The following is a 113,950-nucleotide window of genomic DNA, read 5'->3' on the forward strand; positions in this document are numbered from 1 at the left end:
TCCTGAACGTGAACGGGCTGAAAGCCCTGATGAACCACCGCGCCTCCTGAGCGAGGCTTCTACCAGCGCAGGCGGGCTAGTTCCGCTGCGCGCAGGACAATCCTCTGTAACAACGATTCGGCACGCTGCCGGCCTGCCGTCGAGCCGCCAGGCGAACGATACGCCAAGTGGATCTCGGTCGGCTTTCCTACCAATGAATACAGGGCAATGGACAGCGGGCATAGCGTCAATTGCCGAGGGTCTTCGCGGACCAACTCAGCGGCCAGCAGGCTGCTGCAGAACTGGATGATTTCCGCTTCGCCGTAAGGAATCGCGCTGCCGCCGACAGCGGTGCGGGCCAGCATGTCGCGAAACGGCAGGATGCTGCCGACCACTAGGCCTTCGCTCTCGATAGCTTCGATCAGCCCGTCGTGGGCGGTCCGGAAATCGGAATTGCTCACCGTGACGACGACGGCGTCGTCTGCGACCGTTGGCAGGGAAATCCCGAGCAGCAACAGGAAAACCAGAAAAAAATGGGACGCCCCGTGGGACGTCCCAAACAGATGTACAGAAAACATCTGACGCAAGAGTTCGTTGCCTGGACGCTTCAATGGAAAAGCGAACCGTCCGGGCAAATCAGCGATTTAGAACGAGTGCTTCATACCGATGGCCAGGCCGTTGATGCCGGCGCTGGTACCGGAGCTGTTGCCCATCGGGTTGATGGTGTAGGCCGCATTGGTGTCGTTCTTGATGTGCGCGTAGTCAGCGTACAGTTCGGTACGCTTGGACAGGGCGTAGCGTGCGCCGAGGCCGATCTTCCAGGCATCGCGGTCGGTCAGGGTCTTGTCCTTGACCTGGCCGAACATGCCGAGCACGGAGAACTTGCCGACCGGCACGGTGGCGCCGATGAACCAGTTGCGACGATCATACTTCTGGTTGGCCGCCAGACCGAAGGCAGCGGTAGCGAAGGTCGTGTTGCCGCCGATGAACGAGTTCACATCGCCCTTGATGACGTCATAGACGCCGCTGACCTTGACTACGCCGAAGTCGTAGGAAGCGCCGGCGGTGGCAACGTAGAGGCGGGAATTGTCGTAACCGACGGCCCGGGTGGTTTCATAGTCGAGATCGATGCTCAGCGGGCCGTTGGCGTAGATCAGGTTGGCCGACAGCAGACGGTCGTCACCGTTGTTGCCCGTGGTGGTCGCGGTCATCGGCGAGTGGACGGCATTCAGGCTGCCTTCGGCGCCCTGGGTGTTGGTGGCGGTGGCCAGGATCACGGTGAAGCCGCTGAAGGACGGCGAGATGTAGGCGATGGCGTTGGCTGCGCGGTCGTACTGGGTGGTCATCGAGGTCAGGCTGGCGACCGAGTAGTTGCCGAACGGGCTGTACTTGCCGTAGATGCCGTAACGGATGCCGTCGAGGTAACCGGCAACGGCAGTACCGAAACCGCCGGTCACGCCGACGTACTGGTGGCCGGCAGAAGCCAGGCCGGTACTGGTGTCCGGGCTGATGCGGTATTGCAGGTCGAACAGGGCCTTGAGGCCGTTGCCCAGATCCTCGACGCCCTTGAAGCCGATGTGGCTCTGCGAAGCAGCGCTTTGCAGGTCGTACTGCGACTGGCCGCTGGCGACTGCGCCGTTGCTGCCTTGACGGAACATGACACCCATATCGACGTTACCGTAGATGGTGACGTTGGATTGTGCGAAGGCTGCACCGGACGTAACAGCTGCAACAGCCAGCGCGATAAGTTTTTTCTGCATTGAATTGCTCCTCAATCATCTTTTGTGTGAATGAACCCCGAAGCGAGTACCGCTCCGTACGAATCTTCCCTCTCCCAACCCCGAGGGCAGTGTTCCGCGCTATGTAATTGCGAAGGCCGTGCCAGCCCGTCAAAAAACCCCGTGATTTTTCTGCAAAGTCCGCTAGCACTTGGATTTCAGGCCTTTTTCCCGGTTGACCGTGGCAATCATCCGAACATGCTGACGCGTTCAGTTTCTGGACAATTGCTGCGTCGCTGAGCCAAAACGAAACAGTGTTCAGCGTTTCAGCAGGCGTAAAAAAGCCCGACCGGGGCCGGGCTTGAGCGGGGGAATGGAGGTGCTCAAAAAGTATATCGCGCGCTCACGCCGGCCAGCCAGGTGCGCCCCGGCGCCGCTTCGTAGTAGCGGCTGTTGCCGTCGCCGACGATGACCGAGCCGACGTACTGGCGATCGAAAATGTTGTCAAAGCGCAGGAAGGTACGCAGGTTGAGGTCGCCGACCTTGCGGTCGACACCGAAGCGCAGGTTGGCGATGGCGTAGCCCGGCGCTGCCTGCCTGGTGTTGGTGTCCTCGACGTAAACCTTGCTCCGGGCGATGCCCTCGACGGCGGCATGGAAGCCGCTGGCCGGATGTTTCCAGGCCAGTTCGCCGAACAGGCTCTGGGCAGGAACGCCGGGCAGACGGTTGTCAGCATTGATCAGTCCGGACGAGGTGGTGAAGGCTTCGTCGTAACGGGCGTCGAGGAAGGTATAGGCGATGCGGGTCGACAGGTTGTTGGCCCAGCGGCTGTCGAGCCCGGCTTCGAGACCACGGCGCAGGGTCTGGCCTGCATTGCGGTAGGTTGTCCGGCCCCCGGAGGCCGAATCGACGACCAGTTCATCCTCGGTTTCGATCTGGAAGACCGCCACGTCAATCCGACTATCGTTGCCGATAAAGGCCTTGAGACCGGTTTCGTAGTGCGTACTGGTCGACGGCTTTAGGTTGTAGCTGAAGGTGCCGCCGGGTCCGGAATAGAACAACTCGTTGAAAGTCGGCGCCTCGAAGCCGCGCGCCGCGCTGGCGTAGATGTTCACCGTTGGCGTCAGGCGGAACATCGCGGCGATGGTCGGCGTCGTCTTCTCGTAGCTGACGCTGCCACCATCGTTGCCGTTGCTCAGATAGGCGTCCTTGACGTTGAATGAAACCTGGCTGTGGCGAACGCCACCACTGAAGGTCCAGCGCTCGCCCTGCCATTCGGCCTGGGCGTACTGGTCGAAGCTGGCGACGCGATCCTCTTCGGCGCGACGCTGGACGCCCTTGACGCCGAGCGTGGCGCCGATGAAATTCTCGTAACCGCGCCGGTTGTCGATCGACTGCTCGTAGTCGACCCCGACCGTCGTCGTCAGCTTGCCGCCGGCCAGCTGGAAGCGGCCGATCCAGCGCGTCGAGGCACCAGCGAAGTCACGGTCAAAATCGATGATGCCGCCGGAGTGCTTCGGATTGCCTTGCGGGCCGGGCGGAATCGACTGGTACTGAATGGTCGAGCGCTGCCCGGCGTAGGCCGAGGCCTGCACCGAATGATCGCCAAAACGGTGCTCGTAGGTCAGCCCGCCCTGCATGTGGTCGATGCTCTTGCGCGTGTTGTAGTCAAGCGCCGGCTGGGCAACGCTGCGCGGATCAGCCTGGTAGCCTGCCCAGGTCTGGCCTTGCGGGTCTTCGGCCGTCTGCTTGAAGCTGTTGGCGATGAAAGTCAGCTTGCCGTCCTGGCTCGGCCGGTAGGTCAGCTTGACCATGGTCTGGTCGCGTTCGGCCTTGCTGTGGGCGCGATAGCCGTCGGTGGTGAAATGTGAGGCGTCTATGACATAACCGAGGCCGCCGACTTCGCCCTGGGCGCTGACGTCCTGCTTCCAGGTATTGTTGCTGCCGGCGACGAGGCTGCCTTCGACACTCGGCGCGCCCTTGCCGTCCGGCGTAAACATCTGGATGACGCCACCAGCATGGTTGCCATAAACCACGGCCATCGGTCCGCGCAGCACTTCGATGCGTTCGGCGCGATCGAGGTTGAAGGTGGCCGCCTGCCCCTGGCCATCCGGCATCGAGGCCGGAATGCCGTCGGAAATCAGACGAATGCCGCGCACGCCAAAGGCCGACCGGGCTCCGAACCCGCGCGACGAAATCTGCAGATCCTGCGCATAGTTCTGACGGTTCTGCACAGTGATGCCGGGCACCGCCGCCAGCGCTTCCGAAGCATTGACCCGCGCCTGATCGGCGCCGATGCGGGCAGCGTCGACAACATCGACGGCAGCCGGCAGGTCGAAGGTATTGTGCTCGACCCGGCTGCCGCTGACGACGACCGAATCAAGCGTCAGCGCTGTTTCGGCGGCGAGGCCGAGGCAGGGAAAAGTAGCAGCGAGGATAACGGCAAGGCGCTTCGGGTTTTGTCTCATGATTTTTGTCTTATTCAGGTTGATGCGTGATTTCGTTTTAGACCAAATTTTCCGGTCGACCGTGGAAAGCGACCTCGTTCTGATTATCGACAATGCACAAACAACAGGCGACGAGACAATCGCCAGATGCATCTCATGAAAATCATGAGATGGCCGGATTTCATTTTTGGCCATTTTTTCGGGTTGACCGTAGAACAGCTGCTTTTATTTGCAGCAACCGTTCGATATCTCCACAGTTGCCGGAACAGAAACCACCGTCCGGCCCGCAATAAACCGCTAGCACACTCCTTGCTATCAGCATAAACCGGCAAAACAGCCCGATCCACAGCAAGCGGGCGACATGGAGACCAACAATGAAGCTTGAAGAACTACTGCACCACACACTGGCTATTCACGCACCATGGCACATCGCCCGCGTCCGCAACGACCTCGGCAAAAACCAGATCGACATCTGGGTCTCCCGCGAAGCCCAGCGCAGCGGCTGGTTCTTCACCGCCCGAAGCGCGCCTGAACAAGGCCGGGAAAGCGTCTGGCGTCACATCAACATCGGCAACGCCCGCTGCATCGTCCATGCCGTCATCCCCGGCGAAGCGGATAGCGCCGATCTGCAATGGCTGGGCGAAACCGACCAGCCCTTCACCCGCGCCTTCGCCCGGCAGATTGCCGGCATGTTCATGCAAGGCGTCAGCTTCGCCTCGGTCTGCGCCCTGCTCGACCTGCCCGTCGCCGACCTCTGGAAATTCAAGCATCGCCTCGACAACGGCAAATCGGGGCTGTCCGGCCCGGGCAGCGCGTCCGACTCGATCTCGGCCCGGATACCAGCACCGAATGACCCGATCTGGGAAGAATTGCTCAGCGGCAACCTCCAGCTCGACATCCGCATCCTCAGCCTCAAACTGCTGCTGACCAAGCTGCGCGAACAATTCGCCATCATCAGCGATGGCGAAGTACGGACCCTGAAGGCCCATGAATTGCAACGCTACTTCACCCGCCACGAAAAAATGCTCGGCCACGAATTGGCGCAACTTGCCCAAAACTGACCTGCACCACCGGTAAAAACCATGAAAACCCAACAAGAACTGATGTCAGTCAGCCGCGCTGCCGAACTGATCAACGCCGGTAAATACCTGAGCATCGCCGGCGATGAAGCCGCCCTCAGGCAACTCCCCCAAGGCCACTGGATCGGCGGCACCATTCCCTATTTCATGGCGGCCGAAGGTGGCACGGTCAGCCGCGAGCAGGTCTTCGTCAGCGAAGTCAGCGGTTTCGCCGTGCCGCCGCAACTGCGCTTCTACGATAGCGCCACCTTGCCGCAAATCTGTCGCAATGCGCCGGACAACGGCTACAGCATCCTGATCATTCCCGCCTTCAGCGCCACCCACGCCAGCTTTGCCCAAAACGCCCCGAATTTCGAAGAGATGTACATGAAGCCGCTGATCGGCTGGATCGCCGGCATTCACCTCGACGATCTGGGCAAGACCACACCGAAGGTCGTCCTCGGCAGCACCGGCGAGTTTTCCGAAAGCGACGCCGTGGTCATGGACGTGCCACTACCACCCGAAAAATTCGCCCAGATCGACATCGTCAATCTATTCCACCCTGGCACCGGTGCCGGCATCAGCTTCCAGAACAACGGTTTCAGCGCTGGCGACTGCCTGATCGGCGGCCAGGTCGGCAACCTGGCCGATTACCTGCTGGAAAAACAGATCGACACCCGCCTGCCGCTGGTCGCTGATTACAGCGGCGCCATGATCAACGTCAGCATCAAAAGCATCGACCGCGAGGCAAGGCGCGTCGAGTTCTACGCCCCGGTCTTTCCGGGCCTCGAATACCGCTTTGCGGCACCGGTCACCGACTATGTCACTGCCTTCCAGGCCGCCCTGCCCAGGAGTGGGCTGGACATTTCCTTCTCCTGCAACTGCATCCTCAATTTCCTCAATTCGCAGCTTGAAGGCAAGCGGACGGGTGAGGTCACCGGGCCGATGACCTTCGGCGAAATCGGTTACCAGTTGCTCAACCAGACCCTGGTTTACCTGACCGTCACCGAATGAGCCGGGGCGGACAATTTTTTCGCGGCCCCCTTTACTCGCCCGACGACTTCCCATTAACGTAGCCAACTTTCAACGCCCAACCTCAACCAAGGCAGATCCATGCACAAGCTCGCTACCGCAACCGCCCTCCTCCTCGCGCTCTCCTTCCAGGCCACGGCCGCCGAACCGAAGGAAGAAATGACCGCCTCCGGCATCGCCATCACCATGCTCACGGAAGGCAGCGGCGCCAGCCCGAAGGCCAGCGACACGGTCAAGGTGCACTACCGCGGCACGCTGACCAATGGCCAGGAATTCGACAGTTCGTACAAGCGCAACGAGCCGGCCGCCTTCCCGCTCAACCGCGTCATTCCCTGCTGGACCGAAGGCGTGCAGAAGATCAAGGTCGGCGGCAAGGCCAAGCTGGTCTGCCCGTCCAACCTGGCTTACGGCAGCCGCGGCGTGCCCGGAATTCCGCCCAATTCGACGCTGGTTTTCGAAGTCGAATTGCTCGACATCGCCAAGTAAGACAACAGCCGGCTCAAGCCGGCGGAATCAGGCGGCGCCTAGTCCGGCTCATGCGTCGCCTGTCATTCAATCGTCATGCCAATGGCGCAGACTCCAAGGATTGCCATTCTCCCGGAGGCGACCATGCGCCACCTTTCCCTGCTCCTGTCCGCCCTGCTGTTTTCGGCGTTCGCTCAAGCCGCCTCGAACGCCAACATCGCCACCATTGGTTGCTCCGGAAATTCATCATTCGATTTGAGCAACGGCGCCATGCTGTCCTGCGATGGTGATTTCTCGCTGATCGGTGGCAGTATCGATTCGGACATCGGCATCACGATCAGCGCAGTCGGTTCATTGTTTCTTGATGATCTGAGAATCAGCGCCCCTGTCGTCGAGCTGAAAACGCTCACTGGTGCCATTAGCGTTGCCAAAGGCGCATTGATCGATGCGAGCAACTGGACCACATTCGACATCGGCACATCGCCCCGAGTGACTTACACGCAGCCTAGGGATCTGACACTCCTGGAAAGAGGGACCGTAACAGTCAGCACCGGCGGCGATATTTCCCTAGGTCAGCCGGGGCAGATCACGCTGCGCAATGGAGCGGGGATTATCGTGCGCCAGGGAGGTAACATCACGATACCAGTGGCTAGCACAGCATCAGTGCAAAATCTTGATAGCTATCGCGGAACGCTCACGCTGGTCTCATCCGTGCCCGAACCCGGCATGGTCTGGTCGCTCCTCTGCGGCGGGCTGCTCCTCGCCATCCGCCGAAATCGCCGACAAGACCCAGCCTGAGCAGCGCTCAGGCCATTGACTTGCGGATCGCCGCCGCCAGCACGGCCGGATCCTCTGCTCCAACCACCACATGCCGGCCATCGACGATGAAGGTCGGCACCATCGAAATACCCATCGCCCGAAACTGGCGCTCCGTGGCGCGCACCTCATCGATATCCTCGCCGGAAGCCAGATAAGACTCAACCTCCGCGCCGGGATAACCGCATTCGACGGCCACCTTGACCAACAGGTCCAAATCGCCAATCCGCTCGCCGCGCTGGAACTGGGCGACGAACAGCCGCTCGACGAGGCGGGCTGCATCGCCGTGTTGCCGCACCCAGTGGATCAGGCGGTGCGCCTGCAGGGTGTTGGCGCGGAGCTCGATCTTCTCGAAGGCATACTCGATACCCCACGGTCGGCCGGCGGCGCGGACGCGCTCGAACAGCGCCTCGACCGGCGCCGGCCCGCCAAATTTCTTTTCGAGAAACGGCCGGTAAGGCTCGCCTTCCGGCGGCGTATCAGGGTTCAGGAAAAACGGGCGCCAGCGTTTCTCGCAGACAAAGTCCGGCAGCTCGCGGCGCACCTCGGCGATAGCCGCATCAAGCCGACGCAGGCCGATGTAGCACCACGGACAAACAAGGTCGGAAACAATTTCGATGCAGGTCATGGGGCGATCATACAACCGAAAATCGGGGCAAATCGCCTGCCGTGACCAACCAACTCAGTCAAAATCTTCAGCACACTCCACCATCCAGCCCAGCGCCTTGATGCAGGCGCGGGCCATGGCCGGCGACAGCGCATCGTGGCCGGCGCTCGCCACCGGCACCCAGGTCGCCTCGGGCCAGGCTCGATGCAGGGTTTCTGCCGCGATCGGCGGACAGACCGGGTCGGCCATTCCCTGAACGATGACGGCTGGCAGATGGTGGATGCGGGAGATGCCAGCCAGCAATTGGCCGGGAACAAGAAAGCAGTCGCGCGTCAGGTAATGCATCTGGATACGCGCCCGGGCCAGCTGGATCGCATCGAGCTCCCCGTCGAGCGGCGCCTTGCCAACCAGCTCGCGCTGATAGTTCAGCCACAGCCGCGCCGCCTGCGCCGCCGCATCCGGATCATCGCCGAGAATGCGCCGGGCAAACGAGGTGAGCGGATGGGCTTGCTCGGATGGCGGCAACAGCCCGCCCAGGCCGCGCGCATAGGCGACGATTTCATCGTGCGAACCGAGAAAGATGCCGTGCAAGACCAGGCCATGCACGCTTTCGGGATAAATCTGGGCATAGGCCAGCGCCAACAAGCTGCCCCACGAACCGCCAAAAACGATCCAGCCGGAAATGCCGAGCGCCTCGCGCACGTAGTCGAGATCGGCGACCAGATCGAGCGTCGTGTTCGCCCCCAGTTCACCGCTCGGCAGGCTGCGCCCGGCGCCGCGCTGGTCGATCAGGACGACGCGAAAAATGTTGGGGTCAAACAGCCGGCGATGTTCTGTCAGGCAACCGCCACCCGGCCCGCCGTGCAGGAAGAGGACAGGGATACCGTCGAACGGGCCGCATTCCTCGACATGCAGGATATGGCCGTCGCCAACCGCCATCTGCCGGACGCAGCGCGGCCGGCACTCGGGGAAGAGATGATCGACCGACATCAGGCCTCGATCAGGCCGTTGCGCACGGCGACCAGCGTCAGCTCGGCGGCATTCTGCACGTTGAGCTTCTGCTTGATGTGATAAAGATGGGTGCCGACCGTGCTCGGACTCAGGCAGAAATCGTCGGCCACATCATTGACCGAACGACCTTCGGCCAGCTTCATGAAGACGGCCAGTTCCTTTTCGGTCAGCGTATCGACCGGGTTGGCCGAGCCGGACAACTGGGCCAGCGCGACGGCTTGCGCCAATTCCGGGTCGAGATAGCGACGGTCGCTCGCCACCTGGCCGACGGCGCGCAGGAACTCCTCGGGCGCCGCCCGTTTGCACAGGTAGCCGCGGGCGCCGAGACGCAGGGCGCGGACCGGCACGATGTCGTCGTTGTGAGCCGAGAGCATCAGCACTTTGGCCTTGGCATCCCAGGCCAGCAACCGTTCGAGCGCCGCCAGGCCGCCGATGCCGGGCATCGAGACGTCCATCACGACGACATCCGGGTTGAGTTCGGCGTAGAGACGAACGGCACTTTCGCCGTTTTCCGCCTCGCCGACCACGATGGCGCCAGCCCCTTCGAGCAGGCAACGGAAGCCGAGACGAACCATCGCGTGGTCGTCGGCGAGCAGGATGCGCTGACCTTGCAGTGCGTTGTTCATGCGAATTCCTCCGGGGAGTGTTGCGCGCTGGCGTCGGGCAGGCGGGCGAAGATGCGGAAGCCGCCGCCGGCCGGTTGTTCGAATTGCAGATGGCCACCCAGTTCGGCAATGCGTTCGCCCATACCGGCCAGGCCGAGTCCGCAGCCGGCTTGTGCCGAGGGCTGGCCGGTACGGCCACGACCGTTGTCGGCCAGGGTCAGTTGCAGCCAGCCGGCGACGCGGCTGATCGCCAGCTCGACCTGCGTGGCGTCGGCGTGGCGCACGACATTGGTCAGGCCTTCCTGCACGATGCGGACAACGGCCATGGCCAGATCATCGGCCACCGTTTGCGAGCCGATGGCGAGATGGCTGTTTACGGTGATTTCCGGGTGCTGCACCTGCCAGCCGGCCAGCTGGCGTTCGAGCGTGGCGGCCAGACCGTTGCCGGCAGCCGGACGCAGGCGATGCAGGATATTGCGCACGCCATCCTGCATTTCGCCGGTGACGGCAACGATACCCCGGGCCGGAATATGCAGCGACGGCGCATCGCCGGTGCGCTGGACGATGGCGCCGGCCAAGGCGCGGACGGCGGTGATGCCCTGGGCCAGTTCGTCGTGCAGTTCGCGGGCGATGACGCGGCGCTCCTCTTCGAGGCGGTCATGCATCTGGCGGTCGACTTCACGGGCGCTTTCAAGGCGGACATTCTCGTCAACCGCTTCGCCCAGCCGGTCGGCCATGCCGTTGAAGGCGCGCGAGATGCGGCCGAGTTCCGGCGTCGCAAAAACCGGCAGGCGGGTGTCGAAACGGCCGCGCCCGGTACGGTCGAGGGCGCGCATGATCTGGGCGAGCGGGCGCAGGGCCCGGCCCAGCGCCGTGCGTGTCGCCACGAAGAGCAGAACAAGCAAGGCCAGCGCCCAGCCGGCCATGGCGGCCAGATCGTCCCAGGCGTCGAGAATGGCGCGCGAATCATCAGGATGCAGCGTCAAGGTATAGCCCTCCATGATCAGCGTACGAGCCGGATATTGACTGGCCAGCAAGCCGGAAAACCAGCCCGGCACCTGGCGCCCGGCCTTGTAACTGGGGGCCGGCGAGCGATAGATGGTCTCGCCAACAGCCGTGCGGATTTCCAGTTCATTGGCGCGCACCCGACCGATGGCGCGCGCAACGCCGAGCAGCCGTTCGCCGCGCGTCGCGGCCGGCACGTCGTTCATTTCGCCAAGCACGGCTTTGAGCCATTGCTCGGAAACGCGCGATGCAGCCTCGACCTCTTCGTGAATGGCGTTACGCGTGCCGTGCAACCACAAGCCGGCGAGGACGATGAGGAGGCTGGCCGCCAGCGCGGTAAGAACGAGGCCGACACGGGTGTGCAGGCTGAGCCGCAATTTGCTGCGGTCAACCGGAAAAATCGGCCAAAAATGAAAGGTCATTTGCCGCCAAACACGTAACGCACGCCGAGCCAGGCAGAACGCGGAGCGCCCGGCGCGACGAAGGTTTCGCGACGCCAGTCGTCAGGATTGGTCTGCAGGCTGCCGCCGACAAAGGGGTTTTCGGCCAGGGCGCCGGCTGTGGCGTAGTGCTTGTCGAAGACGTTGTTGACCTTGGCGAACATCTGCCAGCCGCCACCCAGCCTGGCCTCGGCGTTGAGGTTGAGGATGGCGTAGCCGGGAACCTTGCCCGGGCCGTCGAAGGTGCGCGTGCTGCCCAGGGCATCGGTGGCAGTGCCGCTCTGGTGCTGGTTGTTCTCGTTACCACGCACATACTGGCCAGAGAAAGCCTGGACGTCGCCGCCGATGCGCAGCCAGTCGGTGGCGCGCCAGGCGAGGCCGAGCTTGAGGCTGTGCTGCGGCAGGCCGGGAATGCGGTTGCCCTTCTTGACGAAAATCTCGTCGTCCTGGCCACCGCCGGTACATTCCGCCGCCGTGCCGCGCGTGCTGTTGTTTTCGGCCAGGATGCAGGCGTCAGAACGGAAAGTGGCCTGCAGCCAGGTGTAGTTGGCGTACCAGTCGACGCGATGCAGGTTGCCGTTGAGGCCGAGTTCGAGGCCCTGACGCAAGGTCTTGCCGTAGTTGGTGAAATAGCCGGCGCTGGTCGAGGTGCCGACGAACAGGATGTCGTCGCTGCTCATGGTGCGGAACAGGCCGGCGTTCCAGTTCGCATCTCCCAACAATTCGCCGGCCAGCTTGCCGCGCAGACCGGCTTCGAGGGTGCGGGCGACGACCTGCTTCAGATACGGGTCGGCGGCCATCGAATTGGGCAGCGTGCACGGGTTGGCCGGGTCGGCGCAGCCGAGTTCGATCGGCGTCGGCACGCGGTTGCCCTGGCTGAAGCCGGCGTAGGCGTTGAGCGTCGGGACGATCTGCCAGGAGAGGCCGATGGCCGGGTTGAGCTTGCGGTATTTGTGGTCGCCGTCGAGGTTGGGCGCCGTCCGGTTGAGTTCGTCGAAGGTCGTGACGTGGCTCATGTTGTAGCGCGCCGAGGCGGTCAGGTGCAGGTTCGGCTGCAGCGAGAAGGTGTCGGTGACGAACAGGCTGGCCGTGCTGGTCTTGCCGTTGATCTGGTTTTCGACGACAACCGGCGACAGATTGGTCACGCCACGCGTGGCGTCGAGATCGCCCAGTTCCTGCGTCTGCTGGAAGTTGATGCGGGCCTGGTCGTAGGAGGCGCCGACGGCGAGCTGGTGCTGCTTGCCGCTGAAGTTCCACTGGGCGGCGAGGCCCGTGCTGCGCTGGGTCGTCCGCGTCCGGTTGTTGGCGCCGGTTTCGTCGGGTGCCGGGCCGACATTGCCGCCGTCAACCCAGTCCTCGTAGTCGGTCTCGTAGTCGTCGTTCATGTCGCCGTTGAGCGTGCGCGTCTTGGTCCGCCGGTGATAGACGCTGCCGCTCAGGCTCTGCGTGTCGCTGAGCCAGAGCTTGCCGTTGAGGGCGAGCTGGGTCATGTCGTTGCGCGTCTCGTCGGGGTGCGTGAAGATCGCTTCGCGGCGCTCGGCGAGCATCGATTGCGGCAGCAGCCCGTTGCCGATCAGCCGGCTGCGCGCCTTGGTCAACGTCAGGTCGGCCTCGCCGGCGGCGTTGCGGAAGGACAGCTTGCCGAAGAACTGTTTGACGTCGGACGGCGAATGATCGCGCCAGCCGTCTTCGCGAAACCAGTCGCCGGCGCCGTACCAGCCGAAGGTGCCGTTGTTGCCGCCATACTCCAGTTCGGTGTTGGTACGGTTGAAACTGCCGCCGGAAAGCTCGATCTTGCCGCCCGGGTGCGAGAAGCCGCTCTTGGTCCGGATGGCCAGCGCGCCGCCCAGGGTGTTGAGGCCAAAAGCCGGGTTTGAACCGGGAATCAGGTCGATGCCGGCAATCGCCGAATTGGGGATCAGATCCCAGTTGACCGTGTCGCCGAAAGGCTCATTGACTCGCACGCCATCGACGTAGACCGAAAGCCCCTGGGCCGTGCCGAGCAGCGGCGAGGCGGTAAAGCCGCGGTAGTTGAGATCGGCCTGGTAGGGGTTGCCGGTGACTTCATTGACGGTGACGGCCGGCACCTGGCGAAGCAGTTGCTCGGCGATGTTCTGGCTTTCGATTTCGTCGAGCCGGCTGTCGTCGAGCGACTGGACGTTGGCCGGCAGGTGCAGGCGCGGCACGCCGATACCGGATAGCGGCGTCGTGCCGACGACTTCGACGGTGGCCGTGGTGACGACAGCCTCGGCGGCGAAGGCCGGGGCGAAGGCAGCGGAGATGGCGATGGCGAGCAGCGAACGTTGCGGGATTTGTCTCATGATGTTGTTTTCTTGAGTTTGTAGTTGATCGGTACGACGACTTGAATTTCGTTGGCTTCCAGCGCCTCGGGTAGCGGCGGCAGGCTGGCCAAGGCTTCGAGCATGGCCAGCGCGTGCTGGTCGAGGACCGCGAAGCCGCTCGAACGGTCTAGCACGACGCCGAGCAGATTGCCCTTGCGGGCGACTTTCAGGCGCAGGCGGACTTCGCCCTCCCAGCCGCGCATGGCGGCGACGCGCGGGTATTCCTGATGGCGGGCGAAGAGTTCGCCGAGGCGCTGGCGATAGCCGTCGAGGACTTCGCTCTGCGGGCGTTGCGGGGCGATGGCCGGGGCCGGCCGGGCGGCTTCGGCAACCGGAGCGGCAACTGCTGGCGCGGCGCTTTCGGCAGCCATCGCCGATGACGACGATGGCGCGGGGGCCGGCACGTTGGCCGGCCCGGCAGTCTGCGTCGTTCGCGGAGCCGGCCGCTCCGAACGACTTGCTTCCTGCCGGGCCTTCTGGGGGACGGCTGCCGGCGCCGGGGCGACTTCGGCAACAGGTCCGGATTCGGTAACCGCGATCAGGCGGATCGAGGCAAAAATGGGCGGCAGGCTGATCGGGCCATTCTCGCGTTGCCACGAGGTCAGGGCAAACAGCGAGGCGTGGAGCAGCATGGACAACGCCAGAATTGCCCAGAATTTCCGGTTGACCGTGGGAATCACCGGTACCTCGATGTTGGCCGCGGTGATCACGGTTTCGCCCCCAGCGCTTCCCGCTCGGCGGCCGGAAAGAGATGGCCGACCGAGCGGCGATATTCGCTGGCCGCCACCGGCAGATTGGCGAACTCGGCCGGTAGCGGGCGGGCCAGCACGTCGTTCATGTCCAGCCCGGCTTTCGCCGCGTCGCGCATGGCGGCGCTCAGCCAGGTCAGCCAGGCGCGGGTCTGGCGAATCGGGGCGGCATCGCCGGTCGGCGCGCCGTGGCCGGGCAGCAAGACCTTGAAGCCAGCTTCGCGGGTCAGCGCTTCGAGCTGATCGAGCGCCTTGAGCCAGTGCGCGACGTCGGCGTGCGGCGTGGTCGGCGCGCGGCCGTTGAAGGCGAGGTCGCCGGCAAAGACGACACCGCTCGTTGCATCGACAATGACTAGGTCGGCGCCGGTATGACCGTCGAGGGCAACAAGACGCAGGCTGCGCCCGGCGACGTCGACAACGCCGGCATTCAGCGTCTTGCCGGGCAGCTGGACTTCGGTGCCCTTCATCCAGTCGCCGCTCATGCGGAAGAGGTTTTCGGCGAAAGCATTGCCATCGGCGGCGATGCCGTTGCGCGTTTCGGCCAGCGCAGCAATCGGCACATCGGCGAATGCCTGATTGCCGAGAAAGTGGTCGGGATGATGGTGAGTGTTGATGACCAGCGCGATGGGCTTGGCGGTGATCGCGGCAATCGCCCGGCGCATCTGCTGGCCGTAGCGCAGCGACGGCCCCGTGTCGATGACGATGACGCCCTGCGGGGCGACGATGAAGGCGGTGTTGACGATGTTGCCGCCGTTGTCGGTGGTGAAATCCTCGGTTTTACCGATGAAGGCGTAGACATCCGTGGCAAGCTGCACGGCCGACAGCCGGTAGTCGAAGTCGACCGCCCCGAGCTGGCCGGCAAACAGCATCAGTAGCGCACAGAGCAGCCGTTTCACTGGGCTATCCTCGCCTTGAAAGCGTTGCCGTTGTTGTCGCGACCAGTTGCCTCGACCGGGCCGTCGGCGCTGGTTCGTTGCAAGGTGAATACCGGATTTTCGCTGACCGGCTCGTAGGTCTGGACGCGCATCAGGCGCTTGCCGGCGGCGTCGGCAAAGTTGATTTCTTCGAGGAAGAAAGCCGGCGTGCCGGCGACCAGGCCGGTGTCCATGGGATGCACGATGCGCATGCGCAGCCGGCCGGCGTTCGGGCCTTCGCTCCACTGGCGGCCGCTCACTTCATTGAGGCGCTGCTGCCATTCCTTCGAACCACCCGCTGCTGACGGCGCCGTGCAGCCGCCGCCAACGGTGTTTACCCAGGTGCCGCCGACATGCCAGACGCCATCGGCGGTGCGCACCGCGGCACGGACCGGCGTCGACTGCTGGAGCTTGACGCGAAAACCGAGGAAAGCCGGCGCATCTTCGGGGAAAAAACGCAGCACCTGGACGATGGGATTGAAGTCGGCGAAGACGACGACTTCGACCACACCAGCCAGTGCCGTGGCATCGACAGTGACCGGCACCTGCATCGGGTTTTCGGCCGTCGATGGGGCAACCACCTTGACACGCGGATCAAAGAGCACGGGGGCCCCGGCCAAGAAAGCTTTCTGCATTTCCGACCAGCGTGCCGAGGCGAGCGGATCGCCGTTCTCACGCAAGGCGGCAGCCTCGGCCGGAGGCATCAGCGCCGCCAGGGCAATCGCCGCAATGGTCAGTGGGTATTTCATCGTGTCTCGCTCCTTTTGCCCTGTGGGCTCTTTGTGCAGACTCGTGTGCAAAGCGCGTGCCAAGAACCGCTGGTTTTGGCGAATCCCTGATCTGGCCGGCAACGGCGCCGTAGTGCCGGACACTGTCACGGCCTCTGAACAACCCGGGTGTGCAACTTTGGAGCAGGTGGTGACAATTGGAACAGACAACTGAATCACCTCCCGGCGACACGAATAGCCGCGCCGAACGCGGCTTCAGCCCCGCCAACAGGAGCGCCGGGCATTTTGACGTGGCTTGGCACAGCCCTTGCAGATTGTGTCCCCTGCCAGCGAGCCGGTTCAGGGAATGGAGGTGGCTCGCCAGCATGTCATTCCACGCGGCCGGACCGTGTTCAGCACGGTTTTCCGCGTTGGAACCATCGGATAATCAAGGAGACAATCCATGCATAGTCATACCCCTTTCAAGCGGAGAGTCGTTACCCTCGCGCTTCTGACGGCCGCCGCTTTTGCCGGCAGTCCGGCCAGCGCCGGCGTCACTGACGCCGACATCCTCAACGATGCCAAGACCCCCGGCGACGTCGTCAGCTTCGGCCTCGGCACCCAGGGTCAACGTTTCAGCCCGTCTACCCAGATCAACGCCAAGACCGTCAAGAATCTGGTCCCGGCCTGGTCGATGTCCTTCGGTGGCGAGAAGCAGCGCGGCCAGGAATCGCAGCCGGTCATCAGCAATGGCAAGATGTTCGTCACCGCTTCCTACAGCCGCCTCTTCGCTGTCGATGCCAAATCCGGCAAGAAGCTGTGGAAGTACGAGCATCGTCTCCCGGACGGCATCATGCCGTGCTGTGACGTGATCAACCGCGGCGCTGCTCTCTACGACAACCTGGTCATCTTCGCGACGCTGGATGCCCAACTGGTTGCCCTCAACCAGGACACCGGCAAGGTCGTCTGGAAGGAAAAGCTCGGTGACTACGCTGCCGGCTACTCCGCTACCGCCGCCCCGATCATCGCCAAGGGCAAGCTGATCACCGGCGTTTCCGGTGGTGAATTCGGCGTTGTCGGCCGCATCGACGCCCGCGATCCGAAGACCGGCAAGCTGCTGTGGACCCGTCCGACCGTTGAAGGTCACATGGGTTACAGCTTCAATGCTGCTGGCGAGAAGATCGAAAACGGCATCTCCGGCACCCTCAACGCCACCTGGACCGGCGACCTCTGGCAAACCGGCGGCGCCGCCACCTGGAACGGCGCTACCTACGATCCGGAAACCAACCTGATCTTCGCCGGTACCGGCAACCCGGCACCGTGGAACAGCCACCTGCGTCCGGGCGACAACCTGTTCTCGTCGTCCACCGTCGCCATCGACGCCGACACCGGCAAGATCGCCTGGCATTACCAGAACACCCCGCACGACGGCTGGGACTTTGACGGTGTAAACGAATTCGTTTCCTTCGACTACAAGGACCCGAAGACGGGCAAGATGGTCAAGGCCGGCGGCAAGGCCGACCGTAACGGTTTCTTCTTCGTGAACGACCGCACCAACGGCAAGCTGCTCAACGCCTTCCCGTTCGTCAAGAAGATCACCTGGGCAACCGGCTACAACCTCGAAACCGGCCGTCCGAACTACATCGAAGAAGGCCGTCCGGGCGACCCGACGCAAGGTGCTGACGGCAAGAAGGGCAAGGTCGTCTTCTCGGCACCGTCCTTCCTTGGCGGCAAGAACCAGCAGCAGATGGCCTACAGCCCGCAGACCGGCCTGTTCTACGTGCCGGCCAACGAGTGGTCAATGGACATCTGGAACGAACCGGTTTCCTACAAGAAGGGTGCTGCTTACCTCGGCGCCGGCTTCACCATCAAGGCTCTGAACGACGACCATATCGGCGTGCTGCGCGCTGTCGATCCGGCCACCGGCAAGATCGTCTGGGAAAACAAGAACTACGCTCCGTTGTGGGGCGGCGTCCTGACCACCGCTGGCGGCCTCGTCTTCTACGGCACCCCGGAAGGCTTCCTGAAGGGTGTTGATGCCAAGACCGGCAAGGAACTGTGGTCCTTCCAGACCGGTACCGGCATCGTTGCACCGCCGGTCAGCTGGGAACAGGATGGCGAGCAGATGATCGCCGTCACGACCGGCTGGGGCGGCGCTGTTCCGCTCTGGGGCGGCGACGTGGCCAAGCGCGTGAACTTCCTCGAACAGGGCGGTTCGGTCTGGGTCTTCAAGCTGCACAAGTAATAAATTCTCTCCCCTTCGGGCGCTCCGGCGCCCGATTGAAACGGCGCGGCGGCTTCGGCCCTCGCGCCGTTTTTCATTTTTGGCCAAAATTTCCGGTTGACCGTGGAAGATCACTTGCTTGCTCCGGCCCGCGACTCGAAGAAGACCTGGATGGCCCAGGCCAGCTCCTGTTTGAGCACCCCCTGCCAGGGCGGCATGTGGGTGACGCCGACGATGATCTTGCCGTTGCGCACCGTTTTGGCGAAGTAGGCATCGTTGTCGCGCAGGCAGGCAGCGTTCAGTTCGGCGTCGCTGATCCGCTTGCAGAAGCGGTTGAGATTGCGCAGGTCTGGCGCCGGGGCGGCGTTGGTGCTGGCATCGGCACCATGGCAGCGGGCGCAGGCCTGGTTGTAGGCCTGTTGGCCGATGGCCAGGGCAACCGGGTTGCCGCGGTAGGGGTTTTCGGCCAGCCAGCTTGCACCGAGCGGCGGCAGGCCGTCCGGCGACACTGCTGGCGCCACGGCGACTTCGTTGGCCACGGCGAGCGAGGAAGACAGCGCCGTCAGAAGAATGAGGATCAGTTTTTTCATGGTCATCACCAGTCGGTCGGGCAATTGGTGCAGCCCTCGAAATCGGCATCCTGAAACACTGCGAAGCGACGGAAGATGCCGGTCAGATCGGCTTTGCGGAAATTGACGGTAAAGAATTTGGTCTCCTGGAGGTTGGCGTTGTTGAGCCGGGCGCCGATGAACCAGGCGAAATTGGCCTTGGCCGCTTCGAGGTTGGCGCCGGTCAGGTCGGCATTGGTGAAATCGGTGCGAAACAGGCGGGCGAATTCGAGATCGGCACCGACCATTTTGGCGCCGCGAAAGGTCGCCGTCGGCGCACTGACCTTGTTGAGGCGGGCGGCTGTGAGGTCGGCCCCGTCGAGGTTGGCGCCGGCCAGGTTGGCGCCACGCAGGTCAGCCCGCGCCAGCTGGGCGCCACTCAGATCGGCGCCGGCCAGGTTCTGCCCGGCCAGATTGGCGTGGCGCAGGTCAGCCCCTGGGCAGCGGGTATGCGGCCAGATGCCGCAACCGTTGATGACCAGCGGTTCGAAGGGTTCGGCGGCCAATGCTACGGTCGACCCGAAAAAAAGGGCAAAAATGAAATGTCTGGGCATTGTCGTCATTCGAAAGATGCTTCGATCCAAATATTCCCAGGCTGAGTCGGCGTCCATGCAGCGCTGACCCAGCCTTGCTTGCGGGCAATCCGCAGGCCGGGGGAATCCGGCCTGCGGCGGGAACGGTCGGAGCGAAACGCTCGCTCAGTTCTTCAGCGACTTCGGCAGCTTGAACACCCACATCGAGCCACCCTGCGTCACCTGCTTGGTCAGGTCGGCCATGTCGCCGCCCCACAACGGCACGGCGCCGCCGTAACCGGACTGGATGCCGACAAACTGCTCGCCGTCCATTTCCCAGGTGATCGGCACGGAAACCACGCCGGAGCCGGTCTGGAACTTCCACAGTTCCTTGCCGTTTTTGGCGTCGAAGGCTTTCACGTAACCGTCCGAGGTGCCGGTGAACAACAGGCCACCAGCGGTGGTCATGGTGCCGGCCCACAGCGGGAATTTCTCCTTGTGTTCCCAGACGATCTTGCCGGTCTTCGGGTCCATGGCGCGCAGGGTGCCGACGTGGTCGTCGAACAGACGCTTGATGCGGAAGCCCTGGCCAAGGTAGGCGGAGCCGGCCTTGTACGTGAGCTTTTCGGTCCAGTAATCCATCGCCCAGTGGTTGGCCGGGATGTAGAACAGCTCGGTCTGCTGGCTGTAGCTCATCGGCATCCAGTTGGTGCCGCCGAGGAAAGGCGGCGAAACGAAGATCGAGTCGCCCTTGTCGGCGCCCGCTTTCGGCTTCGGCGGATGCTGGCCTTCGACGATGTTCGGCTTGCCGGTCTGCAGGTTCCAGCTCTTCGCCCAGGTGATGCCTTCAACGAACGGCCAGGCGCCGATCAGCGAAGTCGGCTTGTTCGGATAGCCGGCGCCGTTGGTCAGCTTCTCGCGGTCGGTGACGAAGAAGTAACCGTTGCGGTCGGCGTGGGCCGAGGCCTTGACCATCTTGCCGGTCTTCGGATCCTTGTATTCGAACAAGACCACCGAGTTGTTGCCGGAGAAGTCCCAGGCATCGTTCGGGGTGTGCTGGAAGAAGCCCTTGAGCTCGCCGTTGCTGGCATCGACATAGGCCTGGCCGGAGGTAAACAGGCTGTCCCAGTTGCGCGGATCGTCGCCTTCCTTGGTCCGGTGCCAGGTGTTCCACGGCGCCGGATTGCCGGTGCCGATGACTACCATGTTCTTGTCCACATCGTAGCTGGCCGTCTGCCACGGAGCACCGCCGCCGTGATTCCAGGCATCGACCTTCTTGCCATCCGGACCTTCCGGCCAGCTCGGCGCCTTGGCGTCGCCGGTCGGCGTGCTGTCCTTGCCGTTCAGGCGGCCCATGTGGCCTTCGACCATCGGGCGGGCCCAGACTTCCTCGCCGGTATCCGGATCGCGGGCGAACAGGTAGCCGACGACGCCGAATTCGTCGCCCGACGAGCCATGCACCAGCAGCACCTTGCCGCTCTTCTGGTCCTTCACGACGAAGGGCGCGCCAGTCATCGTGTAGCCGATCTTGTGGTCGCCGAACTTCTTCTTCCAGACCACCTTGCCGGTGTCCTTGTTGAGCGCCACGACGGTGGCGTCGAGCGTGCCGAAGTAGATCTTGTCGCCGTAGATGGCGGCACCGCGGTTGATCACGTCGCAGCACGGACGGATGTCTTCCGGCAGGCGGGCTTCGTACTCCCACAGGCGCTTGCCGGTACGGGCATCGATGGCGAAGATGCGCGAGTACGAGGCGGTAACGTAGATCACGCCGTCGTGCACCAGGGCCTGCGCTTCCTGGCCGCGCTGCTTTTCGCCGCCGAAGGAGAAGCTCCAGGCCGGCACCAGGTGATCGACGTTCTTGGTGTTGATTTTGGTCAGCGGGCTGAAGCGCTGGGCTTTCAGGCCAAGCCCGTAGGACAGCACGTCACTGGTCGTCTTGTCGTCGTTGAGGATGTCTTCCCAACTCACCGTCTTGCTGGCCATGGCCGGCGCACAAAAGGTGGCCACGACCAGCGTCGCAAGGATGGTCTGACGTGGATTGAACCGTGTAAATTCCATTTTTATTCGTCTCCTGAAGAGTGTCTTTGCTTTCCCGAGAGGCCGGGGCGGCCTGTCTTGATCGACGGGCAAGCCCAGTATAGAAAGCCGATTTGTCCGAAGTCTCGGGACAAGCTCACCCCCAAACCGGGAAAAATTCCCGACCGTCATCCAGCCGGTATGAAACCTGCTCGGAGTCACTACAACTAAAAACAAGGTGGAGACATGGATCTGCGTAGACGGCTGGTGATCTGGCTCGGCGGCTTGCTCGCCGGACTGATGCTGATGGCGACGCTGATCAACCTTCACTCGCTGCGCGGCGACATCCAGGCCGAAGTGGCCGCCTCGGAGCAACTGGTCACGGTCCTGCTCAAGGCCGGCGATGCCCAGTCCGGCAACAAGGCCGAGCTGGAAGCCCTGCTCAAAAATGCCCAGCTACGCCACCTGAGCATCCACCTTGATGACGCGGCAGCCAAAGCCGAGGAAAAACCGCACTGGCTCGCCCCCCTGCTCGGCATTGCGACCAGCGCCACGCCGGCCCAGACCATCCGCCTCGGCGACCAGACCCTGACCATCGCCGCCAACCCGAACTCGGAAATCGAGGAGCGTCTGGGCGACACTGTTCGACTTTGCATCACCCTGTTGCTCTATTCTGGAGCAACTCTGCTCGTCGCCTGGTGGTCGGCCGATCGCGCGCTGACCCCGGTACGTGAGCTGGAGGCCGGGCTGCAGCGGCTGGCCGACAATGCCCCCGACGCCGCCATGCCGCCATTTGCCCTGCGCGAATTTCGCCGCGTGGCCAGCGCCATTGATGCACTGGCCAGCAAACTGGACGCCTCCCGAGCCGCCCAGCAACAGCTGGCCCGCCAGCTGATTGCCGTGCAGGAAGAGGAACGCCACACTCTGGCAAGGGAATTGCATGACGAGATGGGGCAAACGCTGACCGCCATCGGGGTTACCGCCGCCTTTCTCGAACGCAACGCCACGCGGCTCGACGCAGCAAACATCGTCGAATGCGCCCAGGATCTACGGCGCGACGTACGGACCAGCGGCGAGCAGTTGCGCGCCATGCTCAAGCGCCTGCGCCCGCATGGTCTGGATGCGCTCGGCCTGGCCAGCGCCCTGCGCGAACTGGTGACCAGCTGGCAGCAGCGCGAGTGCGGCATCGCGTTTGATCTCGAGATGCCGGCGGAACTACCCGTGCTGGACGAAGCAACGGCCCTGGTGGTCTACCGCGTGGTGCAGGAAGGGCTGACCAATGTGGTTCGCCATAGCGAAGCGCGGCATTGCCGGATTCGCATTGAGGTGGCACGGAATACGCTCTACTTGAGCGTGGAGGACGATGGAAAAGGCCTGCCCGAGGCCGGCCCGGCACGCCGCGGCGGTTTGCTCGGCATGGCGGAAAGGCTGGAAATGGCCGGGGGCAGTCTGCACATGGAAAACAACGCAATAATCGGGTTGCATCTTCAGGCTCGCTTGCCGATGGGCCAGGAAGAACGACAGGAGGAACAACGATGATCCGCATCATTCTGGTCGATGACCACGCCGTCGTCCGCACCGGCTATCGCCGCCTGCTCGACGCCGAGCCCGGCCTGCAGGTGGTCGGCGAAGCGGCCTGCGCCGACGAGGCCAATGCGCTGATCATGCGCGTCGCCGTCGATGTCGCCGTGGTCGACCTCAGCCTGCGCGGCAGCAGCGGCATCGAAGCCATTCGCCGCATGCTGGCCCGCCAGCCCGGCCTCAAGGTTCTCGTCCTTTCGATGCACGAAGGCGCCGGCCACATCACCCAAGCCCTGCGCAGCGGCGCCCTCGGCTACCTGACCAAATACAGCGAGCCGGGCGACGTCATCGACGGCATTCGCCGCGTCGCCACCGGCAAGCGCGTCTTTTCGCCGGAAATCGCCCAAGTGCTGGCCGAAGAAGCGCTTGACGGCAACGGCGCCCTCGCCCACCTGACGCCACGCGAGTTCGAGGTGCTGCGCATGCTGGCGCACGGTGAATCGGCCAACTGCATCGCCAGTTCCATGCACCTGAGCCCGAAAACGGTGTTGAATTACCTCACCCTGATCCGCCAGAAACTCAATGCCGACAACGACTTCAAACTGCTCCACCTGGCCGCAAGGCATGGCCTGGTGGATATGAACCATGCCATCAGCGCCTGAAAACCGCCCCCTTCAACAATCAACAACCCGGAGTAGAGAAATGTTCCGTCACTCAACACTGGCCGCTTTGCTGGCCTGCAGCCTGATCACCCCCGCCGCCATGGCCGACGCCAAGCTCGATGCCGAGATGAAGAAACTCGCGCTCAGCAGCGGCTGCACGACCTGCCACGGCATCGAAAAGGACAAACCGGGCCCTGACGGCCTGAAGCCGATCGGCCCGGCCTGGATCGATGTGGCCGCCCAGTACCGCGGCAAGCCGGGCGCCACCGAATTCCTGACCCGCGTCGTCCAGGAAGGCTCCAACCCCTACTCCAGCCACTGGAAGAACCGCGTTTCCGGCATCGCCATGCCGCCCAACGCCGTCGCCATCAGCCCGGCCGATACCCGCCAGCTGGTTTCCTGGATACTGTCGCTGAAGTAAGCGGCAGCGCCCGCCACTGTCGGCCCAACCTTCCGGAGTTTCCGAGCATGAGCAAACCTTCTCTCGCCGCCCGCCTGGCCGTGCACCTTGCCAGCCTTCTGCTGGTCGTCTGTTGCGGCACGGCCCTGGCCGGTGACCGTGCCACCCCGCGCGAAGCCCGCGCCCTCTTCGACCAGGCCGTGAAGTATCTGCAAGCCAATGGCCCCGAGAAGTCCTGGGCGACCTTCAGCGACCGCAAGGGTGCTTTCGTCAAAAAAGATCTCTATGTTTACGTGATCGACCGCAAAGGCACCTATGTCGCCAACGGCGCGGCGCCCGACACGCTGGTCGGCCTCAATGTGCTCGATAGCGTTGATGCCGCCGGCACGCCGCTCTTCCGCCACATGATCGCCGTCACCGACAAGCAGACCGAGGCGCGCATACGCTACGTCTGGCTCAATCGCAAAACCAATCACGTCGAGTCCAAGAATGCCTGGCTGTACCGTCAAGGCGATTACATTCTTGGCGTCGGCTATTACTCGCCGCACGCCACGGCGATCGATGCCCAGAAGCTGCTCGGCGAGGCCGTCGCTTTTGCCATCAAAAATGGCTTGAGCAGCGCCACCAAAGCTTTCAACGACACCAGAGGGGCTTTCGTACGTGACGACCTCTACGTCTTTGCGGTCAATCTGGACAGCGGAAAATTCGAGGCGCACGGCGTGAACCCGGCGTGGACCGGCACCGACGCGCGTACTCTCCATGATGTCGAAGGCCACGCGCTGATTCAGGAAATGATCGACCAGGCGAAAAGCAAGGGCACCGGTGTCGTCGATTACGTCTGGCGCAATCCGGTCACCAATGCCGTCGAGCGCAAGCGCTCCTTCATCCAGCGCGTCGACAACAGCCTGCTCGGGGTCGGTTACTACCTCGACTGAGCGGCTGCACCCAATTCAAGCATTTCAGAATTGGGCAAAATTTCTGGTTGACCGCAGGAATGACCCAAACCGGCCCGCGAGGCCGGTTTTTGTTGCCAGTCCATTTCCCAATTGCCGACTGGCCTGCCACGGTAGATACTGGAAACAGAGGATGGTTTAGCGTCGCGCCGTCCACCCGGTAGAGAAGGGATGTCATTGCTTTTAATGAATACCCGGCCGAAGTCCGTGGAGAGGGAGATCGTCATGTTTGCGCCATTGAATCGGCTCAGCATCCGCAACCGGATCTGGGGCATTGTTGCCATTTTTGTCGGCAGTATCCTGCTGACCGGTGCGCTTGATGTCCTGACCCTCAGGGACACCCTGCACCAGGAAAAGGAAGACAGTATCCGGCAACTGGTCGAAAGTGCCCATGCCGTGCTTGGGCATTACCAGAACCTCGAACGCAACGGCGAGTTGAGCCGGGAATTGGCCCAAGCTGCAGCCATCGAGACGATCAAGGGCATGCGCTACAACGGCCGGGACTATTTCTGGCTTAACGACAATCAGGCTCCACCGCGGATGCTCATGCATCCGATCTCACCGGAGCTGGATGGCAAGCTGCTACTCGACGACAAATTCAACTGTGTGACCAGCATGCGCAACGGCACGGAAGGACCTTTTGTCCCGACCGATGGCAAGAAAAACCTGTTGCAGGCCTTCGCCGAACTGGTGGCACAAACCGGGCAAGGCTATGTCACCTATCCGTGGCCCAAGGTCACTCCGGATGGCAAAAGCACGCCCGAAAGATTCCCCAAGCTGTCCTATGTCAAAGGTTTTGCCCCTTGGGGCTGGACCGTCGGTTCCGGCATCTACATTGATGACATCGATGCCGCGATTCAGACCAGGGCCGTGCAGCACATGTTGCTGCTGCTCGGCATCACCACCACCTTGTTGTTGCTGACCAGCCTGATTGCTCGCAGTATCACGGTGCCGCTGCTGGCCACAATGCGCACCATGCACGCCATTGCGAGAGGCGAGGCCGGACTCGACAAACGCCTGGCCATCCAAGGAAAGAGTGAAATATCCGAACTGGCGTCCAATTTCAATGAAATGCTCGACCACATAGAGATCCGGGACAGGGCATTGCTCGCGCATCAGGAAGGACTGGAACAGGAAGTCGCCAAGCGCACCGCCAGCCTGAGCGAAGTGAATCGACAGCTGGATGCGGAACTGGTCGAGCGCAGGCGCATCGAGAAGATCATTGGCGAGAGCAAAAACCGCATGCATGCCTTGCTCGATGCCACCGATGAAGCGGTACTGCTCCTGGCGCCGGATGCCACGGTTCTCGAGATCAACACGTTCGCGGCCCGCCGCTTCGGGAAAACGCCGCAACAGATGGTCAGGACAAATTTTCTCGATCACATGCCACCCGAACTGGCAAAGTCGCGCCGGCACATGATGCGTGCGGCGGTCGACAGCGGGGATGTGGTCCGCTTCCAGGACCAGCGGGGTTCAACATGGTTTGACAACAACCTGTACCCGGTCAAGGACGAAAACGGCGTCGTCGAAAGCGTTGCCGTCTATGCCAAGGACGTCTCCGAGCAAAAACGTATCAAGATGGATGAGGACCTCTTCCTGCAACTGGGCACGGTACTCATGCGCTGGGGAGTCGATTCAATGGCCATCTCCCAGATTTTCTGTGACGGCATTCTGCCTATTTTCAATCTCGACGCTGCCTGCATCGTGGTTACCGGCAAGGATGGCAAGCTTTCCCTGGCCGCGGCTTCAGGGAGTCTGACGAGCAAGGCCATGGAACACGTTGCCGGCAGTGGCAGTGAAGCCTTGGCATGCCTGCCGTTGGCCTCGGTAATTGCCAGCGGAAAACATCTGGTAGTGTCGCTCACCAATGAGAGTTGCGCGGTCTGCAAAGCGAGAAACGAGGCACTTACCGACTGCGCAACGGCCATCCTGCTGCCCCTGAATATCCACGGCGAATGCTGGGGTGTTCTGGCGCTGTATGGCAAGGAACCCGACCAGTTTACCGACAGCCTGTTGCAGCAACGCCTGCTGGCCAGCGCCAACCGCCTGGTCATCACACTGGAATCAGCCTTGCGCCAGGAAAGGCTGGCTCTCTTTGATCTGGCCCTGGCCGAAGTCGGCAATGCGGTGATGATCACCGATGTCGCCGGCAAGATCATCTGGGTCAATCGCTCCTTTACCCTGCTTTCCGGCTACACCAACGAGGAACTGCACGGCCAGCCGCCCTCCCTTTTCAACTCCGGCACCCAGGATGCAGTGTTCTTCCGACATTTCTGGCAGAGCATTTCGGGCGGAGCGACCTGGCGCGGCGACATCGTCAACCGGCGCAAGGACGGCAGCCTGTACACCGCCAACCAGATGGTGACGCCGCTGTTCAACGCCGAGGGCAAGATCAGCCACTACATCGCCGTACTCGAGGACATCAGCGAACGCAAACGCCAGGAAGACGAGCTGAAGAAGAACTACGAGCATTTACGCGCCCTCAACGAACAACTGGCAAATGCCCAGAACCAGCTCCTGCAATCGGAAAAAATGGCCTCCATCGGCCAGCTGGCAGCCGGCGTCGCCCACGAGATCAACAACCCGATCGGCTTCGTCAACTCCAACCTGGGCACACTGAAAAACTATGTCGACGAACTGCTCGGCGTCATCCACGCCTATAGCGCCGCCGATCCACTACTCGCCGGGCATCCCGAGTTCAACGCCAGCATCGCCGCCCGCAAGGCAGAGGCCGACCTCGACTTCCTCGGCGAAGACATCCATGGCCTGCTCAAGGAATCGCGCGAAGGGATCGCCCGGGTCACCAGGATCGTCCAGGACCTCAAGGATTTCTCACGCATAGACAGCATGGACTGGGCCCTAGCCAATCTCGAACAAGGGCTGGACAGCACGCTGAACATAGCCATGAACGAAATCAAGTTCAAAGCCGATATCATCAAGGAATACGCCGGCATCCCCGATATCGAATGCCTCGGCTCGCAGTTGAATCAGGTGTTCATGAATCTGCTGGTCAATGCAGCACAGGCCATCGAAACGCATGGCACCATCACCATCCGCACCGGCACGACGAGCGATGCAGTCTGGATCGAGATTGCCGATACCGGTCGGGGCATCCCGCCCGAAAACCTCAAACGCATTTTCGACCCCTTCTTCACCACCAAGGCCATCGGCCAAGGCACCGGCCTAGGCCTCTCGCTGGCCTACAGCATCGTCCAGAAACACCATGGCAAACTCGAAGTCAGCAGCGAAGTCGACGTTGGCAGTTGCTTCCGTGTCGAAATTCCACAACGGCAACCGGAGCCTGCAGCAGCAAACCCGGTCGCGGCCTGAGTCGGGAGTAGGCATCGGAATGGCGCTTGACTTGAGCCCATAGCTCGGTCAATCCCGTTCGGTTCTTGCGCCCCTTGAATTGACTGCTCCATTCCTGAACACCTGTTGAGCAGTTGATCACACCACGGCCTGCTCCAGGCCTTGTTGAACACCCCCTCAAGCGATACAAGCATTTGAAAATTAGTCATTTTTTCCGGTTGACCGTGGAAATGGCATGGCTGGCACACGGCATGCACATTAGATGGCACGAGTCACGGCAGGTCATCGTCTGGAATCAACAGAATCTGCCGGCTTCGAGTTAGCCCTGAGTTACCCAATTTGCAACTTCATTCAAGAACACTGGAGACAACCATGATTTATGCAGCTCCCGGCGCCGCTGGTGCCAAGATTGCCTACAAGGCCCAGTACAACAACTTCATCGGCGGCCAGTGGGTTGCCCCGGTCAAGGGTGAGTACTTCGACGTAATCACCCCGACCACCGGCAAGGTTTACACCAAGGCCGCCCGTTCCTCCGCTGAAGACATCGAGCTGGCGCTCGACGCCGCTCACGCTGCCGCCGATGCCTGGGGCAAGACCGGCGCCGCCGAGCGTGCCAACCTGCTGTTGAAGATCGCCGACCGCCTCGAAGCCAACCTGGAAATCCTGGCTTACGCCGAGACCGTCGATAACGGCAAGGCCATCCGCGAAACGCTGAACGCCGACATCCCGCTCACCGTCGACCACTTCCGTTACTTCGCCGGCTGCCTGCGTGCCCAGGAAGGCGCCCTCTCCGACATCGACGAGAACACCGTCGCTTATCACTACCACGAGCCGCTCGGCGTCGTTGGCCAGATCATCCCCTGGAACTTCCCGATCCTGATGGCCGCCTGGAAACTGGCCCCGGCCATCGGTGCTGGCAACTGCGTCGTGCTCAAGCCGGCCGAATCGACCCCGATCTCCATCCTGATCCTGGCCGAACTGATCGCCGACCTGCTGCCGCCGGGCGTCCTGAACATCGTCAATGGTTTCGGTCGCGAAGCCGGCATGCCGCTGGCCACCAGCAAGCGCATCGCCAAGATCGCCTTCACCGGCTCCACCTCCACCGGCCGCGTTATCGCCCAGGCCGCTGCCAACAACCTGATCCCGGCTACGCTGGAACTGGGCGGCAAGTCGCCGAACATCTTCTTCGCCGACGTCATGGACAAGGATGACGGCTTCCTCGACAAGGCCATCGAAGGCATGGTGCTGTTCGCCTTCAACCAGGGCGAAGTGTGTACCTGCCCGTCGCGTGCCCTGATCCAGGAATCGATCTACGACAAGTTCATGGAACGTGTGTTGGCCCGTGTTGCTGCCATCAAGCAAGGCAACCCGCTCGACACCGACTGCATGATGGGTGCCCAGGCTTCCCAGGAGCAGATGACCAAGATCATGTCCTACCTCGAAGTCGGCAAGCAGGAAGGCGCTGAATGCCTGATCGGCGGCGCCCGCGCTGTCCTCGAAGGCGACCTGGCCGGCGGTTACTACATCCAGCCGACCCTGTTCAAGGGTCACAACAAGATGCGCATCTTCCAGGAAGAAATCTTCGGACCGGTGCTCGCCGTGACCACCTTCAAAGACGAAGCTGAAGCCCTGGCCATCGCCAACGACACCCTCTACGGCCTCGGCGCCGGCGTCTGGAGCCGCAACGGCAACGTCGCCTACCGCATGGGTCGCGCCATCAAGGCCGGTCGCGTCTGGACCAACTGCTACCACGCCTACCCGGCACACGCAGCGTTCGGCGGCTACAAGGAATCCGGTATCGGCCGCGAAACCCACAAGGTCATGCTGGACCACTATCAACAGACGAAGAACCTGCTCGTTTCGTACAGCGAAAGCAAGCTGGGCTTCTTCTAAACCGGGCATCTCCTCCACTGGCCGCATTTAGTTTTGCGGGCAACTCTTCGGGGGCGGGCAACCGCCCCCCCTTTTTTAGGAGAAAATCATGGTCGACCGTGTCATTTGCACCCCGGCAACGCTTGAACTCATTGCGCTCCTGAAACAGCAATACGGCCCGGAACTCATGTTCCACCAGTCCGGTGGCTGTTGCGACAACAGTGCCGCCAACTGCTACCTGCCCACCGACCTCACCATCGGCCCCTACGACGTCCATCTCGGCGACATCGGCGGTGTGCCTTTCTACATCGGCGCCTCGCAATACGAATACTGGAAGCACACGCAACTGATCATCGACGTGATCGACGGATCGGGTGGCACCTTCTCGCTTGAAGGCAATACCGGCAAGGCTTTCCACACCCGTTCACGGCTGTTCACCGATGCCGAATGGGCTGAATTGCAGGCAGCTGGCCTCGTTTAATTCAAGGAATTTTCCACATGAACAAGCACCTGAGCATTACCCTGCTGCCTCTGCTCGCAGCCACCCTGTTCTCCGCTGCCCCGGCCCATGCCGCCGACGGCGAAGCCATCGTCAAGAAAGCCCGCTGCGTCGCCTGCCATGCCGTCGACCAGAAGCGCGTCGGCCCGGCCTACAAGGAAGTCGCCGCCAAATACAAGGGTGACCCCAAGATTGCCGCTGTCCTTTTCGACAAGGTCCGTCATGGCGGTTCCGGCAACTGGGGCCAGGTCCCGATGATTCCCCACCCGGCCGACAAGATCAGCGACGACGACCTCAAGGCCGCCGTACAGTGGATTCTGGCACTGGAATAAGCAACACGGCGCCCCGGTTTCGGGCGCCCAAAAGGGAGAACAGCAACTCCCCGACAAGAATGGCCGCAGGCCATCGAATGAAAAATCGAGGGGCGCCAAGCCGGTCACGATCCCGGCCGAGCGCCCCCGCCCCCTCTGTACCGCTTCTGCGAAGCAGGCCGGATTCCACGGTCAACCCCAAAAAACCACCAAAAATGAAAAGCCGGGCCGGTTCGACAGGGGCCGCAACGGACAACAGAGTGCACTGCCGGGTCCGGATTTCGGCACCCATGTTAAAATTGGCCGCTTTTTCCGGTAAAAGAAGCGGAGAGCAAGATGAGCACACTTACCACAGGCGATCGAGTGACGCACCCCAACCAGCAGGAATGGGGTCTGGGCAAAGTGCTTAGCGCAACCCCCGACAATCTCGATGTATTTTTTGTCGGCGCCGGCCGCAAGCGGCTCTCACGGTCCTTCATCAAACTCGAGAAAGCCGAAGGGGCCGCCTCGAAACATCGCCTCCTCGACAACCTGATCGAGACCTCGCAAATTGTTGGCGACAGCTTTGTCACCATCCCCATGGCGATTGAACGCTTCATGGCCAAATACCCGAACGGCTTCGAGGACGCTGATTACATCAAATCCGTGCGCGAAGCCAACATGCGCGGGCAAAAGATGTGCGCCCAGTTGCTGAGCCAGGACGAGCTTTCCCGGCTCATAGCCGAAGGCAGCTTCGACGCCGTCTGCGATCGTGCCCGGCACGTCGAAACCAGCGCCAACCTGCTGACCAAGAGCGAGCGCAAGACGTTGCACGAAGCCCTCGAACTGCCCGCCTGCCAAAAACTGTTCTCCCTGGCCCTGGCCGAACTGCTCTACGGGACAGAAAGCGAGGAGGCGCGCTTCAAGCACCTCCTGCGCACGCTGGGCATCCTCGAGCTGAACAAATGGCAGTTCGCGACGCTGTTCAGCTTCATCCGCCACCCGCAGCAATCCGCCTTCATCAAGCCGACCGCCATCCAGAATGCCGCCAAGGCGCTGTGCTGGCGGATCAACTACAAACCCGAACCGAACTGGAAGACCTACGATGCAGTCACCCGACTGTACAGCTACGTGCGCACCAACCTGCTCGAAGAAGGCCTGATGCCGCGCGATCTGATCGATGTGCAGGCCTTCATCTGGTCCGTCGCCCAGAAATAACCCGGCCGCCCTTCACTGGCGCAGCGCCCCACTCTCAGAAAAGGAAAAACATGAACGCTCAAGCCTTAGCCGAAAAACTCAACAAACTTGGATTTACGCCCACCGCCCTGAGCGAACCATCGAAACGCGAGGACGGGATGATCGTCTTTACCAAGGGCGTGCATGTGCAAGTGCCGCTGCATGGGGACGAACCCAATGTCGTCCTTGAAAGCGATGATGGCGACCTGGAGTTTTACGATGCCCAGCGCAACATCGAAGACCTGATTACCGATCTGAAGGCTGCCCTGCAAAGCGAACAGGCGATGAATTCGCGCTGAATAGCAGAAGGCTGACGACGCAGGCGGGGCAACAACCAATGCGCCTGCGGTGCCGGCCTGCCCTCAAGCCACGCCGGCCAGAACCGAGCGCAGCACCCCGGCCCCCGTGGCCGTCAGCGACCAAGCCAGCACCCCGCAATTGATCAGCACCGTCGCCCAGAACGTCGCCTGAAACGACGCCTTGCTCGACTTGTGGCGGAGCACGCGCTGCGCCAGCAAAGCCCCCGGCCAGCCGCCGAACAGGGCGATCATGTGCAAGGTGCTCTCCGCCGTCCGCCACCGCCCGCCCTGCGCCGCCGACTTGTCCCAGGCATAGACCACAAAGGCCAGCAGGCTCGCCCCGGCATACAGGCCGACGACAGCGAGCGGCAAGCGGCCGCCCAGGACACCCAGGCCAAGGAACGCAGAAAACATTACGCCGATGGCGACTGCCCAGCGGTTTGGGAGACCCGGACTTTTCTGGAACACGCTAACCTGCAACCTCGCCCACCCTCAGCGCATCACCCAGCCGCCACAAACGGGGAATACCTGGCCGACAAAGCAATTCGCCAGATCGCTGCACAAATAGGCGGCGAATTCGGCGTCCTCTTCCGCGCCGACCAGCCGCCCGAGCGGAACCTCGCGCTTCAGACGCTCCTGAAAACGCGGGTCGGCCTGCACCTCGGGCGGGAAGTAGGTCGGGTTTTCAACGAAGTTCTGGGCAATGGCATTGACCTGGACATTGTGCGGTGCGACCTCGACGCCGACGGCCTGCACGTAGGCCAGCTGGGCGCCGCGCGCCGCGCTGTAGGTCGACCGCCCCTTCATGCCGCGCAGGGCCGAAGCGCTGCCCATGACCAGAATCTTGCCCGAACGGCGAGCGATCATCGCCGGCAGGACGGCCCGGAACAAGCGCGTCAGCGGATGGACAAGGACCCCGAAGGTGTCGTTCCACTCCGCTTCGGTGACCTCCGCGACGGCCGTACCCGGCGCCGGAATAGCCAGATTGGCGACAAGAACATCGACCCGCCCAGCCTCGGCAACGATGGCAGCCGGCGCCTCGACATCAACGAGCGAGGCGGTATTGGCGATCACCGTGGCACCATGGCGGGCAAACACCTCGCACAGCACCGGGCCCATGAACATATCGGCCTGGGTGACCAGCACCCGTTTACCAAGCAGTTTTTGATCGGACATGTGCGCTCCTTTGGCGAAGGTCTGCTCATCCCTCCGCCGCGACGAGTTAGCGCACGGGGGGTAGCGTGGTGAATTTTTCCAGCCGGTCTTCCAGCTCGCCGATGTAGGCGGCAAGCGTGTTACCCGACTGTTCGGTGAACGAGCGGAAATCATGCTCAAGCCGATCGATTCTGGCAAGAACCATCTCTTTCGCTTCACCGTTGAGCGTCGTTTGCCTGGTCAATTCGGTTTCAAGAAAAGCGCGCAATTCGGTAAAGCGGGAAGCCTCGGCACTGTCCGCAAGCTCCCTGTTGGTCTGCAATGCACGTGAATGGCGGCGGGCCTCAAGGAGAACCGAACCCTGCAGGTAGACGACATAGATCAGAAACAGCGCGGTGATCAAGACCAACAGTCCGAGCATCAACAGGCCCAATGGCATTTGCACCGACGTAAAACCAAGCCATAACTCGGTAGGCGCGAGAAAGACGCCCCAGTTCAAGGCAGCGAAAGCGGCGACCACGGCCAAAATGATTAGCAACAATAGCGACTGAAGTTTCATGTCTAGGTTCCCGAATGGACAAACGTTGATGGGTGAAAGCCTGAAGCAGGCTTCAACATGAGGCACAGGAAAAACTCAGAAAGTCGACGCGCTGTGTCTCAACAAATTTCACGGCTGTTTATCCAGCCAATGCTGCGTGCAAAATCAGGTTTTTAGAATATCACGCGTATTCAGGTCGCATCTGTGCGCTACGGCACGTAAAAAAGCCACCCGAAGGTGGCACTGAATTTCAATTTTGGCTGTTTTTTCCGGTTGACCGTAGCAATGGCTATTATTTTGGTCAGATCATCCTGCTCCGTCGTGGAGCAACTGTTCAATTTTTGAACAAGCCACCGGGCAGCATGCGTTGCAGCGTACCGTCACGTTTGAGCAAATGTTTGAGCGCGCCGGCGATGTGCAGGACGATCAGGCCGGCGAGACCCCAGACAAAAACAACGTGGGCCAATTTGAAGGCGCCGTTGAGTGTTTCGTCGGGCCAGCCGAGCCTGGGCAATTCGACGCCAAAGAACTTGATGGCGTAGGGCGTGAAGGACGAGGCGAGGAAGCCGGCCAGTGGCGCCATGAACAACAGGGCATAAAGCCCGTGATGAACCGCCGTGGCCAGTTTGGCCTCCCAGCCGCCAGCCAGCGGTTTCGGCGCCGGATGACCGCGGCGCCAGGCGAGACGGGCGAAGATGAGCAACAACGCGAGCAGGCCGAGCGATTTGTGCAGACCGTAGGCAGCGCTGCGCTCGGCGCCCTTGGGCAGATCGACCATGGTCCAGCCCAACCAGAGCAGCCAGACGACGACAATCGCCTGCGTCCAGTGCAGCACCATGGCCGGTAGCGTATAGCGCTGACCGCTCATCGGATGCTGACGCCCCAAGGCAGTTCGCCGACTTCGATATCAGGCAGCTTCTTGTAGCTGGCGGTATCGATGACGGAAACCGTACCGGAGCGGCCATTGGCCACGTATAGCTTGGCGCCGTCCGGCGTGATCGCCATGTTCCACGGGCGTTTGCCGACTTCGATGGTGGCCACGACAGTGTTGCTGGCGACGTCGATGGCCATCACCGACGGGTCGCGCCCATTGGAGACAAAAACCCGCTTGCCATCTGGATGTACGGCAATCCCCGCAGGGTACTGTCCGGCGACAATCTCAGCAGTGACGCGGCGCTCGGCAACGTCGATGACATAGACCTTGCCGGTCATTTCGCTGGCCACATAGGCCCGGCTGCCATCGGGCAGGAAGCCGATGCCGCGCGGCCGCTTGCCGACCGGGATGCTGGCTACCTGCTTGCGTGCCTTCACATCGACGACATCGACCTGCTCCGCCTCTTCGGCGCTGACGTAGAGCCAGCGGCCGTCCGGGCTGAACACCGCATGCTCGGGGTTCTTGCCATGCACCTTGATGCGCGCCAGTTCCTTGCCCTGCGGTGCGGAGAGAAGCACGACGCTATTGTCGTCCTCGACTGCCACAGCGAGCAATTTGCCGTCGGCCGAGAGGCTGACGCCTTCCGGCGAATCGCCAACCGGCACGGTCTTCACCAGCTTGCCAGCGACGGTATCGACGATCAGCAGGCTGCCCGTCTTGCCGTCAGTCAGATACAACCGCCCGGCACCTGCGGCAATGCCGCGCGGCCGCTGACCGGCCGGGATGTCGCTGAGACGCTGGTCGCTGGCCGTGTCGATGACGCTGACCGTGGCTGATTTTTCATTCGGCACGTAGGCAAACGGCGCGGCCAGGGCAGCGCCGCCAAAAACCGTAATCAGCCCGGCCAGCAAGAGTTTCGGCAGACGCTGGCGCATGCTCAGATCGCCTGATGGGAAACGCCGTGACGTTTGAAGATGTCGGCAATCGTGCCGTCATTCCGCAAACTCGCCAGCGCCCCGCCGATCGCTTCGGCCAGGGCCTGATCCTCGACCTTGACGGCCATGCCGAGCGGCCAGCTATCGACCTTCAGTTCGGCAAATTTCGGGCTTTCGAGAATGAGATTGCCCTGCCCTTTGGTCGCCGCTTCAAGTTCGGCACGCGGTGCCAGAACGGCCGCCACCTTGCCGTCAGCCATGCCCTTGGCGGCCTCAGCCACCGTCTTGTAATGCACAACATTTTCACGCAGACGACCGTTCAGCACGCCAAGCAGGAAGGAATCGGCCAGCGAAGCGGTTTCGACGCCGATCTTCTCGCGCGTGAATATCTCCAGGGCAACGGCGGCCGAGCCGGACAAGGGCTTCGGCACACGCTCCGGATTGCGCGCCAGGGCCAGCGTTTCGACGTGGTAGGCGCCGAAGATCCGGACCTTGTCATTGCTGCGCGCCAGGTACTCGTCGACCGGCACATGCATCATCACATCGGATGGCTGGGTGCCCAGATAATGGCCTTTCCAGACCATGTTACGCAGGTCGTCGTTCATGTCCTCGTCAGCGTTATAGCCGACGACTTCCGCCGTCAGGCCGAGCTTGACAGCAATCGCCCGGGCGACATCGGCATCAATGCCCTTGCCGCCAGCCATCGAATACGGCGGAAAATCGTTATACACCGCGACGCGCAGACGACCGCGCTGGCGGATCGTTTCAAGGCCATCGGCCAGCGCCGGCAAGGCAGCAGCCATGGGCACGGAGGCCAGAGCCTTGAGCAAGAGACGACGATTATTCTTCATGGACAGTTTCCAGCCAGGTACGGATGGCCCACATGGCCTCCTGACTCAGTGTACCCTCGAACGGCGGCATATAAACACGACCGTCGCGTACAGCCCCCTTGCGGATACGGGGCAGGAAGACTTCGTCACCCTCATCGCCGAGCGGCAGGTAGCGCAGGTCCGGAGCGATGCCGCCGGAGATACCGCCCAGGCCATGGCAACGGGCACAATTCTGGTTGTAGGCGGAATCACCGATGCGAATCGCGGTCTTATCCTTGCGGAAAGGATTGCTTGGCAGGAAATCGGCGCCCAGGTTTTTCAGCCCGGTCGTATCGACGGCTTGCGGGACAACGTCGCCGTGAGCGAAAACCTGCGGCGCGGCCGTGCAAATAATAAGGGCTGCGGCAACAGCACCGAGGTGTCGGAAGGGATGTTTCACAATGTCTCCTTGTTTGATTGCGGGTTACTGCCTTTGTGACAAGGCATCTGCAAACCCTGTGCCAGCTCGCTGATCAAACCGGAAAATCCCTTGGCTACCGGCGTTTGCCGGAGATGGTGCGAAAGCAGCAACATTTGCCCGCGCATGGCACGGCATTTGCTGAAAGGTGTAGCGCACTGCTCGCTTCATTGCTAATAAAAAGGGCAGGTGTTACGTTATGGAACAACAAAACTATAAATACAGATAGAGCAGTCGCCGGAGGAGAGATGGGACAAATTCAACTATTGGCCGAAATTCATGGCCAGCGCCTGGAACAGGCGCGACAACTGTTTTTTGATCAGGGCGCCCTACCCGATGGCTTGATCGATCCGGTGATTCTCCGTTCGTGGGAACGTTGCCGGCGCTTCGGGCTGGGCGAAGGCCATGCCATCCCGGCCGTCGAAGCCATGGATCGCGTAGCGCTCAAGACCGAACAGGACCGCAACCGCTTCCTGCTCGCGCAAGGGCGGCCGATCATGGAGCATGTCTACGAGCAGATTCGTGAATCCGGCAGCATGGTTATCCTGGCCGACGCCAACGGCTTGCTCCTCGAAACCGTCGGCGATGCCGATTTCGTCGGCCGCGCCGACCGCGTTGCGCTGTCGGCCGGTGCATCGTGGGACGAAAACCAGCGCGGCACCAATGCCATCGGTACCGCCCTGTCTGAAGAAATGCCCGTCTCCATCCTTGGTGGAGAACACTTCCTCGAGCACAACGGTTTCCTGACCTGCTGCGCCAGCCCAATCTTCGGGCCGGACGGCCGGTTGATCGGCGTTCTCGACATTTCCGGCGACTACCGCAGCTATCAGCGCCACACCCTGGGCCTGGTCCGGATGTCGTCGGCCATTGTTGAAAGACGTCTGTTCGAATCGATGCACGCCCGCGACATCCTCGTCTGCTTCCACAGCCGTGCCGACTACCTGGGTAGCCCGAAAGAAGGCATCGCCGCCGTTTCGCCCGATGGCCAGGTGCTGGCCATGAACCGCAACGGCACCGAACTGCTCGGCATCCGCCAGGTCGACGCCGTGCGCCGCGACTTTTCGATGGTTTTCGAAAGCAACCTGTCGGCGCTCGTCGACCGCCTGCGCCATACCCCGTTCAGCAGCTACGAGATCAACGTCAATGGCAAATCCCTGCACGTCCAGCTCCGCGGTCAACTGCCGCCGCTGTCCGTGGCCGGCCGCATCTACGACGAACCGGCAAGTCTGCGCGCTCCGCGCCGGCCAGAAACCGCCGCCCCGTCAGGCCCGACACTCGATACCCTGAACACCGGCGACGCCCGCCTGCAGGCTGCCATCGAACGCGCCCGGCGCATTCTCGGCAAGGACATTCCGATCCTCATCCAGGGCGAATCGGGCGCTGGCAAGGAGATGTTCGCCAAGGGCTTCCATAACAGCGGCCCGCGCAGCACCGGCCCCTTCGTCGCGCTCAACTGTGCATCGATTCCGGAAACCCTGATCGAATCCGAACTCTTCGGCTATCAGGGCGGCGCTTTCACCGGCGCCCGCAAGGAAGGCGCGCCGGGCAAGATCCAGCAGGCGCACGGCGGCACTCTCTTCCTCGACGAAATCGGCGACATGCCGCTCAACCTCCAGGCCCGCCTGCTGCGCGTGTTGCAGGAACGTTGTGTCACGCCGCTGGGCAGCACGCGGGCAATTCAGGTTGATATTTCGCTGGTCTGCGCCACCCACCGTACATTGCGTGAAGAAGTCGCCCGCGGCGCCTTCCGCGAAGACCTCTATTACCGCCTGAATGGCATGAGCGTCACCATGCCGGCCCTGCGCGAACGAACCGACATCAGCGCCCTGGTCGCCAAGATCGCCGCCTCGGAAACGACCACCCGCAGCCTGCAGGTGCGTTTCTCCGAAAAGGCCCGGCACGCCATCGAAAACTACGCCTGGCCGGGCAACATCCGCCAGCTGTTCAACGTCATCCGCGTCGCCATTGCCCTGCTCGACGACGATGAATCGCTGATCACCGAAAGCCACCTGCCGGAAGAGCTGTTCGAAACCATCATCGCCAGTGCCCCCAACGCCCCGCAAGCCTTCGACCCGTGGGCCGCGGCGCCGCTGGAAGGTGCCAACAGCATGGATGCCATCAGCCGTCAGGCCGCCATGCGCGCCCTCGACGCCGCCGGCGGCAATATCTCCTCAGCCGCCCGCCAGCTCGGCATCAGCCGCAATACGCTGTATCGCAAGCTGGGACGGATGTAAGGGCTAGAGGCCGAGCAGCGGGCTGCGCGTCAGCGCCACGCTGACGATGTAGACATAGGCCAGCACGGCCAGCCCGAAGTAACGCGCCCGGATTTCCCTGGTCCGGCCGCGTTTGAGCGCCATCATGCCGAGCAGGATGTAGGCGAGCAGGCCGAAGAGCTTGGCGGTCAGCCAGCCGTGCACAAACGGGTACTGGCCGCTCATCCAGGCCATGGCCAGGGCGCTGCCAAGCAGCAGGGTATCGACGATGTGGGGCAGAGTTCGCGTCAGTCGATGGTGGCAGAGCGGAGATTCGCGCAGCATCCACCAGCCACGCAGGCAGAAACCGAGGCCGCTGAGGACGACGCAGGTGACATGCACGTATTTGAGGACGAGATAGCTCATGGCGTTGCCGGTCTGGCGGCGAGTTTGGCCTCGATTTCGGCAAAGTGCTGGCGATAGCGACCGATGGCGCCGGCCAGGTTCCACCACAGCCAGCCATTGGCCAAGGCGAAGGCCAGACCGGCCGGACGGGCCAGCCAGGCCGGGATGAAGATGGCGGAGAGCAGCAGGATCAGGGCGACGCCGTACGCGAGCATCTGCCGGTGCATGGCGGGCTCGGCGAGAATCTTGTTCATGGCCGGGGCCGGCACCTTGGCCTGGCCGCAATTCTGCAGGTGCATCCAGGATAAAAAAGGGACGATCTTGTAGAGCATGCCGGTGATGAAGGGAATGAATCCGCCGGCAATGAGCAAAATGCCGAACATCAGGGTCCAGCCCTCGATATCGGACGCCTCGGGCCGGATTGCCACGGTCAACAGGAAAAAAAGGCCAAAAATGGAAAGTATCAGGCCGAGCTGCCAGTAACGGTAGGTGGCATCCGGCCGCGCCCGCCGTCGCTTGCCCTGAAGACGCAGGGTCAGCCCGGCGAAGGTGATGCCGGCCAAAGCGGCGCCAAGCTGGCCAAGGCGGCCGAGCAGCGGCCAGTCGGCGAGCACGCCAAGGCTCCACAGAATCAGCATGGCCAGCATGAAAACCGGGAACCACCAGCTAGCGCGTGCCGGGTAGCCTGGCGTCAGCTGGAACATTGGCACCACGACGTAGGCCATCGCCGCGAGCAGGACACCGGCCCAGCCGCCCAGCCCCCAGCCGGCATGCAGGTCAGCCAGCACCATCAGCGGCAAGGGCCAGCCATAGGCCAGCCCCAGGGCGAGAACGACGCCGAGGCCGACGACGCCAGCCAGACCGAACAGGGCGACTTTGATGCCACGAATGGTCGGGCTGGTTGTCGGAACAGCAATCAGGGCGCTGAATGTCACGGCCAGGAAGAACAGTACGGTCAACCCGAGCATGAAGGCGGCGATGCCGAGCAGCGCGGGCGCCCCGAAGAGAAAACCGGCGGCCAGCAACAGCGCCCCGGCCGAGAGGCCGACATGAACGATCCGGGCCACCGCCACCGGCCGTTTGAGGCTGGCGCCGGCGACCACCGGCAGGATCTGGATGAGTGCCCCGAGCATGACCTGGAGCATGAAGCCGATGGTGATCAGATGCGTCGCCGCCAAGGCGCCGGGCGTCCACCGCGAGGCAAAAATATCCGGACCCTCGAAGGCGACGAGCAGGCCGGCCAGTGCGGCAAAGAGCGGCGCAGTCAGGAAGAAGCGCAGCGGTGCGGCGAAGGGCGGCGCGTTTTCGAAGGCCAGCATCGCTTGCATGGAGCGTGAATTGTCGAGGGGGGCGGCTAGCCTAGCGCGAAATCAGGATTTCGAAGGTGCCGTCGGGCAGCAACTCGGTTTCGTAATCATGGCCGTTCTGGCGCAGCACCTTGTAGAGCGGATGCGGTTCGCGGAAGAGCAGCAGCAGCATTTTCTCGCCGTCCTTTAGCGTGTCGAGCATTTCCATGGTGGCCACGAAGGGGCCAGGCGGCTCCATGTAGCGGGCGTCGACGACATGCGGGGTCTTGGGGTGGCTCATTGTTCGCAAAGTTCCGTTTCCAGCCGTTCGAGAATGGCTGGCAGTTCGGCCGTCAGATGCTGGTCGCACATCGGGTAGAGCATGTTCTCTTCCTTCATGTTGTGCTGTTGCATCATGATGACCAGGGTATCGGCCAGCCCGAGGTAATCCTCGGCATTGGCCGTCTTCAGTGCCTCGGCAGCATCGTCGAGAAGGCTGCGCAGTTGCTCGTGCTCCATGCGCATGACCTGGGTCGGTCCCATGCGCATGCCGGTCTTGGCTTCGAAGGTCGGGAAAAGTGTTTTTTCCTCGCTGTCGAAGTGCGCCAGCATGGCCGAATGAAAATGCCCGAAGGCGGCGCGGGCCAGGTCAAAACTGCCCTTGCCGACAGCCTGCTCGGCTTCGGCAAAAAGATCGTCGCAACGGCGATGATCTTCGGTCATGAAACTGCGAATGGTGGTCATGGACGGCTCAATGGCGAATGATAGGCCATTCTCGGGGTAGCCCCCCGAGCGGCTCCTTGACCGCCATCAAATCCGGCTCAATCAGCCGCCGCAGATGCCAACCTGCAGTCCGTCGAACCAGTTGATGAAACGCTGGACATCGGCGCCCTGATAGATGGCACCGTGCTGCGGGCAGAGCATGTCGATCTCCATTTGCGAGACCCGCTCGCACCAGCGGCGCTTGGCCTCGTTGGAGCCCATCCAGCGCCGGTGGAAACCCTCGGCATGGCGAATGTGCTTGTCAAAGCTTTCCACGAACAGGCCATCTTCGCCCGGCGGTAACAGGGCTGCGCCGACATCGCCGGAAAACAGGACCTTGGCGACCTTGTCGTAGAGATGAAAATTGCCCGACGAGTGCAGGTAATGCGCCGGAACGGCTTTGAGCATCAGGCCATCGAGCGAGATGTCGGCACCTTCGTCGGGCATCGCCACGAAAGTTTCCGCCGAGCCACCAAAATGCGGAATGAAGCTGCTCCACAGCCAGCTGACATAGCAGCGCATCTTCGGATTGAATTCGAGCCACAGGGCCAGCGACGAACAGATGTCGGGATCTTGATGCGAGGCGAAAATAGCGCTCAGGGCCGACGGATCGAACTCGGACGACAGGGCGGAAAACACCGCCGGGAATACCTCGGCGCCGCCCGGGTCGAGCAGAATGCCTTGGCTGCCGTGAGTCACCAGGTATTCATTGGTATCAATCAGGTAGTTCGGCTTGTCCGGATCGCGCACGATGGCGACCCATTTGTGATTGCCATCCTGAAAGATCGTTTTTGTTTTTTTCACGCATCCGCTCCCGAATTCTCAATTGCCGGTAAAAAAGGCTGACCGGCGCAGCGCTTCCAGCGAGCTGCGGATTTCTTCGACGACGCCGTCGAACTCCCCCGAAACCTGCGATAGCGGCACGGCAAAACTTTGGCCGTAAGCCGCCTCGATCTTGGCTGACTTGGCCAGCACCCCACCCAGCTCAACCATCCGGAAGGCATCGTCGAGCGCCCCCCTGAGCTGCTTGCGCAAGCGGGCCAGGCGCTCGGCATGGCGTTCATTCTCGACTTCCCGCGCGGCCAGCACATCACGCCCGCAACCGCCCGACGACAGCTCGACGGCCCGCCGCAACAGCGCGGTGTGGCGGATGTCCTGCAGGACCAGCGACACTTCCGTGACGCAGCCATGAATCAGGCTGGTCAATGCCGACATGCCGTCGCGCAGATCCTGCGAAAACACCCGCAATTCGTTGGACAGCACCCCAAATCCCCGCGCCGCCGTTCCCGCCCGCTTGGCGAGGAAGATGGCATTGAGAGCCATGATGTTGATCTTGAAGGCAACGCCGACCACCGATTTGATTTCCTCGTTGATCCGCACGATGCGCAACAGGTCTACGCCCGCCAGCTGCGCCTTGGTCGGTCGGGTGGTCAGTGCAGTCGTCATGTTCATTCGGCAGCCTGTTGTTCAGTCAGCCATCAATGTATCAACTCCAGCAAGGAACAACCAGATGATTGTCGGTTTTGCCACTTATTTTTCGAGAACATAGCTGCCCGGCGCATCGGCCAGGGCCGGGAACTTGCGATTGGCCGCCGGGTAGGCATCGACCAGATTGCCCGTGCGTTCGCCGAGCCAGCGAGTCCAGTCCTCCCACCAGGTACCCGGCTTTTTCTCGGCCCGGTCGAACCAGTGTTCCCAGTGCTCGTTGCGTTCGGGTTCGCCGATCCAGTAGGCCCGCTTGGGCGGGTTGGCCGGCGGATTGACGATGCCGAGGATATGTCCCGAGGTAGACAGCACGAAGCGTACGGGGGCCTTGACGTTGATCTGCTTGCGAATCCGGTAGCACTGCTTCCATGGCGCAATATGGTCGTCTTCCGCGGTCACCGCGTAGAGCGGCTGTTCGATCAGGTCGAGGTCGATCGTTTCGCCGGCGATGGTCAGCTTGTCGCGCTTGATCAGGTTGTTGTTGAGGTAGAACTCGCGCAGGTAATAGGAATGCATGGCCTGCGGCATGCGCGTCGTGTCCATGTTCCAGAACAGCACGTCGAACGGCGGCAAAGGCTGGCCGAGCAGATAGCTGTTGACCCAGTAATTCCAGATCAGCGGGTTGGAGCGCAGCATGCGGAAGGAACTGGCCATTTCGCTGCCGTCGAGATAGCCCTTCTTGGCCATCGACTCCTCCAGCGCGCTGATGCAGGCTTCATCGATGAAGACGTCGATGTCGCCGGGGTGGGCAAAATCGGTCAGAGTCGTGAATAAGGTCCAATGGGCGACCGGCACCTTGTCCGTCCCCAAATGCTTGTTGGCCCAGGCCATGTAGGTACTGACCAGCGTACCCCCAATGCAATAGCCGACCAGATGCACCTTGGGCACCTTGCAGAATTCGGTCACGACGCGAACGACTTCGTTGACGCCTTCGAGCAGGTAATCGTCGAAGCGCACGTCGGCAAGATCCTCGCCCGGATTTTTCCAGCTCGTGATGAATACCGAGAAGCCCTGGTCAGTCAGGTACTTGACCATGCTCTTCCTGGCCGTCAGGTCGAGGATGTAGAACTTGTTGATCCACGGCGTGATGATGACGATGGGCATCGCCCTAACCTTTTCGGTGGTCGGCGCGTAGTGGATCAGCTCGACCAGCCGGTTGCGGAAGACGACCTTGCCCGGCGTCGTGGCCAGATCCTCGCCGATCTTGAAGGCATCCGGCTCGACCATCAGGATGTTCTTGGCCTTGACGTCGCGCTGGAAGTTTTCCCACCCTTGCTTGAGGCTGCCGCCACTGGTTTCGACGAAGCGTTTCATGGCCACCGGATTGAGCCAGAAGAAATTGGTCGGCGCCACCATGTTGAGCCAGTTACGCAGCCAGAAGGCGGAGCGACGACGCTCCTTGTCGGACAACCCCGGCGTCTCGAACAACATGTCCTCGAAATGGTGTTCGAAGGCAACATACCACTCCTTGACGATGTCCCAGCTGGCCGACTCACTCCAGATCGGGTCGGCAAAACGGGCATCGTCGGCACTTGGCCGGACAACGTCTCCGGAAGGGATGCCCAGCGCCCGACGCATGACATGGGACTGCAGCGCAACGAGATCGCCCGACAGTGCACTCATCGCGCGGCTCAGCTCCTGCGGGTGCATCAACCAGGCCATTTGCGCGTTGAGCAGCGAGGTCGTCACGCCATAAGGGTCGATGGCGTTGCTGACCGCCTTGCCGAGCGACTCGACCGGACTCAGGGTATTGATATCGACGCCGTTGTGGCGACCTGTTCCATTACCAGACATGGGATTCCCTCTTACTGATTCAGTATGAATACAATGAATTGATGTTACGCCGATATGAACTCGCCGGGGAGCGGCAATCGGACATCCGACCAGCCGAGTGTGGCTTCGATGGCACGCTTGAAATTGGCCGATGCACCGGCTTCGCCGTGCACAACGAAAGTACTGCCTGGCGCCTTGTGAAAGCCGCCCAGCCACTTGAGCAAGGCAGCCTGGTCGGCGTGGGCCGACAACCCGCCAACGGTGTAGATGCGGGCCCGAACCGGCACCGGCTGGCCGAAGATATGGACCAGTTTCGCCCCATCCACCAGACGCCGACCGAGCGTGCCGGCCGCCTGAAATCCGGCGATCAGGATCGAGCACTCGCTGCGCGGCAGGTTTTCGCGCAGGTGGTACTTGATCCGGCCGGCCTCGCACATGCCGCTGGCCGAGATGATCACGGCACCGCTACGAATGTCGTTGAGCTGGATCGAACGCTCGACATCGGCGACCAGTTCGAGGCTCATCTGCCTGGGATGGGCTTTCATCCAGGCGATCAGCTCGCAGGTTTCGGCATCCAGCAGGTGCTGGTTGGCCAGCGTGATGCGTGTTGCCGCGTTGGCCATCGGCGAATCGACATAGACCTTTAGCGGCGATAACCGCTTGCGGCGAACGAGGTCAGCCAAGATGTAAATGATCTCCTGCGTCCGCCCGACCGCGAAGGCGGGGATGATCAGGTTGCCCTTGGCCGCCAGCGTGCGCTCGAAGGCAGCGACAATTTCGTCTTCGGTTTCCGGCATGGAGCGGTGCAGGCGGTCGCCGTAGGTCGACTCGATGAGCAGCACATCGGCTTCGGTGGGCGACGGCGCCGGGTCGCACATCACCAACCGGTTCGACATGCCGAGATCGCCGGAAAATACCAGCCGACGCGGCTTGCCCTCCCTCTTTACGGTGACTTCCAGAAAAGCCGAGCCAAGAATATGGCCGGCATCGCGAAAAATGACGCTTACGTTTTCGGCCGTTTTTTCCGGTTGACCGTAGGAAACGGCCCTTAGAAGCTTGAGCGAGGCCAGCGCCTGAGCCACGGAATACAAGGGCGCAGGGATACCCCGCTCGGCCTTGCCGCCACGCCGCCGATGGCGCAATTGCCACTCGGCTTCCTTTTCCTGGATGTGGGCGCTGTCCGGCAAGAGGACTTCGAGCAGGTCGATGGTTGCCTGCGTGGCATAAACCGGGCCGCGATAACCGAGCATGGAAAGCCTGGGCAACAGGCCGGAATGGTCGATGTGGGCATGGGTGAGCAGAACAAAGTCGATCTGCCGGACATCGAAGCCGAAATTGAGCGCCTTCTGGTTCTTTTGCCGTGCTTCGGGGCCGCCCTGAAACATGCCGCAATCGACCAGAAAACGGGCGCCCCCCGCTTCCACCAGGGTGCAGGAACCAGTCACTTCACCGGCCGCTCCGAGAAATCCGAGACGCATGTTTTCATTCCTCCCGACTTGGCGTAGCATGAACCTCAACAAGGCGGAACGCAACGCCAGCAGACCATTTCAGGAGGTTACGCATGTTCCAGCATATCTTCGTACCGACCGACGGCTCCGAACTCTCGCGCGCCACGGCACAACGCGCGGTTTCCTTTGCCAAGGAAGCCGGCGCCCGAATCACCGTATTTTTCGCCAAGCCGGAATATCCCATCGCCTACTTCGGCGAAGGCGCCCTGATCGATCCGACGACCCCCGAAAAATTCGCCGAGCTGGCCGACCAGCAAGCCCGTGAATATCTCGGTGAAGTCGAGAAAATGTGCGCCGATGCCGGCGTCCAGTGCAGCACGGCAGCCGCCACCAGCGACGTCCCCTACGAAGCGATCATCGAAGCCGCCGAGAAATCCGGCTGCGACCTGATTTTCATGGCCTCCCACGGTCGCCGCGGCATCAGCGGTTTTTTGCTCGGCAGCGAGACCAACAAGGTACTGACCCACTCCAAGGTGCCGGTACTGGTCTATCGCTGAACCCTGCATAACTTATTCAACGGCCGGTGCAGCGCCCCTGCCCCGGCCGGATCCGGCACAGCACTTCGCCGCTGGCGGTATCGATGAACGCCACCTCTTCCAGCGTGCCGAGCAGATAGCGCTTTTTCAGGGTGAAATCGGTCGGCTTGCCATAGGTTGCCTTCCAGAAGGTCGTGCTCTCACTGATCACCGGTTCGATCAGCCGAGCCTTCGCCCGCATGCCAACGCGCCCGGCCTGCGTGGCCGGTAGATTGGCCGAGAACCCGGCGTCGTCATCGACGCTGCGCGGATAGAAATCGTAGAGATTGGCGAAGGCCAGGAAATAGTCGTAACGCCACGTCACCTTCATCTGCTGCGGCGTCCCGATCTTGTCCTCGTGCTCGTATGCGCCACGCTCGACGGTGACCGACTGCAGCGGCAGGAATTTGAACTGGTAATAGTCGTCGACCGCAGGATCGGCCAAGGGACGCCAGTTCCAGCCTTCGGCAATCTGGTTGAAGGCCATCCGGTAGAGGACATCGATCCGCTCGCCGACGACCGTAACAGCGAGGCTGCCGCTGGCGGCCAGATCGACATCGACTTCAATGGCTTGCCCGACTTTGGTGCCGAGGCTCTCGGGCGGTAACCGGGCAATGGAATTGAATTGCTGCTCGGCAGTTTCCGCCGCCTGAGCCGGGCCAAAAAAGACGGCGACCAGAGTCGCCGTGAAGATGTATCTGAGGAAAAACATATCGACTTGAACCGCTTCCCATGGAGCAACAAGTCAGCTGAATTTTCCGCTCCCGGGCATGAGCAGCCCATGATGCATATCAACAAATTCTGATGCGGTTTACACCTGCGTCTGCGTCACTGCCTTGCGGAAACGAATCAGGGCGATGGTGAAGAAACAAGCGCCGACGGCCGTCATGCCGAGAAGATCGGGCCAGATGACATCGAGCCCGGCACCACGGTAAAGAATGCCCTGGGCCAGGCGAACGAAGTAGGTGGTCGGCGTCAAGGCCATGATGTTCTGGATCGCTGCCGGCATGCTTTCCTGCGGTGTCACGCCGCCGGAAAGCAGTTGCAGCGGCACGATGGTGATGATGATGAGCAGGCCGAGCTGCGGCATCGAGCGGGCCAGTGTGCCGAGGAAGATGCCGATCGACGCCGCCGAAAACAGATAGAACACCGCCGCCGCGAGAAAGAGCCCGACCGACCCGGCTATCGGCACCTGCAGGATCTGCTGGACCATGACGAGCAGCGCGAAGGCAACGCCGATCAGCACGGCCAGCCCGTTGGCCCAGATCTTCGCCATCATGATTTCGAACGGCCGCAGCGGCATGACCAGCAGGTGCTCGATGGTGCCGTGCTCGCGTTCGCGGATGAAGGCGGCGCCGACCAGGATGATGGTCAGCATGGTGACGTTGTTGATCGCCTCCATGACGCCGCCGAACCAGACGCCGGTGAGGTTCGGGTTGAAGCGGGCCCGGGTCGTCAGGCGAATCGGCGTGTCCTCGGCCGCGCGGCGCCCGGTCAGGAATTCACCGACCTCGCCGCTGGCGATGTTGTTGATGTAGCTGGCCCCGATGAAGGCCTGGCTGATCACCGTGGCGTCGATGTTGAGCTGGATTTCCGGGTGCCGCCCGGCGCTCATGTCGCGCTGGAAATGACTGGGGATGACCAGCACGAAGGAGTACAAATTCCGGTTCATCGCATCGTCGACCTGTTCCAGCCCAATCAATTCGGGACGACGGAAATACGGCGGATAGAGCGCGCCGGCCAGCCGCGTCGAGAGCGGCGAATTGTCTTCGTCAACGATGGCGACCGGGGCATTGTTGAGCTGCTGCGAGCTGCCTGTCGCTGCCTCGTAGATGGCGCCAGAGAAGGCCCAGACGATCAGCCCGAGCAGCACCTTGTCGGCGGCCAGGCTGCGCAGTTCCTTGAGGCCGAGGCGGAAGATGTTGCTCAGTGAAAAGCCGGCCACGCTATTTCTCCTGTTTTTTCAGCAAGGCGACGCTGGCTATGGTCAGCAGCGGAATGAAGGCGGCCAGCGCGAGCAGCGACGGCCACAGGTCGGCAAAACCCAAGCCCTTGGTAAAGGCGCCGCGGCAGATCAGGATGAAATAGGTCGCCGGATAGCCCTGGCCGATCCAGTAGCCCGCCCCCTCAAGGGCTTCGACCGGCGTGGTCAGGCCGGAGAACTGGATGGTCGGCAGCATGGTGACGATGGCGGTGCCGAACAAGGCGGCGATCTGCGTCTTGGTGAAGGTGGACATGAGCAGGCCGAGGCCGGTGGTCGCCGTGACGTAAAGCAAGGCGCCGAGCGTCATCGCGGCAAAGCTGCCCTTGACCGGGACGCCGAAGACAAAAACCGCCTCACCCATCATCAGCAGGTAGCTGACCATGCACACGGCGATGTAGGGCAACTGCTTGCCAATCAGGAATTCGAGCCGCGTCACCGGCGTGACGTAGAGGTTGGTGATCGAGCCGAGTTCCTTTTCGCGGACCACGCCGAGCGCCATCAGGATGGCCGGAATGAGCAGCAGGAGCAGCGGGATGACCGCCGGCACCATGGCGTAGACGCTCTTGAAATCCTGGTTGTAGCGATAGCGCGACTGGATCTCCAGCACCTTGGCCGGGTAGTTGCCGCTCGCCTCGCGCAGCATCTGGCGGACGTAATCGCGGTGCAGGCCGTCCATGTAGCCGCGTATCGTCTCGCCGCGGTAGGGCATGGCGCCATCCACCCAGACGCCGACTTCCGGCTTGCGGCCGCGCCGCAGGTCGCGGCCATAGCCTTCGGGAATGTCGATGGCCAGCGATACCTCGCCGCTCTTCATGCGGCGGTCGAGATCGGCATCGTCGGCCAGGGCCGGGCGCTCGACGAAATACCGCGAGCCGGCCACGTTGGCAATGTAGTCCCGGCTTTCCGGGGTTTGATCGCGATCGAGCACGGCAAAGCGCAGCCCTTCGACATCGAAGGACAGGCCATGGCCGAGCACGAACATCATGAGCACCGAGCCGAGCAGCGCGAAGGCCAGCCGGATGCTGTCGCGCCGGAGTTCCAGCGCCTCGCGGTAGGCGTAGCCGAGCAGGCGGCGCAGGCTGAAGGCGGCGGGCCGGGCCGCCGGCGTGTTGGGCGGCGCCTCGGCCGCTTTCATTTTTGGCTCATTTTTCGGGTTGACCGTGGAAGCCTGCCCGGCAACGCCCGTCGCCTCCTCCAGATAGCTGATGAAGGCCGCTTCCAGCGTCGGCACGCCGCGCGCTGCGCACAGCCCGGCCGGCGTGTCGCTGGCCAGCACCTTGCCGGCGTGCATCAGCGAAATGCGGTCGCAGCGCTCGGCTTCGTTCATGAAATGGGTCGAAATGAAGATGGTGACGCCCTGCTGGCGCGACAGTTCGACGAGCAGCGCCCAGAATTCGTCACGCGCCACCGGGTCGACGCCTGAGGTCGGCTCGTCGAGGATGAGCAGCTTCGGTTGATGGACCACGGCCACGGCCAGCGACAAACGCTGGCGGATGCCGAGTGGCAGATCGGCCGCCGCCTTGTCGGCGTAGGGTTCGAGCCCGAAACGCGCCATCAGGTCGGCAATGCGCGGGCCGCGCCGGGCGTCCGGCAGATGAAACAGCCGGGCGTGCAGATCGAGGTTGGCAGCCACCGTCAGCTCGCCGTAAAGCGAGAACGACTGCGACATGTAACCAACCTGCTTGCGCGTCTCGAGGTCGCGGGCATCGACCGTCTTGCCAAACAGTCTTGCCCCGCCTTCGGTCGGCGGCAGCAGGCCGGTCAGCATTTTCATCGTCGTCGTCTTGCCGCAGCCGTTCGAGCCGAGAAAGCCGAAAATCTCGCCCGGCTCGATCTTGAAGCTGACGTGATCGACCGCCGTGAAATCGCCAAAACGCTGCGACAGCCCCTCGGCCTCGATGGCGAACACGCCGCCATCGCCAACCCGCGGCGGGATGACCAGTTCGTGATGCGCCTGCCGGCGCTCCGCCGGCAGCAACTGGATGAAGGCGCCATCCAGTGTCGCCTGCCCGCTCTGTTTGCGAAGTTCGGCCGGCGTGCCGGTGCCGATCACCTTGCCGGCATCCATGGCGACCAGCCAGTCGAAACGCTCGGCCTCTTCCATGTAGGCCGTCGCCACCAGCACGCTCATGCCGTCCCGGCGGGCCCGGATGGAATCAATCAGCTCCCAGAACTGGCGCCGGGAGAGCGGATCGACGCCGGTCGTCGGCTCGTCGAGAATGAGCAGGTCGGGGTCGTGGATCAGGGCGCAGCACAAGCCGAGTTTCTGCTTCATGCCACCCGACAATTTGGCCGCCGGGCGGTCCTTGAACGGGGCCAGACCGGTACTGGCCAGCAGCTCATCGATACGCCGCTCGCGCTCCCGCTTGCCCTGCCCGAACAGCCGACCGAAAAAATCGACGTTCTCGAACACCGACAGCGTCGGGTAAAGGTTCTTGCCCAGCCCCTGCGGCATGTAGGCGATGCGCGGCTGCGCCGTGGCGCGGAAATGGCGGTCGCCGATGTCGCCGCCGAGCACCTCGACCTTGCCGGACTGGATCATCCGCGCCCCGGAAAGCAGCGCCAGCAGCGACGACTTGCCGACGCCATCCGGTCCGATCAGCCCGACCATGCAGCCGGCCGGCAGCGCAATATCGACCGCCTCCAGCGCGACGACGGCGCCGTAGCAGTGACTGACTCCGGACAACCTGGCGACCGGCGGGCGGTCCATGGCATTTACTTTCCGTTGATCTGCAGATTGGCCGGCCAGGCTGCGTTGGCATCGAGCTTCACATAAGCGACGCCGGGCATGCCGCCCTTGGCCAGATCGCGGTGGGCCGCCAGCCAGTCTGCATTGGGCTTGACCTTGAGGCGGAACATCAGTTTTTCCCGCTCGGTACGCGTCTCGACTTCACGCGGCGTGAATTGCGCCTTCGGCGCGACAAAACTGACGGTGGCCGGAATCACCTGCCCCGGCAAGGCGTCGAGCACGATGCGCGCCTCACTGTTGAGCGCCACCAGCCCGGCTTTCTCGGTCGGCAGGTAAATGGTCATGAACATCTCGGAAAGATTGACCAGCGTCAGCGCCTTGCCGCCCGCCGCCAGCACTTCGCCCGGCTCCGCCAGCCGGTAGAGCACGCGGCCGGCAATTGGTGCCTTCAATGCCGTATCGGCCAGCGTCACGCGCAGGCTCTCCGCCTTCGCCTCGGCCGCAGCCACGCCGGCATCGGCCTCGCCGACCTTGCCACGCGCCTGCGCCATGCCGGCCATGGCGCCTTCCATGCCAGTCTGGTCGCTATCCAGCTTGTTTCGTGAAATGAAGCCGCGGCCGACAAGTTCTTCCGAACGTTTCAATGTCTTGCCGGCCAGCGACACTTCGGACTGCGATTTGCGCACCCCGGCCCGCGACTGATCGACTGCCCGTTGTGCCTGCTGAATCTGTGCTTCGGCAGCCTGCAACTGAGCCCGTAGATCATCGGCATCAAGCCGGGCCACCACCGATCCGGCCTCGACGTAATCACCCTCGTGCGGCCCCAGTTCAGCGAGGCGCCCGGCGATCTTGGTTGCGACATCAACTTCGGTCGCTTCCAGCCGCCCGTTGCCGGCAGCCAGGCCAGCCGGCAAACCGGCCGGACGATGCTGATAGAGGTACAACCCGATTGCTGCGGTCAACCCGAAAAAAAGGGTAAAAAGCAAAATCCTGCCAAGGCGCGAACGGTTCATGGTGCCCCCAATCAACTACTGACTTAGCGGTCATTATGTAGATTTGATTATAAGCCTCCGGCTTAAATTCGCCCACCTCGAACAGGCCGGGGATTCACACCAGCACAGGAAAGGCTGCCTTTCCTGGAAACATTACCGAATGACCAGATGCCCCCCTTCGCGCCGCACCGGCATGGCGAAGGTGAAAAGGTCGGGCTGGGCGGCGATATCGAGGTCGGCCAGCGGCAGGTTCGGCCAGGTGCCAGCGGTAAAGCGCTGCCCGAAATCGGACAGGCGGACGCGCTGGACGAAATCTTCCGGCGCCACATCAGCGCCACGCAACAGGGCTTCGATGTAGTCGGCGCAGGCAATGTCCTCGTCGCCGTCGCGGTCCACCCATTCGCCGGTGATGACGAAGCAGACCTCATCGGCCCCCGTCGCACGGATCGCCTCGGCCGTTGCCCGGGCGCAGACCAGACTGGCAGCGAAGAGCCGGCGCGCCTGGCGAAACCGCTGCAGTCCGCGAACGCCGGCCGCCGTGGTCATCACCACCTGCCGGCCGGCCAGATCGGCCTGCATCAGTTGTGACGGGGAGTTGCCGAAATCAAAGCCGGGCACCGGATCGCCGCCGCCCACGGCACCAACCGAAAGCGGCTGCGGCATTTCTGCCAGCATGGCCGTGGCCGCTGCGATGCGCTCAACCGGATAAATCGCCCGCGCCCCCCGGGCCAGCATCACCGCCGCCGAGGTGAACGAGCGCAGAACGTCGATGACGACAACCGTATCGGTGACGACCGGTTGATTCTGCAGGCGGTTCAAAAAGAGGCGGGAGAACTTCATGGCGGCGATTGAAGCGGGGCTTGGAAATGCCAGCATAACGCCAGGCCGGGCCTCATCGCAAAACTGACCTGGTCGGCTGCTATGCTTTCAGCCGCTGACGGGTGTCGCCACCCGTTCCCAGGCGGCCAGCGAGGGTTGCCGGCAGAGGCTGTTCAGCAGGCTGAAGGCCGCGTCAAGATGGCGGCTCGCTGCCGCCGACAGCGCTTCACCGAGTTCGAAAGTCTCGCCGCGAATGCACAGCACGAAGGCCGGCGGCGGTTCTTCGCCTTCGGTCTGGAGATAAACCTGCAACACCGCTTCGGGTGGCAGTTCGTGCGTCGTATAGGCGGCGGCGGTGGCCGGGACGATGCGCTCGAAGGTGAACGGCCCCGGCGTGTTGGCGCCGGCGTCGATGAACAGGGCGAGTTGTCGGCCCTGCAAGTCGAGGGCGTGTTCGATCTGGAGCTGGAAGTCCTCGATCAGCTCGAACTGGTCGGCCAGATTTTCATTTTCGAGCCATTTTTCCAGTTGACCGTGGCATTCCGGCCCGAGCGCGTCGTCGCCGCGGCTTGGGTTGCCGACGGCGAAGATGACGACGGGTGCGCTCACGAACGGCTCAGCGAATGCACGATGCGCCCTTCAGGATCGACCAGTTCGACTTCCAGCGGCATTTTGCCCAGCGCGTGCGTGGCGCAGGACAGGCAGGGGTCGAAGGCACGGATGGCGACTTCGATGTGGTTGAGCAGGCCTTCGGTTACTTCGTGGCCGTGCAGGTAGCGCCTGGCGACGTGGCGGATGGCTTCGTTCATCGCCTGGTTGTTGTTGGTCGTCGACACGATGAGGTTGGCCATGGTGACGAGATCGTTTTCATCAACGCGGTAGTGGTGGAAGAGCGTGCCGCGCGGCGCCTCGATGACGCCGACGCCTTCCATCTGGCGCTCGCCCTGGACCAGCAGGTCGCTGCCGAGCAGATCGTCGTCATGCAGCAATTCCTTGATCACTTCGGCAGCGTGCAGCATCTCGATCATCCGCGTCCAATGGTAGGCGAGAGGCGCGTGCATCGGCGAGCCGCCGGCGTAATCGACGAATTCCTTGCGCTCATGTTCGGCGAAGGGGGTCGAAATCTGGCAGCAGTTCTGCACCCGGGCCAGCGGGCCGACCTTGTACCAGCCGTGTTCCTTGCCGATGGACTTGAAGTATGGGAATTTCATGTAGCTCCACGGCCGCACTTCTTCCTCGATGTACTGGTGGTACTGCTGGTAATCGACATGGTCGAAAATGATCTTGCCGTTGTCGTCGCGGGCGCGCAGCGTGCCGTGGTAGAAGTCGAGATCGCCGTTGTTGCCGACGATGGACATGAAATTGGAGCGGAAGATGCCAAAGCTGTTGTACAGCCCGGGGTCCTGCGTGTGCACCTTCTGGATCAGCTGTACCGCGTCGCGCGACCACTGGATGATGTGATAGATGTCCTTGAGCAGCTCATCGCGCTCGGCAATGGTCAATGCCTTGTTGACGCCGCCCGGGATGGCGCCGGTGCCATGGACGCGCTTGCCGGCCGTAACCCGAATGACCTCCTGGCCGAATCGACGCAGCAGCACGCCGCGCTTGGCCGTTTCCGGATGCGCCATGGCGACGCCGACAATGTTGCGCTTGGTTACGTCGCTGTCGAAACCGAAGAGCAGGTCCGGCGAGCAAAGGTGGAAGAAATGCAGCGCGTGCGATTGCAGCATCTGGCCGTAATGCATCAGCCGGCGCATCTTTTCGGCCGTCGCCGTGAGCTTTTTGGCGCCAACGATGACATCGAGCGCCTTGGAGGCGGCCAGGTGGTGCGACACCGGGCAGATGCCACACAGGCGCTGGACCATGACCGGGACCTCCCAGTACGGCCGGCCCTGGATGAACTTCTCGAAGCCACGGAATTCGACGATGTGCAGGCGCACCTGATGCACCTTGTTCTGGTCGTCGAGCAGGATGGTCACCTTGCCGTGACCCTCGACCCGGGAGACGGGGTCAATCGCGACACGGCGCAGGGTTTCGGGGTGGGCGGCGGTTTCTAGTTGGTAGGTCATTTTCTACCTCAATTAATCGTAATGCATCAGGCCGTGGCCTAATTCCGGTTCTTTACCAGCAAGAAGGTCAGTCAGCACCTTCCAGATCGCGTCAGCCGAAGGCGGACAACCGGGCATGAAATAATCGATCTTGACGACCTCATGGATCGGATGCACCTGGTTGAGCGGCAGAGGCAGCTCCGGGTCGTTCGGGACCATGCCGTTGGCCAGCCCCGGGCTGGTGTGATAGACCTCTTCGAGGATGGTCGTCAGCGGCAGGTGGTTGCGCTGTGCAGGCAGGCCACCGTTGATGGCGCAGGCGCCCATGGCGATGAGGATCTTGCAGTTCTTGCGGAACTCGCGCAGAACATGGACGTTCTCGGCATTGCACAGGCCGCCCTCAATGATGCCGATGTCACAATCCGGACTGCAGGTCTTGATGTCGGTCAGCGGCGAACGGTCGAACTCGATGTGTTCGAGCAGCGTGAACAGCCGCTCGTCGATGTCGAGAAAGGACATGTGGCAGCCGAAACAGCCGGCCAGCGAGGTCGTGGCGACTTTCAGCTTTTTCTTGGTGGTCATCTCAGCGGCCCTCCGTCGATTCGGCGGTTTCGGAAATCGGCGCCTTGTCGTACTTGCGCTCACCGATCGGCACGGCGAAACCCTGGCGTTTCTTGAGAATGACGCCGACCGGGCAGACCTGTGCCGCCTTGTCGTCCAGCGTGAAGTCGGTGTCGGCCAACTGGCCGGATTTGGCATTGACGATCAGATGGGTCTTGATACCGCGCCCAGAGAGCGCAAAGACGTTCTTGCCATCGACGTCGCGGCTGGCCCGCACGCACAGCGAGCAGAGGATGCAGCGGTTGAAGTCGAGCAGCGCCTCGGGGTGCGAGGCGTCGACGGCGCGATTCGGGAAGAAATGGTCGTAATGCGCCGACATCATCCCAAGATGGTAGGCCGTCGCCTGCAACTGGCAGTTGCCGCTCTTCTCGCAGGATGGGCAGAAGTGATTGCCCTCGACAAAGAGCATCTGGGTCAGCGCCCGGCGTTCGCTGTTGATCTCCTCGGTCTCGCTCTCGACGACCATGCCGGCTGCCGCGCGCATGGTACAGGAAGCCGTATGCCGGCCATTGACCTTGACCGTACACAACTTGCACGAGCCGTGCGGCTTGAACTCCGGGTGGTAGCACAGGTGTGGAATGAAGATGCCGGCTGCGCTGGCCGCCTGGATGATGGTCTGCCCTTCGACGAAGGGAACGACCTTGCCGTCGAGCGTAAAGGTATGGCTCATGATTGACCTCCATGTTCCGTCGCCAGATGCGCTCCGGCATCGTCGCGCCCGGTCATTTGCCGGGCGGCCGACAGTTCGCGGTCGAGATCGAAGGCCGGCGTGAAGTCCTGCTGCATCATCCGCTTGTCGTAAGCCGGGCGGAACTTGGCGATGGTGTCGAGCACGGGATTGCAGGCGGTATGGCCAAGGCCGCAATGGCTCATCGATTGCAGCAGCTGGTTAAGCTTCTCGATTTCGGCAAAGTCGTAGGGCGAACCGCTGCCGTAATGCAGCTTGTCCATGAGGTTCTTGAGCAGCGAGGTGCCGACCCGGCACGGCGTGCAGAAACCGCAGCTTTCGTGCTGAAAGAAATGCACGTAGTTGCGTGCCACCTCGAACATGTCGCGAGACTTGTTGAAGATCGTAAAAGCGCCAGCGGTCGGGATGTCCTCGAAGCCGATGATGCGGTCGAATTCGTTCTCGGCAACGCAGATGCCGGACGGCCCGCTGACCTGCACAGCCTGAGTGTCGGTGGCGCCGCAGTCTTCGAGCACCTGGCGGATGCTGACACCGAACGGATATTCGTAAATGCCCGGCCGCTCACAATCGCCGGAGACCGAAATGATCTTCGTCCCGGCCGAGTGCCTGGTCCCGATGCCGGCATACCACTCGCCACCTTTCAGGGCGATCAAGGCTGCTGCGGCAAAGGTTTCGACGTTATTGACGATGGTCGGCTGGTCGAGATAGCCGTTGGTCACCGGGAAAGGTGGCCGGTTGCGCGGCGTGCCGCGCTTGCCTTCAAGCGATTCGATGAGCGCCGATTCCTCGCCGCAAACGTAGGCGCCAGCGCCGACATGAATTTCGATGTCGAAATCCGCCCCGGGCAAGCCACAGATGTCCTTGCCCAACAGGTTCTCACGGCGCCGGTTGGCCAGCACGGCATTGAGGTGATCGAGCAGGTAGCGGTATTCGCCGCGCAGATAGACGAAACCGCGCGTTGCGCCAATGGCGTAGGCGGCCACCGTCATGCCCTCGAAAACGAGATCGGGGAATTTCGAGAGCAGAACGCGATCCTTGAAAGTGCCCGGCTCGCCTTCGTCGGCGTTGCAGACGACGATGCGCTGGTGGCCGGCCTTGAGCTGCGCATTGCGGCAGGCTTCCCACTTCAGGCCGGTGGTGAAACCGGCGCCACCGCGGCCGCGCAGGTTGGCGCGCTTGATTTCGTCGAGCGTGGCGCCCGGTCCGCCGATGCCGCTGGGCAGGCCTTCGCGCCAGGAGCGCATGTTCGAGGAATTCAGGCCGTCGCTTGGCGCCCGCGCCCGCGCGGCGAGCAAGGCTTCGCCGGGCTTGAAGTCAGCCGTGAGCAGGATGTCTGCGCGCCGGATGTTGTCTTCGATCTTGAAGTAGGCCGCCGGCCAGTCGGTCAGCGGCACCTTGTTGCGGATCAGTTCGGCGATTTCGTCGATGCGCTCCAGGCTCAAGCCGCCAATCGCATAGTTATTGACCAGCATGCCCGGCCCCTGGTCGCACAGGCCGGTACAGGCCGTCTTGCCGACGCTGACCAGGCCGTCTTCGGAAACCTTGCCGCGCTCGACCCAGAGGTTGCCGCACAGGCGCTCCATGAGCGCCCGGTTGCCTTGCATGCGGTCGGTAATGTTGTCAGAAAACAACACCCGGTATTTGCCGCGCGGTTCGGTGTAAATGAAGGAATAAAAACCGGCGACGCCCTCGATCTTGGTCCGCGGCACGCCGAGCATGGCCTGCATGCGGTCGATGGCTTCGGGGGGAACCCAGTCGCAGACCTCCTGAACCTCGCGCAGGATCTGCAACATGCAGGTCGGATCGCGTCGATATCGATTGATCACCCGGTCGACAACACCGGCGACCGCTTCGGCATGCATTTCATTTAGCCCCACGACAATCTCCTGAAAATTGCCTATGACATCAAAAGACTAGCACCGGAACGTTTCCGTTTGTTGTCCGAAGTCAACTGGCGGGCATTTGTAACACTCCGGAAAACCGGAATGTGCAACAATGGTGCTGCGTCGCAACATAGACAAAGCACCATCATTTGGCGATATACGATTACGAATGGTGCAACGCAATACGCCCTGATCGACTCTTTGAGGAAGAACAGCATGAACACAATAAACGAGCAATCCCCCCTGGCCAGCATGAATGCCTTGCTACCGCTGGCTGGCAAAAAAGGCCTGATTACCGGTGTCGCCAATGACAAGTCGATTGCTTTTGCCGTCGCCAAGGCCATTCGCGCTCTGGGCGGCGAAATTGCCCTGACCTACCAGAACGATAAAACGGCGAAATACACCCAGCCGCTGGCCGAAGCGCTCGGCGCCAAGCTCTTCCTGAAGCTCGACGTGACCGAGGAAGGCAGCCTTGAAGCCGCCATCAAGCAGTGCGGCGACGAATTCGGCGAACTCGACTTCGCCATCCACTCGATGGCCTTCTGTAATGGCGACGACCTGCACGGCCGCGTCATCGACACCACCGAAGCCGGCTTCGACTCGGCCATGAACATTTCCTGCCACAGCTTCCTGCGCATGGCCAAAGCGGTCGAACCGCTGATGGCGCACGGTGGCTCACTGATCACCATGTCCTACCTCGGCGCCGAGCGCGTCGTGCGCAACTACGGCGTCATGGGCATCATCAAGGCCGCGCTCGAATCGGCCGTCCGCTACATGGCCTACGACCTCGGCCCCAAGGGCATTCGCGTTTTCGCCGTGTCGCCGGGTCCGATCATGACCCGCGCCGCTTCCGGCATCGCCAATTTCAACACCCTGCTCGAAAACGATGCCGCCAAGGCACCGCTCGGCCGCACCGTGACGATTGACGAAGTCGGTGCCCTGACTGCCTTCCTGTGCACGCCCGGCTCGTCCGGCATGACCGGGCAGACGATCTACGTCGACGCCGGCGCCCATATCGTCGCCTGAGGCCTTTTTGTAGCGATTGCTACGGTCAACCGGAAAAAAAGGCTAAATTTCAAATGGCGGGGAAAAATCCCCGCCAACTTGAAACGATTTCGGAGAACCTGATGCCTGACATTGACGGACTACTCCCCGACCCCGTGCCGGATCATCCGCTGTTGCGCGGCAGGCAGGAAATCGGTCGCGGCGAGAGCACCATCGTCCTCGAAGCCGATACCGTCGATGGCCAGGAACGCGTCTACAAGGTGCTGTCGTCGCCCACCGACTATGCCTACTACACCGCCGATGATCGCCCGAGCGGCAACCATTTCCCCGTCGTCTTTGCCGATCACGGCACGGTCGGCCGCTCCAGCCGAGGCTTTCCGTTTCATGTCGTCGAAGTCGAGCGGCTCTATCCGCTGCCCGTTGCCGGCGACGCGGCCGAAGTGGCGACCAAGCTGTCCACCTCGTATTTCGACGCCTGCATGATGTGGCGCAACCTGGCCCAGGACATGGGCCGCATCGCGCTGCACCACCTCGTTGTGACGCCGATGGGATGGACCGATGCACTCAAGGAGTCGCTCAAGGCGGTGGAAGACTTTTCGACCGAATACGGCGCCCTGCCCGACCTGATCAAGGCCGACAACCTGATGATGCGCAAGGACGGGACGCTGGTATTTTCCGACCCGGTGTTCATGGAATGACCATCAGCAAAGTTTATTTCGCCTCGCGCGAACTGGCCGAATCGTTGATCGGCAAGCCGTCGATGGCGGTCATTTCGATTACCGACCCGGGCACCCCGGAAGCCAACCTGCACGCCCATTTCGAGCACGTCCTGCGCCTGGCTTTCTACGATGCGTTGCCGGCCGACGAATACCTGCCGGCGCCGATGCCCGGCCTGTTCGATTACCGGATGGCCCGCCAGATCGCCACCTTCGTCCAAGACCTGCACAATGCTCCGGACGAAGTCTCGATGCTGGTCCATTGCGAATATGGCGTCAGCCGCTCGGCTGCCGTGGCGCTTTTCGTCGAAGCCTGGTCGGGGGCGCCGCTGATTTCGCGCGAATTCACCGGCGAGGCCAACCAATGGGTCGTCGACCAGCTGTCGCAATTACGCCCCGAGCTGGATATCGACATTCCACCGGCCAATGCGGCATGCGACCGGCGCAGCAGGCCACGACCGGCCTGACCCTTTATCTGGAGCAAGACCATGCATGAGAGCAGCGCACAGCGTTATCTGGTCAACAAGACCTACGACGAAATCCGCGTCGGTGATTCAGCCAGCCTGACGCGGACCCTGATGCCCGAGGATGTGAAGCTGTTCGCCATCCTGACCGGCGACGTCAATCCCTCGGTGGTCGATCCGGGTTATTCCCAGAGCGGCCTGTTCCGCGAAGTCATCGCCCACGGCATGTGGAGCGGCTCACTGATCTCGACCGTCCTCGGCACCCAGTTTCCCGGCCCCGGTACGATCCTGATCGATCAGGCGCTGCATTTCTCGCGCCCGGTAACGATCGGTGACACGATCACCATCACCGTTACCGCCAAGCAAAAATTCGATCACAACAAGCATGTCAGTTTCGACTGCGTATGCACCAACCAGGAAGGCCTGCAGGTGGTGCGCGGCACCGCCGAAGTGCTGGCCCCGACGGAGAAGGTTTCCCGCCTGCAGGAAGTGCATATGCCGGAGATCCGCATCGACGACAAGCACGAGCGCTACATCCAGCTGCTTGAACGGGTCAAAGGTCTGGAGCCGATCCCGACCGCCGTCGCCCACCCGTGCGACCACGAATCGCTGAAAGGCCCGGTCATGGCCTTCCAGGCCGGCATCATCGAGCCGATCCTGGTCGGCCCGGAGAACAAGATTCGCGCCATTGCCGAAGAATTCGCCATCGACCTGTCCGGCATCCGCATCGTCCATGCCGCGCACAGCCACGACTCCGCCGCGCTGGCCGTTTCGCTGGTGCGCACCGGTGACGCCGAGGCCTTGATGAAGGGCAGCCTGCATACCGACGAACTGATGGGCGAAGTCGTCGCCCGGGCCAACGGATTGCGTACCAGCCGCCGGATCAGCCACGTCTTCGTCATGGACGTGCCGACCTATCACCGCCCACTGCTCATCACCGATGCGGCGATCAACATCGCCCCGACGCTCGAGGAGAAGGCCGACATCATCCGCAATGCCATTGATCTCGCCCACATCCTCGGCATCCCGGAACCCAAGGTGGCGATCCTTTCAGCGGTCGAAACGATCAATCCGAAGATTCAATCGACACTCGATGCCGCCGCCCTGTGCAAGATGGCCGACCGCGGCCAGATCAAGGGCGGCATCCTCGATGGCCCGCTGGCCTTTGACAACGCCATTTCGATTGTTGCCGCCAAGACCAAGGGCATCAAATCAGCCGTAGCCGGCCATGCCGAAGTCCTCGTCGTTCCCGACCTGGAATCCGGCAACATGGTCGCCAAGCAACTCGAATATCTGGCCAACGCGCTGACCGCCGGCATCGTGCTTGGCACCAAGGTACCCATCGTGTTGACCAGCCGCGCCGACACCGCCGAAACCCGTACCGCATCGTGCGTCATCGCCGCACTGATCGCCCACCACAACCGCAAAACTGGAACCGTCTAAATGAAGCAAGGCATCCTGACGATCAACGCCGGATCGTCATCCATCAAGTTCGCCCTTTTCTCCCTCGCCCACCCGATTTCCCCGGAAGCCGAAGTCTCCGGCCAGATTGACGGTATCGGCACCAACGCCACGAAAATGGTCGCCAAGGACAAGGCCGGCGAAAAAATCGCCGACCAGATGATCGCCGGCGAGCAGGTCAGCCACGACCAGGCTTTCGACGCACTGCTCAAATGGTTCATGGCAACGCATGCCGGCTGGCAGATCGTTGCCGTCGGCCATCGCGTCGTGCATGGCGGCGAGCGTTACTCGCAGCCGACCATCGTCGACGACACCGTGCTCGGCCACCTGACCAGTTTCATCCCACTCGCTCCGCTCCATGAACCGCACAATGTCGCCGGCATCCGCGCCCTGCAGGCGTTGCTCCCCGGCGTGCCGCAGATTGCCTGTTTCGATACCGCCTTCCACCGCAGCCAGCCCGATGTCGCCCAGACCTTCGGCCTGCCGCGCGCCCTGTCGGCCGAAGGCATCAAGCGCTACGGCTTCCACGGCCTGTCCTACGAATTCATCGCCCGTGCCCTGCCCCAATATTCGCACCGCGCCAATGGCCGCGTCGTCGTCGCCCACCTCGGCAATGGCGCCAGCATGGCGGCCATGGTCAATCGCAAGTGCGTCGCGACAACCCTCGGCTTCTCGACCATCGATGGCCTGTTGATGGGCACGCGCTGCGGCAACCTCGACCCGGGCGTCATCCTGCACCTGATGGAAACCAAGGGTCTGTCGGTCAAGGATATGACCAAAATGCTCTACAAGGAATCCGGCCTGCTCGGCGTATCCGGGATCAGCCAGGACATGCGCACCCTGTTGTCGAGCAACAAGCCGGAAGCCCAGGAGGCAGTCGACCTGTTCTGCTACCGCATCGCCCGCGAACTCGGCTCGCTCGCCGCCGCCTCCGGCGGCCTCGACGCGCTGGTGTTCACCGGCGGCATCGGCGAGCACGCCGCCGAGGTCCGTCGGCGCGTTTGCCTTCTGTCCGAATGGCTGGGCATCCGCCTCAATCCGGAAGCCAATGCGCGTCACGACATCGTGATCAGCGCCGGCAACAGCAGTGTCGATGTACTGGTTATTCCAACCAATGAAGAGTGGATGATGGCGCATCACGCGCAGACACTTCTCGCCCTCTGAAGAATTTATTTTTCTTCATGGGCCCCGGTAGCGAAAGCCGCCGGGGCTTTGTTTTTTCGGGGTTTTTTTACGCCGACAGCATCACGAAACACGGACACACAAAACACCGCATCTAGTCAAGATATTGCCTTCGGGCACTATATCTAGTAGCTTTGCAACATTCGAAAATGAACAACCCAAAAAAATCCGAATTTTGTAGAGGAGCCTTGGATGAGCAAAATCGCCGAACAGCTTTCGCTGACTGACATTCCCGCACCACCGCAATTCGCGCCGCTGCCGGAGCAGGAAATTTCTGCCGAAGTGCTCATCGAGAAGTACGCCAAGGGCAAGGAAACCAATGTTCATGACGTGCGTCGTCGTGTTGCCTACGCGCTGGCCCAGGTCGAGCAGGAAGCCGATCGCGCCCATTGGGAATCGAAGTTCCTGTGGGCCCAGGAAAACGGTTTCATTCCGGCCGGCCGCATTAATTCCGCCGCCGGTACCGACCTCCAGGCGACGCTGATCAACTGCTTCGTCCAGCCGGTTGGCGACTCCATCGTCGAAAACACCGATGGCCGCCCCGGCATTTACACCGCGCTGGCCCAGGCCGCCGAAACGATGCGTCGCGGCGGCGGCGTCGGCTACGATTTCTCGTCCATCCGTCCGCAAGGCGCCCGCGTCAAGGGCACCCAGTCGCGCGCCTCCGGCCCGGTGTCGTACATGCGTGTTTTCGACCGCTCGTGCGAAACCGTCGAATCCGCCGGCGCCCGCCGTGGTGCCCAAATGGGTGTGCTGCGCTGCGACCACCCGGATATCGAAGTCTTCATCCACGCCAAGGACAAGGGTGACCTGACCAATTTCAACATCTCGATCGGCGTCACCGACCCGTTCATGCAAGCTGTTGATGCCGACGGCGACGTCGAGCTGCTGCACCGCGCCGAACCGAATGCCGAGATGCGTGCGGCCGGCGCCTATCAGCGTGAAGATGGCATGTGGGTTTACCGCAAGCTGCGCGCCCGCGAACTGTGGGACCAGGTCATGAAGTCGACCTACGACCACGCCGAGCCAGGCATCCTGTTCCTCGACCGCATGAACAAGGACAACAACCTCAATTACTGCGAAGTGATCGAGGCGACCAACCCCTGCGCCGAACAGCCGCTGCCGCCGTATGGTTGCTGCTGCCTGGGTTCGATCAACCTGACGCTGTACATCAAGGACGCCTTCTCCGAGCAGGCCGAGTTTGATTTCGACACCTTTGCCGAAGTCATCCGCATCTCGACCCGCATGCTCGACAACGTGCTCGACGCGACCCACTGGCCGCTTGAGCGCCAGCAGCAGGAAGCCGCCAACAAGCGCCGCGTCGGCCTCGGCTACACTGGCCTCGGCGATGCCCTGGCCATGCTCCGCCTGCGTTACGACAAGCCGGAAGCCCGTGCCATGGCGGCCCGCATCAGCGAATTCATGCGCGACACGGCCTACATGTACTCGGTCGAAATGGCCAAGGAGCGCGGCGCCTTCCCGCTGTTCAACGCCGAGCTTTACCTGTCCGGCGGCAACTTTGCCTCCCGCCTGCCGAGTGACGTCAAGGCCGAAATCCGCAAGCACGGCCTGCGCAACTCGCACCTGCTGTCCATCGCGCCGACCGGCACCATTTCGCTGGCCTTCGCTGACAACGCCTCGAACGGCATCGAACCGCCGTTCTCCTGGACCTACAGCCGCAAGAAGCGCATGCAGGACGGCACAATCAAGGAATACTCGGTCGAAGATTACGCTTGGCGCCTGTACAAGCATCACGGCGGCGATGTTTCCAAACTGCCCGACTACTTCGTCACGGCCCTGGAAATCTCCGCCCAGGCGCACAGCGACATGGTTGCCGCGGTCGCCCCGTTCATCGACACCTCGATTTCAAAGACGGTCAACGTCCCGGCTGACTACCCGTACGAAGACTTCCAGGATCTCTACATGAGCGCCTGGAAATCCGGCCTCAAGGGTCTGGCCACCTACCGTCCGAACAGCGTGCTTGGTTCCGTACTCTCGGTAACCTCGACTGAGCCGGCCAAAACCGAAGCTGATGCAGCCAAAGCACCGCAGGATTTCGTTTCCGACGCCAACCGCCGCCTGTCGATCAAGAACCTGCCGGCCCCGGTGCTCGCCAGCCTGCGCTGGCCAGGCCGCCCGAACCTGCCGGAAGGCAACCTGTGCTGGACCTACATGCTCGACTCGCCGATTGGCAAGTTCGCGCTGTTCGTCGGCCACGTCGAGCCGGAAGGCCGGGCCTGGCCGTTCGAGGTCTGGGCCAATGGCCCGGCTGAGCCACGCGGTTTGGGCGCCGTCGCCAAGACGCTGTCGATGGACATGCGCGCCAACGATCACGCCTGGCTGCAAATGAAGCTCGAAGCGCTAGCCAAGACGCCGGGCGACTCCTTCGAAATGCCCATGCCACCACACGGTGAGCGCAAGCGTGTGCCGTCCGTGGTATCCGCCATGGCCCAGGTCATCGCCTGGCGCTGCGAACAGCTCGGCGCCTTCAAGCACGAAGGCCCGACGCCGGTGAAGGACGCCCTGTTCAGCGCCAAGGAGCCGAAGACCGGCACCGATGGCACGCTGTCGTGGACGGTCGACATCAACAACCCGTCGACCAGCGAAGATTTCGTCCTCGGCCTCAAGGAAATCACCCTGCCGGATGGCGTTACCCGCCCCTACTCGATGTGGTTGTCGGGCAACTACCCGCGTGCCCTTGACGGCCTGTCCAAGCTGCTTTCGCTCGACATGCGCGTCCTTGACCCAGCCTGGATCGGCATGAAGCTGCGCAAGCTGATCGACTACTCCGAGCCGCTCGGCGACTTTATGGCCTTCGTTCCGGGTTCGCGCAAACAGCAGACCTTCCCGTCCACCGTGGCCTACATCGCCCAGCTCATCATTCACCGCTATGCCATGCTCGGCATCCTCGACGAGAGTGGCTTCCCGCTGCAGCAGATGGGCATTCTCGAAGCGCCGGAAGACTCAACCAGCAACAAGGTCCTGCCGACGCAAGGCAAGCTCTGTGGTGAATGTGGCAACCACACGATGATCCGCAAGGATGGCTGTGATTTCTGTACGGCCTGCGGCGCAGTAGGGACCTGCGGCTGATCGCTGACTGCCTCAACCAAAACGCCCCGGCCATGCCGGGGCGTTTTGCATTTGGGGACTAACTTAAGGCCCAAATACGGATTTCGATTTTGGCCGTTTTTTCCGGTTGACCGTAGCATCCGCTGCGGACCGGCTCAAAACTCGGATTTAGGGCTTATCGAGCCAGAACAATGAGGTGATGGTCTTGGCGTCGGTAATGCGGCCATCCCAGACCGCTTGCCTGGCTTCGGCCGGTGACAGTTCGACGACATCGAGAAATTCGTTGTGGTCGAGCTGTTTTTCCCCGGCCAAGTGCAGGCCGCGGGCGGCGAAGATTTCGATCCGCTCGTCGGAGTAGCCAATGCACGGGTGCATCACACCGAGGTATTCCCAGTCGCTGGCGACGTAGCCGGTTTCTTCCTTGAGTTCGCGCTGGGCGGTGTCGATGATGGCCTCGCCATGATCAATCTTGCCGGCCGGCAGTTCGAGGAAGACGCGGCGCAGCGGGTAGCGGAACTGGCGCTCGAAGAGTAGATTGCCGTTGGGCAGGAAGGCGAGAATGACAACGGCGCCGGGATGAACGATGTATTCCCGGATCGATTCATGGCCATTGGGCAGTAGTACGCGATCCTTGCGGACGTTGAGCAAAGCGCCCTTGAAGACACTCTCGGAGGAGACTTCGGATTCGATGAGGTGAGCATCGTGCGACATTTCAAACTCCACAAAAAGAAACGCCCCGACTGGCGGGGCGTTTTATTGAATCACTTCACTGCAGCATCAGAGCGAACGGAGCAGCGCGTAGGCGCAGAGGGACATGATGACTTGCGGGAAGATGCCAAGGGCAGCGACGGCCAGACCGTTGGCGGAAATCAGGATACGCATGTCCATCGGCGCGGCCAGTTGGGTATCGTCGGCCGGGGCATCGAAGTACATGACCTTGACGACACGCAGGTAGTAGAAGGTACCGATCAGCGAAAAGAGGACAGCCACGATGGCCAGCCACATGTAGCCAGCGGCAACGACGGCCTGCAGGACGGAAAACTTGGCGAAGAAGCCGATGAAGAACGGCACGCCGGCCATTGAGAACATGAGCATGAGCATGATGCCGGCAAACCACGGGCTACGCTTGTTGAGGCCTTTGAAGTCTTCGATATTCTCGGCTTCGAAACCGGCCCGCGACATGAGCAGAATCATGCCGAAAGTGCCAGCACTCATCAGCACGTAGGCAATGACGTAGAACATGGCCGAGCTGTAGGCATTGAGCGCGTAGCGGGCATCACCGCTGACCACGCCAGTGACGATACCGAGCAGCATGAAACCCATGTGCGAGATGGCGGAATAGGCCAGCATGCGCTTGAGATTGGTCTGGGCAATGGCGGCAAGGTTACCGATGGCCATCGACAGCACGGAGAGGATGATCAACATCGCCTGCCAGTCGGCCGCCATGGTGATCAGGCCATTGACGAGCAGACGCATGACGATGGCGAAGGCAGCCAGCTTCGGAGCGGAACCGATGAGCAGGGTGACCGAGGTCGGCGCGCCGTGATAGACGTCCGGAATCCACATGTGGAACGGTACGACGCCGAGTTTGAAGGCCAGGCCGGCAACCAGGAAGACCAGACCAAAGACCATCACGCTCTTGTTCACGCCACCGCCATAGAGGCGCTCGGCAATGCCGGTGATTTCGAGGGTGCCGGTGGCTCCGTAGATCATCGACATGCCGTAGAGCAACAGGCCGGAGGCCAGTGCGCCAAGCACGAAGTATTTCATCGCCGCTTCAGTCGACTGGACGGAGTCGCGGTTCATGGCAACCATGGCATAGAGCGACAGCGAGAGCAGTTCGAGACCGATGTAGATGGTCAGGAAGTGATTGGCGGAGATCATGACCATCATGCCGAGCGTCGCGAATAGCGCCAGCACATAGTATTCGCCCTTGTTCATCGATTCGCGATCAATGACATAGCCACGCGAGTAGAACATGACGATGACCATGGTCATGTACAGGAACAGCTTCAACAGGTCGGACATCAGATCGTCCACGAACATGTTGCTGAAGGTGTAAGAGATCTCACCGGTACTCGTTGCGAACTGAATGGCGGCGCAGCCAATCAGCGTCAGTTGAGTTAGCACAAAGATAATTGTGCGGCGGCTATCCTTGACCAGCAGATCGATCATCAGGATGGCCAGCGCCATCACCGTCAGAAAGATTTCCGGCGCTGCAGGCAGAAGATTGGGGACAACGAAATTGTCGAACATGTCGGCTACCGTTTATTGAATCTTGCTGATGGCGACATGACGCAACAGGTCATTGACCGAGGCGTGCATGACTTCCGTGAAAGGCTGCGGGTAGAGGCCCATGCCCAGAGTGCAGAGTGCCAGCACGCCGAGAATGGCGAACTCGCGCTTGTTGATATCGGTCAGTTCGGCCACGTGATGATTGGTGACGTCGCCGAAAACCACGCGCTTGTACATCCACAGCGTGTAGGCGGCGCCAACGATCAGCGAGGTGGCGGCAGCGAAGGCCACCCAGAAATTGAACTTGGTAGCGGCGAGGATGACCATGAACTCGCCGACGAAGCCCGAGGTAGCAGGCAAACCAGCATTGGCCATCGAGAACAGCATGAACAACGCGGCGAATTTTGGCATGGTATTCACCACACCACCGTAGTCGGCGATCTGACGGCTATGCACGCGGTCGTACATGACACCGATACAGAAGAACATGGCACCAGCAACAAAACCGTGCGAAACCATCTGGACCAGCGCGCCTTCAACGGCGAGCGGACTGAACATGAAGAAGCCCAGGGTGACGAAACCCATGTGCGCGATGGACGAATAGGCCACCAGTTTCTTCATGTCTTCCTGAACCAGGGCAACAAAACCGATATAGACGACGGCGATCAACGACATACCCAAGACCAGACCTGACAGCTCATGCGAGGCATCGGGCAGGATCGGCAGCGAGAACCGAATGAAGCCATAGGCGCCAAGCTTCAGAGCGATAGCCGCCAGGACAATGGAACCACCGGTTGGTGCTTCGACGTGGGCATCCGGCAACCAGGTATGCACCGGCCACATCGGCACCTTGACGGCAAAAGCAACCAGGAATGCCAGGAACAGCCAGATCTGCGGGCCAAGGGCGATCGGCATCTTGTGCCATTCGAGGATGGAGAAGCTGCCGCCGGAATTGATGAACAGATACATCAAGGAAAGCAGCAGGAGCAGCGAGCCGAACAGCGTGTAGAGGAAGAACTTGAAAGCGGCGTAAACCCGGTTCGGGCCACCCCAAACGCCAATGATCAAATACAACGGGATCAGCGAGGCTTCAAAGAAAACGTAGAACAGAACACCGTCGAGCGAGGCAAAAATACCATTCATCAGGCCGGACATGATCAGGAAGGCGGCGTTGTACTGGGCAACCTTGGTCTTGACAACTTCCCAACCGGCGGCGACCACGATGATGGTCACGAAAGCGTTCAGTACGACGAACAGCATCGAGATGCCGTCCACCCCGAGGTGGTAATTAATGTTGAAACGCGGAATCCAGGAACCCAGTTCGACGAACTGCATGCCCCCGTTGGTGGTATCGAAACCAGTCCAGAGCGGAATAGTGATCAGGAAACCAGCGACAGCACCGGCCAGCGAAAGCATTCTTGCCAGCGGTGCGTTCCGGTCGCCACCGGTGGATAGCACCACCAGTCCGGCGAAAATCGGGATCCAGATTGCGAGAGACAGCAACGGGTAAGTCGACATGTTATTCCTTGCTTTTCTGCGAATTATTCACGCTTAGGCGCGGTTGATCCACAGAGTCATCAGCACAAAGACGCCAATGATCATGGTGAAAGCGTAGTGATAGACGTAACCGGTCTGGAACAGACGGGTAATGGAAGAGATCCAGCCAACAACCTTGGCCGAGCCATTGACGATCAGGCCGTCAATGATGGCAACGTCGCCGCCACGCCACAGCACCTTGCCCAGAAGGCGAGCGCCACCGGCGAATACAACCTCGTTGAATTTGTCGAAGTAGTACTTGTTCTCGAGCAGCGTATGGACGGCGGAGAAGCGGCGCTGAATGGCAGCCGGTATATCGGGACGCTTCATGTAGAAGAACCACGACACCACGACACCGGACAAGGCCAGAATGAACGGCAGGCTGGTCAGCGAATGGACGCCCATGGCAACCGCACCGTGGAAATGCTCGGAAAGATGTTCCATGGCCGGATGGGCATGGTGATCAATGAAGATGACGCCCTTGAAATAGTCACCGAAAACCATCGGACCGATCGCGATGAAGCCGATAACCACTGACGGTATAGCCAGCAAGACAAGCGGCAGCGTGACAACCCATGGCGTTTCGTGCGGCTTCTGACCCGGAGCCAGACCATGATGATGGTCATGCGAGGTTTCTTCGTCATCATGGTCACCATGATGTTCATGATGATGTGCGTCATCAACCTTGCCGAAACGCTCCTCACCATGGAAAACCAGGAAGTACATGCGGAACGAGTAGAAGGCGGTAACAAATACGCCGGCCAGCACAGCGAAGTAAGCGAAGCCTGCACCCGGGATATGCGACAGAGCGACAGCTTCGATGATCGAGTCCTTGGAATAGAAACCGGACATGAAAGGTGTGCCGATCAAGGCCAGCGAACCGATCAGCGAGGTAATCCAGGTAATCGGCATATATTTGCGCAGACCACCCATGTTCCTGATGTCCTGATCGTGGTGCATCCCGATGATCACGGAGCCGGCACCAAGGAAAAGCAATGCCTTGAAGAAGGCATGGGTCATCAGGTGGAAGATGGCGACTGAGTAAGCCGAAGCACCCAGCGCAACGGTCATGTAGCCCAGCTGCGACAGCGTCGAATAAGCGACGACGCGCTTGATGTCGTTCTGGATGATCCCCAGGAAGCCCATGAACAGCGCAGTGATCGCACCAATAATGATGATGAACGATAGTGCTGTAGTCGACAGTTCAAACAGTGGCGACATCCGGGCGACCATGAAGATACCGGCAGTAACCATGGTTGCAGCGTGAATCAGCGCAGAGATTGGCGTCGGGCCTTCCATCGAGTCCGGCAGCCAGACATGCAGTGGAACTTGAGCTGATTTACCCATCGCGCCGATAAACAGGCAGATACAGGTAACGGACATCAAGGACCAGTCAGCAGCACCCCAGATATTGATAGTGGTTGCCGCCAGTTCCGGCGCTTTCTCAAATACTGTCTTGTAATCAAGCGAGCCAAAATGAGCCAGCACAAGACCGATACCAAGGATGAAACCGAAGTCACCGACGCGATTGACCAAGAAAGCCTTCATGTTGGCGAAGATGGCAGTCGGACGGGTGTACCAGAAACCGATCAGCAGATAGGACACCAGACCCACCGCTTCCCAGCCGAAGAAAAGCTGCATGAAGTTGTTGCTCATCACCAGCATCAGCATGGAGAAGGTAAACAACGAGATATAGCTGAAGAAGCGGTTATAGCCGGGATCTTCCTGCATATAGCCGATGGTGTAGATATGTACCATCAGCGACACGAAGGTGACGACCAGCATCATCGTTGTAGTCAGCGTATCGATCAGGAAACCAACTTCGAATTTGTAGTCGCCGCTGGTCAGCCAGGTATAGACAGCACCGTTGTAGGTGTGACCAGCCAAGACATCCTGAAAGATGATGACCGAGGCAAAAAAGGCGATGGCGACACCGGCGATGGTTGCGGTATGAGCAACCCAGCGCGGAATAACACGACAGAACAGGCCGGCGATCATGGCACCGACCAATGGCGCCATGGGAACGAGCAGGTAGAGTTTTTGCATTTCCATGTTTAACCCTTCAGGCTGCCCAGGTCATCCACATGGATGCTCTTGAGGTTGCGGAACAGCACGATCAGAATGGCCAGGCCGATCGCCGATTCGGCAGCGGCAACGGTCAGGATGAAGAAGACGAAGATCTGACCGGAGAGATCCTGCAGATAGTGGGAAAAAGCCACGAAATTCATGTTGACCGCAAGAAGCATCAACTCGATGGCCATTAGCAGCACGATCAGGTTCTTCCGGTTCAGGAAGATACCGACCACGCTGATCGCGAAAAGTATCGCGCCCAGAATCAGGAAATGGGAGAGAGAGAGAGTTAGCATTGTTTCCCCGGGGTTCAGTCTTTTTCAACCGGCATCTGCAGGACACGCACGCGATCCTTGGCCTTGACGAAGACCTGTTGATTCGGGTTGGTGTACTTGGACTTCTTCGGACCGCGGTGAGTCAGCACGATTGCCGCGATCATCCCGACAAGTAGAATGATTGAGGCCAGCTCGAAGGGATAGACGTAGTCGGTGAACATCAGGGCACCGATACTCTTGGTATTGGAGATACCCGCCGGAAGCATGGCTTCCGCTGCAGGAATCTGGAAGTACTTGCTACCAAGCACCAGGCCCATTTCCAGAACCATCAGCAAACCCAGCAATGCTCCGAGCGGCAGATAGTTCCAGAAGCCCTGACGAATACGGTCAATATTGATATCAAGCATCATCACAACAAACAGGAAGAGCACCATGACCGCGCCAACATAGACGAGGATGATGGCAATCGCCAGGAACTCAGCCTGCAACAAAGCCCAAATACCGCCGCAGGTGAAGAAGGCAAGAATCAGATGCAGTGCTGCGTGAACCGGATTGCGCGCAGTGATAACGCGCAGGCTGGCGAAAATCAGGATCGCCGACAGGAAGAAGAAAACCGCAGTTTGAAAATCCATTGCTAGCACCTGTTATCGGTAAGAAGCATCAAGTTCGCGATCCTTCGCGATTTGATCTTCGTAGCGGTCGCCGTTGGCCAGCAACATTTGCTTGGTGTAGTACAAATCACCGCGCTTTTCGCCGTGGTATTCGAAAACCCGCGTTTCGACCACTGCATCGACCGGGCAAGCCTCTTCACAGAAACCGCAAAAAATACACTTGGTCAGATCAATGTCGTAACGCGTCGTGCGACGCGAACCGTCGTCACGCGGCTCGGCCTCAATCGTAATGGCCAGCGCCGGACAGATTGCTTCACACAGCTTGCAGGCGATACAACGCTCCTCGCCATTCGGGTAGCGACGCAACGCATGCAAACCACGAAAACGGAAACTCTGCGGTGTCTTTTCTTCCGGATATTGAACGGTGATCTTGCGGGCGAAAAAATACCGTCCCGTGACCGACATGCCCTTCAACAACTCCTTGAGGAAGAGGCTGTTGAAGATTTCCTTCATCGAACCCATTAGACTCTCCTCACTTCCAGATATTCAATGGCGACATCATCCAGACGCCGACTACAACCAGCCAGATCAAACAGATCGGCAAGAAAACCTTCCAGCCCAGACGCATCAACTGATCATAGCGATAACGCGGGAAAGTTGCCCGGAACCACAGGAACAGGAAGAGTATTGCCGACATCTTGGCAAACAGCCACAGAATGCCGTCAGGCAGGAAACCAACCGGGGACAGCCAGCCACCCAGGAACAGGAGGGAAGTTAGCGCCGCAACCAGAATCATGTTGGCGTATTCAGCAAGGAAGAAGAGCGCAAATGCCATTCCGGAATACTCAACGTGGAAACCGGCAACGATTTCCGACTCACCTTCAGCGACGTCAAATGGCGCCCGGTTCAGTTCAGCAGTACCGGAAATCAGATAAACGATGAACATCGGGAACAACGGCAACCAGTTCCAGGAAAGGAAACTGAGCCCCCAGCCAGCGAAACGCCCCTGATCCTGAACATTGACGATATCGACCAGATTCAGGCTGTTGGAGACCATCAGAACGCAAATCAGCGAGAAGCCCATGGAGATTTCGTAAGAAACCATCTGGGCAGCTGAACGCATGGCACCAAGGAAAGCGTACTTAGAGTTGGATGCCCAGCCAGACAAAATAACCCCATACACCCCCATGGAGGTGATCGCCATGATGTAGAGGAGGCTGGCATCAATATTGGCAACGACCAGCGAATCCGTGAATGGAATCACAGCCCAGGCAGCCAGCGCCGGCGCAATCGCCAACATCGGGGCAACAATGAAAATGCCCTTGTTAGCTGTGGTGGGTACAATAATTTCCTTGAGCAACAGCTTCAGACCGTCGGCAATCGGCTGAATCAGCCCCCACGGACCAACCCGATTGGGACCGATTCGAACCTGCATGTAGCCGATGACCTTGCGTTCGAAATAGGTCAAATACGCTACGCCAAGCATCAGCGGAGCCACGATCAGGATTATTTTTAGAAGGGTCCAGACAGCAGGCCAAGCCCCACCGAAAATACCAAGTCCGAAGTTCATCAGTGCGTCCATTTATGCACGCTCCACGGAGATCGATCCGAACATATCACCCAGCATCGCTGTGCTCACATGTGCCGCCGAAACGCGAACACAACCGACAGGCACATTGTTGTCAGTCTTGACGATCAGTATGGCCTCGCCAGAACCCTGCTTGACGCGAACTTGTGCACCGTCGGCAACGCCAATCTGTGCCAGGGTTTGCTCGTTAATGCGGGCAGACGGAGCAACTGCATCGGCAGTCTGCTGCAGAGCCGGTGCGCGGCGTGCCATCGGATCGGCAAAGTTGATCGGCACGTCGGCAATTCGCTGAAGGCCATCAGGAACGGTAGCCGACAGCGCAATGCTGAGATCCTTCAGGCCGTTGTCGAGGCCGGTAACGAATTCGACACCTTTGCCCAGAACTTCGTCGCGAATTTCTTCACTCGAGGCATAGCTGAACCCATCGAGATTCAATACGTTACCGAGAACGCGCAACAATTTCCAAGCCGGGCGGGCATCGCCACGGGCCTTGGCAACACCGTTAAAGCTCTGGACGCGACCTTCAGTATTGACGAAGGTACCCGAGGTTTCAGTGTAAGGAGCAATCGGCAACATCACATCAGCAAACCCGAGAGCCGAAGCATGCTTGAAGGCCGACATGTAGACCACGAGACTGGCCTGCTTGAGCGCCCCCAGAACCAGTTGCGGGTTAGCGCAATCAAATTCCGGCTCGATTCCCATCAGAACATAAGCCTTGCGCGGCTGATCGAACATCTGGCGAGCATTGGCACCTGAAGGCAGCGCTTGAGCAACATGGCCGCCCACTGTATTTGCGCCTTCACCGAGAAAACCGACGGTTGCTCCAGTCAGCTTGCCAAGTTCCAATGCCAGCGCATGCAATTGCGTAGCATCAACGGATTGAGTTGCAACGTTCCCCAGGAACACCGCGCGCTTTTCTCCGTCAACCAGACTCTGAGCAATCTTCTTGCTCGTCTCGCAAACGACCGCCGGCTCGACACCAGCCGGCAACTCGACGCCCTTGATCTCAGCTGCGGCCTTGACGACTGCTGCCAGAGCCGCAGCCAGTTGGGCCGGTGCAACGGTCATGCGAGCATGCAGATTGATCAGTTGCTCATCACCGGTCACCGAAAGCAGGCTCACCTTGGTATATTTCTTGGCTGCCTGACGCAGACGCTGAGCGATCAGAGGATGATCCTTGCGCAGGAAGGAGCCGACCACCAGAGCCCCGTCGAGATCCTTGATCTCAGCTAGGCGCATGCCCAGCCACGGCGTGCCGGCGCGCTTGATATCAGAAGCGAAATCACTCTGGCGGGGACGGAAATCGACGTTTCCGCTACCAAGGCCCTTCATAAGCTTGCCAAGAAGGAAGAGCTCTTCGACCGTCGAACTTTGCGCTGCCAGTGCGGCCAGCGCATCGCCGCTATGTTCGCGGGCAACGTCCTTGAGGCCATGAGCGACGTAATCGAGGGCAACATTCCAGTCGACTTCTTTCCATTCGCCGCCCTGCTTGACCATTGGCTTGGTCAGGCGTTCGTCGGAATTCAAAGCCTGATAGGCGAAGCGCTCCTTGTCGGAAATCCAGCACTCATTCACTTCTTCGTTTTCACGCGGCAGGACGCGCATTACGTTGTCGTGCTTTACTTGGACGACCAGATTGGCACCAACGGAGTCGTGCGGGCTAACCGACTTGCGGCGCTGCAGTTCCCATGAACGAGCGGTGTAGCGGAAAGGCTTGGAGGTCAGCGCGCCAACCGGGCAAAGGTCAATCATATTGCCCGACAATTCCGAGTCGACCGTGCGACCGACGAAAGTCATGATCTCGGAATGCATATTACGGTTAGCCATGCCGAGTTCCATGATGCCGCCGATTTCCTGACCGAAGCGGACGCAACGGGTGCAGTGAATACAGCGGCTCATTTCTTCCATGGAGATCAACGGGCCAACGCTCTTGTGAAACACAACATGTTTTTCTTCGGTGTAGCGGCTTTTCATCGGGCCATAACCGACAGACATATCCTGTAACTGACACTCGCCACCCTGATCGCAGATCGGGCAATCCAGCGGGTGGTTGATGAGCAGGAATTCCATCACGCCCTTCTGGGCCTTGACGGCCAGATCGGAGTGCGTAAAGACCTTCATGCCATTGGTCACTGGCGTAGCACAAGCCGGCAACGGCTTCGGAGCCTTTTCAACCTGTACGAGGCACATACGGCAGTTGGCTGCTATCGAAAGTTTCTTGTGGTAGCAGAAATGGGGAATATATACCCCGACCTGCTGCGCGGCATCCATCACCGTGCTGCCATCAGGCACTTGCGCTTTCTTGCCGTCGATTTCAATTTCTAGCATGTCGCTACCTTGTAGCCAGTTCTTTCGTTACAACCCGTAGCCTGTCAGGCCGGAATCTTGTGGAAGCCACTGCCTGCCCATTGCACATCCTTGGGAACCAGACAGGTCTTGTTTTCAATGTGGAACTCAAATTCCTTGCCGAAGTGCTTGATGAAGCTCTGTACCGGGAAGGCTGCCGCATCACCGAGCGCACAAATGGTGCGACCGGCAATATTGCCGAGCACACTGTTCAGCAAATCGAGGTCTTCGGGCTTGCCGAGACCGTTCTCGATGCGATGGACGACCTTGTACATCCAGGCCGTACCTTCACGGCAGGGGGTACATTGACCGCAGGACTCTTCGTAATAGAAGAAGGACAAACGCTCCAGCGCCTTGACCATGCAGACCGTCTCGTCCATCACGATGACTGCGCCGGAACCGAGCATCGAGCCGCCCTTGCTGATCGAGTCATAGTCCATGGTGCAATCCATGATCACTTCGCCCGGCATCACCGGGGCCGACGAGCCGCCGGGAATCACCGCCTTGAGCTTGCGCCCGCCGCGCATCCCGCCGCACATTTCAAGCAGGGTCGCAAAAGGTGTACCGAGCGGAATTTCGTAGTTACCCGGACGATTGACGTGGCCGGAGACCGAGAACAGCTTGGTGCCACCGTTATTCGGCTTGCCCAGATTCAGGAACTCTTCGCCACCCATCTTCAGGATGAAAGGAATGGCGGCAAAGGTTTCGGTATTGTTGATCGTCGTCGGTTTGCCGTACAAACCGAAGGACGCCGGGAACGGCGGCTTGAAGCGCGGCTGGCCCTTCTTGCCTTCGATCGATTCGAGCAGCGCTGTTTCTTCGCCACAGATATAGGCACCGAAGCCGTGATGGGCGAAAAGCTCGAAGTTAAAGCCCGAACCGAGAATATTTTGGCCGATGAAGCCGGCAGCACGCGCTTCGTCGAGCGCCTCTTCGAAACGCTTGTATTCCTGCCAGACCTCGCCATGCACGTAGTTGTAACCGCGGTTGGCACCCATCGCGTAGGCGGCGATCGCCATGCCCTCGATGACGGCATGCGGATTGAAACGCATGATGTCGCGGTCCTTGAAGGTTCCCGGCTCACCTTCATCGGTATTGCAGACGACGTACTTGTCGCCAGGAAAGGAGCGCGGCATGAAGGACCACTTCAGCCCGGTCGGGAACCCGGCGCCGCCACGACCGCGCAGTACGGATTTCTTGACTTCGCTGATCACGTCTTCCTGGGTCATCTTGGTTTCCAGGATGCGCTTCAGCTGCGCATAGCCACCGCGGGCAACGTAATCCTTGAGGCGCCAGGTGTTGTCCCCATCCAAGCCTTCCATCAGAACGCCGTTGATCGAACCAAGCATTGCCATTATTTGCACTCCTCAAGCAGCTTGTCGATCTGTTCCGGGTGCATGTGGCTGCACATCGAGCGGTTGTTGACGATGAAAACCGGCGCGTCACCGCAGGCCCCCATGCACTCACCTTCCTTCAATGTAAACTTGCCGTCCGGGGTCGTTTCGCCGTAGCCGATACCGAGCTTGTGCTGGAGATATTCGCCTGCGTGGTAGCCACCCGACAGCGCGCAAGGCAGGTTGGTACAGACCGTGATCTTGTACTTGCCGACCGGTTTCAGGTCATACATATTGTAAAAAGAGGCCACTTCGTAAGCCGCGATTGGCGGCATACCAAGATAGTTGGCGACAGCCTCAATGGACTCGGGGGCCAGCCAGCCTTTTTCTTCCTGTGCATGCGCGAGACAAGCCATCGACGCCGACTGTTTTTGATCAGCGGGGTACTTGGCGACCTCGCGGGCAAACTTCTGGAGGGTTTCAGCGGAAAACATCAGCGGTCAATCTCGCCAAAAACAATATCTTGGGAACCGATAATCGTAACGACGTCGGCAATCATGTGGCCTCTGGACATTTCGTCCAGACCAGCCAGGTGGACAAAGCCCGGAGCACGAATTTTCATACGGTAAGGTTTGTTGGCACCATCGGAAACAAAGTAGATACCGAACTCACCCTTCGGATGCTCGACTGCGGCATAGGCTTCGCCGGCCGGAACATGGATGCCTTCGGTGAAGAGCTTGAAGTGGTGAATCAGCTCCTCCATATTGGTCTTCATGTTTTCGCGGGGCGGCGGCGCCACCTTGTTATTGTCGGTGATCACCGGGCCGGGATTCTTGCGCAGCCAAGCGATACACTGCTTGATAATGTTGTTCGACTGGATCATTTCTTCCATGCGAACCAGGTAGCGGTCGTAACTGTCGCCATTGACGCCCACCGGCACATCGAAATCAACCTTGTCATAGGCAGCGTATGGCTGCTTCTTGCGCAAGTCCCAAGCGACCCCCGAGCCACGCAGCATGGCCCCCGTAAAGCCCATCTGCAGGGCGCGCTCCGGCGTCACGACACCGACATTGACCAGACGCTGCTTCCAGATCCGGTTGTCGGTCAGCAAGGTATGGTATTCGGAATGATAGGTTGGGAAGCGATTGGTAAAATCTTCGAGGAAGTCGAGCAGCGAACCGCTACGGTTCTCGTTCTTCTCTGCCGCCCTCTTGGCGTTGGTCCAAGTCGACTCCTGGTACTGTGGCATGCGATCAGGCAGATCACGATAGACACCACCAGGGCGATAGTAGGCAGCATGCATACGCGCACCGGAAACCGCTTCATACACATCCATCAGATCTTCACGCTCGCGGAAGGTGTAGAGCGCCATGGTCATCGCACCGACGTCCAGCGCATGACAGCCGATCCATAATAAATGGTTGAGGATACGGGTAACCTCATCGAACATGACGCGGATGTACTTGCCACGCTCCGGCACTTCGATACCAAGCAGCTTTTCAGTGGCCAGGCAGTAGGCGTGCTCGTTGCACATCATCGACACGTAGTCGAGACGATCCATGTACGGCACGGACTGCACCCAGGTCCGGGTTTCAGCCAATTTTTCCGTAGCACGATGCAACAGGCCGATATGCGGATCGGCGCGCTGGACGACTTCGCCGTCCAATTCGAGCACCAAGCGCAGAACACCGTGCGCTGCCGGGTGCTGCGGACCAAAATTCAGCGTGAAATTGCGGATGTCAGCCATGAGCAGTATCCCCGAAGGTGTCTTCGCGCACGATGCGCGGGGTGTTCTCCCGAGGCTCGATGGTCACCGGTTGATAGATCACACGTGCCTGATCGGGGTCATAACGCATTTCGACATGACCTGAAATTGGAAAATCCTTGCGGAAAGGGTGGCCGATAAAGCCATAATCAGTCAGGATGCGGCGCAGATCGTCATGGCCCACAAAAGCAATGCCAAAGAGATCGAACGCTTCGCGCTCAAACCAATTGACACTTCTCCAAACACCGGCAACGGAATCAACGGACGGAAACTCATCGTCCTCAGCAAAGACGCGCACACGCAAACGCCAGTTGTTAGCGATCGAAAGAAGATGCGAGACCGCGGCAAAGCGCCGGCCTTGCCAGCCACCATCACCGTAGGTCGAATAATCGACACCACACAAATCTATGATTTCTTCAAAATGAAGATCAGCCTCATCCCGCAATGCAGTCATCACACCGAGATAGTCGGCAGCACCGACCTCAATGGTTACTTCACCTAAAGCCAGCTTCAACGATTTCAGCTTATCGCCAAAATGTTTTTGCAGGTTTTGACTAAGCGTTTCCAGCTTGGCAGACATATCGAATCAGCCTTGGCAATTAACGAGCAATGGTGTTAGTGCGGCGAATCTTGTTCTGCAACTGTATCAAGCCGTAAATCAGGGCCTCTGCAGTTGGAGGGCAACCAGGAACATAGATATCGACTGGCACGATGCGATCGCAGCCACGCACAACAGAATAGGAATAATGGTAATAACCACCGCCATTTGCGCACGACCCCATCGAGATCACCCAGCGCGGCTCAGCCATTTGGTCATAGACCTTGCGCAGCGCAGGCGCCATTTTATTGGTCAGCGTACCTGCGACGATCATCACATCCGACTGCCGAGGACTTGCCCGGAACACAATGCCGAAACGGTCAAGATCGTAACGAGAGACGCCCGCATGAATCATCTCAACCGCACAACAGGCCAAACCGAAAGTCATCGGCCAAATCGAGCCGGTTCGCATGTAATTAATTAGCTTGTCAGCCGTTGTAGTGACAAAACCTTCCTGGAGAACGCCCTCAATAGCCATAGCCTAGCCTCATTCCCATTCCAGCGCGCCCTTGGCCCAGGCATATACATAACCAACGACCAGAATGGCAACAAACACAAGCATTTCAACAAAGCCGAACAACTTGATCGACTCCGTCGCCACTATGTCCTTGAAAATTGCAGCCCACGGAAACAGGAAGGCAATTTCCAGATCGAACAAAATAAATAGGATAGCAATCAGATAGAAACGCACATCAAACTTCATGCGCGCATCTTCAAAAGCCTCAAAGCCACACTCGTAAGGAGAGAGCTTTTCAGGGTCCGGCCGGCTTGGAGCTAGTATAAAGCCCATCGCAATGGGCAACACACCCACCGCAACCCCCACCAGAACGAACATCAGGATTGGAAAGTAGTTTTCCATGACCCGCCGCCAATATTCAGTTTTTGTTCGAAACAGCGCACCCTGCGGCCGCTGCCCAGATTTTTGGTGCCGACGGCGAGACTCGAACTCGCACAGCTTGCGCCACTACCCCCTCAAGATAGCGTGTCTACCAATTTCACCACGTCGGCACGTCTTTTTGATTACTCGGCGAGGACTCCATGCCAAGCAATCCATCTTGCGCTACTTCGGTATGTCTTTCGCCTTGGAACCCGCACCCGCAGGAGCAGCTGGCGATTCCACAGCCGCGGAAGCAGGCTGCGAAACAGTCTGCGATTGTACCGGTTCTTGCATGACACTGCCAGTCGTTTTTGGCTTGCTGGAGGCAACATACGCCAAGGTCAGACTCGTCGCGAAAAACACTGCCGCAAGAACGCCTGTCGTACGACTTAGAAAATTGGCGGACCCGGTAGCACCAAACAAGCTTCCGGAAGCACCACTGCCAAACGCAGCCCCCATGTCGGCACCCTTGCCATGCTGCATCAACACCAGACCAATAATAACGATCGCAACCAGAATATGGACCGTCAGAAGGAGAGAGAAAAACCAGTTCATTTGTTAGCCTATCAATTCGCCGCGTGGCAAATCGTCAAAAAATCGTCCGCAACCAAGGCAGCACCACCGATCAAACCACCATCAATGTCAGACTGCCCAAACAACTCCTTCGCATTCTGCGGCTTCACACTACCACCATAAAGAATACGCAAATCCGTAGCAACACCCAAGCCAAGCGCTGCAACCTGAGCACGAATAGCCGCATGCACCTCCTGGGCCTGAGCTGGAGACGCAGTCATCCCAGTCCCGATTGCCCACACCGGCTCATACGCAACTACTGCAGATGACATGGCAGCCACACCGAGACGATCCAAGACCGCCGACAACTGCCTTGCCACCACGAAGCCTGTCTTGCCAGCCTCACGCTCACTCAGCGTCTCACCCACACACAAAATAGGCACCAAGCCAGCTTTTTGAGCAGCCTCAAACTTGGCTGCAACAACCATATCCGTTTCACCGAACAGGGCGCGTCGCTCAGAGTGGCCTACCAGCACATAACGACAACCAAACTCGGCCAACATTGAACCGGACACCTCGCCTGTATATGCCCCGGAAGGATGCTCACTTACCGACTGCGCTCCCAAAGCAACGGCTACCCCCTGTATCAGGGACTGCACCTGAGCGAGATACGGATAGGGCGGGCACACAGCTATTTCACAAAGTAACCCGGAGGCCTCTGCCACAATACGCGCCATGAGTTCTGAATTTTGATGCAGTGCGCCGTGCATCTTCCAGTTACCAGCTACGAGCTTTCTACGCATGGGCTAGATGATTCCGTTGGCGAAAAACCTTCGGATTATAGCGACTCGTCGATTTTTCGGTCAATACGAATAGAGATGCGCCTTAATTTATTGCGTGGACTCCCGCACGACGCTGGCCAGTTTTTCAGCGGCACACGCCACTTCGCCAGCATCTTCGCCTTCGACCATCACCCGCAACAACGGCTCGGTTCCCGAGGCGCGCAACAACACCCTGCCCCGCCCGGCCATACCGGCCTCGGTTTCAGCCAGGGCAGACGTGATCGCTGGATGATCTTTCCATGGAAATCCGCGGGCGATCGGCACATTGATCAGTTTCTGCGGATAGAGCGCCAAACCGCCCAGCAAGCCCTTCAAGTCGCCGCCAAACTCGCGCAGCGCGGCCAAAACCTGCAAGGCTGCAACAATGCCATCGCCTGTCGTATGGCGATCCATCGCAAGGATATGTCCGGAATTTTCACCGCCGTATAACCATCCCTTTTCGTTGAGCATCTCTACAACGTAGCGATCACCAACTGCCGCCCGGGCAAACGGGATGTCAATCTTGCCAAGAGCGTGCTCCAACGCGAGATTGCTCATCAACGTACCAACGACGCCCTTCACTTTGGCCACACGAGCCCGACTGCGAACGATAGCAAAAAGCAGCTGATCGCCGTCATATAGGTTCCCTTCGGCATCGACCATTTGAAGGCGGTCCGCATCGCCATCCAAAGCGACACCAAGATCGGCGCGATTGGCCAGCACAGCCTCACACAATGCCTTGGGAGCCGTAGCGCCAACGCCATCATTGATATTCAGACCATTGGGTTGCGCCCCAATGGAAACGACATCAGCGCCCAATTCATGAAAAACACTCGGCGCTATATGGTAAGCAGCGCCATGCGCACAATCGACAACAATTTTCAAACCACGCAAGTCGAGGTCGTTTGGAAAAGTACTCTTGCAGAATTCTATATAGCGGCCGCGCGCATCCTCGATACGCCTGACGCGACCAAGATCCGCTGGCGGCGCGCAAACCATCGGCTGATCTATACCCTCCTCGATGGCATGCTCTACCCCATCAGGCAATTTGGTACCCTGTGCCGAGAAGAATTTGATGCCATTATCGTAGTAAGGGTTATGTGAAGCGGAGATTACGATCCCCGCCTGCAATCGCAAGGCACGGGTCAGGTAGGCGACGGCAGGGGTCGGTAACGGGCCAACCAGAAAAACGTCAATCCCGGCCGCCGAAAATCCTGCTTCCAAGGCCGACTCAAGCATGTAACCGGACAGGCGCGTATCCTTACCTATCAACACCGCCGGCCGCTCGCCAGATGGCATACCGGACTGATCCAGCAAGGCCTTACCTGCCGAATACCCGAGGCGCATTACGAAATCGGGCGTAATTGGCGACTGACCGACACGGCCTCGCACGCCATCGGTACCAAAATATTTCCTGCTCATACCTGACTCCCTTGTTCTATTGCAGCCCAGACTGCCAAGGCGTCCCTGGTTGCAGCCACGTCATGCACACGAAGTATTTTCGCACCTTTTTGGGCGGCGAGCAGGGCTGCCGCCACGCTGGCCGCCAGCCGCTCTCCAACCGGTCGCCCGGTAATTGCACCGAGCATGGATTTCCTGGAAACGCCGACCAATACAGGAAAACCACCGATACCTGCCTCGGTCAACGCCGAAAATAGCGCCAAATTGTGGTGCACTGTTTTTCCGAAGCCAAAACCTGGATCAAGCACAATGCGTTCATCGGCAATACCAGCCAGCCTGCAACGCTCAACAGACCCTGCCAGAAAGGAATTCACTTCTGAAACGACATCCTGATAGTACGGCGTTTGCTGCATCGTACCCGGCTCACCTTGCATATGCATGACACACACGGCGCAATCGCTCTCGGCCACCACTGACAACGCTTCGCGGCTAACCATGCCAGTGATGTCATTGATCATCGTTGCACCAGCTTCCAGTGCGGCACGCATGACTGCCGGTTTGTAGGTATCTACCGAAATAGGAACTCCCCAATCGGCAATTTCTTTCAAAACAGGCAACAGGCGTCGCAATTCGTCCGCCTCTGAAGCGGGAATCGCTCCCGGACGAGATGACTCGGCACCGATGTCCAGAATATCCGAGCCGGCCTCGTACTGCTGACGCGCGTGTCGCACAGCCTGTTCGACATTGCCAACCAAGCCGTCACCGGAAAATGAGTCTGGCGTGAGATTGACGATCCCCATCAACAAAGGACGATCCAGCGGGAGCCTGAACCGGCCGCAATGCAGTGTTGTCATGGCGCAAAAATAAAAGGCCGGGAGAGACTCCCGGCCAATTCAGCAATCAAAAAAATCAAGCCGTCGCAGGAGCACTTGGCTCAGCACCCGGCGTATCGCTAGGCGTTTTTGACCGCGGCGCTGACTGCGATGGTTTAGGCGGACGCGGCGCCTTGCCAGCCATAATGTCGTCGATCTGCTCGGCATCGATGGTTTCCCACTCAAGCAAGGCCTTGGTCATCGCCTCAACCTTGTCCCGATTCTCTTCCAGCAGGCGACGGGCAAGCGCGTATTGCTCGTCAATAAGGCGGCGAATTTCAGCGTCCACCTTCTGCATCGTCGCTTCGGAGACATTCTTGTGCTGAGTCACGGAACGACCAAGGAAAACCTCCCCATCGTTCTCGCCATAAACCATTACCCCGAGATCGGACATACCATAACGAGTCACCATATCGCGAGCCATCGCGGTAGCCCGTTCAAAATCGTTGGATGCGCCGGTGGTCATCTGGTTCATGAACAACTCTTCGGCAATACGCCCGCCGAACAGGACAGCAATTCGGCTCATCAGGTATTGCCGGTCATACGCGTAGCGATCTTCTTCCGGCAGTTGCATGGTCAGGCCCAGAGCACGGCCACGGGGGATTATGGTGACCTTGTGAACAGGATCCGACTTTGGCACCAGCTTGGCGACTACGGCATGCCCCGACTCGTGGTACGCCGTATTCATCTTTTCTTCTTCGCTCATGACCATGCTGCGGCGCTCGGCCCCCATCATGATCTTGTCCTTGGCCTTTTCAAAGTCGTCCATGTCCACGAGGCGCTTGTTGGTGCGCGCAGCGAACAAGGCGGCTTCGTTAACCAGATTAGCCAGATCGGCGCCCGAAAAACCCGGGGTACCTCGCGCAATGACATCGGCTTTGACATCACCGGCAATTGGCACTTTGCGCATATGCACCTTGAGGATTTCCTCCCGGCCACGAATATCGGGCAAGGGCACGACAACCTGACGATCGAAACGACCGGGACGCAGCAGCGCCGGGTCCAGGATATCCGGACGGTTAGTCGCGGCGATGACGATGATGCCACTATGGCCTTCGAAACCGTCCATCTCTACCAGCAACTGGTTCAAGGTCTGTTCGCGCTCATCATTGCCACCGCCGAGACCGGCGCCGCGATGACGGCCGACCGCGTCAATTTCATCTATAAAGATGATGCACGGCGCGTGCTTCTTGGCGTTCTCGAACATGTCACGAACACGTGCAGCGCCAACACCAACGAACATTTCTACGAAATCTGAACCCGAAATACTGAAGAATGGCACCTTGGCTTCGCCGGCAATAGCCTTGGCGAGCAGCGTCTTGCCAGTCCCGGGGTTGCCGACCATCAGCACACCCTTCGGAATACGGCCACCGAGCTTCTGGAACTTGGAAGGATCGCGCAGGAAATCAACGATCTCCTGAACCTCCTCCTTGGCCTCGTCACAACCAGCAACATCGGCAAAGGTAATGGCATTGGTCGACTCGTCCATCATGCGCGCCTTGGACTTACCGAACGAAAAGGCACCACCCTTACCACCGCCCTGCATCTGGCGCATGAAGAAAACCCAGACGCCAATTAAAAGGAGCATCGGGAACCAACTGACAAACAGATTCATCAGGAAGGATGGCTCTTCTTCTGGCTTGGCTTCAATCTTGACGCCATTCTTGAGCAGATCGGAAACCAGCCAGAGATCAGGCGGCGCGTAGGACGTGATGCGCTTGCCCTCGCTCGTCGTCGCCTTCAGCGTACGGCCTTCCATGACCACCTTGGAGATGCGGCCAGACTTTACCTCCTCGATGAATTGGGAGTATTCGACGGACCCGGTTGCAACCTGACGGCTGTTGAACTGGTTAAACACCGTCATCAGCACCAGGCCGATGACCAGCCAGACTGCCAGGTTTTTGAACATGTTGTTCAAGCTTGCACTCCTTCTACAGCGACGAGCGATAAAAATGCCATTCTAAACAAAACTCTCAACGCAATGTGCGTCCGAGCAAATAAAGCTCGGCGCTACGATCACGGGAAGCGTCCGGTTTGCGCACTACGACAGTCTTGAACGTCTCACGCATTTGACGAAGAAATGTCTCGTAATCCGTTCCCTGAAAAACTTTGACCAGAAAAGCACCATCTGGTTTCAGGTGCGCTCTGGAAAACTCCAGCCCAAGCTCAGCCAAGTGCATGACGCGCGCCTGATCAACCAAAGGTACTCCTGACATATTGGGGGCCATGTCGGACATTACAAGCCCCACGCGGCGATCTCCCAATTGTTTTTCAAGTTGGTCCAGCACATCATCTTCACGAAAATCCCCCTGAATGAAATGGACGTTATGAATCGGTTCCATTTCGAGAAGATCGAGGGCAACCACCATTCCGCCATCACCAACCCTTTTGGTGGCGACCTGAGACCAGCCACCCGGGGTGGCACCGAGGTCGACAACCACCTCGCCACGTTTGAGCAGTTTATCCTTGTCGTCAATCTCAAGCAGCTTGAAAGCGGCGCGAGAACGCCAACCTTCCTTCTTCGCGAGCTGAACGTAGGTATCATTAACATGCTCGCGCATCCAAGCTTTGCTGGTTCTGGTTCTTTTCATTCGGTAAAATGCCGTTTTTGAAAGGTTTACTATGCTGCAAATATCATCTGCCCAGCGCCGCGAACTGCGCGCCAAGGCCCACGACCTGAATCCTGTTGTATCGATTGCCGAAAACGGCCTCACTGAGGGCGTTCTAAAGGAAATCGAAATGAACCTGAACGCCCACGAACTGATCAAGATTCGCGTTTATGGTGACAGCCGCGAAAATCGCTTGGCCTATTATGAGCAAATCTGTGCCCGACTGGGCGCTGCACCCGTTCAGCACATCGGCAAGCTACTGGTCGTTTTTCGTCCCATCCCCGCTGAAATTGCTGCGGTCAACGCGAAAAAAGCCCCAAAACCGAGACGCCCGATTCCTGCTGCGCCGCGCAAAAGCAAGCGAGCATTCCAAGGCTGATCACTTCAGTCCGCGACCGCCCCAAATCACGAGCCACAATCCCAGCAGACTCTGCATCAAGTAGAGAATGCTGGAGATACCGTGCCACGCGGCAAATCGGTCGCGCAACACACTTTCCATCACATCCCGCGGCATGGCATCGAGCTTCAGCTGAGCCATTAATGGCTGGATGCCAAACTGACTGGCAACGGTCATCAGCGACATCAGGACAACCAGCCAAAAGACGCCACGTTTGAACACCTGCCCGCCGCAACGGGAAACCAGAAAAACCAGCAGCCAGGCGGCACATCCCAAACCCACCCAGCCGATCAATGCAAACAGCTTGCCAGCCAACATGCCGGCGAGTTGCCGATCGCCAAGGCTGGCAAAGAGCACTGGCGCCACCATGTAACCAATCGCCCAAAGGCTGCCAACCCACAGGGTAATCGCGACCAGATAGAGGGCTTCGGACAGCCGGCGCACGCCAATTACTCGTAGCGGACGTCGATAATTTCGTACTCGCGCATGCCACCCGGCGCCTGAACCTGAGCGATATCGCCAGCATACTTGCCGATCAATGCCCGGGCCATCGGCGAATTTACTGAAATTTTTCCTGCCTTGATGTCAGCCTCGTCCTCACCAACAATCTGGTAGGTCACGGCATCACCAGAATCCTGATCCTCGAGATCGAGCGTTGCGCCAAAAACACAACGGCCATCAGCATCGAGCAGCTTCGGGTCGATAATCTGTGCGTGCGACAGCTTTCCCTCAACCTCCTGAATACGCCCTTCGATGAAGCCCTGACGCTCCTTGGCGGCATCGTACTCGGCGTTTTCCGAAAGATCACCATGGGCACGAGCCTCGGCGATTGCACCAATCACCCATGGACGATCAACCGTCTTCAGGCGATGCAGTTCTTCGCGCAGCTTTTCGGCGCCTTTTACGGTCAAGGGTACTTTGCTCATATTCTCTTCCAGCAAAAGCAAAACCGCCGGCGCCCCAAGGCTACCCGGCGGTTTCAGGTTTTTCTCAGTGTAGCTGCGTGTGCAATGCCTGAATCGGATAAACCACCAACTCACCCAGATTGCGAATACCCTCGGCCGCAGCCTCGGCACCCCAGATCGTCGTATACATTGTGACACGAGCCTGCAGACCGGAAGTACGGATGTTGCGCGAGTCGTTAATCGCCTGACGTTTTTCCTCGACCGTATTGATGATCAGGGAAATTTCGTTGTTCTTGATCATGTCGACGATGTGCGGCCGACCTTCAGTGAACTTGTTGACCGTCTGCACCGGCAAGCCAGCAGCTTCGATGGCATGTGCAGTCCCACGTGTCGCCACGAGATGGAAACCGGCGTCAAGCAGATGGCGGGCAATTTCAATAGCCTTTGCCTTGTCACTATCCTTGACCGACATGAATACCTTGCCAGCGGTCGGCAGCTTGACGCTGGCGGCCAGTTGCGACTTGACGAAGGCTTCGGCAAAAGTAACGCCAACTCCCATCACCTCGCCGGTCGACTTCATCTCCGGCCCCAAAATCGTATCGACACCGGGGAACTTGACGAAGGGGAAAACAGCTTCCTTGACCGAGAAATACGGCGGAATCACTTCCTTGGTCACGCCCTGATCCTTGAGGCTGCGCCCGGCCATGCAGCGCGCCGCGATCTTGGCCAGTTGCAGCCCAGTAGCCTTGGAAACGAACGGCACGGTACGCGAGGCACGCGGATTGACTTCCAGCACGTAGACGTCGTTGTCCTTGATGGCGAACTGCACGTTCATCAAGCCGCAAACGTTGAGCGCCTTGGCCATCAGTTTGGTCTGGCGGCGCAGTTCGTCCTGCACGGCAGCCGACAGCGAGTACGGCGGCAGCGAGCAAGCGGAGTCACCAGAGTGCACGCCAGCCTGTTCGATGTGTTCCATGACGCCACCGATGATGACCTCCTCGCCATCGGAAAGGGCATCAACGTCACATTCAACAGCATCGTTCAGGAACCGGTCGAGAAGCACCGGGGAGTCGTGCGAAACCTTGACGGCTTCACGCATGTAGCGCTCAAGGTCCTTCTGCTCATGGACGATTTCCATGGCGCGACCACCGAGCACGTAGGACGGGCGGACGACCAGCGGATAGCCAATTTCCTGGGCCAGACGAAGGGCATCTTCCTCGGTACGGGCCGTGCGGTTCGGCGGTTGCTTGAGGCCGAGTTCGTGCAACAGCTTCTGGAAGCGCTCGCGGTCTTCGGCAACGTCGATCGATTCCGGGCTGGTACCGATGATCGGCACGCCATTGGCTTCGAGCGCCAGCGCCAACTTGAGCGGCGTCTGCCCGCCATACTGGACGATGACGCCGACCGGCTTTTCGATGGCGACGATTTCCAGCACGTCTTCCAGCGTCAGCGGCTCGAAATACAGACGATCCGAGGTATCGTAGTCAGTCGACACGGTTTCCGGATTGCAGTTGACCATGATCGTTTCGTAACCGTCTTCGCGCATTGCCATGGCGGCATGCACGCAACAGTAGTCGAACTCGATACCCTGGCCGATGCGGTTCGGACCGCCGCCGAGGACCATGATCTTCTTCTTGTCAGTCGGATTGGCCTCGCACTCATCCTCGTAGGTCGAGTACATGTAGGCTGTATCGGTCGAAAACTCCGCGGCACAGGTATCAACACGCTTGTAAACCGGACGGACGCCCAAGACATGACGACGATTGCGGAATTCGGTTTCGGTCGTTTTCAGCAGGTAAGCCAGACGACGGTCAGCAAAGCCCTTGCGCTTCAGGTAGCGCACTTCTTCCGCGGTCAACGAGGAAAATTCGCGTTTTTCCACAGCCAGTTCGAGATCAACGATCTCCTTGATCTGGACGAGGAACCACGGATCGATTTTCGTCAGTTCAAAAACGCGCTCGACCGACATACCGATGCCAAACGCATCGGCGACGTACCACAGGCGATCCGGGGTCGGACGGGCCAGCTGCTCGTCGATGGTGGCCGGGTCGACAGTTTTCAGATTGAACCCATCAACGCCGACTTCCAGTCCGCGCAAGGCTTTCTGCAGCGACTCCTGGAAGGTGCGGCCGATAGCCATAACCTCGCCAACCGACTTCATCTGCGTGGTCAGTGTGTCATCCGCCTGCGGGAATTTCTCGAAGGCGAAGCGCGGCACCTTGGTGACGACGTAGTCGATCGACGGCTCGAAGGAGGCCGGGGTCTTGCCGCCGGTGATGTCGTTCGACAACTCGTCGAGCGTGTAACCGACCGACAGCTTGGCGGCGATCTTGGCGATCGGGAAGCCGGTTGCCTTGGAGGCCAGCGCCGACGAACGCGAGACGCGCGGGTTCATCTCGATGACGATCATTCGACCGTCCTTCGGGTTGATCGAGAACTGCACGTTGGAACCACCGGTATCGACGCCGATCTCGCGTAGCACGGCGATCGAGGCATTGCGCAGGATCTGGTATTCCTTGTCGGTCAGCGTCTGGGCCGGCGCAACGGTGATCGAGTCGCCGGTGTGTACGCCCATCGGATCAAGGTTTTCGATCGAGCAGATGATGATGCAGTTGTCCGCCTTGTCGCGGACCACTTCCATCTCGTATTCCTTCCAGCCGAGCAGCGACTCTTCGATCAGCAACTCGTTGGTCGGCGAGGCTTCGAGACCGCGTTTGCAGATGGTCTCGAACTCTTCCATGTTGTAGGCGATGCCGCCGCCGGTGCCGCCGAGCGTGAACGACGGGCGGATGATCGTCGGAAAACCGATCGTCGCCTGTACCTGGTAGGCCTCTTCCATGCTGTGCGCCGTGGCCGAGCGGGCCGAACCGAGACCGATCTTGGTCATCGCGTCCTTGAACTTCTGGCGATCCTCGGCCTTGTCGATGGCCTCCTTGGAGGCACCGATCAGCTCGACGCCGAACTTGGCCAGCACGCCTTCGCGATCGAGATCGAGCGCGCAGTTCAGCGCGGTCTGGCCGCCCATGGTCGGCAGCAGCGCGTCCGGGCGCTCCTTCTCGATGATCTTGGCGACGACCTGCCAGGTGATCGGCTCGATGTAGGTGACGTCGGCCATTTCCGGGTCGGTCATGATGGTCGCCGGATTGGAGTTGACCAGAATGACCTTGTAACCCTCCTCGCGCAGCGCCTTGCAGGCCTGGGCGCCGGAGTAGTCGAATTCGCAGGCCTGGCCGATGATGATCGGGCCGGCGCCAATAATCAAAACACTTTTTATGTCTGTACGTTTCGGCATCTTGTTTCTCGCTTATTGCGCCGGTTGCAGGGCGGCCACGCCGCGCGTCATGGTGTCGAGGAAGCGGTCGAACAGGTAGGCCACGTCGTGCGGGCCTGGGCTGGCTTCCGGGTGACCCTGGAAGGAAAAGGCCGGCACATCGGTGCGGGCAATGCCTTGCAGGGAACCATCGAACAGCGAGACGTGGGTAACACGCAGATTGGCCGGCAGTGAATCGCCATCCACAGCAAAACCGTGATTCTGGCTGGTGATCAGAACCTGACCGGTATCCATGTCCTTAACCGGATGATTGGCACCGTGGTGACCGAACTTCATCTTCAACGTCTTGGCGCCAGAAGCGAGGGCCAGCAACTGGTGGCCAAGGCAGATACCGAAGGTCGGCACGCCGCGATCGAGGAATTCGCGAATGGCAGCGATGGCGTAGTCGCAAGGCTCCGGATCGCCCGGACCATTGGACAGAAAAACGCCGTCCGGCTTCATCGCCAGAACATCGGCAGCCGGCGTTCGAGCCGGCACGACGGTCAGCTTGACGCCTCGCTCGGCCAGCATGCGGAGAATGTTGCGCTTGACACCAAAATCATAGGCAACCACATGGAAACGCGGCTCGACAGCCTGCTTGTAGCCATTCAGCGACCACTCGGCTTCCGTCCAGTCATAACCTTCTTTGGCCGAAACCACCTTGGCCAGGTCCATACCGGAAAGCCCGGGGAACGCCTTGGCCAGAGCCAACGCCTTGGATTCGTCCACTTCGCCAGCCAGGATGCAGCCAGCCTGAGCACCTTTTTCCCGCAGGATGCGGGTCAGCTTGCGCGTATCGATGCCGGCGATGGCGACAATGCCGTGCTTCTTGAGGTAGGACGACAAGTCCTCCTCGGAACGCCAGTTGGAAGCAACCAGCGGCAGGTCGCGAATAACCAGACCTGCAGCGTAATTGGCATTGGATTCAAAATCCTCCGCATTGCAACCGGTGTTGCCGATATGCGGGTAGGTCAATGTGACAATCTGCCGACAATAGGACGGATCGGTGAGGATTTCCTGATAGCCGGACATGGCAGTGTTGAACACCACCTCGCCACTGGTAACGCCATCAGCGCCGATGGATTGGCCCTTGAAAACCGTTCCGTCGGCGAGGGCGAGAATGGCGGGTATAAATGAGGGCAGCAACGACACGACCGGCTCTCCTTGAATTTCTAATTTTTCATGTGCCGAGCGGGAAGGCTTGCGCCTCCCCGCTCGTGCTTTTTAACCTTCCTATTTTAGCCGAAAAGAGGCTTTTCAGGCAAATTCAAGGGATTACGCGAGTTTCAACGTAACGCTTCATGATGGGCTTGATGTACGACATTTCATCGATCAACTCGGCATGTAGCTGCTTGCAACCCACCCAGTCGACATTATCCGCAGACGCGACCGCCTGCTCGATTTCCATCGCACGACGCCGGGCATTTTCAGCATGAAACATAGCCAGAAGACTCTTCACCGTATGGGCATGCATGCGCAGATCCTGCGCATCGGCGGCATCGAGTGCGCTCTTGATCCGCCCCAGATGGGTATCCCACTCGGACAGAAACATCCCGGCCATCGTGGCAAACAACTCAGGCTCGCCGATATCGCGGAGCGCGGCCGCAAGGTCGAGACGCCCACCGGCACTTGCCGGCAAAGCACCAAAAAGGACGGGCTCGCTTTCGCTGCCACCACCACGACATCGATCCAGAGCAGAAAACAACTCATCCGGTCGCAACGGTTTGGCGACGTAATCGTTCATCCCGGCGTCCATGCAACGATCCCGGTCACTGGCCATGACATTGGCAGTCATGGCAATGATGTAGACGGGCTTCATCTCGTGGGAAACCACCCAACTCCGCCGCATCTCGCGGGCGCGAATGGCCTCTGTCGCTTCGATGCCACCCATTACCGGCATCTGCATATCCATCAGAATCACGTCGTAGTGGCTGCTATCAAACAGATCAACCGCCTCGACCCCGTTATTGGCCAACGTCACCCGGTGCGACTGGCGTTCCAGCAAACGCGTCGCCAGTTCCTGATTCACCGGATTGTCCTCAACCAACAGGATATTCAAGCCGGCACCAGTGCCCTCGGTGAGGCTGCCCAGGCCTATCTCCGAAAGCATGAATTCGTTCTGATCCAACGATTCAGGCCCCTCAGCCAAGGCCAGCGCATCGACGAGATCGGCACTGCCGATGGGCTTGACTAGATGCGCCGATACCCCGATTTCGCGCAGACGCATCAGATCGTGTCGCTGATTTTCAGTCGTCAGCATGATCAGCAGTTTTTCTGCGCGGCCAGACTTCTTCCAGGTTTCAGCCAAGGCAAACCCGGCTGGCGCCTCCATGTTGGCGTCAGCGACCACATAGTCGTAGGGAAAATCAACGGCTCTGCTACGCTCGATCGCGGCCACGGCAGAAGCGCCGTCGGCCGACAGCGAAGACTGAATGCCAAGGCGCTCAAGCAATTCAACCAGATAGCGCCCAAAGGTCTCGTTGTCATCAATTACCAACGCCCGCCGGCCCATGTACCTGGCTACCGCAGCAAACGCCTGAGTCTGCGAAAGCATTGAGGACTCGACGCCAAATCGCCCGGTAAAAGAAAAGACCGAACCCACGCCAAGCGTACTTTCGAGCGTTATCTTGCCATCCATCAACTGGACAAGGCGTGCGCTGATGGCCAGCCCGAGACCGGTACCACCGAAGCGACGCGTGGTCGATACGTCAGCCTGGGAAAATGCCTCGAAGATCGCTTGCTGCTTTTCGGGTGGTACGCCGATACCTGTGTCGCGGATTGAGAAGCGCAAATATACGGATTGCTCCGTCTGCTGATCGATGCTCACATCAAGCACAACCTCGCCCTGCTCGGTAAATTTGATCGCATTGCCGATCAGGTTGATGATGACCTGACGTAAACGCGTCGGATCACCGACGATACGGGGCGGCACGTCGGGATACACATTCGCGACCAGTTCAAGGCCTTTTTTGTGCGCACTGACGGCCAGCACCCGAACCGCCTCGAGCACGGTGTCCTGAATGGAAAAGGCCAGCGCCTCGAATTCCATCTTGCCAGCTTCGATTTTCGAAAAATCGAGGATGTCATTGACGATGGTCAACAGGGCCTCGGCTGACGATTTGACAGTCTTTAGATAATGACGCTGCTCGGCATCAAGCTCCGTATCGAGCGCCAGCTCAGTCATGCCGATGATGCCGTTCATTGGCGTCCGGATTTCGTGACTCATGTTGGCCAGGAAGGCACCGCGCGCCTTGTTGGCGGCCTCGGCCGCCTCCTTGGCCGAAATCAGGGCGGACTCGGCCGCTTTGACTTCGCTGATGTCGCGCTGCAGGACCAGCATGCGAACCGGCAGGCCTTCAGCCTCGCGGGCGGCTATGGCTCCGCGCAACAAAAACCAGCGCCACTGGCCGTCGCGCGCCTTGAAGCGGCATTCGGCCTGAAAATAGGGTTCCTGGGTTTGCCGGTGGGCATCGATCCGCGCCTGCAACATGCGCAGGTCATCCGGGTGCAACATGCGCTGCCACTGCGCAATCGTGTTGTCTATGTCGTTCTCGGCGTACCCCAGCATCTGCTTCCACTGGCGTCCGGAGTCAATGGTGCCAGCCCGCAGATTCCAGTCGGCCAGCGCATCGCCAGACAATTTGGTATGCCAGGCGCTGAGATTAAGCCCGGCGTAGGCACGGTAGGCTGAATCGACAACGCCGACCAGCTTTTCCATGCCGTTGGCCAGCGCATCCTGCCCCTCCGCCCTGGCCTTCTCGATCAACTGCCTGAATTGGGGCTCACCTTCGCCGCCGAAAATTTCCTGAAGTTGCCGGTCCAGCAGGCGAGATTTCATGGCGGCTAACGCAGGCCTAGAACGTCCTGCATATCGAAAAGACCGTTCTTCCGGCCCGCCAGAAAACGCGCTGCACGCAGGCTACCGAGGGCATAGGGCATGCGGCTGCTGGCTTTGTGCGTGACCTCGACGCGCTCGCCGAGACCGCAGAACATGACTGTATGATCGCCAACGATGTCGCCGCCACGAACGGTGGCGAAGCCGATGGTCGATGGATCGCGCTCGCCGGTAACGCCTTCGCGCCCGTAAACCGCGCACTCTTCGAGATCGCGGCCGAGCGCGCTGGCGACCACTTCGCCCATGCGCAAGGCGGTCCCGGACGGCGCATCGATCTTCAGACGATGGTGCGCCTCGACGATTTCGATGTCGTAACCCTGGTTCAGGATGCGCGCCGCCGTATCCAGCAGCTTGAAGACGAGATTGACGCCAACCGCCATGTTGGGCGCGAAGACAACGGGAACATCCTGAGCAGCCGCAGCGATCACGGCCTTGCCATCGGCTTCGAAGCCGGTCGTACCGATGACCATGGCGACGCCGGCCTGACGACACATTTCAAGATGAGCCAGCGTGCCTTGGGGCCGGGTAAAGTCGATCAGGCAGTCGATATTCTTGAGGCCAGCCGCGACGTCATCGGTCACCACCACATCGCAGGGCATGCCGACCAGATCACCGGCCGTTTTGCCGATGGCCGGGCTGCCCGGCACATCAAAAGCGGCACCGAGGGCCAACTGGTCATCTTTCAGCGTGGCCTCGATCAACATCCGGCCCATGCGGCCGCCAGCACCGACGACACCAATACGTGTTGCACTCATTCCTTAAAACCCCATCATGTCCATGAAACGACGGTAATAGCTCGGCGGTTCGCGCGGCGGCAACGGCTTGTCAGCCTGTTCAGGCGACAGCGATCCGAGATCGACGAGGCGACTCTTGTTGAGCGGGGCATTCAGTTCGCCGGATTCGCCCTCGGCAATATCGCCCTCAACCCGCTCGAGCAGGCCGTCATTGCTGAAGAACGCGGTGAATTTGCGTGCTTCGACCTTGCCAGTCTGGCCGTTCTGGTAGCGGTAGACGTAGTCCCAGCGTTGCTGATGGAAGATGTCTGCGACCATCGGCGTTCCGAGCAGGAAGCGAACCTGATCGCGCGTCTGGCCGGGCTTGAGCTGGGAGACCATTTCCTGCGTCAGGACATTGCCTTGCTGGATGTCGATTTTGTATTCGTTGATGAAGCCCGGCTTGTAGGAACAAGCGGAGATGAGCGCGCAGGAGGCGGCTACGAGCAATAGACGGGAACGGCGCATTCAGTTTTCCGGAGTTTTTCAATCGGCTTTGAAGCGGTATATCATACCCGAAATCAGCATTTCGCCTGACCGAACAATTTCAGGAATTCCCGCCATGAGCGATCCGCAAAGCCTCAAGAACATGGGGCTGAAAGCCACCTTTCCCCGACTGAAAATTCTTGAGCTGTTCGAAACGAGCACCTTGCGCCACATGACGGCGGAAGATGTCTACAAGATGCTGATCGCCGAAAACATGGACATCGGGCTGGCCACTGTTTACCGCGTGCTTACCCAGTTCGAACAGGCCGGCCTGCTCGAACGGCACTTCTTCGAATCCGGCAAGGCCGTCTTCGAAATCAACCACGGCAAGCATCACGACCACTTGGTCTGCATCAACTGCGGCCGCGTCGAAGAGTTCTACGATCCGGAAATCGAAAAACGCCAGAACGCCATCGCCCAAGAGCGCGGCTTCGCCATTCAGGACCACGCGCTCTACCTGTACGCCCAGTGCACCAAGACCGAATGCCCGCATCGCGATCATCCGGACGCCAAGTCCTGACATTCTGATTTTCGCCGATGACTGAAATCGCCCTGACGCCGGGGGCTTGGCTGTCCTCGGCCGGTGCCACCTTTTTGCTGATCGCCCTCGCCGAAATCGGCGACAAAAGCCAGCTCGTCTGCATGACACTGGCCGCCCGCCATCGCGGCCTGCCCGTCGTATTTGGCTCGGTCACCGCCTTCGCCTTCCTCAACCTGCTCGCCGTGCTGTTCGGCGCGGCGATCGCTGCCTGGCTACCGGAATGGGTCGTCACTGCGGCCGTTGCCGTGCTCTTCGCCATCTTCGGCATCAGCGCCCTGCGTTTCGAGGAAGAAGACGGCGACGAGGAGATTGAGGAAAAGCCAGGTCACGGCATCTTTGCAACCACTTTCCTGATGATCTTTCTGGCTGAATTCGGCGACAAGACCCAGATCGCCGTCGCCGGCCTGGGCAGCACCGCCGACGCCATAGCCACCTGGGTCGGCGCCACGCTGGCTCTGGCCTGCACGTCGATACTCGGCGTCGTGGCCGGCCGGCGCTGGCTCAACCGCCTGCCGCTGCACTGGATTCACCGGATCAGCGGCGTCTTTTTCCTGCTGCTCGCGCTGCTCGCCGTCTTGCGCCTGCTCGGCATCATTTGAATTTTGGCCGATTTTTCCGGTTGACCGTGGCAACCGGAAAAATCGGATTCAAGCCGGCAAACGGAGCAGTTCGCGAGCGTGTTGCAGCGTGATGGCGGAAATTTCGACGCCACCGAGCATGCGGGCGACTTCCTGGATGCGACCGTTGTCGTCGAGCGGCAGGATGGCGCTCAGCGTGACGCCGTCGCGCGTCGCCTTGCTGACCTGCCACTGCCAGTTGGCCTGGGCGGCGACCTGCGGCAGGTGGGTGACGCACAGAACCTGCCGTTCGCTACCGAGTTCGCGCAGCAGGCGGCCGACGATTTCGGCGACGCCGCCACCGATGCCGACATCGACTTCGTCGAAAATCAACGTCGGGACGCTGGCTGAGCGCGAAGTGAGTACTTGTATCGCCAGGCTGATGCGCGACAGCTCGCCGCCCGAGGCGACCTTGGCCAGCGGCTTGGCTTCGTTGCCGGCCAGACCGCCGATGCGGAATTCGATCTGCTCCAGGCCGTAAACCGCGCCATCTGCAACCGGCACCAGGGCAACCTCGAAACGGCCGGAGGACAGCGCCAATTGGCGCATGATTTCGCTGACTGCCTTGCCCATCTCGGTCGCCGCTTTCCTGCGGCCGGCCGAGAGATTTTCGGCCTGAGCCAGATAATCCTGGCGGGCGGCGGCGACCTTCGTTTCCAGAGCGGCCAGATCGGCCGATTCGTCGAGTTCAGCGAGGCGTTGCCGCCAGCCGGCGAGCAAGCCCGGCAATTCGGCGGGCTGAACACGATATTTGCGGGAATGGCTCATCACCGCATCCATCCGGCGCTCGACCTGGGCCAGACGGGTCGGATCGAGATCGGCCCGGTCGGCGTAGCGGCGCAAAGTGGACACCGCGTCAGACAATTCGGCCTGTACCGAGCCGATCAAGGCGGCGACTTCGGCCAGCGCCGGATCGTATTCGGCGAGATTGCCGAGCCGCGTGGCGACGCCGTCGATCTGGCGTTCGCAGGCAGCTTCGTCGTCGGACAGGACAGCCAGCGCGTATTGCGCACCTTCGATCAGGCTGGCGGCGTGACCGAGGCGACGGTGTTCGACATCAAGCGTCGCCCATTCGTCGTCGCCAAAGGCCAAGGCGTCAAGTTCGCCGATCTGCCATTGCAACTGCTCGCGTTCGCGCTGCAGGACGTCGGCGCCTTCGCTGGCGGTACGCAGCATTTGCTCGGCATCGCGCCAGATTTTCCAGGTGGTCGCGACCTCACGCGCCTGTCCGCTCAGGCCGGCATGGCTGTCGAGCAGCATGCGCTGGGCTTCGGCCCGTAACAGCGACTGGTGGGCGTGCTGGCCGTGGATATCGACTAGCCACTCGCCAACTTCGCGCATTTGCTGGACGGTGGCCGGCGAGCCGTTGATGTAGGCACGCGAACGGCCGCCGGCGTCGACGACGCGGCGGAGCAGCAGTTCGTCGTCGCCGTCGAGATCGTTGGCGCGTAGCCAGTCGCCCACTTGCGGCTGGGCGGCGATATCGAAAGTGGCGGCGACCTCTGCTTTTTCACAGCCTGAACGAACGACGCCAGCATCGGCACGCTCACCGAGGGCCAGCGCCAGGGCGTCAATCAAAATCGATTTGCCAGCCCCGGTTTCTCCGGTCAACGCACCAAAACCGGCCAAAAACGAGAGTTCCAGCCGGTCGACAATGACAAAGTCGCGAATCGTCAGGTGCTGCAGCATCAGGTACCTTTGGGCCGTTCGCTCCACTGCAGTTTCTGACGCAGCATGGCGAAGTAACTGTAGCCCGGCGGGTGCAGGAAACAGATGGCGTGTTCGGAACGGCGCAGGCGGACACAATCGCCACGCTGCAGGTCAAGCGTCACCTGACCATCGAAGTGCACACGCGCGTCATCGGCATTGGCGATGCGCAACTCGATGTCGGCGCTGTCATTGACGATGATCGGCCGATTGGTCAGGGCATGCGGGCAAAGCGGCACGAGAGCAATGCCGGCCGTTGTCGGATGCAGAATCGGCCCGCCGGCCGACATCGAATAGGCCGTGGAGCCGGTCGGCGTGGCGACGATCAGGCCGTCGGAGCGCAGGTTGTAGATGAACTCGCCGTCGATGAACAGCTCGAATTCGATCATCCGGCCGATGGCGCCCTTGTCGACGACGACATCGTTGAGCGCCAGATTTTCGGCGATTTCCTTGCCGTCGCGCGTCACTTCGGCAGCGAGCAGCATGCGGTTTTCCTGGGCGAAGCGGCCGTCGAGCAGGTCGTCCATGCAGGTCAGCAGATCGTCGCGGGCGATGTCGGTCATGAAACCGAGGCGGCCCTGATTGACGCCGACGAGCGGCACGCAATAGCGGGCCAGACGGCGCGCTGCGTTGAGCATGGTGCCGTCGCCGCCGAGCACGATGGCGAGGTCGGCATGGGCGCCGATGTCATTGAAACCGCAAGTCACCCAGCGCGACAGATCGACTTTCTTGCCGATGTGCTCGGAGGTTTCGCGCTCGATGAAGACTGAAACGCCGCGCTCGTAAAGATATTCCGCCAGGCCACGCAAGGACTCGGCAATTTCCATGCTGTGGTATTTGCCGACCAGGGCGATGGTCCGGGGATTGCGGAGGGAAGCGAAGCTTCTGTTCATGGGGTCGAATTCTTGCATAAAAACCGCGCAATCGTGCCACCGGGCAGCACCGATTCGCCGGAAAAGCGCAGTAACATGACTCACCAACCCTGCGCGCAAATCCCCATGCCTCTTGCCAACCACCAACTCAGCATGACCGTCCTGATGACGCCGGACATGGCCAATTTTTCCGGCAACGTCCATGGCGGCACCATTCTCAAGCTCCTCGATCAGGTCGCCTACGCCTGCGCCAGCCGCTATGCCGGCGAATATGTCGTCACCCTGTCGGTCGACCAGGTGATGTTCCGCCAACCCATCCATGTCGGCGAACTGGTCACCTTTCTGGCCGCCGTCAATTACACCGGCCGGACCTCGATGGAAATTGGCGTCAAGGTGCTCACCGAAAACATCCGCGAACAGAGTGTGCGCCATGCCAACAGTTGCTTTTTCACCATGGTGGCGGTTGATGAAAGCGGCAAGGCGACCAGCGTGCCGCCGCTGGAACCGGCTACCGATGAGGAAAAGCGCCGTTACCAGTCGGCCATGCTCCGGCGCGAACTGCGCCAGGAATTCGAATCGCGTCGCCTGGCACTGCATCCCGGCGGCAAGCCATAATCGCCCGTCGCTATTGCCCCGTTTTTTGTACAATCCTCAGCCATGCTTGATGAACGCTCGCGCACCCTGCTGAAAACACTGGTCGAACACTACATTGCCGACGGGCAACCGGTCGGCTCGCGTGCGCTGTCCAAGTTTTCCGGCCTCGATCTGTCGCCGGCGACGATCCGCAACGTCATGGCCGATCTTGAAGAGGCCGGCTTCGTCGCCAGCCCGCACACCTCGGCCGGGCGCATTCCGACGGCGCGCGGTTACCGGCTGTTTGTCGACAGCCTGCTCACCGTGCAGCCGCTCGAAGCCCGACAGATGGGCGAGATGAAGGAATCGCTGCACGGCCTGCCGTCGAGCCAGATCATCGCCAGCGCCTCGCAACTGCTCTCCAGCCTGTCTAACTTCGCCGGCGTCGTCATCGCGCCGCGCCGTCAGGCCAGTCGCATCCGCCAGATCGAATTCCTCAGCCTGTCGGAAAAGCGCATCCTGCTCATCATTGTGACCACCGACGGCGACGTGCAAAACCGCATCGTCAGCAGCGACAAGGCCTACTCGCCGTCCGAACTGGTCAGTGCCGGCAATTACCTGACGCAGAATTTCGCCGGCCTCGATTTCGAGCAGATCCGCCAGCGTCTGGCCAGTGAAATCCAGCAATTGCGCGAAGACATCAAGCCGCTCATGGCCCTGGCGCTCGACGCCGGCGATGCTGCGATGGCCGAAAATTCCGCTCCCTACGTCATTTCCGGCGAACGGAACCTGCTGGATGTTGAAGAACTGTCGTCGAACATGAAGCGCCTGCGCGAACTGTTCGACCTCTTCGAACAGCGCTCCAGCCTGGTCCGCCTGCTCGACATTTCCAACCGTGCCGAGGGCGTGCAGATTTTCATCGGCGGCGAATCGGGCATTGCGCCGCTCGACGAATGCAGCGTCATCGCCGCCCCCTACAGCGTCGATGGCCGCATTGTCGGTTCGGTCGGCGTCATTGGCCCGACCCGGATGGCCTACGAACGCGTCATCCCCATCGTCGACATCACCGCCCGCCTGCTTTCCAGCGCCCTCTCCTTCAAGTCGGACAACTAATGCCCCGTTTTCTTCCCGAGCCGCCGCACCGTCACGGCAACGCGGCCAGCACCGCGGTCGTTCTCGTCAATCTCGGCACGCCGGATGCGCCGACCGCGCCGGCCCTCAAGCGCTACCTCAAGCAGTTTTTGTCCGACCCGCGCGTCGTCGAAATTCCCAAGCCCCTCTGGTGGCTGATCCTCAACGGCATCATCCTCAACACCCGGCCAAAGAAATCGGCCGCCAAGTACGCCACGGTCTGGATGCCGGAAGGTTCGCCGCTGCGCGTCCATACCGAGCGTCAGGCCAAGCTGCTCAAGGGCTTGATCGGCCAGCGCGGCCATCACGTCACCGTCACTTGGGCCATGCGCTACGGCTCGCCGGCGCTGCCCGACGTACTGAGCCACCTCAAGGCCGAAGGCGCCAGCCGCATTCTCGTCGTGCCGATGTATCCGCAATACGCGGCGAGCACGACGGCGACCGTCGTCGACGACGCCTGCCAGTGGCTGACGAAAACCCGCAACCAGCCTGAAATCCGCTTCACGCGGAATTTCCACGACCACGACGGCTATCTCGCCGCGCTCGAAAAGACGGTGCGCCAGCATTGGCAGACGAACGGCGCGCTGGGCGACAACGACAAGCTGCTCATCAGTTTCCACGGCCTGCCCAAACGCAGCCTGATGCTCGGCGACCCGTATTTCTGCGAATGTCACAAGACCGGGCGCCTGTTGGCCGAACGCCTGAACCTCAAGCCCGAGCAATTCCAGATCTGCTTCCAGTCACGTTTCGGCAAAGCCGAATGGCTGCAGCCCTACACCGCGCCGACGCTTGAACAATGGGGCAAGCAGGGCATCCGCCGGGTCGACATCATCTGCCCTGGCTTCGTCGCCGACTGCCTCGAAACGCTCGAAGAAATTGCCCAGGAAGGCCGCGCCGACTTTCTCAAAGCCGGCGGCAAGGAATACCACTACATCCCGGCGCTCAACGAAGACGACGCCTGGATCAAGGCACTGGCCGACATCGTCGAAAGCCACCTTTCCGGCTGGCCGACCAAGCTCGCCATCGACCCGCACGCTCTGGAAACCAGCGCCCGGCAAGCCATCAAATTCGGCGCCCGCTCTTGAAATCCGGCACCGGGCACCCATATCAGAAAAACATGATATTTGGAGCGCCCGATGCCTGAAGAAAGCCTGCACGTCGTCTGTCCGCACTGTTCCACGGTCAACCGGATTTTTGGCCAAAAATTGAAAGATTCGCCCAACTGCGGCCAGTGCAAACAGCCGCTGTTCACTGGCGAACCCGCCGAACTGACCGCCGCCAACTTCGACCGCCACATCTCGCGCAACGACCTGCCGGTCGTCGTCGATTTCTGGGCGCCGTGGTGCGGCCCGTGCCGGCAGATGGCCCCCAATTTCCATCAGGCCGCCATCGACCTCGAACCCTACGCCCGTCTGGTCAAGGTCGATACCGAAGCCGAACAGCAACTGGCCGCCCGTTTCAGCATCCGCAGCATTCCAACCCTGGCCATCTTTAAAAATGGCCGCGAGATCGCCCGCCAGAGCGGCGCGCTCGACCTCGGCTCGCTGAAACGCTGGATACAACCGCATCTTTACCGACCTTAACTTCTCCCCACGGCCGCCGTTAATGATGCATCCCAATGCATTCGACGGAGGCCCCCATGAAAATTGCCAGCAGCAGCCTGCAAATGGCCTCGTCGCACGTCAGCGTCCAGCGCCATGAAGTCCGCGAATCGCTGAAAATGTGGGTCGGGTCGCAGCGCCCGCAATTTGCCGGGGAAGATTCGCGCCCCCGAGCGGCGCGCAACGACAACGTCAGCCTGTCTGATGCCGGCAAGGCGGCCAGCCAAGCCAGCGCCAGTGAAGCAACCGAGGATAGCGAGCTCGGTGCCGATCCGCGGCTACGTTTCATTCGCTCCATGCTCGAGCTGCTGACCGGACACCGGATCCGCATTTTCGATGCCAGCGAACTCCAGCCGAGTTCAGAAACCCCAGTCATCGAAGCGCCACCGGCCACCGGAACACAGGCCCGCCCGACGCCAGCCGGCTTCGGCATCGAGTACGACCGCCATGAATCCTACAGTGAGGTCGAGCAGACGAATTTTGCCGCCAGCGGCACGGTAAAGACCGCCGATGGCCGCGAGATCAAGTTCGACCTGCAGTTGTCGATGTCGCGCCAGTATCACGAAGAAAGCGATATCAGCCTCCGCCTCGGCGATGCTGCACGCAAGACCGACCCGCTCGTCCTTAACTTCGCCGGCACGGCGGCGCAACTGACCGACCAGCGCTTCGCCTTCGACCTCAATGCGGACGACAGTACGGAAAACATCAACTTCCTGACCCCGGGCAGCGGCTTCCTGGCCTTTGATCGCAACGGCGACGGCAAGATCAACAATGGCAGCGAACTGTTCGGCCCGACCAGCGGCGACGGGTTTGAGGAATTGGCGACGCTCGATGACGATCAGAACGGCTGGATCGATGAAAACGACGCGGCGTTTAAACAGCTGGCGCTGTGGACACCTGACAAAACTGACAAAGAGACGCTTCAGTCGTTGGCCGACGCCGGGGTCGGCGCGATCGCACTAAACCGCACCGCTACGCCATTTGACCTCAAGACAAATGCCAATGAATTGCTCGGGCAAATTCGCACTTCTGGAATTTTTTTGCATGAAGCGGGTACGGCTGGCACAATCCAGCAAATAGACCTGACCGCCTAGCTGAAAACGGTGGCAGTAACTCGAGGGACATCATGCCGCGCTTCGCCGATTTGAAGATTTGGATCCGCCTGACGGCGGCCATCTGGGTAGTACTGGCCATCATCTGGGCAGGAGCAATAGTGTGGACCACCCAGGTCAATCGAGAGACGGCGATCCTGCAGGCTCAGGACTTTTCCAAGAGCATCCACGAAATGACCATGGCCGGACTGACCGGCATGATGCTGACCGGCACCGTAGGCCAGCGTGAAGTCTTCCTCGACCAGATCGAACAGCTCTCCGTCATCAAGGATCTGGTGGTCGCCCGTAGCGACGCCGTGGTCAAACTTTACGGCCCCGACACCAAGAGCAAGCGTCCGCTCGATGCACTCGAAAAAGAAGTGATGGCTACCGGCAACCCCTACATGTCGGTTGAGTCCGCCAACGGCAACTCTTTCCTGCATGTCATCAACCCGACCAAGGCATCGAAGAACTATCTCGGCAAGGACTGCATCCTCTGCCACCAGGTTCCCGAAGGAACCGTCCTCGGCGTCGTCAGCATGAAGGTGTCGCTCGACTCGGTCGAGGCGCAGGTATCGGCTTTCCGTATCAAGATTGCCGGCGTTGCACTGGCTGCGCTGGGCGCTCTGCTCGTCCTGATCTACCTGATCACCAACCACTTCGTCAGCAAGCCGCTCGAGGCCATGCGCAGTGGTCTCGCCGACATTGCCCGGGGTGAAGGCGACCTCACTCGCCGCCTGCCAATCAAGGGCAACGACGAAGTCGGCCAGGCGGCGCAGGTTTTCAACGAAATGATGGAGAACTTCAACCAGCTGGTCCGTCAGGTCCGCGACTCGGCCAGCCAGGTTTCGGCCCGCGTCGCTGCACTCTCCGACAGCGCCGACCGCGTCACGCAAAGTTCGCATCAGCAAAACGAGAAATCGAACGAAGCCGCCTCGGCCGTCGAACAACTGGTTTCGAGCATTTCCTCGATTGCCCAGAGCGCCGAACACGTCCAGCATCAGTCACAGGAAAGTCTGGCCCGCGCCACCGAGGGTAGCCGCAACCTGAGCGTGCTGCTCGGCGAAATGAACGTCGTCGAGCGTGCCGTCACGGAAATGGCCGACTCGGTGAACAACTTCGTCAAGAACACCGAAGCGATCACGACGATGACCCGCGAAGTGAAAGACATCGCCGAGCAGACCAATCTACTGGCCCTCAACGCGGCAATCGAGGCCGCGCGCGCCGGCGAACAGGGACGTGGTTTCGCGGTCGTGGCCGATGAGGTTCGCAAGCTGGCCGAAAAGTCGTCGCGCTCGGCGACCGAAATCGATGCCATCACCGCCCAGCTCAGCGCCCAGTCTGTGGCCGTCCGGCGCAGTATCGAGGCCGGCATGGCGCATCTGGAAAGCAGTCAGGCGGCCGTTCACTCGGTGTCCAACGTGCTGGAAGCAACGAATGGTTCGGTCACCGAAGTCGGTCACGGCCTTGATGCGATTGCCGCAGCCACCGACCAGCAACGCCGCTTCTCCGGTGATGTCGAAAGCAGCATCGAAGCCATTGCCGGCATGGCCCGCGAAAACTCGGGCACGGTCGAACAGACGGCCGGTGCGGCACACGACCTCAAGCGGCTGGCCGAAGGCCTGGCTACGCTGGTTGGTCGATTCAAGGTTTGAGGGTTTAAATCCTGCCAGCCAAACAGCCTCTGCGGAGGCTGTTTTTACATTGGCGCCAGTTCGAGATCGAGGCCGCCACCCGGCCGCGACGAGCCGCCGGGCATAGAGCCGGTCAGGCTCTGGACGGCCGGCTGGCCTTGCGCCGCAGCGATGCGGTTAACCTCGCGCAGGCGATTGATCATTCTGGCCAGCAGCGCACTGCGCATGCGTTCGAGCAACTCTTCAGAGGACAGGGCGAGCGCTGCCGCATTGACTTCCAGGAACAGCGTCGGCTCCAGCGTTACGACGGTCGAACAGCGCTGGTCACTGGACGGATGCAGATAGGACACCTCGCCGATCGGCTCGCTGCGTCCGAGGCGGCACAAGGCCTTGCCTTCGATCGAGATTTCAACGGAGCCGCTGATGATGACCCCAAAGAACTTGTTGCGCTCGCCTTCACGAATGATTGCCACGTTGGGCAGGACTTCGCGCCAGACCGAGACGCGCAGCACTTCCCAGATTTCGATGTTTTCGAACTCGACGAAGAAGTCGAGCCCGCGCAGCGTCTCGAAATGCCTCGTATCCTGGGCTGTTTCGTCCTCTTCGAGGATCTGGTAGCGCACCGCCGAGAGATCCTTGGCCATCTCTGCGCCATTCCGATAGCGGCTGTAGAGATCCTTCTCCAGGGCCCGGCGCATGATGGCGTTGAGGCCTTCCGGCAGGTTCGGGTTGAGCGCTGTGACGGCCGGCGCGTCGGTGTTGATGATGCGATAGACCAGGGTGGCCTGGTTGTTGGCACGGAACGGCAAGCGGCCAGTCAGTAGCTGGAACATCAGGACGCCGAGCGAATAGAGGTCGGTCTTCTGGTTGAGTGGATAGCCCTTGATCTGTTCCGGCGACATGTAGGCCGGCGAGCCGACGCCCATGATGAAGGTCGAGTCGCGGTCCATGTCTTTGTTCATGTTCAGCGCCAGGCCGAAGTCGGCGATCTTCGGCTCGTCGTTGGCGGCGATCATGATGTTGGCCGGCTTGATGTCGCGATGGATGATGCCCTGCCGATAGGCAGCATCAAGCGCCATGCAGCACTTGAAGATGATGCTGATCGCCCGATGCATGGGCAACAGCTTGTCGATCCGGCAGCTGTCCTCAAGCGTGAAGCCCTCGACATATTCCATGGCCAGATAGGCGAAGTCCGGCTCAACCACGGCTTCATACACCTGCACGATGTTCGGGTGGTTGAGTCGCTTGGAGACCATGCCCTCGTTCTGGAACAGCTTGCGCATGCGCCGCGACATGGCAGAACTGTCTTTACCGAACTGGATCACCTTGACGGCGACCTGACGGTTGGCATCCGGGTCGTCACAGAGGTAGACAGTGGCCGTCGCGCCCTTGCCCAGCTCTTTAATTACCCGGTATTTGCCGATCTTTTCCATTCAGGATTCGCCAGAAACAATCAATAATTTATCGTAGCACGCAGGCCAAGGTGCGGCAGCAGTTTTGTCGCCGGGCCTGGCGCCAGCCATCTTGCCGACAGCTCGGCCACGACGCCATCGGCAGCCGTATGTGGCTTTCGCTTTTCAGGCCGCGACATTGACATTCAAGCCACTGATGGCAAACCCGTCACCCCCACCGCCCAGTCCGAGGTCGCCCTGCGCCGAGTACAACTCGCCTCCACCTTGAGATAAGGATTTGTCGATTTCAGCCAGGCTTTTCTCAGCCGACAGGAGGTCGAGCCTCGCCTGCTTTTCCTCCTTGCTCGCCCGGGCCTGATTGGCTGCCAGAGCCATTTTGGCTTTGAGCATCGCGATCGCTTCCTTGAGGAGCTTTTTCGCATCCTGCAGCATGGCCCGCAGATCCCCGTCGCCTTCACTCTGCGTGGTTTGCCGGCCATCCGTCGGGATGGCGGTCGATGAAATGGCAGCATCCGCCGCCGCTTTGGTTTGCGCACCATCGCCTTGAGCCGTGTCACTCGCGCCACTGGCGGCCTCGATGGCGACTGATTCAGTCGTGGGGCTGTCCACCGCCTGCGCTTCGGCCGACGCGCTACCGGAGTCATCCATCGCACCACTCGCCACTTCGGCGCCGGCCGGCGCCGAAACCGCGCCTTGAGCGCCACTCCCCAGGCTTTTCGCCACCGACGACAGCTCTTTGGCGATGTTTTTCAATTCACGGGCCAAGGCCCTGGCCTGTTCGGGCGACGCATGCAGAAGCATGGATTTCAGGGCTTCCAGCCGTTTTTTCAGCATGGCGACGCGATTCGTCGCATCCTGCTTGGCCATCTGCTTTGGCGTGGGCATCGCCTGCAGGCGCTTGATGGCATCCTGCATCTCGCCCAGACGCTTGGCCTGACGCTCTTCGCTCGCCTTGCTGCGGGCCTCCGAGGCTGCCCGCAGCAAAGCGTAGGTAGCACCCAATCCTGTTAATTCCATGTCCTTCACCCCGGCCGACTCAACTGGTTTCCTAACGGCATATTTGCCGGAAAGTTGATGGTCACAATCAGCCATATTTTTTGCCGAACGGCTCTTGAAAGTCGGGAAAGCACCCCCAGATAGCTTGCAGATTTTTGGGAGATCCATGCATGTCGAACACTGAAAACAGTCAGGAACCAATGCTGGGCAGCGAACCTGCCATTGAAGCGCCTGCAGCCGAGCCAACCGTCGAAGAACACACCGACACACTGCCGAGCATCGAGGAGCAGTTCCGCGCTCTCGAATTGCTGGCCGCCGAACACCACGATGCCTGGCTGCGCGCCAAGGCCGAGGGTGAGAATATTCGCCGCCGTGCACAGGAAGACATTTCCAAGGCGCACAAGTTCGCCGTCGAGCGTTTTGCCGGCGAACTGCTGGCCGTCAAGGACAGTCTGGAGGCCGCACTGGCCGTGCCGGAACAGACCGTGGAGAGCTTCAAGGCCGGCGTCGAACTGACGCTGAAGCAACTGGTTGCCGCCTTTGAAAAGAACGCTCTCAACGAAGTCAGCCCGACTGGGGAGAAGTTCGATCCGCACAAGCATCAGGCCATCGGCATGGTCGATTCGGAGCAGGAGCCGAACACCGTCGTCACCGTGCTGCAAAAGGGCTACACCATCGCCGACCGCGTGCTGCGTCCGGCCCTGGTCATGGTCGCCAAGGGCAAATAACACATTTCATTTTTGGGCGATTTTTCCGGTTGACCGTGGAAGGCCACTAAAGCGGCTTGAAATCGCCGGCAAAGTCCCCAACTCACGAACATCAGTCATTTATCTTTAAGGAACGAATCATGGGCAAGATCATCGGTATTGACCTCGGCACCACCAACAGCTGCGTCGCCATCATGGAAGGCGGCCAGCCGAAGGTTATCGAAAACGCAGAAGGCGCGCGCACCACGCCGTCCATCATCGGCTACACCGAAGATGGCGAGATTCTGTGCGGTGCCCCGGCCAAGCGCCAGGCCGTGACCAACCCGAAGAACACGCTGTACGCCGTCAAGCGCCTGATCGGCCGCCGCTTCGAAGAGAAGGAAGTGCAGAAGGACATCGCCCTGATGCCCTTCAAGATCGTCAAGGCCGACAACGGCGACGCCTGGGTTGAAGCGCGCGACAAGAAAATCGCCCCGCCGCAGGTTTCAGCTGAAGTGCTGCGCAAGATGAAGAAGACCGCCGAAGATTACCTCGGCGAAGAAGTCACCGAAGCCGTCATCACCGTCCCGGCCTACTTCAACGACAGCCAGCGCCAGGCGACCAAGGACGCCGGCCGCATCGCCGGTCTGGAAGTCAAGCGCATCATCAACGAGCCGACCGCTGCTGCTCTCGCCTTCGGCATGGACAAGACCAGCAAGAACGACCGCAAGATCGCCGTTTATGACCTCGGTGGCGGCACCTTCGACATCTCGATCATCGAAATCGCCAATGTCGACGGCGAAACCCAGTTTGAAGTTCTGGCCACCAACGGCGACACCTTCCTTGGCGGCGAAGACTTCGACCAGCGCCTGATCGACTACATCATCGACGAATTCAAGAAAGAATCCGGCGTCAACCTCAAGGCTGACGTGCTGGCCCTGCAGCGCCTGAAAGAAGCCGCTGAAAAGGCCAAGATCGAGCTGTCCTCCAGCCAGCAGACCGAAATCAACCTGCCCTATATCACCGCTGACGCTTCCGGTCCGAAGCACCTGGCACTGAAGGTTACCCGTGCCAAGTTCGAATCGCTGGTCGATGAACTGGTCGAGCGTACCGTTGCGCCTTGCGTCATGGCCCTCAAGGATGCCGGCTGCAAGATCTCCGACATCGACGACATCATCCTGGTCGGCGGCCAGTCGCGCATGCCCAAGGTTCAGGAAAAAGTTAAGGAAATTTTCGGCAAGGAACCGCGCAAGGACGTCAATCCTGACGAAGCCGTTGCTGTCGGCGCAGCCATCCAGGGCGGCGTGCTGCAGGGCGAAGTCAAGGACGTGCTGCTCCTCGACGTCACCCCGCTGTCGCTCGGTATCGAAACCCTGGGCGGCATCATGACCAAGCTGATCCAGAAGAACACGACGATCCCGACCAAGGCTTCGCAAGTCTTCTCGACCGCCGACGACAGCCAGTCCGCCGTGACCATCCACGTGCTGCAGGGTGAGCGCGAAGTGGCTTCCGGTAACAAGAGCCTCGGCCAGTTCAACCTCGAAGGCATCCCGCCGGCTCCGCGTGGCACGCCGCAGATCGAAGTCATTTTCGACATCGACGCCAACGGCATCATGCACGTCACGGCCAAGGACAAGGCCACCGGCAAGGAAAACAAGATCACCATCAAGGCCAACTCGGGCTTGAGCGAAGCGGAAATCCAGGCCATGGTCAAGGATGCCGAGCTGCACGCCGAGGACGACAAGAAGGCGCACGAATTGGCCGATGCCCGCAACCAGGCCGACGGCATGGTGCACATGGTCAAGAAGTCGATGACCGAGTACGGCGACAAGCTCGACGCGGCCGAAAAAGCCAGCATCGAAGCCGCCATCAAGGATGTCGAGGATGTGCTGCGCGACGGCGACAAGGAAACCATCACCGCCAAGACCGAAGCCCTGTCGGCAGCGGCCCAGAAACTGGGTGAAAAAATGTACGCCCAGCAACAGGCCGAAGGCGCTGCCGCCGGTGCGGCTGGTCAGCAGGCAGAAGCCGGTGAAAAGACCGTTGAAGGCGATGTCGTCGATGCCGAATTCACCGAAGTGAACAAGGACAAGAAGTAATTCCTGGCCCCACAGCCCGGCGCCGAGCCTTCCGGAAATCTCCGGCGGCGCTCGGCGCCTTTGTCACTTGACGGGTAGAAGAAATGTCAAAACGCGATTTTTACGAAATTCTTGGCGTCAATCGCGACGCCTCCGATGAAGAAATAAAGAAGGCCTACCGCAAACTGGCCATGAAGCATCACCCCGACCGCAATCCGGACAATCCGGCGGCCGAGGAGAAGTTCAAGGAAGCCAAGGAAGCCTACGAAATCCTGTCGGATAGCCGGAAACGCTCGGCCTACGACCAGTATGGCCATGCCGGGCTTGACCAGCAGGCCGGCATGGGCGGTGGCGGTGGCGCCGGCTTTGCCGATGCCTTCGGCGGCATCTTCGACGAAATCTTCGGCGGTCGCGGCGGCGGTGGCGGTGGTGGTCGCTCGAACATCTATCGCGGCGCCGACCTGCGCTACAACCTCGAAATCACGCTCGAACAGGCTGCCCACGGCACGGAAACCAAGATTCGCATTCCGACCATGGAAGTCTGCGAGCCCTGCAACGGCTCCGGCGCCAAGCCCGGCACTCAGCCGAAGACCTGCCCGACCTGCGGCGGATCCGGCCAGGTGCGCCTGCAACAAGGCTTCTTCTCGATCCAGCAGACCTGTCACAAGTGCCACGGCACCGGCCGCTTCATTGCCGAACCATGCAAGCATTGCGACGGCGCCGGCCGCGTCAAGCAACACAAGACGCTGGCCGTCAAGATTCCAGCCGGGGTCGATGAAGGCGATCGCATCAGGCTTTCGGGCGAAGGCGAGCATGGCGTCAATGGCGGCCCGCCGGGTGATCTGTACGTGCAGATTCACCTCAAGCAGCACGCCGTGTTCACCCGCGACCACAACGACCTGCATTGCGAGATGCCGATTTCCTTCACCGCCGCCGCGCTCGGCGGCGAGATCGAAATCCCGACGCTGGACGGCGCCGCAGCCATCAAGATTCCGGCCGAAACCCAGTCCGGACGGGTCTTCCGCCTGCGCGGCAAGGGCATCAAGGGGGTGCGCAGCCACACCCATGGTGACCTGATGTGCCACGTCGTCGTCGAAACGCCGGTCAACCTGACCGAGCGCCAGAAGGAGCTGCTGCGCGAACTGGAAGAGTCCAGTCGCGA

Annotated in this window: 108 protein-coding genes and 1 tRNA gene (2 of these 109 running past the window's edge); 36 read left to right on the plus strand and 73 right to left on the minus strand. The window is 60.5% G+C overall.

Features of this window, described 5'->3' with window-relative positions; genetic code table 11:
* Positions 1–50, plus strand: partial view of a fumarate/nitrate reduction transcriptional regulator Fnr gene (gene fnr / locus AC07TV_RS11620; RefSeq protein WP_494648521.1) — the end only. Its footprint begins 697 nt before the window's first position; the window shows 50 of its 747 coding nt (coding positions 698–747); the start codon falls outside the window, past its left edge; it ends in the stop codon at positions 48–50.
* Positions 51–59: 9 nt separating this feature from the next.
* On the opposite strand, the gene AC07TV_RS11625 is transcribed toward fnr, so the two are convergent.
* The 3 genes from AC07TV_RS11625 to AC07TV_RS11635 all read right to left on the minus strand — a co-directional run bounded on the left by AC07TV_RS11625 (position 60) and on the right by AC07TV_RS11635 (position 4,165).
* On the minus strand, positions 60–494 hold the full coding sequence (locus tag AC07TV_RS11625) for a DUF302 domain-containing protein (RefSeq protein WP_494648522.1): 435 nt from the start codon (positions 492–494) through the stop codon (positions 60–62).
* 129 nt (positions 495–623) lie between these two features.
* Positions 624–1,739, minus strand: coding sequence for a porin (locus AC07TV_RS11630; protein WP_494648523.1), 1,116 nt, complete (start codon positions 1,737–1,739; stop codon positions 624–626).
* Between the two features lie 341 nt (positions 1,740–2,080).
* Complete coding sequence (locus AC07TV_RS11635; protein WP_494648524.1) at positions 2,081–4,165, minus strand: TonB-dependent receptor family protein; 2,085 nt, start codon at positions 4,163–4,165, stop codon at positions 2,081–2,083.
* Between the two features lie 353 nt (positions 4,166–4,518).
* Here AC07TV_RS11635 and AC07TV_RS11640 point away from each other — a divergent pair, with 353 nt between their 5' ends.
* From AC07TV_RS11640 to AC07TV_RS11655, 4 genes are all read left to right on the plus strand, one after another.
* The gene (locus AC07TV_RS11640; RefSeq protein WP_494648525.1) at positions 4,519–5,205 is read left to right on the plus strand and encodes a hypothetical protein; all 687 of its coding nucleotides are present in this window, start codon (positions 4,519–4,521) and stop codon (positions 5,203–5,205) included.
* A gap of 21 nt (positions 5,206–5,226) precedes the next feature.
* Positions 5,227–6,216, plus strand: coding sequence for a DUF6976 family protein (locus AC07TV_RS11645; protein WP_494648526.1), 990 nt, complete (start codon positions 5,227–5,229; stop codon positions 6,214–6,216).
* Between the two features lie 99 nt (positions 6,217–6,315).
* Positions 6,316–6,720, plus strand: coding sequence for an FKBP-type peptidyl-prolyl cis-trans isomerase (locus tag AC07TV_RS11650; protein ID WP_494648527.1), 405 nt, complete (start codon positions 6,316–6,318; stop codon positions 6,718–6,720).
* Between the two features lie 123 nt (positions 6,721–6,843).
* Entirely contained in the window at positions 6,844–7,497 is a 654-nt protein-coding gene (locus AC07TV_RS11655) for a PEP-CTERM sorting domain-containing protein (RefSeq protein ID WP_494648528.1), read from the plus strand.
* 7 nt (positions 7,498–7,504) lie between these two features.
* Here the strand turns inward: AC07TV_RS11655 and AC07TV_RS11660 are convergent, their stop codons facing one another.
* The 8 genes from AC07TV_RS11660 to AC07TV_RS11695 are packed head-to-tail and all read right to left on the minus strand — an operon-like array spanning position 7,505 to position 15,937.
* Positions 7,505–8,143 carry a DsbA family oxidoreductase gene (locus tag AC07TV_RS11660; RefSeq protein ID WP_494648529.1) on the minus strand — a complete coding sequence of 213 codons (639 nt, stop codon included), beginning with the start codon at positions 8,141–8,143 and terminating at the stop codon, positions 7,505–7,507.
* A 54-nt stretch (positions 8,144–8,197) separates the two neighbouring features.
* On the minus strand, positions 8,198–9,112 hold the full coding sequence (locus AC07TV_RS11665) for an alpha/beta fold hydrolase (RefSeq protein WP_494648530.1): 915 nt from the start codon (positions 9,110–9,112) through the stop codon (positions 8,198–8,200).
* Positions 9,112–9,759: a response regulator gene (locus AC07TV_RS11670; RefSeq protein WP_494648531.1), complete on the minus strand. Its 648-nt coding sequence runs from the start codon at positions 9,757–9,759 to the stop codon at positions 9,112–9,114. Before AC07TV_RS11670 ends, AC07TV_RS11665 begins: the two co-directional genes overlap by 1 nt.
* Positions 9,756–11,165: a HAMP domain-containing sensor histidine kinase gene (locus AC07TV_RS11675; RefSeq protein ID WP_494648532.1), complete on the minus strand. Its 1,410-nt coding sequence runs from the start codon at positions 11,163–11,165 to the stop codon at positions 9,756–9,758. The genes AC07TV_RS11670 and AC07TV_RS11675 overlap by 4 nt, the downstream gene beginning before the upstream one ends.
* Positions 11,162–13,504, minus strand: a complete 2,343-nt coding sequence (locus AC07TV_RS11680; protein ID WP_494648533.1) for a TonB-dependent receptor — start codon at positions 13,502–13,504, stop codon at positions 11,162–11,164. Before AC07TV_RS11680 ends, AC07TV_RS11675 begins: the two co-directional genes overlap by 4 nt.
* A complete protein-coding gene (locus tag AC07TV_RS11685) occupies positions 13,501–14,235 on the minus strand; it encodes an energy transducer TonB (protein WP_494648534.1) in 735 nt (244 codons plus the stop codon). Before AC07TV_RS11685 ends, AC07TV_RS11680 begins: the two co-directional genes overlap by 4 nt.
* Positions 14,232–15,170, minus strand: coding sequence for a quinoprotein relay system zinc metallohydrolase 1 (locus AC07TV_RS11690; protein WP_494648535.1), 939 nt, complete (start codon positions 15,168–15,170; stop codon positions 14,232–14,234). Before AC07TV_RS11690 ends, AC07TV_RS11685 begins: the two co-directional genes overlap by 4 nt.
* The gene (locus AC07TV_RS11695; RefSeq protein WP_494648536.1) at positions 15,167–15,937 is read right to left on the minus strand and encodes a quinoprotein dehydrogenase-associated SoxYZ-like carrier; all 771 of its coding nucleotides are present in this window, start codon (positions 15,935–15,937) and stop codon (positions 15,167–15,169) included. Before AC07TV_RS11695 ends, AC07TV_RS11690 begins: the two co-directional genes overlap by 4 nt.
* A gap of 421 nt (positions 15,938–16,358) precedes the next feature.
* Here AC07TV_RS11695 and AC07TV_RS11700 point away from each other — a divergent pair, with 421 nt between their 5' ends.
* Positions 16,359–18,140 (plus strand): PQQ-dependent methanol/ethanol family dehydrogenase, encoded by a 1,782-nt coding sequence (locus AC07TV_RS11700; RefSeq protein WP_494648537.1) that lies wholly within the window; start codon positions 16,359–16,361, stop codon positions 18,138–18,140.
* A gap of 110 nt (positions 18,141–18,250) precedes the next feature.
* Here AC07TV_RS11700 and AC07TV_RS11705 read toward each other — a convergent pair whose 3' ends face one another.
* From AC07TV_RS11705 to AC07TV_RS11715, 3 genes are all read right to left on the minus strand, one after another.
* Positions 18,251–18,709: a c-type cytochrome gene (locus AC07TV_RS11705; protein ID WP_494648538.1), complete on the minus strand. Its 459-nt coding sequence runs from the start codon at positions 18,707–18,709 to the stop codon at positions 18,251–18,253.
* Between the two features lie 5 nt (positions 18,710–18,714).
* Positions 18,715–19,281 carry a pentapeptide repeat-containing protein gene (locus tag AC07TV_RS11710; RefSeq protein WP_494648539.1) on the minus strand — a complete coding sequence of 189 codons (567 nt, stop codon included), beginning with the start codon at positions 19,279–19,281 and terminating at the stop codon, positions 18,715–18,717.
* 144 nt (positions 19,282–19,425) lie between these two features.
* Entirely contained in the window at positions 19,426–21,297 is a 1,872-nt protein-coding gene (locus AC07TV_RS11715) for a methanol/ethanol family PQQ-dependent dehydrogenase (protein WP_494648540.1), read from the minus strand.
* Positions 21,298–21,501: 204 nt separating this feature from the next.
* Between AC07TV_RS11715 and AC07TV_RS11720 the strand changes: the two genes are divergently transcribed.
* From AC07TV_RS11720 to AC07TV_RS11735, 4 genes are read left to right on the plus strand one after another with little or no spacing between them, the layout of a single operon-like run.
* On the plus strand, positions 21,502–22,794 hold the full coding sequence (locus AC07TV_RS11720) for a histidine kinase (protein WP_494648541.1): 1,293 nt from the start codon (positions 21,502–21,504) through the stop codon (positions 22,792–22,794).
* On the plus strand, positions 22,791–23,438 hold the full coding sequence (locus tag AC07TV_RS11725; RefSeq protein WP_494648542.1) for a response regulator: 648 nt from the start codon (positions 22,791–22,793) through the stop codon (positions 23,436–23,438). Before AC07TV_RS11720 ends, AC07TV_RS11725 begins: the two co-directional genes overlap by 4 nt.
* Before the next feature lie 40 nt (positions 23,439–23,478).
* Positions 23,479–23,859 carry a c-type cytochrome gene (locus AC07TV_RS11730; RefSeq protein WP_494648543.1) on the plus strand — a complete coding sequence of 127 codons (381 nt, stop codon included), beginning with the start codon at positions 23,479–23,481 and terminating at the stop codon, positions 23,857–23,859.
* Between the two features lie 47 nt (positions 23,860–23,906).
* Positions 23,907–24,773: a cache domain-containing protein gene (locus AC07TV_RS11735; RefSeq protein ID WP_494648544.1), complete on the plus strand. Its 867-nt coding sequence runs from the start codon at positions 23,907–23,909 to the stop codon at positions 24,771–24,773.
* Here the strand turns inward: AC07TV_RS11735 and AC07TV_RS11740 are convergent.
* Positions 24,761–25,018, minus strand: coding sequence for a hypothetical protein (locus AC07TV_RS11740; protein ID WP_494648545.1), 258 nt, complete (start codon positions 25,016–25,018; stop codon positions 24,761–24,763). The two genes, AC07TV_RS11735 and AC07TV_RS11740, sit on opposite strands and share 13 nt — an antisense overlap.
* Between AC07TV_RS11740 and AC07TV_RS11745 the strand changes: the two genes are divergently transcribed.
* The 6 genes from AC07TV_RS11745 (at position 25,017) to AC07TV_RS11770 (ending at position 32,296) form a co-directional block, all read left to right on the plus strand.
* The gene (locus tag AC07TV_RS11745; RefSeq protein ID WP_494648546.1) at positions 25,017–28,121 is read left to right on the plus strand and encodes a cache domain-containing protein; all 3,105 of its coding nucleotides are present in this window, start codon (positions 25,017–25,019) and stop codon (positions 28,119–28,121) included. The genes AC07TV_RS11740 and AC07TV_RS11745 overlap by 2 nt on opposite strands.
* A gap of 351 nt (positions 28,122–28,472) precedes the next feature.
* Positions 28,473–29,993, plus strand: coding sequence for an acetaldehyde dehydrogenase ExaC (exaC, locus tag AC07TV_RS11750; protein WP_494648547.1), 1,521 nt, complete (start codon positions 28,473–28,475; stop codon positions 29,991–29,993).
* Between the two features lie 88 nt (positions 29,994–30,081).
* On the plus strand, positions 30,082–30,453 hold the full coding sequence (locus AC07TV_RS11755) for a DUF779 domain-containing protein (protein ID WP_310492684.1): 372 nt from the start codon (positions 30,082–30,084) through the stop codon (positions 30,451–30,453).
* 17 nt (positions 30,454–30,470) lie between these two features.
* Complete coding sequence (locus tag AC07TV_RS11760; protein ID WP_494648548.1) at positions 30,471–30,803, plus strand: c-type cytochrome; 333 nt, start codon at positions 30,471–30,473, stop codon at positions 30,801–30,803.
* Positions 30,804–31,118: 315 nt separating this feature from the next.
* Positions 31,119–31,979, plus strand: a complete 861-nt coding sequence (locus tag AC07TV_RS11765; protein WP_494648549.1) for a DUF3553 domain-containing protein — start codon at positions 31,119–31,121, stop codon at positions 31,977–31,979.
* Positions 31,980–32,029: 50 nt separating this feature from the next.
* Positions 32,030–32,296: a hypothetical protein gene (locus AC07TV_RS11770; RefSeq protein ID WP_226497609.1), complete on the plus strand. Its 267-nt coding sequence runs from the start codon at positions 32,030–32,032 to the stop codon at positions 32,294–32,296.
* A gap of 63 nt (positions 32,297–32,359) precedes the next feature.
* On the opposite strand, the gene AC07TV_RS11775 is transcribed toward AC07TV_RS11770, so the two are convergent.
* The 7 genes from AC07TV_RS11775 to pedF all read right to left on the minus strand — a co-directional run bounded on the left by AC07TV_RS11775 (position 32,360) and on the right by pedF (position 37,067).
* Positions 32,360–32,764 carry a DUF1294 domain-containing protein gene (locus AC07TV_RS11775; protein ID WP_494648550.1) on the minus strand — a complete coding sequence of 135 codons (405 nt, stop codon included), beginning with the start codon at positions 32,762–32,764 and terminating at the stop codon, positions 32,360–32,362.
* Between the two features lie 24 nt (positions 32,765–32,788).
* On the minus strand, positions 32,789–33,472 hold the full coding sequence (locus AC07TV_RS11780; protein ID WP_494648551.1) for an SDR family oxidoreductase: 684 nt from the start codon (positions 33,470–33,472) through the stop codon (positions 32,789–32,791).
* Positions 33,473–33,518: 46 nt separating this feature from the next.
* Positions 33,519–34,010, minus strand: coding sequence for a hypothetical protein (locus AC07TV_RS11785; RefSeq protein WP_494648552.1), 492 nt, complete (start codon positions 34,008–34,010; stop codon positions 33,519–33,521).
* A 313-nt stretch (positions 34,011–34,323) separates the two neighbouring features.
* Entirely contained in the window at positions 34,324–34,875 is a 552-nt protein-coding gene (locus tag AC07TV_RS11790; RefSeq protein ID WP_494648553.1) for a cytochrome b, read from the minus strand.
* Positions 34,854–35,798, minus strand: a complete 945-nt coding sequence (locus AC07TV_RS11795) for a beta-propeller fold lactonase family protein (RefSeq protein ID WP_494648554.1) — start codon at positions 35,796–35,798, stop codon at positions 34,854–34,856. The genes AC07TV_RS11790 and AC07TV_RS11795 overlap by 22 nt, the downstream gene beginning before the upstream one ends.
* 2 nt (positions 35,799–35,800) lie before the next feature.
* Positions 35,801–36,649 (minus strand): substrate-binding periplasmic protein, encoded by an 849-nt coding sequence (locus AC07TV_RS11800; RefSeq protein ID WP_494648555.1) that lies wholly within the window; start codon positions 36,647–36,649, stop codon positions 35,801–35,803.
* Entirely contained in the window at positions 36,639–37,067 is a 429-nt protein-coding gene (pedF, locus tag AC07TV_RS11805; protein ID WP_494648556.1) for a cytochrome c-550 PedF, read from the minus strand. The genes AC07TV_RS11800 and pedF overlap by 11 nt, the downstream gene beginning before the upstream one ends.
* 266 nt (positions 37,068–37,333) lie before the next feature.
* Between pedF and AC07TV_RS11810 the strand changes: the two genes are divergently transcribed.
* Positions 37,334–39,319: a sigma-54-dependent Fis family transcriptional regulator gene (locus AC07TV_RS11810; RefSeq protein WP_494648557.1), complete on the plus strand. Its 1,986-nt coding sequence runs from the start codon at positions 37,334–37,336 to the stop codon at positions 39,317–39,319.
* Between the two features lie 3 nt (positions 39,320–39,322).
* On the opposite strand, the gene AC07TV_RS11815 is transcribed toward AC07TV_RS11810, so the two are convergent.
* The 8 genes from AC07TV_RS11815 to AC07TV_RS11850 form a co-directional block, all read right to left on the minus strand.
* A complete protein-coding gene (locus AC07TV_RS11815) occupies positions 39,323–39,703 on the minus strand; it encodes a SirB2 family protein (RefSeq protein ID WP_494648558.1) in 381 nt (126 codons plus the stop codon).
* Positions 39,700–41,010 carry a hypothetical protein gene (locus tag AC07TV_RS11820; protein ID WP_494648559.1) on the minus strand — a complete coding sequence of 437 codons (1,311 nt, stop codon included), beginning with the start codon at positions 41,008–41,010 and terminating at the stop codon, positions 39,700–39,702. Before AC07TV_RS11820 ends, AC07TV_RS11815 begins: the two co-directional genes overlap by 4 nt.
* Before the next feature lie 31 nt (positions 41,011–41,041).
* Complete coding sequence (locus AC07TV_RS11825) at positions 41,042–41,269, minus strand: DUF2249 domain-containing protein (RefSeq protein ID WP_494648560.1); 228 nt, start codon at positions 41,267–41,269, stop codon at positions 41,042–41,044.
* Entirely contained in the window at positions 41,266–41,712 is a 447-nt protein-coding gene (locus tag AC07TV_RS11830; protein ID WP_494648561.1) for a hemerythrin domain-containing protein, read from the minus strand. Before AC07TV_RS11830 ends, AC07TV_RS11825 begins: the two co-directional genes overlap by 4 nt.
* Positions 41,713–41,793: 81 nt before the next feature.
* Positions 41,794–42,534, minus strand: coding sequence for an oxygen-binding di-iron domain-containing protein (locus AC07TV_RS11835; protein ID WP_494648562.1), 741 nt, complete (start codon positions 42,532–42,534; stop codon positions 41,794–41,796).
* A gap of 18 nt (positions 42,535–42,552) precedes the next feature.
* Positions 42,553–43,182 (minus strand): methyl-accepting chemotaxis protein, encoded by a 630-nt coding sequence (locus tag AC07TV_RS11840; protein ID WP_494648563.1) that lies wholly within the window; start codon positions 43,180–43,182, stop codon positions 42,553–42,555.
* Positions 43,183–43,260: 78 nt separating this feature from the next.
* Positions 43,261–45,009, minus strand: coding sequence for a PHA/PHB synthase family protein (locus AC07TV_RS11845; RefSeq protein ID WP_494648564.1), 1,749 nt, complete (start codon positions 45,007–45,009; stop codon positions 43,261–43,263).
* A gap of 44 nt (positions 45,010–45,053) precedes the next feature.
* A complete protein-coding gene (locus tag AC07TV_RS11850; protein ID WP_494648565.1) occupies positions 45,054–46,466 on the minus strand; it encodes an MBL fold metallo-hydrolase RNA specificity domain-containing protein in 1,413 nt (470 codons plus the stop codon).
* 83 nt (positions 46,467–46,549) lie between these two features.
* On the opposite strand from AC07TV_RS11850, the gene AC07TV_RS11855 reads away from it, so the two are divergent.
* Positions 46,550–46,993: a universal stress protein gene (locus AC07TV_RS11855; RefSeq protein ID WP_494648566.1), complete on the plus strand. Its 444-nt coding sequence runs from the start codon at positions 46,550–46,552 to the stop codon at positions 46,991–46,993.
* A 16-nt stretch (positions 46,994–47,009) separates the two neighbouring features.
* Here the strand turns inward: AC07TV_RS11855 and AC07TV_RS11860 are convergent, their stop codons facing one another.
* The 10 genes from AC07TV_RS11860 to AC07TV_RS11905 all read right to left on the minus strand — a co-directional run bounded on the left by AC07TV_RS11860 (position 47,010) and on the right by AC07TV_RS11905 (position 58,714).
* Positions 47,010–47,723 carry a hypothetical protein gene (locus tag AC07TV_RS11860; RefSeq protein WP_494648567.1) on the minus strand — a complete coding sequence of 238 codons (714 nt, stop codon included), beginning with the start codon at positions 47,721–47,723 and terminating at the stop codon, positions 47,010–47,012.
* 99 nt (positions 47,724–47,822) lie between these two features.
* Positions 47,823–48,956, minus strand: coding sequence for an ABC transporter permease (locus AC07TV_RS11865; protein WP_494648568.1), 1,134 nt, complete (start codon positions 48,954–48,956; stop codon positions 47,823–47,825).
* Position 48,957: 1 nt separating this feature from the next.
* Positions 48,958–51,705 carry a ribosome-associated ATPase/putative transporter RbbA gene (gene rbbA / locus AC07TV_RS11870; RefSeq protein ID WP_494648569.1) on the minus strand — a complete coding sequence of 916 codons (2,748 nt, stop codon included), beginning with the start codon at positions 51,703–51,705 and terminating at the stop codon, positions 48,958–48,960.
* A gap of 5 nt (positions 51,706–51,710) precedes the next feature.
* Positions 51,711–52,697, minus strand: coding sequence for an HlyD family secretion protein (locus AC07TV_RS11875; protein WP_494648570.1), 987 nt, complete (start codon positions 52,695–52,697; stop codon positions 51,711–51,713).
* Positions 52,698–52,829: 132 nt separating this feature from the next.
* Positions 52,830–53,516 carry a 2-phosphosulfolactate phosphatase gene (locus tag AC07TV_RS11880; protein WP_494648571.1) on the minus strand — a complete coding sequence of 229 codons (687 nt, stop codon included), beginning with the start codon at positions 53,514–53,516 and terminating at the stop codon, positions 52,830–52,832.
* Positions 53,517–53,603: 87 nt separating this feature from the next.
* The gene (locus AC07TV_RS11885) at positions 53,604–54,104 is read right to left on the minus strand and encodes a hydrogenase maturation protease (RefSeq protein ID WP_494648572.1); all 501 of its coding nucleotides are present in this window, start codon (positions 54,102–54,104) and stop codon (positions 53,604–53,606) included.
* Entirely contained in the window at positions 54,101–55,564 is a 1,464-nt protein-coding gene (locus tag AC07TV_RS11890) for a Ni/Fe hydrogenase subunit alpha (protein WP_494648573.1), read from the minus strand. The genes AC07TV_RS11885 and AC07TV_RS11890 overlap by 4 nt, the downstream gene beginning before the upstream one ends.
* 12 nt (positions 55,565–55,576) lie before the next feature.
* Positions 55,577–56,125 carry an NADH-quinone oxidoreductase subunit B family protein gene (locus AC07TV_RS11895; RefSeq protein WP_494648574.1) on the minus strand — a complete coding sequence of 183 codons (549 nt, stop codon included), beginning with the start codon at positions 56,123–56,125 and terminating at the stop codon, positions 55,577–55,579.
* A gap of 1 nt (position 56,126) precedes the next feature.
* On the minus strand, positions 56,127–56,834 hold the full coding sequence (locus tag AC07TV_RS11900) for a 2Fe-2S iron-sulfur cluster-binding protein (protein WP_494648575.1): 708 nt from the start codon (positions 56,832–56,834) through the stop codon (positions 56,127–56,129).
* Positions 56,831–58,714, minus strand: a complete 1,884-nt coding sequence (locus tag AC07TV_RS11905; RefSeq protein ID WP_494648736.1) for an NAD(P)H-dependent oxidoreductase subunit E — start codon at positions 58,712–58,714, stop codon at positions 56,831–56,833. Before AC07TV_RS11905 ends, AC07TV_RS11900 begins: the two co-directional genes overlap by 4 nt.
* A 273-nt stretch (positions 58,715–58,987) precedes the next feature.
* On the opposite strand from AC07TV_RS11905, the gene fabI reads away from it, so the two are divergent.
* From fabI to AC07TV_RS11935, 6 genes are all read left to right on the plus strand, one after another.
* Positions 58,988–59,761 carry an enoyl-ACP reductase FabI gene (gene fabI / locus AC07TV_RS11910; RefSeq protein WP_494648737.1) on the plus strand — a complete coding sequence of 258 codons (774 nt, stop codon included), beginning with the start codon at positions 58,988–58,990 and terminating at the stop codon, positions 59,759–59,761.
* A 101-nt stretch (positions 59,762–59,862) separates the two neighbouring features.
* Positions 59,863–60,438, plus strand: a complete 576-nt coding sequence (locus AC07TV_RS11915; protein ID WP_494648576.1) for a hypothetical protein — start codon at positions 59,863–59,865, stop codon at positions 60,436–60,438.
* Entirely contained in the window at positions 60,435–60,923 is a 489-nt protein-coding gene (locus tag AC07TV_RS11920) for a hypothetical protein (RefSeq protein ID WP_494648577.1), read from the plus strand. Before AC07TV_RS11915 ends, AC07TV_RS11920 begins: the two co-directional genes overlap by 4 nt.
* 21 nt (positions 60,924–60,944) lie before the next feature.
* Positions 60,945–62,363: a bifunctional enoyl-CoA hydratase/phosphate acetyltransferase gene (locus AC07TV_RS11925; protein WP_494648578.1), complete on the plus strand. Its 1,419-nt coding sequence runs from the start codon at positions 60,945–60,947 to the stop codon at positions 62,361–62,363.
* Positions 62,364–63,545 carry an acetate/propionate family kinase gene (locus AC07TV_RS11930; protein WP_494648579.1) on the plus strand — a complete coding sequence of 394 codons (1,182 nt, stop codon included), beginning with the start codon at positions 62,364–62,366 and terminating at the stop codon, positions 63,543–63,545.
* Between the two features lie 210 nt (positions 63,546–63,755).
* Positions 63,756–66,653, plus strand: coding sequence for an adenosylcobalamin-dependent ribonucleoside-diphosphate reductase (locus AC07TV_RS11935; protein ID WP_494648580.1), 2,898 nt, complete (start codon positions 63,756–63,758; stop codon positions 66,651–66,653).
* A 147-nt stretch (positions 66,654–66,800) separates the two neighbouring features.
* Here the strand turns inward: AC07TV_RS11935 and AC07TV_RS11940 are convergent, their stop codons facing one another.
* The 22 genes from AC07TV_RS11940 to rlmE form a co-directional block, all read right to left on the minus strand.
* Complete coding sequence (locus AC07TV_RS11940) at positions 66,801–67,343, minus strand: NUDIX domain-containing protein (RefSeq protein ID WP_494648581.1); 543 nt, start codon at positions 67,341–67,343, stop codon at positions 66,801–66,803.
* A 66-nt stretch (positions 67,344–67,409) separates the two neighbouring features.
* Positions 67,410–68,888, minus strand: a complete 1,479-nt coding sequence (nuoN, locus tag AC07TV_RS11945; RefSeq protein ID WP_494648582.1) for an NADH-quinone oxidoreductase subunit NuoN — start codon at positions 68,886–68,888, stop codon at positions 67,410–67,412.
* A gap of 12 nt (positions 68,889–68,900) precedes the next feature.
* Complete coding sequence (locus AC07TV_RS11950; RefSeq protein ID WP_494648583.1) at positions 68,901–70,385, minus strand: NADH-quinone oxidoreductase subunit M; 1,485 nt, start codon at positions 70,383–70,385, stop codon at positions 68,901–68,903.
* 33 nt (positions 70,386–70,418) lie between these two features.
* Positions 70,419–72,455, minus strand: coding sequence for an NADH-quinone oxidoreductase subunit L (gene nuoL, locus AC07TV_RS11955; RefSeq protein ID WP_494648584.1), 2,037 nt, complete (start codon positions 72,453–72,455; stop codon positions 70,419–70,421).
* A 2-nt stretch (positions 72,456–72,457) separates the two neighbouring features.
* On the minus strand, positions 72,458–72,769 hold the full coding sequence (gene nuoK / locus AC07TV_RS11960; protein WP_226497573.1) for an NADH-quinone oxidoreductase subunit NuoK: 312 nt from the start codon (positions 72,767–72,769) through the stop codon (positions 72,458–72,460).
* Between the two features lie 14 nt (positions 72,770–72,783).
* Positions 72,784–73,380 (minus strand): NADH-quinone oxidoreductase subunit J, encoded by a 597-nt coding sequence (locus AC07TV_RS11965; RefSeq protein ID WP_494648585.1) that lies wholly within the window; start codon positions 73,378–73,380, stop codon positions 72,784–72,786.
* Between the two features lie 12 nt (positions 73,381–73,392).
* Positions 73,393–73,881, minus strand: a complete 489-nt coding sequence (gene nuoI, locus AC07TV_RS11970; RefSeq protein WP_226404182.1) for an NADH-quinone oxidoreductase subunit NuoI — start codon at positions 73,879–73,881, stop codon at positions 73,393–73,395.
* A gap of 10 nt (positions 73,882–73,891) precedes the next feature.
* A complete protein-coding gene (gene nuoH, locus AC07TV_RS11975; protein ID WP_494648586.1) occupies positions 73,892–74,941 on the minus strand; it encodes an NADH-quinone oxidoreductase subunit NuoH in 1,050 nt (349 codons plus the stop codon).
* A complete protein-coding gene (nuoG, locus tag AC07TV_RS11980) occupies positions 74,942–77,275 on the minus strand; it encodes an NADH-quinone oxidoreductase subunit NuoG (protein WP_494648587.1) in 2,334 nt (777 codons plus the stop codon).
* A gap of 44 nt (positions 77,276–77,319) precedes the next feature.
* Positions 77,320–78,648: an NADH-quinone oxidoreductase subunit NuoF gene (gene nuoF / locus AC07TV_RS11985; RefSeq protein ID WP_494648588.1), complete on the minus strand. Its 1,329-nt coding sequence runs from the start codon at positions 78,646–78,648 to the stop codon at positions 77,320–77,322.
* Positions 78,648–79,121 (minus strand): NADH-quinone oxidoreductase subunit NuoE, encoded by a 474-nt coding sequence (gene nuoE, locus AC07TV_RS11990; RefSeq protein ID WP_494648589.1) that lies wholly within the window; start codon positions 79,119–79,121, stop codon positions 78,648–78,650. Before nuoE ends, nuoF begins: the two co-directional genes overlap by 1 nt.
* Positions 79,121–80,374 (minus strand): NADH-quinone oxidoreductase subunit D, encoded by a 1,254-nt coding sequence (locus AC07TV_RS11995; RefSeq protein ID WP_494648590.1) that lies wholly within the window; start codon positions 80,372–80,374, stop codon positions 79,121–79,123. Before AC07TV_RS11995 ends, nuoE begins: the two co-directional genes overlap by 1 nt.
* Positions 80,367–80,972, minus strand: coding sequence for an NADH-quinone oxidoreductase subunit C (locus tag AC07TV_RS12000; RefSeq protein WP_494648591.1), 606 nt, complete (start codon positions 80,970–80,972; stop codon positions 80,367–80,369). Before AC07TV_RS12000 ends, AC07TV_RS11995 begins: the two co-directional genes overlap by 8 nt.
* A 19-nt stretch (positions 80,973–80,991) precedes the next feature.
* The gene (locus tag AC07TV_RS12005) at positions 80,992–81,468 is read right to left on the minus strand and encodes a NuoB/complex I 20 kDa subunit family protein (protein WP_117609323.1); all 477 of its coding nucleotides are present in this window, start codon (positions 81,466–81,468) and stop codon (positions 80,992–80,994) included.
* Positions 81,469–81,477: 9 nt separating this feature from the next.
* Positions 81,478–81,849, minus strand: coding sequence for an NADH-quinone oxidoreductase subunit A (ndhC, locus tag AC07TV_RS12010; protein WP_494648592.1), 372 nt, complete (start codon positions 81,847–81,849; stop codon positions 81,478–81,480).
* A gap of 64 nt (positions 81,850–81,913) precedes the next feature.
* Positions 81,914–81,998, minus strand: a tRNA-Leu gene (locus AC07TV_RS12015).
* A 52-nt stretch (positions 81,999–82,050) separates the two neighbouring features.
* Positions 82,051–82,422 (minus strand): preprotein translocase subunit SecG, encoded by a 372-nt coding sequence (gene secG / locus AC07TV_RS12020; RefSeq protein WP_494648593.1) that lies wholly within the window; start codon positions 82,420–82,422, stop codon positions 82,051–82,053.
* Positions 82,423–82,433: 11 nt separating this feature from the next.
* Positions 82,434–83,183, minus strand: a complete 750-nt coding sequence (tpiA, locus tag AC07TV_RS12025) for a triose-phosphate isomerase (RefSeq protein ID WP_494648594.1) — start codon at positions 83,181–83,183, stop codon at positions 82,434–82,436.
* An 87-nt stretch (positions 83,184–83,270) separates the two neighbouring features.
* Complete coding sequence (gene glmM, locus AC07TV_RS12030; protein WP_494648595.1) at positions 83,271–84,623, minus strand: phosphoglucosamine mutase; 1,353 nt, start codon at positions 84,621–84,623, stop codon at positions 83,271–83,273.
* Complete coding sequence (folP, locus tag AC07TV_RS12035; protein ID WP_494648596.1) at positions 84,620–85,456, minus strand: dihydropteroate synthase; 837 nt, start codon at positions 85,454–85,456, stop codon at positions 84,620–84,622. Before folP ends, glmM begins: the two co-directional genes overlap by 4 nt.
* 55 nt (positions 85,457–85,511) lie before the next feature.
* Positions 85,512–87,392, minus strand: a complete 1,881-nt coding sequence (gene ftsH / locus AC07TV_RS12040; protein ID WP_494648597.1) for an ATP-dependent zinc metalloprotease FtsH — start codon at positions 87,390–87,392, stop codon at positions 85,512–85,514.
* 55 nt (positions 87,393–87,447) lie between these two features.
* Positions 87,448–88,065 (minus strand): 23S rRNA (uridine(2552)-2'-O)-methyltransferase RlmE, encoded by a 618-nt coding sequence (gene rlmE, locus AC07TV_RS12045; protein ID WP_494648598.1) that lies wholly within the window; start codon positions 88,063–88,065, stop codon positions 87,448–87,450.
* 31 nt (positions 88,066–88,096) lie between these two features.
* Between rlmE and AC07TV_RS12050 the strand changes: the two genes are divergently transcribed.
* Positions 88,097–88,462, plus strand: a complete 366-nt coding sequence (locus AC07TV_RS12050; protein ID WP_494648599.1) for a YhbY family RNA-binding protein — start codon at positions 88,097–88,099, stop codon at positions 88,460–88,462.
* Here AC07TV_RS12050 and AC07TV_RS12055 read toward each other — a convergent pair whose 3' ends face one another.
* From AC07TV_RS12055 to AC07TV_RS12085, 7 genes are all read right to left on the minus strand, one after another.
* Positions 88,463–88,924, minus strand: coding sequence for a DUF4149 domain-containing protein (locus AC07TV_RS12055; RefSeq protein WP_494648600.1), 462 nt, complete (start codon positions 88,922–88,924; stop codon positions 88,463–88,465).
* 5 nt (positions 88,925–88,929) lie between these two features.
* Entirely contained in the window at positions 88,930–89,406 is a 477-nt protein-coding gene (gene greA, locus AC07TV_RS12060; protein WP_494648601.1) for a transcription elongation factor GreA, read from the minus strand.
* A gap of 64 nt (positions 89,407–89,470) precedes the next feature.
* Positions 89,471–92,677: a carbamoyl-phosphate synthase large subunit gene (gene carB / locus AC07TV_RS12065; protein WP_494648602.1), complete on the minus strand. Its 3,207-nt coding sequence runs from the start codon at positions 92,675–92,677 to the stop codon at positions 89,471–89,473.
* A 12-nt stretch (positions 92,678–92,689) separates the two neighbouring features.
* Complete coding sequence (gene carA / locus AC07TV_RS12070; RefSeq protein ID WP_494648738.1) at positions 92,690–93,838, minus strand: glutamine-hydrolyzing carbamoyl-phosphate synthase small subunit; 1,149 nt, start codon at positions 93,836–93,838, stop codon at positions 92,690–92,692.
* Between the two features lie 124 nt (positions 93,839–93,962).
* Complete coding sequence (locus AC07TV_RS12075) at positions 93,963–96,533, minus strand: PAS domain-containing hybrid sensor histidine kinase/response regulator (protein WP_494648603.1); 2,571 nt, start codon at positions 96,531–96,533, stop codon at positions 93,963–93,965.
* Positions 96,534–96,538: 5 nt separating this feature from the next.
* Positions 96,539–97,345 (minus strand): 4-hydroxy-tetrahydrodipicolinate reductase, encoded by an 807-nt coding sequence (gene dapB, locus AC07TV_RS12080; RefSeq protein WP_494648604.1) that lies wholly within the window; start codon positions 97,343–97,345, stop codon positions 96,539–96,541.
* Positions 97,346–97,348: 3 nt separating this feature from the next.
* Positions 97,349–97,831 carry an outer membrane protein assembly factor BamE gene (locus AC07TV_RS12085; protein ID WP_494648605.1) on the minus strand — a complete coding sequence of 161 codons (483 nt, stop codon included), beginning with the start codon at positions 97,829–97,831 and terminating at the stop codon, positions 97,349–97,351.
* 94 nt (positions 97,832–97,925) lie between these two features.
* Between AC07TV_RS12085 and fur the strand changes: the two genes are divergently transcribed.
* Together fur and AC07TV_RS12095 are read left to right on the plus strand one after the other, a co-directional pair.
* A complete protein-coding gene (fur, locus tag AC07TV_RS12090) occupies positions 97,926–98,369 on the plus strand; it encodes a ferric iron uptake transcriptional regulator (protein ID WP_494648606.1) in 444 nt (147 codons plus the stop codon).
* A 17-nt stretch (positions 98,370–98,386) separates the two neighbouring features.
* Entirely contained in the window at positions 98,387–98,989 is a 603-nt protein-coding gene (locus AC07TV_RS12095) for a TMEM165/GDT1 family protein (protein WP_494648607.1), read from the plus strand.
* 48 nt (positions 98,990–99,037) lie between these two features.
* Here the strand turns inward: AC07TV_RS12095 and recN are convergent, their stop codons facing one another.
* Positions 99,038–100,696: a DNA repair protein RecN gene (gene recN, locus AC07TV_RS12100; protein WP_494648608.1), complete on the minus strand. Its 1,659-nt coding sequence runs from the start codon at positions 100,694–100,696 to the stop codon at positions 99,038–99,040.
* Positions 100,696–101,625: an NAD kinase gene (locus AC07TV_RS12105; protein WP_494648609.1), complete on the minus strand. Its 930-nt coding sequence runs from the start codon at positions 101,623–101,625 to the stop codon at positions 100,696–100,698. Before AC07TV_RS12105 ends, recN begins: the two co-directional genes overlap by 1 nt.
* A gap of 87 nt (positions 101,626–101,712) precedes the next feature.
* Here AC07TV_RS12105 and AC07TV_RS12110 point away from each other — a divergent pair, with 87 nt between their 5' ends.
* The 6 genes from AC07TV_RS12110 to AC07TV_RS12135 are packed head-to-tail and all read left to right on the plus strand — an operon-like array spanning position 101,713 to position 107,637.
* The gene (locus tag AC07TV_RS12110; RefSeq protein ID WP_494648610.1) at positions 101,713–102,201 is read left to right on the plus strand and encodes an acyl-CoA thioesterase; all 489 of its coding nucleotides are present in this window, start codon (positions 101,713–101,715) and stop codon (positions 102,199–102,201) included.
* Positions 102,202–102,243: 42 nt separating this feature from the next.
* Entirely contained in the window at positions 102,244–103,272 is a 1,029-nt protein-coding gene (hrcA, locus tag AC07TV_RS12115; RefSeq protein WP_494648611.1) for a heat-inducible transcriptional repressor HrcA, read from the plus strand.
* Positions 103,272–104,375, plus strand: coding sequence for a ferrochelatase (gene hemH / locus AC07TV_RS12120; protein WP_494648612.1), 1,104 nt, complete (start codon positions 103,272–103,274; stop codon positions 104,373–104,375). The genes hrcA and hemH overlap by 1 nt, the downstream gene beginning before the upstream one ends.
* 51 nt (positions 104,376–104,426) lie before the next feature.
* A complete protein-coding gene (trxC, locus tag AC07TV_RS12125) occupies positions 104,427–104,873 on the plus strand; it encodes a thioredoxin TrxC (protein WP_494648613.1) in 447 nt (148 codons plus the stop codon).
* A gap of 56 nt (positions 104,874–104,929) precedes the next feature.
* Positions 104,930–105,985 (plus strand): SPM autocatalytic domain-containing protein, encoded by a 1,056-nt coding sequence (locus tag AC07TV_RS12130; RefSeq protein WP_494648614.1) that lies wholly within the window; start codon positions 104,930–104,932, stop codon positions 105,983–105,985.
* A gap of 32 nt (positions 105,986–106,017) precedes the next feature.
* Positions 106,018–107,637: a methyl-accepting chemotaxis protein gene (locus AC07TV_RS12135; protein WP_494648615.1), complete on the plus strand. Its 1,620-nt coding sequence runs from the start codon at positions 106,018–106,020 to the stop codon at positions 107,635–107,637.
* A gap of 44 nt (positions 107,638–107,681) precedes the next feature.
* Here the strand turns inward: AC07TV_RS12135 and AC07TV_RS12140 are convergent, their stop codons facing one another.
* Both AC07TV_RS12140 and AC07TV_RS12145 read right to left on the minus strand, forming a co-directional pair.
* On the minus strand, positions 107,682–109,049 hold the full coding sequence (locus tag AC07TV_RS12140; RefSeq protein WP_494648616.1) for a protein kinase domain-containing protein: 1,368 nt from the start codon (positions 109,047–109,049) through the stop codon (positions 107,682–107,684).
* 144 nt (positions 109,050–109,193) lie between these two features.
* The gene (locus AC07TV_RS12145; protein ID WP_494648617.1) at positions 109,194–110,045 is read right to left on the minus strand and encodes a hypothetical protein; all 852 of its coding nucleotides are present in this window, start codon (positions 110,043–110,045) and stop codon (positions 109,194–109,196) included.
* A gap of 149 nt (positions 110,046–110,194) precedes the next feature.
* On the opposite strand from AC07TV_RS12145, the gene grpE reads away from it, so the two are divergent.
* The 3 genes from grpE to dnaJ all read left to right on the plus strand — a co-directional run.
* On the plus strand, positions 110,195–110,752 hold the full coding sequence (gene grpE / locus AC07TV_RS12150) for a nucleotide exchange factor GrpE (protein ID WP_494648618.1): 558 nt from the start codon (positions 110,195–110,197) through the stop codon (positions 110,750–110,752).
* A gap of 119 nt (positions 110,753–110,871) precedes the next feature.
* The gene (gene dnaK / locus AC07TV_RS12155) at positions 110,872–112,809 is read left to right on the plus strand and encodes a molecular chaperone DnaK (RefSeq protein ID WP_494648619.1); all 1,938 of its coding nucleotides are present in this window, start codon (positions 110,872–110,874) and stop codon (positions 112,807–112,809) included.
* Positions 112,810–112,892: 83 nt separating this feature from the next.
* Positions 112,893–113,950 carry the 5' portion of a molecular chaperone DnaJ gene (gene dnaJ / locus AC07TV_RS12160; RefSeq protein WP_494648620.1) on the plus strand. The gene runs 70 nt beyond the window's last position, so only the first 1,058 of its 1,128 coding nucleotides appear in the window; the start codon lies at positions 112,893–112,895; its stop codon lies off the right edge, out of view.

The organism is Azonexus sp. GW821-FHT04F04 (genome assembly GCF_059420025.1).

Bases quoted from the DNA above. Each gene is read 5' to 3' on its own strand.
- AC07TV_RS12050 (WP_494648599.1), top strand. From the start codon at position 88,097: ATGCTGCAAATATCATCTGCCCAGCGCCGCGAACTGCGCGCCAAGGCC.
- AC07TV_RS11840 (WP_494648563.1), bottom strand. From the start codon at position 43,182: ATGAACATGACGACTGCACTGACCACCCGACCGACCAAGGCGCAGCTG.
- AC07TV_RS11725 (WP_494648542.1), top strand. From the start codon at position 22,791: ATGATCCGCATCATTCTGGTCGATGACCACGCCGTCGTCCGCACCGGC.
- nuoG (WP_494648587.1), bottom strand. From the start codon at position 77,275: ATGCTAGAAATTGAAATCGACGGCAAGAAAGCGCAAGTGCCTGATGGC.
- AC07TV_RS12085 (WP_494648605.1), bottom strand. From the start codon at position 97,831: ATGCGCCGTTCCCGTCTATTGCTCGTAGCCGCCTCCTGCGCGCTCATC.
- grpE (WP_494648618.1), top strand. From the start codon at position 110,195: ATGTCGAACACTGAAAACAGTCAGGAACCAATGCTGGGCAGCGAACCT.
- dnaK (WP_494648619.1), top strand. From the start codon at position 110,872: ATGGGCAAGATCATCGGTATTGACCTCGGCACCACCAACAGCTGCGTC.
- nuoI (WP_226404182.1), bottom strand. From the start codon at position 73,881: ATGGGTTCGATGAAGGAAATCTTCAACAGCCTCTTCCTCAAGGAGTTG.
- AC07TV_RS11920 (WP_494648577.1), top strand. From the start codon at position 60,435: ATGACCATCAGCAAAGTTTATTTCGCCTCGCGCGAACTGGCCGAATCG.
- nuoK (WP_226497573.1), bottom strand. From the start codon at position 72,769: ATGCTAACTCTCTCTCTCTCCCATTTCCTGATTCTGGGCGCGATACTT.
- AC07TV_RS11780 (WP_494648551.1), bottom strand. From the start codon at position 33,472: ATGTCCGATCAAAAACTGCTTGGTAAACGGGTGCTGGTCACCCAGGCC.
- AC07TV_RS11810 (WP_494648557.1), top strand. From the start codon at position 37,334: ATGGGACAAATTCAACTATTGGCCGAAATTCATGGCCAGCGCCTGGAA.
- AC07TV_RS11680 (WP_494648533.1), bottom strand. From the start codon at position 13,504: ATGAGACAAATCCCGCAACGTTCGCTGCTCGCCATCGCCATCTCCGCT.
- AC07TV_RS11925 (WP_494648578.1), top strand. From the start codon at position 60,945: ATGCATGAGAGCAGCGCACAGCGTTATCTGGTCAACAAGACCTACGAC.
- AC07TV_RS11670 (WP_494648531.1), bottom strand. From the start codon at position 9,759: ATGAACAACGCACTGCAAGGTCAGCGCATCCTGCTCGCCGACGACCAC.
- ndhC (WP_494648592.1), bottom strand. From the start codon at position 81,849: ATGGAAAACTACTTTCCAATCCTGATGTTCGTTCTGGTGGGGGTTGCG.
- rbbA (WP_494648569.1), bottom strand. From the start codon at position 51,705: ATGGACCGCCCGCCGGTCGCCAGGTTGTCCGGAGTCAGTCACTGCTAC.
- hemH (WP_494648612.1), top strand. From the start codon at position 103,272: ATGCCCCGTTTTCTTCCCGAGCCGCCGCACCGTCACGGCAACGCGGCC.
- AC07TV_RS11935 (WP_494648580.1), top strand. From the start codon at position 63,756: ATGAGCAAAATCGCCGAACAGCTTTCGCTGACTGACATTCCCGCACCA.
- AC07TV_RS11940 (WP_494648581.1), bottom strand. From the start codon at position 67,343: ATGTCGCACGATGCTCACCTCATCGAATCCGAAGTCTCCTCCGAGAGT.
- AC07TV_RS12135 (WP_494648615.1), top strand. From the start codon at position 106,018: ATGCCGCGCTTCGCCGATTTGAAGATTTGGATCCGCCTGACGGCGGCC.
- AC07TV_RS11905 (WP_494648736.1), bottom strand. From the start codon at position 58,714: ATGCATGCCGAAGCGGTCGCCGGTGTTGTCGACCGGGTGATCAATCGA.
- carB (WP_494648602.1), bottom strand. From the start codon at position 92,677: ATGCCGAAACGTACAGACATAAAAAGTGTTTTGATTATTGGCGCCGGC.
- AC07TV_RS12145 (WP_494648617.1), bottom strand. From the start codon at position 110,045: ATGGAATTAACAGGATTGGGTGCTACCTACGCTTTGCTGCGGGCAGCC.
- AC07TV_RS12000 (WP_494648591.1), bottom strand. From the start codon at position 80,972: ATGTCTGCCAAGCTGGAAACGCTTAGTCAAAACCTGCAAAAACATTTT.
- nuoE (WP_494648589.1), bottom strand. From the start codon at position 79,121: ATGTTTTCCGCTGAAACCCTCCAGAAGTTTGCCCGCGAGGTCGCCAAG.
- AC07TV_RS11645 (WP_494648526.1), top strand. From the start codon at position 5,227: ATGAAAACCCAACAAGAACTGATGTCAGTCAGCCGCGCTGCCGAACTG.
- AC07TV_RS11770 (WP_226497609.1), top strand. From the start codon at position 32,030: ATGAACGCTCAAGCCTTAGCCGAAAAACTCAACAAACTTGGATTTACG.
- AC07TV_RS11650 (WP_494648527.1), top strand. From the start codon at position 6,316: ATGCACAAGCTCGCTACCGCAACCGCCCTCCTCCTCGCGCTCTCCTTC.
- AC07TV_RS12095 (WP_494648607.1), top strand. From the start codon at position 98,387: ATGACTGAAATCGCCCTGACGCCGGGGGCTTGGCTGTCCTCGGCCGGT.
- nuoN (WP_494648582.1), bottom strand. From the start codon at position 68,888: ATGTTCGACAATTTCGTTGTCCCCAATCTTCTGCCTGCAGCGCCGGAA.
- AC07TV_RS11850 (WP_494648565.1), bottom strand. From the start codon at position 46,466: ATGCGTCTCGGATTTCTCGGAGCGGCCGGTGAAGTGACTGGTTCCTGC.
- AC07TV_RS11635 (WP_494648524.1), bottom strand. From the start codon at position 4,165: ATGAGACAAAACCCGAAGCGCCTTGCCGTTATCCTCGCTGCTACTTTT.
- hrcA (WP_494648611.1), top strand. From the start codon at position 102,244: ATGCTTGATGAACGCTCGCGCACCCTGCTGAAAACACTGGTCGAACAC.
- AC07TV_RS11815 (WP_494648558.1), bottom strand. From the start codon at position 39,703: ATGAGCTATCTCGTCCTCAAATACGTGCATGTCACCTGCGTCGTCCTC.
- fabI (WP_494648737.1), top strand. From the start codon at position 58,988: ATGAATGCCTTGCTACCGCTGGCTGGCAAAAAAGGCCTGATTACCGGT.
- AC07TV_RS11640 (WP_494648525.1), top strand. From the start codon at position 4,519: ATGAAGCTTGAAGAACTACTGCACCACACACTGGCTATTCACGCACCA.
- AC07TV_RS12105 (WP_494648609.1), bottom strand. From the start codon at position 101,625: ATGCAAGAATTCGACCCCATGAACAGAAGCTTCGCTTCCCTCCGCAAT.
- AC07TV_RS11825 (WP_494648560.1), bottom strand. From the start codon at position 41,269: ATGAGCCACCCCAAGACCCCGCATGTCGTCGACGCCCGCTACATGGAG.
- AC07TV_RS11895 (WP_494648574.1), bottom strand. From the start codon at position 56,125: ATGACCACCAAGAAAAAGCTGAAAGTCGCCACGACCTCGCTGGCCGGC.
- AC07TV_RS11655 (WP_494648528.1), top strand. From the start codon at position 6,844: ATGCGCCACCTTTCCCTGCTCCTGTCCGCCCTGCTGTTTTCGGCGTTC.
- AC07TV_RS11700 (WP_494648537.1), top strand. From the start codon at position 16,359: ATGCATAGTCATACCCCTTTCAAGCGGAGAGTCGTTACCCTCGCGCTT.
- AC07TV_RS11665 (WP_494648530.1), bottom strand. From the start codon at position 9,112: ATGTCGGTCGATCATCTCTTCCCCGAGTGCCGGCCGCGCTGCGTCCGG.
- AC07TV_RS11735 (WP_494648544.1), top strand. From the start codon at position 23,907: ATGAGCAAACCTTCTCTCGCCGCCCGCCTGGCCGTGCACCTTGCCAGC.
- AC07TV_RS11995 (WP_494648590.1), bottom strand. From the start codon at position 80,374: ATGGCTGACATCCGCAATTTCACGCTGAATTTTGGTCCGCAGCACCCG.
- fur (WP_494648606.1), top strand. From the start codon at position 97,926: ATGAGCGATCCGCAAAGCCTCAAGAACATGGGGCTGAAAGCCACCTTT.
- AC07TV_RS11755 (WP_310492684.1), top strand. From the start codon at position 30,082: ATGGTCGACCGTGTCATTTGCACCCCGGCAACGCTTGAACTCATTGCG.
- AC07TV_RS12110 (WP_494648610.1), top strand. From the start codon at position 101,713: ATGCCTCTTGCCAACCACCAACTCAGCATGACCGTCCTGATGACGCCG.
- AC07TV_RS11930 (WP_494648579.1), top strand. From the start codon at position 62,364: ATGAAGCAAGGCATCCTGACGATCAACGCCGGATCGTCATCCATCAAG.
- AC07TV_RS11720 (WP_494648541.1), top strand. From the start codon at position 21,502: ATGGATCTGCGTAGACGGCTGGTGATCTGGCTCGGCGGCTTGCTCGCC.
- AC07TV_RS11675 (WP_494648532.1), bottom strand. From the start codon at position 11,165: ATGACCTTTCATTTTTGGCCGATTTTTCCGGTTGACCGCAGCAAATTG.
- AC07TV_RS11785 (WP_494648552.1), bottom strand. From the start codon at position 34,010: ATGAAACTTCAGTCGCTATTGTTGCTAATCATTTTGGCCGTGGTCGCC.
- AC07TV_RS11890 (WP_494648573.1), bottom strand. From the start codon at position 55,564: ATGACCTACCAACTAGAAACCGCCGCCCACCCCGAAACCCTGCGCCGT.
- AC07TV_RS11660 (WP_494648529.1), bottom strand. From the start codon at position 8,143: ATGACCTGCATCGAAATTGTTTCCGACCTTGTTTGTCCGTGGTGCTAC.
- AC07TV_RS11820 (WP_494648559.1), bottom strand. From the start codon at position 41,010: ATGCAAGCGATGCTGGCCTTCGAAAACGCGCCGCCCTTCGCCGCACCG.
- AC07TV_RS11710 (WP_494648539.1), bottom strand. From the start codon at position 19,281: ATGCCCAGACATTTCATTTTTGCCCTTTTTTTCGGGTCGACCGTAGCA.
- nuoF (WP_494648588.1), bottom strand. From the start codon at position 78,648: ATGGCAATGCTTGGTTCGATCAACGGCGTTCTGATGGAAGGCTTGGAT.
- folP (WP_494648596.1), bottom strand. From the start codon at position 85,456: ATGACAACACTGCATTGCGGCCGGTTCAGGCTCCCGCTGGATCGTCCT.
- AC07TV_RS11855 (WP_494648566.1), top strand. From the start codon at position 46,550: ATGTTCCAGCATATCTTCGTACCGACCGACGGCTCCGAACTCTCGCGC.
- AC07TV_RS11915 (WP_494648576.1), top strand. From the start codon at position 59,863: ATGCCTGACATTGACGGACTACTCCCCGACCCCGTGCCGGATCATCCG.
- AC07TV_RS11875 (WP_494648570.1), bottom strand. From the start codon at position 52,697: ATGAACCGTTCGCGCCTTGGCAGGATTTTGCTTTTTACCCTTTTTTTC.
- AC07TV_RS11730 (WP_494648543.1), top strand. From the start codon at position 23,479: ATGTTCCGTCACTCAACACTGGCCGCTTTGCTGGCCTGCAGCCTGATC.
- AC07TV_RS11705 (WP_494648538.1), bottom strand. From the start codon at position 18,709: ATGAAAAAACTGATCCTCATTCTTCTGACGGCGCTGTCTTCCTCGCTC.
- AC07TV_RS11800 (WP_494648555.1), bottom strand. From the start codon at position 36,649: ATGAAGAATAATCGTCGTCTCTTGCTCAAGGCTCTGGCCTCCGTGCCC.
- tpiA (WP_494648594.1), bottom strand. From the start codon at position 83,183: ATGCGTAGAAAGCTCGTAGCTGGTAACTGGAAGATGCACGGCGCACTG.
- glmM (WP_494648595.1), bottom strand. From the start codon at position 84,623: ATGAGCAGGAAATATTTTGGTACCGATGGCGTGCGAGGCCGTGTCGGT.
- trxC (WP_494648613.1), top strand. From the start codon at position 104,427: ATGCCTGAAGAAAGCCTGCACGTCGTCTGTCCGCACTGTTCCACGGTC.
- nuoH (WP_494648586.1), bottom strand. From the start codon at position 74,941: ATGGACGCACTGATGAACTTCGGACTTGGTATTTTCGGTGGGGCTTGG.
- AC07TV_RS11765 (WP_494648549.1), top strand. From the start codon at position 31,119: ATGAGCACACTTACCACAGGCGATCGAGTGACGCACCCCAACCAGCAG.
- AC07TV_RS11880 (WP_494648571.1), bottom strand. From the start codon at position 53,516: ATGAAGTTCTCCCGCCTCTTTTTGAACCGCCTGCAGAATCAACCGGTC.
- AC07TV_RS12130 (WP_494648614.1), top strand. From the start codon at position 104,930: ATGAAAATTGCCAGCAGCAGCCTGCAAATGGCCTCGTCGCACGTCAGC.
- AC07TV_RS12140 (WP_494648616.1), bottom strand. From the start codon at position 109,049: ATGGAAAAGATCGGCAAATACCGGGTAATTAAAGAGCTGGGCAAGGGC.
- AC07TV_RS12075 (WP_494648603.1), bottom strand. From the start codon at position 96,533: ATGAAATCTCGCCTGCTGGACCGGCAACTTCAGGAAATTTTCGGCGGC.
- rlmE (WP_494648598.1), bottom strand. From the start codon at position 88,065: ATGAAAAGAACCAGAACCAGCAAAGCTTGGATGCGCGAGCATGTTAAT.
- AC07TV_RS11900 (WP_494648575.1), bottom strand. From the start codon at position 56,834: ATGAGCCATACCTTTACGCTCGACGGCAAGGTCGTTCCCTTCGTCGAA.
- exaC (WP_494648547.1), top strand. From the start codon at position 28,473: ATGATTTATGCAGCTCCCGGCGCCGCTGGTGCCAAGATTGCCTACAAG.
- dapB (WP_494648604.1), bottom strand. From the start codon at position 97,345: ATGAGTGCAACACGTATTGGTGTCGTCGGTGCTGGCGGCCGCATGGGC.
- AC07TV_RS11740 (WP_494648545.1), bottom strand. From the start codon at position 25,018: ATGACGATCTCCCTCTCCACGGACTTCGGCCGGGTATTCATTAAAAGC.
- AC07TV_RS11745 (WP_494648546.1), top strand. From the start codon at position 25,017: ATGTTTGCGCCATTGAATCGGCTCAGCATCCGCAACCGGATCTGGGGC.
- AC07TV_RS12005 (WP_117609323.1), bottom strand. From the start codon at position 81,468: ATGGCTATTGAGGGCGTTCTCCAGGAAGGTTTTGTCACTACAACGGCT.
- AC07TV_RS11860 (WP_494648567.1), bottom strand. From the start codon at position 47,723: ATGTTTTTCCTCAGATACATCTTCACGGCGACTCTGGTCGCCGTCTTT.
- AC07TV_RS11950 (WP_494648583.1), bottom strand. From the start codon at position 70,385: ATGTCGACTTACCCGTTGCTGTCTCTCGCAATCTGGATCCCGATTTTC.
- greA (WP_494648601.1), bottom strand. From the start codon at position 89,406: ATGAGCAAAGTACCCTTGACCGTAAAAGGCGCCGAAAAGCTGCGCGAA.
- AC07TV_RS11830 (WP_494648561.1), bottom strand. From the start codon at position 41,712: ATGACCACCATTCGCAGTTTCATGACCGAAGATCATCGCCGTTGCGAC.
- AC07TV_RS11695 (WP_494648536.1), bottom strand. From the start codon at position 15,937: ATGAAATACCCACTGACCATTGCGGCGATTGCCCTGGCGGCGCTGATG.
- secG (WP_494648593.1), bottom strand. From the start codon at position 82,422: ATGAACTGGTTTTTCTCTCTCCTTCTGACGGTCCATATTCTGGTTGCG.
- AC07TV_RS11630 (WP_494648523.1), bottom strand. From the start codon at position 1,739: ATGCAGAAAAAACTTATCGCGCTGGCTGTTGCAGCTGTTACGTCCGGT.
- nuoL (WP_494648584.1), bottom strand. From the start codon at position 72,455: ATGGAAATGCAAAAACTCTACCTGCTCGTTCCCATGGCGCCATTGGTC.
- AC07TV_RS11795 (WP_494648554.1), bottom strand. From the start codon at position 35,798: ATGCGCCAGCGTCTGCCGAAACTCTTGCTGGCCGGGCTGATTACGGTT.
- recN (WP_494648608.1), bottom strand. From the start codon at position 100,696: ATGCTGCAGCACCTGACGATTCGCGACTTTGTCATTGTCGACCGGCTG.
- AC07TV_RS11845 (WP_494648564.1), bottom strand. From the start codon at position 45,009: ATGTCTGGTAATGGAACAGGTCGCCACAACGGCGTCGATATCAATACC.
- AC07TV_RS11965 (WP_494648585.1), bottom strand. From the start codon at position 73,380: ATGGATTTTCAAACTGCGGTTTTCTTCTTCCTGTCGGCGATCCTGATT.
- AC07TV_RS11760 (WP_494648548.1), top strand. From the start codon at position 30,471: ATGAACAAGCACCTGAGCATTACCCTGCTGCCTCTGCTCGCAGCCACC.
- AC07TV_RS11715 (WP_494648540.1), bottom strand. From the start codon at position 21,297: ATGGAATTTACACGGTTCAATCCACGTCAGACCATCCTTGCGACGCTG.